A 112,020-nucleotide genomic window follows, 5' to 3' on the forward strand; every position below is an offset into this window, starting at 1 on the left:
GCACGACGTCTCGATCGAGGCGTTCCGCCTGCGGCCGGAGCACGTGACGGAGTGGCTCACCGATGCGGGGCTGGTGCTGGAAGCCCAGTTGGTGCGGCAACCCCAGCCACCGCACGAAAAGACGCCGCAGGCCTACCTATTGGCCAAGAAGCCGGGCTGACCGCCTACTTGACGAAGTCGTCGACCACCTTGGGCGGCCAGCTGCCGACGTTCAGCACGCCCAGCGAGTAGGCGCGCGACACCAGCGCCGCCCGGTTGGGCACCTTCAGCTTCCGGAGCAGGCCGCTGACCCGGTACTCCACCCCCTGCCTGCTCAGGAACAGCCGCGACGCCAGCGGGATGGTGGAGGTGCCCGCCGCGATGCCCTCCAGGATCCGGGCGTCCATTTCGGACAGTATTTTCCGCTTGCCGGTCACCACTTCCGCGTCGGCGTCCGACACCGGGCGCAGGACGACCAGCACCGTGGTCACCCCGCCCGCGTCACACACCGAGACCGCGGTCAGCGTCGCCGGTGACGGCACCCCGGCCGCGTCCAGCAGCACCACGTGCGCGCTGAAGCGGTGCCGCCCGCCCTCGGTCAGCCCGGTCAGGCCGCGGCACACCGCCTGCCGCAGGCTCGGGTGCACCAGGCCGGAGAACTCGTCGTCCGGCGCCAGCCCGAACCGGGTGAAGAACTCCTGGTTCACCTGCTGTATCCGCAGTGCCCGATCCAGGCAGACCATGGACTCGGAACCGGGGCTGCTGGTCATCCTTTTCCTTCTCCCTCATCATTTTTCCGCCGTGCCAACGGCACGATGAGAGAGGAGCGGGAAGCCCGGCTACAGATACCCCGGCCCGGTGGTCCCGGGATTTTCCTTCTGGTGAGCGCAAAACGCCCGGGTCAACGGTCGTTCTCCCACGAGAAGCCGTCCGGGTCGGTGAAGGAACCGCCGCCGATGGTGATCCGGTGCGCGCCGGAGCCGTCCGCGGGCACCCCGGCGGCCTTGGCCAGTGCGCGGCGCCGGTACAGGCCCAGCTTGACCGCCTTACCGCTCTCGAACTCGACGTACATCCGGCCGAAGCTCTTCGCCACGGGCAGGCCGTGCTCGGCGTAGAAGCGCTTGCTCGCGGACACGTCCTCGGCGCCCAGCAGGAGCACCAGGTCGTCGATCTGCCGCGTGGCCGGGCCGGTGTCCTTCTTCGCCGAGGTCGCCACCTTCCAGATCGCGCCGTCCGGGGCCCGCACCACGGCGCCGTAACCCCAGAGCGACTTCTCGGCGGGCTTCAGCGTGGTGGCACCGGCGGCCAGCGCCGACCGCACGAAGCTATCCACTGTGGACGGCTGGGAAACCGTGATGGACAGGGTGTAGCCGCGGAAACCGGTGCTGGGCGGCGCCCCTTCCCGCAGCCGCAGGCGGCTTTCGTCCAGGTCGAAGGCGGTGGCGTAGAACTGCCGGGCGGCCGCCACGTCCGGCACGTCCAGGGTGAGGTGATCGATGGTCGTCATGCCGATCACGCTAGATCCGGGCCGGCGGCGGGCGCTTCTCGATTCCTGACCGGCTCAGGCGACCTCCTGGATGCGGACCAGGTTCCCGGCGGGATCGCGGAACGCGCAGTCGCGCACGCCGTACGGCTGCATCGTCGGTTCCTGGACCACTTCGGCGTCGCCGCCGCTGACCTTCTCGAAGGTGCCGTCGAGGTCACGGCTGGCCAGCAGGATCCAGCCGTAGGTGCCCTTGGCCATCATCTGGGCGATGGTGGCGCGCTCGTCCTCGGTGATGCCGGGATCGGCGGCGGGTGGCGCCAGCAGGATGGAGGTGCCCGGCTGGTCGGCGGGGCCGACGGTGATCCAGCGCATCTTGCCCTGGCCGACGTCGCTGCGGACCTCGAAGCCGAGGGTGTCGCGGTAGAAGGCGAGCGATTCGTCCGGGTCCTCGTGCGGCAGCACGGTGGTGTGGATGGTGATGTCCATGGACAGATGCTAGGCGCGCTCACCGCGGATCGCGGCCGGTGAGCGCCACGATCCGGTCGAGCAGCGCGGCGTCGGCGGGCACCTCGACGGGCGGTCCCCACAGTTCCGGCAGCGGTGCGTTGGGCACGAACTCGGCGACGTGGTCGAAGCAGGCGCGCAGGGTGCCGGCGGGCAGGTCGAACGGCTGCCCGGTCGCAGTGGCGAGGTCCCAGCCGTGCACGACGAGTTCGGTCAGCACGATCCGGCCCCACGTCCGCTTCGGCAGGTCCAGGTGGCCCGTGCCCGTCCACGCCGCCGGGTCGATCCACGCCCGCCGGAGGGTGGCGAGCTGGCGGGCCACGCGGACTCGCCAGCCGTCGCCCAGCTCGGCGCCGCCGCCCGCCACCTCGTCGACGTGCCGGATGAGGTCGGCCACGGGGTAGTCGGTGCAGGGGGTCGGCAGGGCGAGCTGGTCGTCGGCGGTGCCCATGACCAGCTCGGCCATCGCCACGCAGGCGGGCGCCAAGTCGACCTCGGCCGCGCACTCGACCTCGCGCACGTCGGCCGTCCCCCCGAAGCGCGCGGCGATTTCCGTCGCCCGCTCCAGCCCGGCGCAGTCGACCAGCCAGTACCCGGCCAGCACCTCCTGCGTTTCGGCGAACGGTCCGTCGGTGACCACGGGCACGCCGCGCAGGTGCTCGACCCGCCGGGCGCGCGCGGGTTCGGCGAGCCCCTGGGCCTCGACGAACTCCCCGGACTCGCGCAACTCGCGGTTGACGTCGTCCAGGAGGTCGGTCGCGTCGGTGCGCGCGTCGGCCTGCGTGCCGTACAGCAAGATCAAGTACTTCATCGGGCTCCTTCCACCTCGCGACGCCAGGATGCGCCGCCTCGCCGGGAACGTCGGAGCCACCCCAGCCGACCGGACACCGCTTGCCATCCCGAGTAAGAGTCTTGTAGACTCAAACTATGCTCACCAGGGACGACGCCATCGCGAAGATCGAGAAGGCGACCACCGCCGCCGCGTTGTTCGACGGCGATCCCGTGGCCGCGCGCCGCCGGTACCGCGAGCTGGCGAGCGCGCTCCACCCCGACCGCAACCCCGGCGACGAGCGCGCCCACCGCGCCGCCGCCACGCTCAACCGCCTCTACGACGACTGGAAGCGAGCCCGCCACCAGACCGTCACCACGGCGACCTCCCGCTACACCCTCACCACCCCGCACGCGGTCGGCAGCGTCGCGACCACCTACCGCACCACCGGGCCCCACCTGGTCAAGCTCGTCCGCAACCCGGCCCTCAACCCCCTCCTCCACACCGAATGGACGGCCCTGCGCGCCCTCGACGACCTGACCGAGCGGCACCGCTGGCTCCGCCCCTACTACCCCCGCCTGATCGACACCTCGGGCCCGGTGGCCCGCGGCGATCGCGCCTTCACCGTGCTCGACCCGCTCGTCGACGGCTTCACCACGCTCGCCGACATCCGGAAGGCGTTCCCCGGCGGCCTCGACGGGCGCGACTACGCCTGGATGCACCGCCGCCTGCTGCGCGCGGTGGCCGGGGCGCACCGCGCCGGCGTTGTCCACGGGCACATCACCGCGGACAACGTGCTGGTCCACCCGGAACAACACGGGATCGTGCTGGTCGGCTGGTCGTTCGCGGTCGGCGAGGGCGAACTCCCGGTGGCGGTGGACAACTCCGCCGACTACCCGCCGGAAGTCCACAAAGGACAACCGATGACCGCGGCCACCGACGTCCACATGCTCCACACGATGATGGCGGATCTCCTGGCACCGGACGAAGAACGGCAACGCACGTTCGCCACCTGGTGCACGCAGGACTCCCCGGCCCAACGACCCGACGCCGCCGACCTGCTCGACGAGTACGACGACCTGCTCGACGAGCTGTACGGCCCGCGCACCTTCAGACCGTTCACCCTTCCCGAGACAGGAGCCTGACCATGGGATACGGACACTGGGACGACAACGCCTACGCCGCCGCGAAGACCTTCCGCGCGGCCAAGGGCGAGGACGATTTCGGCTACACCGCCGACCTCCGCAACAAGCCGGCGCGCGAATGGAAGGTCGCGCCCGCGCTCAACCCGAGGAACGCGACCCGGGAGTGCCGCGATTCGGCCGACCACGGCGATTCGACGCCGATCGCCGTGCTGTTCGACGTCACCGGCTCGATGCGCCGCGTGCCGCGGATCATGCAGGGCAAGCTCGGCAAGCTGCACGGCCTGATCCAGCGCCGCGGGTACCTGACCGATCCGCAGGTCCTCTTCGGCGCCATCGGGGACGCCGACAGTGACCGGGTCCCGTTGCAGGTCGGGCAGTTCGAGTCGGACAACCGGATGGACGAGCAGCTCCGCACGATCTTCCTCGAAGGCGGGGGCGGCGGGCAGAAGAGCGAGTCGTACGAGCTGGCCGCCTACTTCATGGCGCGGCACGTGGTGACCGACGCGTGGCAGAAGCGCGGTCGCAAGGGCTACCTGTTCATCATCGGTGACGAGCTGAACAAGCCCTCGCTGCAGGCGAAGCACGTGCGCCGGATCATCGGCGACGACCTGCGCCAGGACATCGACCCCGCCTCGGTGTACCGGGAGCTGGCACGCAAGTGGCACGTCTACTTCGTGCTGCCCAACCAGTCGTCGTACTTCAACCACCCGGACATCGCGGAGCACTGGAGCGGGCTGCTCGGCCAGAACTTCCTCAAGCTCGACGACCCGGGCGCGGTGTGCGAGCTGATCGCGGCCACGATCGGGCTGGAGGAGCAGGTGGTCGACGTCGACCAGGCGCTGGCCGATCTCGCCGACGTCGGCTCGGCCGCGGAAGGCGAGGCCGTCGGCAAGGCGCTGACCCGGCTGGGTGCCCGCTCGGTGGTCACCTCGGCGGTGCCCGAGGCAGGCGGTCCCGACGACGTGGTGCTGCGGTGAACCTCGACGGGCACGTGGTGGTGGTCGGGCTCGGGTTCGGCGACGAGGGCAAGGGGGCCGTGGTCGACGCCCTGTGCGCGGCCCGGCCCACCACCGCGGTCATCCGGTTCAACGGCGGTGCGCAGGCCGCGCACAACGTGGTGGCCGACGGGCGGCACCACACGTTCAGCCAGTTCGGGGCGGGCACCTTCGCCGGGGTGCCCACCCACCTCTCGCGGTACGTCCTGGTCGAGCCATTCGCGCTGGCCACCGAAGCCCGGCAGCTGGAAGCCGCCGGGGTGCGCAACCCGCTCGCGCTGCTGAGCGTGGACGGCCGGGCGCTGCTCACCACGCCGTTCCACATCCACGCCAACCGCGCCCGCGAGGACGCCCGTGGTGACCAGCGGCACGGTTCGTGCGGCAAGGGCATCGGCGAGACCGTCTGGTACTCGCTGCGGGCGGACGCGCCGACCGTCGCCGACTGCGCCCGGCCCGCCGTGCTGCGGCGCAAGCTCGACGCGCTGGCCCGGTTCTACGAGCCGCTCGCCAGCCCGCCGCACAGCGTGGACGAGCTGGTGTCGCTGTACCGCGATTTCGCCGACGCGGTCCGGTTCACCGACAGCGGCGAGGCCGGGCGGCTGGCCGACCGCGGCCGGGTGGTCTTCGAGGGAGCGCAGGGGGTTCTCCTCGACGAGCACCACGGGTTCCACCCGCACACGACGTGGTCGACCACCACCCCGCACAACGCGCGCGCCCTGCTGGCCGGACGCCCGCACACCGTGCTGGGCGTCACCCGGACCTACCACACCCGGCACGGTGCCGGACCGTTCCCGACCGAGGACGCGGCGCTGCTGGCCCAGTTCCCCGAACGCCACAACGGCACCGGGAAGTACCAGGGCGCGTGGCGCGTGGGGCACCTCGACGCGGCCCTGCTGGACTACGCGATCGCGGCCTGCGACGGCGTGGACGCCCTCGCCGTGACCCACCTCGACGCCGACCGTCCACGCGTGGTGCTCGACCACGGCACGCCCGCGGTCGAACTGGACGACCCACTGGCGTGGTTCGGCACCCGGCGGCCGGTCGCGCTCGCCGGGTACGGGCCGGACCGCGCGGATTATCGGGCGCCGGTCACAATCGGCGTGTGATCGAGTCGACGCCGGTGTCCGTGGATGTGCTGGTCGTGCGCTTCGACCCGGGTGAGCGGACTGTGCTACTGGGGGTCGCGCCGCGGGCCGCGGAGCCGTTCCAGGGGGAACTCGCGCTGCCCGGGGTGCTGCTCGGCCTCGGGGAGCGGTTGCGGGAGGCGGGGACGAGGGCGGTGGTCACCAAGCTCGGCCTGCCGTCGGACGCGCTGTCCGGCACGGGCCAGCTGACCACCTTCGACGAGCCGTCCCGCGACCCGCGCGGCCCGACCCTGTCCATCGCACTGTGGGCCACGGCGAGGGCGGCCGGTGAGGGGGTGCGGTGGTGCCGTCTGGATGACGTGCCGGACCTGGCGTTCGACCACAACCGGATCGTGGCGGACTGCCGCCCGCTGCTGGCGGACCGGTTGTGGCGGCACGTGGAGTTCACCGCGGGCCTGATGGGGAACGACTTCACCACCGCGCAGGCCCTGGACGCCACCGAAGCCCTGACCGGCGACCGCCCCTACCCCGCCAACCTGGGCCGCACCATGGAACGCGTCCCCGGCCTGCGACGGACCACCGAACACGCCGCCGCCCTCCCGAAAGGCGGCCGCCCCCCTTCCCTCTGGCGCTGGGACTGATAGTCGGGCACCAAACCGCCACCCGGCAACGCAACCCAACCACCCACCCAGCCCACACCTCCCCATCCCCGATCCACAGCCCAAAACACGGCACACTGAAAAATCGGGATGGCCCCACCTACAACGGCCGAAACGAAGCAAGAAGCACCCGTCTCAAAGTCTCGAATCCCCGATCCAAATCCACCACCTCCGGCGCCAGCCGCCACTGCTGGTGGATGCCCATCGTCGCGCCGAGCACCACCAGGCCGACGTCGTCCGGAGTCACCCCCTCCGGCAACCGGTACCCCTCGTACGGCTGCTCCGCCCAGGCCGCGATGTGCGCCCGCATCGCGCGGTGGAGCTCGACGTACCGGTCGTGCACCGGCGAATCCTGGTCCATCGCGTCCCCGAGCAGGCTGATCATCAGCTTGGTGATCGGCTGCCGGACGAACGCCGCGCTCTGGTCGGTCAGGTCGCGCAGCCCCTCCGGCCCGGGGCGCCGCGGTTCCGCGGTATTGCGCGAGACCAGCTCGAACGCGTGCTCCACCACCGCGAGCAGCAGCCCCTCCTTGTTGCCGAAGTGCCACGGGATGGACCCGCGGCTGATCCCGGCGAGATCGGCGATGTCGGCCACCGTGGTCTGCCGGTAACCCCGGTTCGCGAACGCGGTCGCGGCCGCCTCGATCAGCAGCCTGCGGCTCTCCTGGCTGGTCTCCGCGCGGCGGGTGGGCATCGTTCTCCTCGTGACCTGGCTGACGATCCGAGCCGACAGGCTAGCGCCTGTGCCCGCTATCTGATTCTATGTCGGCTGACATAGAATCCAGGTCCGAGGGGGACCGGTTCGTACTGGGGGTACGAACCACGGCCGAGTGAGCGCGGCGCGGACACCCGCGCCGCGCTCCTTGCCCAGTCCACAACGGACGTCAGCCGACCACCACGACCTCGGCCTCGCGGTCGGCCGGCTGGAAGCCACCGGCGTAGTTCTCCTCAGCCGCGGCGATCTCCTCGGCGTTGGGCACCGCGTTGTCGCAGTCCACCCCGCCGGTGCTGCCGGACATCAGGCTGGAGCACGGCCCCGGCTTCACGTCGGGCAGCCCCAGGCTGTGCCCGAACTCGTGGGAGGCGATCCGGGTCAGGTTGTACCCGTCGTCGACGGCCTCCTTGCCGAACCAGATGGTCAGGCTGTCCCCCGGCATGGCCGGGCCCAGCTCGGCCCGCGGCCAGCCCGGGTCGGAGACGAACGAGACGTCGGCCCGCCCGCCGGCCTCGACCTTGTCGATCTGCACGTTGTCCAGGTGTTCGTTCCACACCGCGATCCCGGCGGTGATGGCCTCGGTGTACTCGCTGGCCTGGCTGTCGTCGTAGGTGATGGTGACCGCGGCCGGCCGGACGTCCTCGGCCAGCGCGGCCGGGGCGGCGATCAGCGGTACCGAAAGTGCCACCGCGGCGGTGAAGACTTGCACTGAACGGCGGAGCAGCATGGTCTCTCCTTGCTGGGTCGAGAACCTGTCCCTCCGACAAGTACCACCGTGGGTGAATGGCTTACCACGGCCGATAGTCGGTAAATCGTGGACCACGGTCAGCGATCGTCCACAGTGGAACCCACCGCCACCGGCCGCCGCGCCAGCCGTCCGTGCAGCGCGGCGAGCACCGCGCCGGCCAGCAGCACCAGCGCGCCCACGGCCTGCACCACGCCCAGTGACTCGCCGAGGAAAACGAACCCGCACACGGCGTTGACCACCGGAACCGCGAACATCATCAGCGACGCGGAAGCGGGCCCGACGGCGCCGACACCCCGGTAGTACAGGAGATTCGCCACCGCCGATCCGCCGACCGCCAGGTACGCCACGTGCAGCCAGATGCTCGGCGGCAGCTCGGACCAGGCCACTCCGGACAAATCAGGCACCGCCAGCACGCCCAGCAGCACGGCCCCCGCGCAGGTGGCGAAGGTGGTGGCGCGCAACGGATCGACGGCGGCCAGCACGCGCGGCGCGATCAGCGTGTACGCCGCCCAGCAGGCCGCGCTGAGCAGGAACATCGCGTCCCCGGCGAGCCGCGACGGGTGCCCGCCCACGTCCCCGCCCGCGCCGAAGAAGAAGATCACCGCCCCGGTCAGCCCGAGCGCGAGCCCGGCCAGCCGCACCGCCGACGCCCGTTCGCGCCGCGTGAGGACCAGGAACAGGCTCGTCAGCACCGGGCTCATGACCGGGATGAGAATGCCCGCGTCCAACGAGGGCGCGAGCGAAAGGCCCCAGAAGAAAAACCCGTTGTAGGCGAAAACGCCCAAAATCCCGGCCGCCGCGGCGCGCCAGCCGGTCCGGGACGACGCCCGGCGGTCACCGAACACCGCCAGCGCCACCAGCAGGGCCAGCGCCGCCCCGCCGAACCGGAGCACGGCGGCCACGGTGGGCGGCACCTGGCCGACCACGGCCTTGGAACTGGAGAAGGCGGTGCCCCACAGCACCATGGTGATCGACAGCAGAAGGTAGGGACTCCGGAGCATGCCCCGACACTGGCAGGCCCGCCCCCGCCGGTCTTGAACGCTCGTGCGCGGGCCGATAATGCGATCATGGCCGGTGGATGGGTGCGGTACTGGCGGGACGGCGGCCGCCCGGTGGAGGCGATGCACGCGCACTTCTTCGACCACGTCTACCCGCCGCACAGCCACGACACCTACTCGTTCGGCATCACCGACGTCGGGGCGCAGCGGTTCAGCTGCCGCGGCGGCGCGCACACCAGCGGGGCGGGCATGGTGATGGCATTCAACCCGGACGAGGTGCACGACGGCCGGGCCGCGGCCGAATCGGGGTACCAGTACCGGATCGTGCACCTCGGCCCGTCCGTGGTCCGCGAGGTGCTGACCGATGCCACCGGGCGGCCCGGCGCCCTGCCGCTGTTCGCGCGCCCGGTGCTGGACGACGTGGCGCTGGCCGGCGCGCTCGCCCGGCTGCACGCCGCGCTGGCGGGTGGCGCGGGCCCGCTGGTGCGCGACGAACGGCTGACCGCCGCGGTCATGGCGATGGCCCGCCGCGGCGCGGCCACTCCCCCGGCCCGGCCACGAGCCCCGGCCGACCGCGCCCGCCACCAGGCGGCCCACCGCGCCAGGGCCCTGCTGGACGAGCGGTACCTGGACACGATCCCGGCCGCGGAACTGGCCGAAGCCGCCGGGTGCAGCCGGTTCGCGTTGTACCGCTCGTTCCACGCCGAATTCGGGTTCGCGCCCAGTGCCTACCAACGGCAGCTGCGCCTGCGGCACGCGCGCTCCCTGCTGCGCTCCGGCGCCACCCCCGCCGAGGCCGCGTCGGCGACCGGTTTCGCGGACCAGGCGCACCTGAACCGCTGGTTCCAGCGCGTGTACGGCGTGACGCCCGGCGCCTTCCGCCGTGCCGGTCAGTGATCCCGCAGAGCAGCGTCCAATGCTCGCGTAAGTTCGCCCGCCCGGCCACGCCCGTTCGGCGCGGCCGGGTACCGCGCGAGCACGCTGATCACCGTCGGGCCGGCCAGTTTCCTTGCCACCTCAAGGTATTCGTCGCCCACCCGCGAATCGCCGGCGACCAGTTCGAGTGCTCGGGCGGTGTGCGCCGCCGCGCCCAGGATGTGCAGCACCTGCGTGGCTTTCGCCAGCGGGTGCAGGAAAGCGGCGCTGGCCGCGGCGACGGCAGCACGGGCGGCGTCGCTGGCCGCTGCTTGCCCGGCGTCGCGCGTTTCCTGGTAGGCGCGGTGTGCCGCCCAGGCGCCGTCACGGATCGCCTTGGTCCGCTCGCCTCCCTCCGCGAACGCCCGCGCGGAGTCGAGCGCGTCCCGCGGACGCCGGTCCTCCGGGCGCACGCGTTCGAAGACGGTCAACGCGGGTTCCGCGCAGGCCACCGCGAAGCGCGTCACCTCACGCAACTCGGCCTTGCTGAGTTCGATCTCCATGCCCTTGCACGGTATCGCTGAAAGCCCGGTGGAGACTTGCCCGGCGAGTTCCGAGGAAAACGCCGGGAAACCCTCAAACCGTGAAGCTGGTGACCACGGCCAGGTGGTCCGACGGCCAGCCATCGCCACCGCCGAAGGTGCGGGAGCTGGTCGGCTTGATCGAGCCACCGCGGTAGAAGACGTAGTCGATCCGGTCCTGCGGTTCCGGCCTGCCCTCGTTGTCCTTGACCACCGGCGACCAGGTGTTGCCCGGTTCGGCCACCGGGTTCGGCCGCACCTGGCGGAACGAATCGGTGAAACCGGCGTTCGTGAACGCCCTGGTGGTCGGCCAGTCCACCGCGTACCCGCAGTGCGAGGCCGCCGCGGCCGCGGTCCAGTCCTGGTGGGACGGGCTGTTGAGGTCACCGGCGACGATGCCGGGGCTGCTGCCGGTCCACGCGGCGATCTGCTCGGCCTGGCGACGGCGGTTGGTCTCGTCGGCGAGGATCGTGCTCACGCTGTCCTTGTCGAAGCACGCGTTGTACGGGCCGTACTTCGTGTAGTCCAGGTGGATCGAGTACACCCACACCCCGGCGATCTTGGCGGCGATCGCCTGGGCGCCGGTGTCGTTCCACGACTTCCAGTCGGTGTCCTCGATCGGCAGCGCGCTGATCACGTCGATGTCCCAGCCCGGCTCGGTGTGCTGCCAGCCCAGCGCGTCCGCGATCGCTTCCGTGGCCCCGCCGCCGGTTTCCGACAACGCCACCACGTTCGCGCCCGACGCGCGGATCCGGTCCACCACCACGCCGATCCCGCCGTGCGAACCCTGGTGCCAGATGTTGAAGCTCATCACGGTGAGGTTGGCCGCGCCGGAGGCGGGGCTCATGGACCCCGCGGTACCGAGCACCACGAGCAACAGGAGGGTGAGCAGACTGCCGGACAGGCGCCGCGCGTAAGTGGTCACGACTTCTTGTCGTACCGGCGCACCCGGTGAATGTCCACCCTCGTTCGTCGGTCAGCCCAGCAGCTCCTCGACCAGGTCGGCGTTCGGCTGCATCGCCCGGGTGATCAGCGCCAGCGCCCTGAACGGCGTTGTCGAGGAACAGGCTCATCGCGGCATGGGGTCGTCGGGCCAGTTGTTGTCGGCCACGGGCGGGATCACTCCAGGTCGCTGACGCGGGGACACCCCGTGGTCATGGCAGGATCGACGACGTGCAGATCGCGATGCTGGGACCGTTCGAGGTGCGCACGGACAACGACAGCTTCGCCGACGTCCCCGGCGCCCGCTTGCGCGGGTTGCTGATCGCCCTCGCGCTGGAGCCGGGGCAGGTGGTCTCGAAGGCGCGGCTGATCGACTGGATCTGGGGCGAGCGCCCGCCCGCCGACGCGGCGAACGCCTTGCAGCGCCTGGTTTCCCGGCTGCGGAAGGTGCTGCCGGATGGCGCGGTCGACGGGCAGCCGAACGGCTACCGGCTGGTGGTGGCGCCCGACGACGTGGACGCCGTGCGGTTCGAGCGCCTGCTCGGCCAGGCCCGCGACAGCGGGGATCCGCGCCTGCTGCGCGAAGCGCTCGACCTGTGGCGCGGCGCGGCCATGCAGGACGTCGGCCTCCAGGACAGCGAAGCGTTCGAGGCCGCGGTCGTCCGGCTCGACGGGTTGCGCCTGAGCGCCCTGGAGGACCGGTTCGACGCGGAAATCGACCGCGGGCGCGGCGCGGAGCTGGTCACCGAGCTGACCGACCTGGTGGCCGCGAACCCGGTCCGCGAACGGCTCGTCGCCGCGCTGATGCGCGCGCTGGTCGCGACCGGGCGCGACACCGAAGCGCTGCTCGTCTACCAGCGCACGCGGGAAGCTCTGGCCGACACGCTCGGCGTCGACCCCTCACCGGAACTGGCCGCGGTGCACGTCGCGCTGCTCCGTGGTGAGCTGGGCCGCCGGGAGGAGACCCGGAGGACCAACCTGCGCGCCGAGCTGACCTCCTTCGTCGGCAAGGAGCCCGACGTCGCCAGGGTCCGCGAGCTCGTCACCGAGCACCGGCTCACCACCCTGATCGGCCCCGGCGGCTCGGGAAAGACCAGGCTGGCCACGGAAACCGCGCGCACCATGCTCGACGACCTGCCGGACGGCGCCTGGCTGGTGGAACTCGCGGCGATCGGCGCGGACGGTGACGTGGCACAGGCGACGCTCGCCGGGTTCGGCCTCCGCGACGCCCTGCACGGCGACGCCCCGGCCATGGAGCCGACCGACCGGCTCATCGCCGCCATCCGCGACCGCGAAGCCCTGCTGGTGCTGGACAACTGCGAGCACGTGATCGAGGCCGCGGCCACGCTCGCCCACCGGCTGCTCGGCGAGTGCCGGCGGCTGCGGATCCTGGCAACGAGCCGGGAACCGCTCAACATCACCGGTGAAGCGTTGTGGCAGGTCGTGCCGCTGGCCCTGCCGGACCGGCACGCGAGCCCCGAGGAGATCGAGTCCTCGCCCGCGGTCCGGCTCCTGCGGGACCGGGCGGGCGCGGTGCGCAAGGACCTCGGGACCGACGCCGGGACGCTGGCCACGATGGTCCGCGTCTGCCGGGCGCTGGACGGCATGCCGCTGGCGATCGAGCTGGCCGCGGCCCGGTTGCGCACGATGTCCATCGAGCAGCTCGCCACCCGCCTCGACGACCGGTTCCGCCTGCTCACCGGCGGCAGCCGGACCGCCCTGCCGCGCCACCGGACGCTGCGGGCGATGGTCGACTGGAGCTGGGAACTGCTGACCGACGCCGAGCGGTCGGTCCTGTGCCGCCTCTCGGTGTTCGCGGGCGGGGCGAGCCTGGAAGCAGCCGAACGGGTCTGCGACGACGAGGACGTGCTCGACCTGCTCACCGCGCTGACCGAGAAGTCGTTGCTGGTGGCCGAAGGCGACAGCGCCCCGCGCTACCGGATGCTCGGCACGATCAAGGAGTACGCCGCGGACCGCCTCGCGGAAGCGGGCCAAACCGAGCTGGCGCGGCAAGCGCACCTCGCGTACTTCACCGAACTCGCCGAGACGGCGGATCCGCTGCTTCGCCGCGCCGAGCAGATGACCTGGCTCGCCACGCTCGACGCCGAGCACGACAACCTCGGTTCCGCGATGCGCGGAGCGCTCGCGGCGGGCGACGCGCAGGCGGCGATGCGACTGGCCGGGGCCGCCGGCTGGTACTGGTGGCTCGGCGGGCACAAGGCCGAGGGCATCGAACTGATCCTCGCCGCCACCAGGCTGGACGGCGAGGTCGACGAGGAGATCCGGGCCTGGGTGTACGGGCTCGTGGTGATGTTCGCCAGTTCCGGCCGCAGCGACGAGCACAGCGCGGCGGAGTGGATCAACCGGGCGTACGAGTCGAGCGAGCGCACCGGATTCCGGAACCCGCTGCTGGCGCTGGTCGTGCCGCTGGAGGGCATGCTGCGCGGGCAGGACGTCCTGCCCGCCTGGGAAACGTTGCTGGACAACGAGGATCCGTGGGTGCGGGCGCTGGGCAGGCTGCAGCTCGGCAAGATGCGGATCATCTTCGGGCACGGCGGCGAGGAGGCCGAGGTGGCCGACGCCTACCTGGAGGGCGCGCTGGCCGAGTTCCGCGCGCTCGGCGAGCGGTACGGGCTCTCCTTCGCCCTGACCGAACTGGCCGACCGCATCGCCACCCGGGGCGAGTTCGCCGCCGCGTGCGAGTACTACGAGCAGGCCGTCGAGGTGCTGTCCGAGGTCGGCGCGGTCGAGGACGTGATCCGGATCCGGGCCGGGCAGGCCCGGCTGCACTGGCTGCTCGGGGACCGGCGGGCGGCCTCCGCGACCATCGCCGAGACCGAGCGCCTGGCGGCACGGGTCACCTGGCCGGACGCGCTGGCGGAGCTGGCACTGGCGAAGACGGACCTGGCCCGCTGGAGCGGTGATCCCGACGAAGCCCGCCGCCAGCTCGGGATCGCCACCGACCTGCTGGGCGACAAGGTGGCGAACCTCCGGGTGGTGACCCACGACGTGCTGGGCTACCTCGCCGAAGACCTCGACGAGGCCCGCCAGCACCACGGCACGGCCTACCGGGCGGCGGCCGAATCGACGTACGCGCCCGCGATCGCGATGTCGCTGGTCGGGGTCGCGGACGTGGCGTTGCGCCAGGAGCAGTACGAGCAGGCGGCCCGGCTGCTCGCGGCGAGCGCCGCCGTGCGCGGGCTGCCGGACCGGTCCCACCCGGACCTGAACCGGATCGAGGAGGCCGTGCGAAGCCGCCTCGGCGAACCGGCGTTCGCGGAGGCGGCTCGGGAAGGCGCGGAGACGGACGTGGCGGAGCTGGTTTCGGTCACGCTCGCTTCTTGAACGAGGCGCTCGCCCACAGGTAACCGACCACGGCGATGCCGACGCACCAGCCGATCGCGATCAGCGCGGTGCCGACCTCCGGCGTGCCGGTGAGCAGGCCGCGCAGGGTTTCGATGATCGGGGTGAACGGCTGGTACTCGGCGAACTCGCGGATGCCCGGCCCCATCTTCTCCGCCGGTGCGATCGCGCTGCTGAAGAACGGCAGCATGACCAGCGGGATGGTGGCCAGTCCCGCGGTTTCCGGTGACTTCGCCGCCAGTCCCATCGCGACGGTGAGCCAGCCCGCCGCGAAGCCGAGCAGCACCACCAGTCCGATGACGCCGAGCCAGCCGAGGACACCCGCCGACGCGTCGAAGCCGAGCAGGAAGGCCACGCCGACGATGGCCGCGATGGCGATCAGGTTGGTCAGCAGGCTGGCCACCACGTGCCCGCTGAGCACCGCGCCGCGGGAAACGTCCATCACCTTGAACCGGTTGATGATGCCCTTGGTCATGTCGGAGTTCACCGAGGTCGCGGTGGCGCCGAGGCCGTAGCAGACGGCCAGCAGCATCAGCCCTGGCGTCGCGTAGTCCACGTAGTCGACGCCGACGCTGAACGCGTCCCCGAGCATGTAGACGAACATCAGCATCACCACCACCGGCATCAGCACGGCGTTGAACACCGAGGTCGGGTTGCGGGTGGTGTGCTTGAAGTTGCGCCGGAGCATGACGAGCGCGGGCGATTTGGTGCTCATTTCGCGGAAACCTCCGTGGTGTGGCCGGTGAGGGCGAGGAAGACGTCGTCGAGATCGGGGGTGTGCACGGAGAACTCGGCGGCCGCGAGCGCGTACTCGTCGAGCCGGTCGAGCACGTTCCGCAGGGACTTCGTGCCGCCGTCGCTGGGCACCCGCAGGGCCAGCGCGTCGTCGTCGCGGGTGGCGTCGGGGAAGATCCGCGCGCCGGCGTCGAGCTGGGCGGCGGTGGTGAAGCGGAGCCGGACGTGCGTGCCGGGGAGCTGCCGCTTGAGTTCGTCCGGCGTGCCCTGGGCGACGAGCCGGCCCTGGTCGAGCACCGCGATCCGGTCGGCGAGCTGGTCGGCCTCTTCGAGGTACTGCGTGGTGAGGAAGATCGTCACCCCGTCGGCCACCAGCTCGCGGACGATCTCCCACATGGTGCGGCGGCTGCGCGGGTCCAGCCCGGTCGTCGGCTCGTCCAGGAAGATGATCCGCGGGCTGCCGACCAGCGTCATCGCCAGGTCCAGCTTCCGGCGCATCCCGCCGGAGTAGCTCGACGCCGGCTTCTTCGCCGCCTCCACCAGGTCGAACCGCTCCAGCAGCTCGGGCACCACCCGGTCCCGTTCGCCCTTGAGGTCCACCATCAGCTGGAGGTTCTCCTGGCCGGTCAGCAGCTCGTCGACGGCGGCGAACTGACCGGTCACCCCGATCGCCGCGCGCACCGCCCTGGCCCCGGTCACCAGGTCGTGCCCGGCCACCGTGGCCGTGCCGCCGTCGGCCTTCGCCAACGTGGTCAGCACGTTCACCGTGGTCGTCTTGCCTGCCCCGTTCGGGCCGAGCAGGGAGAAGACCGTGCCCGCCGGGACGTCCAGGTCGATGCCGCCGAGCACGACCTTGTCCCCGTATGCCTTGCGCAGTCCGGAAACCGCGATCGCCGAAGTTGTCATGGGACCACCATCGACGGCGGTGCTGACACCCGTCCGCCACCGGCGCTGACACCGCCGGAGGCCGTGTCAGCGCCGTGTCAGCCCGGTGTCCGCGGGCGCGGTGATCGTGGCTCCAGCACCCCACCACGAGAGGAACCCCGATGACCGACACGGCCGCCATCCCGCACGGTGTCCCGACGGAGCGCGACGCGGGCCCCTTCGCCCCGGCGAGCGAAATCACGCGGCGGCGCGAAGCCCGCCCGGTCAGCCCGATGGTCTTCCCCGACGGCCACGTGGGCTGGCTGGTCACCGGCTACGACGCGGCTCGCCGGCTGCTGGCCGACACCCGGTTCAGCTCGCGCCAGGACATCGGCGTGCTCCACGAGCCGTTCGAGATCCCCGGCATGCCCGTGGCCACCGAGCCGTCGCCGCAGGTGCCCGGCATCTTCATCGCGATGGACCCGCCGGACCACACGCGGCTGCGCCGCAAGCTCACCGGCGCGTTCACCGTCAAGCGGATGAAGGAACTCGAGGCGCGCATCGAGGAGATCACCGAGCGGCAGCTGGACGAACTGGCCCGGCTGACCCCGCCGGTCGACCTGGTCCGGGAGTTCGCCCTGCCGGTGCCGTCGCTGGTGATCTGCGAACTGCTCGGCGTGCCCTACGCCGACCGGGAGAACTTCCAGGTCAACTCCAGCCGGTTCCTGGACACCAGCCTGCCGTTCGACGAGAAGATGGCGGCCTTCGGCCAGCTGAATGGGTTCCTGGCCGAGCTGGTCACGCAGAAGCGAGCCACGCCGAGCGAGGACATCCTGTCCGACCTGGCCGTCCAGGAGGATCTCAGCGTCGAGGAGCTGACCGGCATCGCCTTCCTGTTGCTGCTCGCCGGGCACGAGACCACGGCGAACATGCTGGGGCTGGGCACCTTCGCCCTGCTGGAGCACCCCGACCAGCTCGCCGAGCTGCGGGCGAACCCGGACCTGGTGCCCGGCGCGGTCGAGGAGCTCATGCGCTATCTGTCCGTTGTGGACATCGGCGGGATCTACCGGTACGCCACCGAGGACATCGAACTGGGCGGCGAGACCATTCCCGCGGGATCGACCGTCATCGTGTCCACGCTGGCCGCCAACCGCGACCCGAACCGCTTCGAGAACCCCGACGAGCTCGACATCCACCGCTCGGCCCGCGGCCACCTGTCCTTCGGCCACGGCATCCACCAGTGCCTCGGCCAGCAGCTGGCCCGCATCGAGATGCGCGCGGGGTTCGCCGGGCTGCTGCGCCGCTTCCCCGATCTCGAACTCGCCGTGCCCGCGAAGGACGTGAAGCTGCGGACCAACATGCGGATCTACGGGGTGCACGAGTTGCCGGTCACCTGGACGCGCTCGGCTTGACCGTGCCCCAGGGGCACGGGTTGAGGTGAGGGCATGAATCGACAATTTCGCCCGCGCAGATACCTGGCCCTGGCCGCCGTGATCGGCGTCAGCGCGGCGCTGGCCACGCCCGCCATGGCCACCGAGCCCGCGAAACCGGTCGAATGGGGCCCGTGCCCGGAGGACGTCACGGCCGCGGCCGGGCCGTACCCGCTGGAATGCGCCACCATCCAGGTCCCGCTGGACTACGCGGATCCGGACGGCACCCAGATCGACCTGATGCTGTCCAAGCACGCCAGCACGAATCCGGCGAAACGGCGCGGGGTGCTCCTGCTCAACCCGGGCGGTCCCGGGGGATCCGGGCTGACGCTGTCCACGCTGCTGGTGTCCAAGGGGCTGCCGTCCGGGGTCACCGACGCCTACGACCTGATCGGCATGGACACCCGCGGCGTCGGGCACTCGTCGCGGGTGAGCTGCGGTTTCCTCGCCGACGGCCCCTACCAGGGCAACCTGCCGCCGTACCCGGTCGACGACGCGGCCGTGCTCCAGCAGGCGGAGGTCGCCAAGGGGGTGGCCGAGCAGTGCGCGGCGAACGACAAGGACGGCAGGCTGCGCCACCTGACCACCGCGAACACCGCGCGCGACCTGGACCGGATCCGGGCCGCGCTCGGTGAGGAGAAGGCCAGCTTCCTCGGTTACTCCTACGGTTCGGGGCTGGGGGCCGCCTACGCCTCGATGTTCCCGGACCGCGCGGACCGGGTGGTGCTCGACAGCAACATCGGCGACACCCACCTCGACCGCGACGGCCTGCGCCGGTACGCGCTGGGTACCGAGGAGACCTTCCCGGACTTCGCGAAGTGGGTGGCCGAGCGGCACGAGGCGTACGGTCTGGGCCGCACGCCGGAGGAAGTGCGCGAGACCTACTTCGAAACCGCTGGGAAGCTCGACCAGCAGCCGGTGAACGGCATCAACGGCTCCCTGTTCCGCGCCACCGTCTTCGGTGGTCTCTTCGGCGAGGCGGCATACGGGAAGACGGCGAGCATCTGGCAGTCGGTGCACGACGCCACCCCGGCACCCACGCCCCCGCCGCCGCCCGGCCAGCCGCACCCGGCCGACAACTTCCAGTCGGTGTTCCTCTCGGTGACCTGCAACGACTTCGACTGGCCCGAGGACGTCGACACCTACCGGCGCGGGGTGGCCGAGGACCGCGAGCGGTACCCGCTCTACGGGGCGGCCATGGCCACCATCACGCCCTGCGCCTTCTGGCCGCACGAACCGGCGGAGCCGCCGGTGGCGATCAACGACGACGGCCCGCGGAACGTGCTGATCGTGCAGAACGAGCGCGACGCGTCCACACCGCTCCTCGGCGGGCAGCTGATGCGCGAGAAGTTCGAGAACCGCTCGCGGTTGCTGAGCATCGACGGCAGCGGGCACGGCGGTTACGTGCTCGGTGACAACCCCTGCGCGTTGAACGCGACCACCAGCTTCCTCGTCGGCGGGAAGCTGCCGGAAGACCAGCGCTGCCCGGCCTGACCAGGGGAAACAACGAATCCGCCAGGAATACGCAACACCGGTGGGGCACAGTGCGGCAGGCACGGAAAAGCAAGTCGGGGAGGAATTCCATGTCGACGAGGACCAAGGCCGCACTCATCGCCGCTGTCGCGTTCGGACTGTCCGCGGTGGCCGCCGCACCGGCCACCGCGGCTCCGTCCGGCGAAGTGGGCGCACTCGGCGGATGCAGCATCTACAGCCCGAACACGCCGTCGATCGTGGGCAACCAGATCGCGGGCTCGGCGCTGTGGGACTGCTTGACGTTGGGTTCGCAGGAAGCGGCCAAGAGCTACGTGAAGCTGTTCCAGGACGGCAACCTCGTGTCGGAGCACGAGTTCTGGACGCAGGGCGCGTTCCGGACCACCTACACGATCGGGTTCGTCTGCACCGGCAGCGGTACGCACACCTACTACAGCCAGACCTACGGCTGGGACACGAACGGCATCAGCTACATCGGGGGTGAAAGCGCCGAAGTCACGCTGACCTGCTGAGCCCGAGGGGGACCCGGTACGTTCGGCCGATGCACCCAGGGGGAGAACGGCCGTACGTGCGACCGGCGAAGACCAGTACCGGCTTGATCATCACGCTCGTGGTGGCTTCGGTGCTGGTCTTCGCCGGTTTGGGCGTCGGCGCTTTTCTGTTGTTCGGCACGAAGGACGAGATCGCAACGGAGAAGTACGCGGCGGACAAGGTTCCCGCATGCGCCTCGGTCGTCCAGCGCGTGCCGGGGCTGCCGCCGGGCAAGCCGAGGGAACTGCCTGCCGGGGTCACCCCGAAGTACGGCTGGTCGTGCAGCATCACCGATCTCGAAGACCCGCGCGCGGTCTACCTGGACTTCACCGTGTTCGCCGGGACCAGCCGCGCGCCGGGCGCCGATGGCGCGCGCGAGGAGTTCAGCGGTGACGGCGAGCCGTCGTCGATCGGCCTCGGTGAAGAAGCGAGGTGGAGCGCCGAGCTGCCGATCGGGGGCGTCCGGCCGGGCGTGCAGTGCGAACTGCGCATCCGCGACGGGAACGCGGTGCTCGGCATCGGCGCGTTCGACGCCATGGGCGCGGGTTCGTCGATGGAGGACTGCCGGGCCACGGTGGAAGCGGCGGCGAAACCGTTCTTCGCCGCCGTCCAGCCTGCCTAGGCGCGCCCTCCGCTCAGGACGCCACGGTGTCGAGCAGCCAGTGGTAGCGGAGCCGCAGCGCGCGTTCGACCGCGGCGAGGATTCCGGCGCCGAGCAGGGTGATGTTCGCCCACACGGGCAGGTTGACTGGTGAGGTGAACGTGCCGAGGTTCTCGGCGATCGGCGGGATCCGGCTGAGGGACTCCGCGCCCTGCAGCAGCGCGCCGGCGAGCACGACCAGGAGGATGAGGACCGCGACCGCGCCGACAAGCCCGCTCGTGCGGGGGTACCGCTCGTCGAACCTCGCCCGCAGGCCTTCCTGCGAACTGCGGTGCGGACGCAGCGCTTGCTCACCGCCGTGGTCGGACACGAAGTGCATGCGCTTCAACCCGAAGGCACTGGTGGCGACTTCGACCACCCCACCGGGCACGGGAAAGGACGCGGGCAGGTTGGACCGGGCGACCTGAACCCCGTCGCGATACAGCGCGGCCGGGCTCTTCCCCATCGCGTTCTCGTGCTGCTTCTTGGTTTTCGCGTCCACCAGGTACCGGACGTCCACCGCGTACGAGTGCTTGTCCCCCTGGGGACCGGCGAGCTCGAAGAAGAACAGCGAACGGGAGAAGAGTTGCCAGAGGCGGTACTCGGGGAGCGCGCTCCCGTCACCGCTCCTCACCCTGCTGAGCTGCCAGCGCCGCTTGAGCTTCTTGACCATGTCCCCAGTACAAACCGTGCCGTCGGGGCACAGTCAACACGGGACACCCGAAACCCCTCCCGCCGCGGGGATTTCGGGTGGTCCGGTCGCCCGTCTAGGTGAAGTTCACACTGCTGCACCACATGTACGTCTGGTCGAGGTGCGAGGCCTGCCAGATGGTGAACACGATGTGCTGCCCGGTGTAACCCGAGGTCTGGACGTTGAAGGTGATGTCCTTGGCCGGCGCGTACTTCCCGGTCTGCGTGATGAAGTCGAGGTTGCCCCAGCCCAGGGTCTGGGTGGCCGGGTTGAACCCCTGCTTGCTGACGTAGACCCGGAAGAAGTCGGCCCCGTGGCTGGCCTGGTCGTACAGGTGCAGGGAGAAGTTGCTGCCGACGTTGGTGGACCGCCACGGCCCCGGGGTGTTGAGGGAGTTGTTGCGCGAGAGGCCGTTGCTGCAGAGCTGGCCGTCGGGGGTGGAGCCCTGGAAGTTGCCGCCGAGCCCGTCCCGCAGCGCGCTCATCCAGTTCCACATGGTGTCGGCGTTGGCCTGGAAGGCCTGCCAGCACATGGGGTCCTGCTGCTGCATGGCGGGGTTGGTGTGCTGGCTGCCCCAGTCCTGCCAGCACTGGTAGGCACGGGTGGCCGGGCCGACGATGGTGCCGTGTGCCGAGGCCGTCGGGACCCAGATGAAGAGTCCGGCCAGCGTGGCGACGAACAGGGTGACCAGGCTCCGCCGTCTGGTGGATCCGGAGGTGCTGCGCAGACGCATGGATGAGCCTCCATTCTCGGGAATGAGCGGGGTGGTGATCGAAATGGGAGCGCTCCCAGGGCAGCTTATACGCCAGCCCGTGAAACTTCAACGAAACATCCGGACACCGTGACGCGCTGTCACGATTGACCCCGTCCGCCCGGACGGCCTAAGCTCACCCCGTCGCTCCGTCACCGGAGCTCTCGCGGTGTCCACCTCTTCCCGCGTCGCCTTTCCCCTTCCCGGACGTACCGCGTCCGACCCTGCCCAAAAAAGGAGTGCGTGAACCATGAGCACCTTCGGCCTCACCGACGGCGCCGAACGAGCGGTCATCGAGGACCTGCTCGACCGCAACCGCGAAGCCCTGATCGAGACCGCCCGCGGCCTCTCCGAAGCCGACGCCCGTCGGCGGCTGGTCAGTTCGCTGACCACCCCGATCTCCTTGCTCAAGCACGCCGCGGCGGCCGAACGCATTTGGTTCCAACGGTTCTGGGCCGAGCTCGAAGAGTCCGAATGCGACGGTTACGCGAAACGCGACGAGGGCACCTTCACCGTCACCGACGACGAGTCACTGGCCGACGTGATCGCCGAATTCGAACGCGCGAGCCAGCGGTCGCGGGAGATCGCCGCGCGGTTCGAGCTGGACGACACCAAGGACAACCCGCGTGAAGGCCGGGTCAGCATGCGGTGGACCCTGCTGCTGATGATCCAGGAGTTCGCCCGGCACGCCGGTCACGGTGACATCCTGCGCGAACAGATCGAAAGGCCGCTCGTCAGCCCTTGACCGCTCCTGGTCGCGGGCCCGGCGGGCCCGCGACCAGGACACCGTTGTCAGTGCTGCGGTTGCCACCACCGGGCCTTATAGATCCAGGCACCGCGCAGGGTCAGCTCCCCACCGGGCAGCGCGAGGTCCACGGTGTCGGTGCACCACGTGCAGATGTGATCCGCCTGCGGCGTCGCGGTGAGGACCTGCCCGGTCCGCGCGTTCGTCGTGACGCTCTTGACGTTGTGCCCGTTGATCGCCCCGGCGCCCGGGTAGCGCGTCGAGAACGTGCCGCGGGACTTGCTGAACCGCAGCACTTCCGACTCCGTCGTCACCCACAGCTGGTCACGGGAACCGGGCACGGGCTGCAGGTCGTGCCCGCCCTCGCTGGGCAGGTGGACCACCTGCTCCGGCGTCAGCACCGGCGCGGCGGGCGTGCCGCCGACGCGCAGCGCCACCAGTTCGTGCGTGCCCAGCGCCCACAACACCCGGCGCTCGTTGTCCCAGACCGCGCCGTGCCCACCGACCAGCGGGTACTCGGCGTACGTGGTCGAGCGGGCGCCTTGCGACGCGGTGTAGACCCGCAGCCAGCCACCGGTGCTGGCGGCCACCGCCACGTTGCCGTCGGGCAGCAGTTCGATGCTGTGCGGGTTGCTGGGCCCGCCGACGTCGGCGGCCCAGTAGGCGCCGGTGCCCTGCGGATACGGGATCACCCCGGCGAACCCGCCGGAGGCGGTGGTCATCAGGTACTGCTGCCCGTCGCGTTCGGTCAGCTTCGCCTCGTCCGGGGAGACGAACTTGCTCGCGAGGTCCCCGAGCCCGTTGGCCGCGGTGGGCGCCCACGTCCAGGTGAACGCCCTGGTGCGCCAGGCTTCCTGCGCGGCGGGCAGCACGATGATCCGCCGGGACGCCTGCTCGGCGAGTGCGACCAGGCCACCGGGCCGGGCGGGCGCCGCCGAAACCGGCGAGACCAGGACCATGGCGGCCACGGCCGCCAGCAACACGAGTGCGGTTCTGCGCATGGGACGACCCCATCGCGGCGAAGTGGCCACGAGGTGTCCTCAACCCAACGCGCCGTTGATCTTTGCCCTTCCCAGCGGGTCAGGACTGGGCCAGCGCCCGTTCGATCGCGCGGCGTGCCCGCCCCGCGGCCGCCGCGTCGTGCTGGAGTTGCATGGCCGCGTTCAGCGCCAGCCCGGCGGCGACGATCTCGAACAACGCCTGGTCGACGTCGAACTCACCGGGCAGTTCCCCGTTCTCCACCGCCGCGACCAGATCCGCCCGCAGTTGTTCCCGCCAGCGCGACCACACCTCGGCCACGGCGTCACGCACCCGGCCGGGACGCCCGTCGTACTCGCTGAGCGCCGCGGTCATCAGGCACCCACCGGGCAACAGCGGCACCTCCAGGTATCCCACGGAGTTGGCGCACACCACGCGCAACCGCCGCAGCCCCATCGGCTCGGCCAGCGCGGGTTCGACCACCCGGTGCCAGAAATCCACGAACGCCTTGTCCAAAGTGGAGATCTGCAGCACCTCCTTGGTGCCGAAGTGCTTGTGCACCCCCGACTTGCTCATCTCCAGCTCCTCGGCGAGCCGGCCGATGGTGATGCCGTCCAGCCCCTCCTCGGAGGCGATCTCGGCGGCCCGGCTCAGGATCCGGCCGCGGGTGGCCTGCGCTTCGGCCGCTGAGCGTCGTGGTGACATGGGACCAGGATAGCGTACGCGCGTACGCTAAATTCGGGAGCACCGATGACGAAGGAGTTCAAGATGCGGGTACGACGACTGGGCTGGGCCGGACTGGAGCTCGAGGCGGGCGAGAACCGCCTGGTGATCGACTACGTGCGGGACCTCTCACCGCTGTTCACCGGCTGGCAGTCCGGCGACGGCCTGATCGCGCCGAGCGGGACGGTCACCGCCGCGCTGGTCACCCACCTGCACCGGGACCACACCGACGCGGCCGCGCTCGCCGACGTGCTGGCGCCGGGCGCCCCGGTGCTCCGACCGGCGCCCGGCCACGGCGACGACGTGGACAACGTGACGACCCTGCCCGCCGAGCGCGAACTGACGCAGCACGAGCTGGCCACCGAGGTGATCGACACCTGGGCCACCCGCGAGATCGGCCCGTTCCGCGTCACCGCGGTCCCGGCCGTCGACGGACTGGGCGACCCGCAGTTGAACTGGGTGGTGGAGGCCGACGGCCACCGGCTCTTCCACGGCGGCGACACCATGTTCCACGGTTACTGGTGGCTCATCGCCCGGCGGTTCAGCCCGTTCGACGCGGTGTTCCTCCCGGCGAACGGCGCGGTGGTCGACGCGCCGCACCTCCAGCCCCCGAGCCCGCTGCCCGCCGCACTGGACCCCCGGCAAGCCGCCGCGGCCGCGGAGATCCTCGATGCACGCTACGCCGTGCCGATGCACTACGAAGCCGAGCAGCCGGACAAGATCGCGGGCTACGTGGAGGTTTCCGACCCGGAAGCCGAATTCCGCGCGCACACCGGGAAGCGCGCCCGCGTCCTGCCGATCCGCGAATGGCTGGACCTGGCCTGATCAGCTCCGGTCGACGCGGTAGTCGAGGAGGACGAGCCGGTCGTCGATCACCGCGGTGCCGTCGAGGTCCAGGCGGAGGTCCGGCAACTCGGTGTAGAGCGGGCCTTCGCCGGCCGTGCCGTGGATCGTCGGGAAGATCATCGTGCGGATGCGGTCGACCAGACCGAGCTTGAACAGGCTGCGCACCAGTGACGGGCTGCCGACCGTGCGCAACGGCAGCCCGTCGGCCTCGGCCTTGATCTTCGGCATGGCCGTCTCGACGGGCTCGTCGACGATCGTCGTGTTGGCCCAGGTGGACTCGGTGAGGGTTTTCGAGAACACGATCTTCCGGAGTTCGGCCATCCGGGGAAAGGTCGGATCGTCCTGCTCGGCGACGATCTTCGACATCATCCGGTAGGAGGTCGCACCCATGACCATGATGTGCTCCTCGGCCAGTTTGGCGTGCATCCACTCGAACAACCCGGGTCCGCCGTAACCCCAGTAAGGAGCCGATTGCGGACCACCGTCGCCATAACCGTCGAGGGTGGAGAACAGTTCGACACTCAATTCACGCATTATTTCTCCTCGGGTTCAGTAGTTCGTCGATCTGCCCGATCGCCCCCGCGGTGCCCTTGTCGACCCCCATCGCCAACGCGGTTTCCAACGACTCGACGGTGGGATAGGTGCTGAGGTAAACGGCTTGGGTACCACCGTCGTTCGCGGTGAACGAGTAGCGGTTGACCGACGCGGGCATGGTCGGATCGGGGGTGAAGTCCGAACTCGCGATACCGGCTTCGAAAACGAGAAGGGACGGTTCGGCAGCCTCGATGACGTGCCAGTAGCCGGGGTGTTTCGCGCCTTCCGGTGAAGTCATGTAGTAGTGCACCTGACCGCCGGGAGCGAGTTCGTGGTAAACGACGGTGGCCGGATAGGTCGGGGGTCCCCACACCCTTTCCAGCTGGCGGGGGTCGGCGTAGATCTGCCAGATGCGCTTCGGCGGCGCGGCGAACTCGGCGGTGATGGTGAGAGTCCGGTTGTCCACATCGCGGTGCACGTCGGTCACGGGCACGGCGGGTCCTCCTTGATGAGTTCGTCGATGCGGGCGATGCGGCCGCGCCAGATGTCCTCCAGCTCCACGAGCATCGAGGCCACCGAGCGCACCGCCGCCACGTCACCGCTGGCGAGCTGTTCCCGGCCGTTGCGCCGCTTGGTCAGCAGGCCCGCGCGTTCGAGCACGGCGACGTGCTTCTGCACGGCGGCGAAGCTCATGTCGTACTCGGCCGCGAGCGCGGAGACCGAGTGCTCCCCGGCCAGCACGCGGCGCATGATCGCGCGCCGCGTGCGGTCGGCGAGCGCGTGGAACAGGGCGTCCGCCCGGCCCTCGTCCTCTTCGGTCACGCCTCTAACGTACAACCAAGTGGTTGTAAGTCAAGTCCCGGATTGTGGGGTGATCGACCGGCACACGGGCGGGCGCGGCCGGGCGAAGGTGGTCGGCATGGTCACCTTCCAGCAGCTCAAGGCAGCCAAGCCGGCCACCTTCGCCACCGCCGCCGACGACTGGCTCAAGCTCGCCAAGGAGGCCGAGACCGCGGCGGAGAACCTGTACGAGCGCGGCGGCAACGCGCTCGGCGAGCAGTGGTCGGACACGCTCGGGGAGAAGGCGGGCGGGCACTGCCGCAAGATCGCCCAGGACTTCCAGGCCGCGGGCATGGCGATCCGCGGGGTGGTGACCACCCTGGACGGCCTCGCCACCGCGCTGGCCGCCGCCAAGCGCAACCTCGAGTCTGCCGTCGCGTTCGCCACCGAGGGCGGTCTCGAAGTCGGCGGCGACGGCAAGGTGACCGTGCCGTCCGGTTCCAGTGATCCGAAGGCCGAGGAACGCGCCAAGCGCGCCGGCTGGCTGATCTGGGACGCGGTCAACGACGCCACCAAGATCGACGAGGACGCCGCGGCGAGCCTGAAGCGGCTGATCCAGCCCGCGAGCATCACGAAGCTGATGACGCAGGACGAACTGGCCAAGGACATCCTCAACGACGAGGTGAAGAAGGCCGGGCACACCGGACTGGCCATGCTCCGGCAGACGATGCCGCTCAACGCCGACGCGCAAACCCAGGCGGAGTGGTGGAAATCGCTCAGCCAGGACCAGCGCAAGCAGTACCTGAACGCCGCGCCGGTGCAGCTCTACGACATGCCGGGCATTCCGGATGACGTGAAGAAGAACCTGATGGGCAACGACGGGCTGAACCGCATCGAGATGATCCGCTGGGCCGAAAAGCACGGCGAAAGCGGGTACTCCGACGTGCCCGGCATGGAGAACTGCACCAACTTCGTCTCCTACGCGATGAACGAGGGCGGCATGGTGCCGCACGACAAAACCGGTGACAAGGGGTGGAACCAGGACCACCAGGGCCTGCCGAAGCTTCCGTTCGTCGGATCGCCCGACCAGTACCGGCAGGGCGACGCGTGGGCGGCCGCGCAGAACCACCACGACTACATGGTCAAGAACGGCGGGGAAAGCGTTACGGTGCCCGACGCGCGGCCCGGCGACCTGCTGTACATGCGCAACGAAAAGGGCGTGATCCACCACGCGTCGGTGATCACCGCGGTCACCCCGGACGGGGAAATCCTCTACACGCAGCACAATTCGAACCACACGAACATCGGGCTCAACCACCGCCTGTCGCACAACGAAACGCGCACCGGCGCCGGCGACGTCCCGCTGGTGGTCCGCCCCCACCCGAACTGGGACTGAAGGGAAAACCATGGCTCCGAACATCCGGATGAACCCGGACGGGGTCCGCCAGGTCGCCAGCGACCTGCGGGCCGGTGCCGACACGGCCAAGAACACCATCGGCACGCTGTTCCACAGCGGCAACGAAGCCGCCGGCGCGCACGCGGAGTGGAAATCGGGGGCGGCGCTCAAGGAGTGCGGGCACACCTGGTGGAAGGAGCTGACCACGCTGGTCGAGCAGACCGCCCACACCGCGTGGAAGCTCGACCAGAGCGCGGCGAAGGTGTCCGATATGGACAAACAAGCCCGGGAACGGCTCGGCGCCGTGCTCGGCGATCTCCGGACGGCTTGAGCGCCATGGGGAACACGGGGCACGAGGTGAACCCGGCGGCGTTGAAGCAGGGCTCCGGCGCCGCGGCGGGGGTGCGCGAACAGCTCGGCAAGGACGGCCGGATCCCGGACGAGACAACACAAACCGCGGCCCGCACGCTCAGCGCGGAGAACTTCCAGCTCGGTCCCGCGCTCAAGCAGACCGGCGAACTCTGGTACTCGCAGATCACCACGCTGCACCAGGCGTGCCACAAGATCGAGCAGAGCCTGGCCGCGGGTGCCGGCGGGTACCAGCTGAACGAGGACAAGACCGAGCTGTCCATGGCGGAGATCGCCAAGTTCTTCGAATAGGCGGGGGCATGCTGAACTACGAGAACCTGTACCACGCACCGGTGCACGCCCTGGAGCAGGCGGTGGACGACTGGGGCCGGGTGATCGGCAAGGTGGAGGCGCTGGGCGGTGAGCTGACGGACACGGTGACCCAGCCGCTCAAGGCCTCCGGGTGGAAAGGGCCGGCCGCGCGGACGGCGATGTCGTTCCTCGGCGAGACGAGCAAGGAGTTCGGGGACGCCGCCAAGCAGGCGCGGGGCATCCGTGACCTGCTGGAGGAGGCGCACGGCCGGATCAAGCGCAACCAGGACGCGCTCTACCGCATCGCCGACCACGAGGCCCCGGCGAAGGGGTTGAAGGTGGACCTGGAGGGGAAGGTCACCGCGAATCCGCCGGTGGATCCGCAGGACCGCGCCACCTGGCGCGGCAAGGACGACATCCGGGACGCCATCGAGGAGGGCAGGCACGCCATCGAGGCCATCCAGACGCGGATCAACCAGGTGCTGCGGGACGCCTCCGAAGCCGACGAGACCGCGGCGTGGGCGCTGCGCGCCAACCTCGGCGGCGAGAAGCACGACTTCAACCAGCCCACCCACACCAGCCTCGCCGGGGCGTGGAACGCCGGCGCGTGGAAGAACTCGGTCACCGGCTCCGGCAGCTTCCTCGATCCGCACGGCAAGGACATCCTCGCCGCCGCGAACAAGTACGGCATCAACCCGAAGGTGCTCGCCGCCCTGCTCATCCAGGAGGGCGAGGGCCGTTCCCTGGGCACCAAGATCCCCTTCGACCTGTTCCGGCGCGCGGAGTCGTCCGGCCTGGTGGGCAATTCGGTGGGGATCGGCCAGATGCAGGCGGGCACCGCGGCGGACCTGATGGCGAAGTACCACGGGGAAAAGGTCGGCCAGGACGACATCCGCGACCGCCTGGCCCACGACGACCGCCTGGCGATCGATCTCGCCGCCGCCAACCTGCACCACCTGAAGAGCACCTACGGCATCACGGACGAGCAGGCCTACACCGCGTACGCCGCGGACGACAAGCTCATCCGAGCCTGGCTCCGCGACGACACGGGCTTTCCCAACTACGGCAACATGACCGAGCGGTCGGACAGCTTCGCCAAGCGGTACCGGGAAGCCAACGACGTCGGCGGCCTGGTCCGCTGACCCGGTCCGGGCTCGCGGGGGCGGGCGGCGGGCGCCCCCGCGAGCTCAGGCACCGACCGGCTTGACCTGCCAGAGCCCGGGCGCCGACGCGGCCTGCGGCGACTCCGCCAGTGGCTGGAACCCCGAAGCCACACCGGCCACGAAAACGCCCTGCTCCTTCAGCCCGCTGATGACCGTGAGCAGGGTGCCGACCACTGTTCCGACGCTCTTGACGAAGTTCGTCAGCAGGTCGATCGCCTTGCCCGCCGCCTTCTCGGCGCCCATGAAGCTGTTGAGCCCCAACGCGATCACGTCCGCCGCCGTGTTGAAGATCAGCGTGATCCCGTCCTTGTACGCCTTGAAGATCTCGGAGTTGCACTTGGCGAGCGTGTTCCCGAGGCTGGTGATCAGCCCCTGGTTGGTGCCGTTCGCCTTGCTGAGGTTCACCATGTGCGTGTTGACCGCGTCGAACCCGCCGCCGCTCCAGTACGTCGCCAGGTCCTGCCTGGCGTCGTCGATGTCCCCCATGGTCTCGTTCATGGTGGTGTCGGCGGCCCACGTGTTCGCGATGCGGTCGACCTTCCCGAAGTCGCCGAGCATCTTCTTGACGTAGTCGAGCTTCTCGATGGCGTCCGACTTGCCGACCCGGTTGGCCAGGTCACGGATCACCTGGGCGGCTTCCTCCGGGTACCGGCACTCGTCGCCGGGCTTCTCCGGCAGCTGTAGTGGCGGCAGCTGCTGCTCGTCCTCCCACGGCCACTTGACGTCCGGCAGGCTGATGTCCGGCAGGCTGATGTCGGGCAGGCCGATCGACGGCTCACCGGGTCCGAACCCGTTTCCCATTCTCGATCACTTCCTTCGCTGGTGAGGTGGCGTGGGTTCGTCAGCGCGGCGGCGTCGGCTGGCCCAGTTGCCCGGCGATGTAGCCGAACGACTCGTAGTAGGCCTGGTCCTGGCGCTCGTACACGTCGGCGACGGTGCGGAGGGCGTTGCCGGTGTCGATGAGGCTCTGCTCGCCGGCTTTGGCCTTGCCGTCGATGGTTTCCAGCGCCCGGTTGTAGTCGCCGACGATGCCCTCCACGCTGCCGATGATCCCGAGGTCCAGTTCGGACAGCCGGAGGTCCAGCAGCGACTGCTGCAGGCTCTTCCACCGGTACGCGGCGTTCTCGAAGGCGAACTGGTTGTTGCGCAGTGCCTGCGGGACCACGCGCCAGCCGTCCGGGCTGGTGAGCGCGATGTCCGGCAACGGTTCCGGGTGCGGCAGGCCGCTCTTCGGCGGCGTGCCCCCGGGATCGTCGGTGGTCACCCCCGGCTGCGACGGCCCCGGCTTACCCGGATCCGTCACCCCCGGCTGCGACGGCCCCGGTTGCGACGGCGCCTGGTTACCCGGATCGGTGGACACGCCCGGCTGCGACGGCGGTCCCGGATCCGTGATCCCGGGTTGTGACGGACCGGGCTGTCCCTCGTCGGTGGACACGCCCGGCTGCGTCGGCTTTTCCTGCGGTGGTGCCATGGTGGTTCTCCCCTTAGACGTCGATGCTCGGGCGGGCGTCGTTCACCAGCTGCTGGTACTGCTCCGCTCGCCGCTGTTCCGCGGCCCGGACGGCACTGACCACCGACCGGGCGAGCGACCCGCCGGTGGCACCGACGAGCCGGTTCCGGTCGAGGTCCACCGAGAGCAGTTCCCCGGCGCCGCTGACGGTCACGGTGCCCACCTCCCCGGAGATCGGCTGCGTGACCGGGGTGGCCAACGCCGTCTCCTGTGCCTTCTTCATGGCGACGATGCCCGCATCCATCTCCGCCACCAGGGCGTACAGCTCGTCGTAGTGGTTCACCGGTCCCCCTGTCCGAAATCCACGATCTTCCGGCGGCCGGTCCGCCGGGCGGGAACAGCGGGCGGCGGCTCGGGCGTGGACACGTCCTCGGCGCGTTCCGGGTCCCTGGCCTGCGCGCGGAAGCGCTGGGCCGTTTCGTCCGCTTCCCGCCGAGCCGCCGACACGGCGAGCGTGATCGACGGCCCGACCCGCTCGGGGAACCGGTCACGCAGCGCGCCGTCGTCGATGGTGATGTCCAGCAGTTCGAGGTGGCCGTCCACCACGGCTGACACTCTCCGGTCGTCGGCGTAGCCGGTGAACCGGAGCTCCCCCAGCCTCGCGCCCAACGCGACTTCGTCCGTGGCTGCCACGTCGTCTCCTCACCTTCGGTAGGTCGGTGTGCGGTCGCCGACCATGCCTACCGAGACACCGGGCAGGAAGAACAGGACCCGCGGCGGCCATCCGTGGCCGGTGGGGTCTACCTGCGGAAACGGCCAAGGGCCTGCAGCGCCGTGGTGACTTCCCCGTCGTCCGCGTGGTCCGAAGCCCACCACACGTGTCCGTCCGGGCGCATGATCACAACCGCGGCAGCGCCGGTCCATGACTGCTCGCCCACGACCACGTCGACTCCCGCCGCCGCGGCGAGAGCGGTCACCTCTTCACCCAGTGAGCCGGTCTGGTCCAAGAGGACTGGACGACCGGTCCTCAACAGCGAGAAGAGGCCCGGAACCCTGGTGCCGACAAGGGGGTGTCCGACAGCCGGGTACGTAACGTCCAAAGCGGACAGTTTCCGCGCCAGCGCCAGTGAGAACTCGGGCACCGTCGCGACCAGGCTGCTCAGCAGCGAGCGCAGCCCGGTGACTTCCGGCGTGGTCGCGGTGATCAGCGCCGACTGGGCGAGCGTGTGTTCCGCGAGGTCTTCGCCGACCGCGTGCCGCTCCTCGTGGTAGCCGTCCAGCAGGGCGGGGTCCGCGTCACCGCGGGCCACGGCGGCCAGTCGCCAGCCGAGGTTCATCGCGTCCTGAATACCGACGTTGAGGCCGACACCGCCCGCGGGGAGGTGCCGGTGGGCCGCGTCGCCCGCCAGCAGGACGCGGCCGAGCCGATAGGTCTCGGCGACTCGTGTGGCGTTGCCGAACCGGGTGAGCCAGCTGGGGTCGTGCATGCCGAAGTCGGTGCCCGCCACCCGGATCGTCGTCTCCCGGAGGGCTTCCAGCGTGAACGGGTCGGCGGCGCCGTTGTTGTGGGCATCCACCCCGGCGATGCGGAAGCGGTCGCCGCCCAGCGGAACGCTGATGAGGGCGCCGTGCTCGTTGTGCGCGCTGACCACGGCGGGGCTGGTGACCCGGACCTCGCCGACGTAGCCGTAGGACGTCGTGTCGGTGCCCGGGAACGCGATGCCGGCGGCCTTGCGGACGGTGCTGCCCGTGCCGTCCGCGCCCACCACGTACCTCGCGGTGCGGGTGTACTCGCCGTCCGGGCCGGTCACACGCAGGGTCACGCCTTCGTCGTCCTGGTCGAGTCCGGCCACGGTGTGGCCGCGCAGGATCACCACGCCGAGCGCGAGCGCGTGTTCCTCCAGCAGTTCCTCGGTGCGGCGCTGGGGAATGGCGAGCATGAACGGGTACGGCGTGTCGAGCACGCTGAAGTCGAGGCTGCTTTCCAGCATCCCGAAGTGCCAGTCCGACAAGGGCGTGCCCTCGTCGAGGAACCGCTGCTCCAGGCCGCGCATCGCCAGCACCTCGATCGTGCGCGGGTGGATGCCCAGCGCCTTGGAGTGCGGACTGCGTTCGGTCGCCCTTTCCAGGACCACCACCGAGACGCCCGTCAGCGCCAGCTCCGCGGCGGCCCAGAGGCCGACCGGACCCGCTCCTACCACCACCACGGCAGGTTCGTCAACATGCTTCTCGATTGATTGGTTCATCTCTCTATTCATAGTAATGACCATACATCGAATTGAGGGTGGTTAGGATCTGGACATGGGTGAGCGCGGATACCGGTCCCCGGTGCGGGCCAGGCATGCCGAGGACACGCGGAGGTCGATCGTCGAAGCGGCCGCCGCGCTGTTCGCGGAGCGGGGCTACGCGAGAACGAGCGTCGCCGCCGTCGCGGCGGCCGCCGGGGTAGCCGTGAACACCGTCTACACCAGCATCGGCAACAAATCCGCGTTGATCATGGCGATGACGGAGGACGGTGCCGCCGACGCCGCGGCGGTGGAGACGGCGCGCCGGATCGACGAGTGCTCCGATCCGCGCGAGATCCTGCGCATCCTGGCGCACGGCACCGGGCAGGTGCGCAAGGAACGCCACGAGGCGCTGACGATCCTGCTGGACAACAGGAACGCCGACCCGGACGTGGCCGCGGCGGCCGATATGGCCACGCGTGCGGTGCGGACCAGGTTCAAGGCGGTGGCATCACGCCTGATCGCGGTCGGTGGCCTGCGCGAAGGCCTCACCGGTGAGCAGGTCGAACAGACGCTCTGGTTCTACTTCGGCTTCGAGGCATGGCGAACCGTGCGCGGCTTCGGCTGGAGCTGGGAGGAGTCGGCGGACTGGCTCGCCGAGCAGTCCGCTCACGCCCTGCTGCCAGCCACCGGCTGAGCCGGAAACCACGCTGGCCGGTGACCAGCCTTGATCGTCAGACACAGACCCAGCAAAGGCGGGCGTCCGCCGCGGCGGCCGGCGCAGCGAGCAGATCTCCGCTCACGGCGACGACCAGACATTCGCCACCATCGGCGCTCGGTCGGACCTGCCCCGCTGCTTGCCGGTTGCCGCGTGGCAATAGGCTGGCCTTGATCGTTGCCTCCTGATCGAGCGGATCGTGCCATGGCAGAAGTCGACCGGTTCACGATTGACACCACCAAGCCCAGCATCGCGCGGGTCTACGACGCCTTCGTCGGTGGTAAGGACAACTACGAGGTCGACCGCGAGGTCCTCCGGTACATCCAGGAGGTCGCCCCGGACGCCATCCTGGTCGGGCGGCAGTGCCGGGCGTGGCTGATCCGGGTGGTCCGCTTCCTGGCCGGTCAAGCCAAGGTCGACCAGTTCCTCGACCTGGGCTCCGGGTTGCCCACCGCCGAGAACACCCACCAGGAAGCCCAGCGGCTCAACCCCGAGGCGAGGGTGGTCTACGTCGACAACGACCCGACCGTCGCCGCGCACGGCCGCGCGCTGCTGGAGGACAACAGGCACACCCGCTTCCTGATGGCCGATCTGCGCAACCCCGCGGAGATCTTGGACAGCGACGTGGTCACCCGGCATTTCGACCTGAGCCGACCGGTGGGCTTGATCCAGTCCAATTCGCTGCACCACGTCGCCGACGACGAGGATCCGGTCGGCCTCATGCAGACCTACGTCGACGCCCTGGCGCCTGGCTCCTACGTCGCGATCTCGCATTTGCACAACCCGGACGACGGCAGCTCCCGCGCGAAGCTCGCGGTCGAGTCCCAGACGCGGTTCAACGAGATGATGGGCAGCTGCTTCTACCGCACGCGCGAGGAGATCGCCGAGCTGTTCAGGGGCCTGGAAATGGTCGAACCCGGCCTGACGCACCTCTTCGAGTGGTGGCCCAACGGCCCGCGCCTGACCGAACCCAGCGATGGCGAGTACAACCTGCTCGGCGGCGTCGCCCGCAAGCCGTAACCCGTCCCGGCCGCTATTTCGGCACCGCCACGACCATGTCGCGCAACTCGTAACCGCCGATGGCGTCGTTGAACGACACCCGCGGCGCGGTGTCCATCCGCACCCCCGGCAGGGCGAACAGCTTGCTGAGGAAGATGTCGGTCTCCACGATCGCGATGTTCGCGCCCGGGCACTTGTGCGCACCGTCCCCGAAGGACAGGCCGTAGGCGGACGCGTTGTCGAGTGGGCGCAGGGGGCATACCTCGAGCGGCCGATCGCCCACGGCCGCCGGATCGGCGTTGGCCGCGCTGAGCTGGATGTCGATGATCTCGCCGGCGGCGACGGTGACCGGCTCCTCGTTCTCACCCGGCAACTCGATGGGCGCGGTGGCGCGCCGCCTGAGGTGCCCGACGATCGGTTCCAACCGCAGCAGTTCGTGCAGGATCGCGATCCGCTCGGCTTCCTCCGCGGCGCGGTAGCGTTTGAGCAGCGCGCTGTCGGTGAACAGGTGCCACGCGGCGAGGTTGACGAACTCGCGCGTGGTGACCATCCCCGCGGCGGCGAAGGTGATGCACTCGCCAAGGATCTCCGCGGCTGAGCAGCCCTCGTCCAGCAGGTGCGAGATCAGGTCGTCACGCCGCCCGGCGCGGCGCGCGCGGACGGCGGGCCGGACATCGTTGAAGTAGATGCCGGCCCAGTTGGTTGCCTGCCGCCAGATCCAGTAGAGCCCGTTCAAGCTGGTGAAGCCCGGCGCGCCGAATTCCTCGGGGAAGAAGCGCTCCAGCCGGCGCTGGAGACCCGGACGGCTCTCGGTCAGGCCGATCACCGCGCAGGCCACCTCGATGGCCAGGTTGAAGCTCAGCTCGGACAGCTGCGCCTGCCCGGAGTCGCGAAGCTTGTCCAGTTGCTTGTCGGCGACGCTCTGCATGATCCCCCGGTAACTCTCGTCGACCCGCCGCGCGGTGAAGTACCTCGCGGTCTGCCGACGATGCTCGCGGTGCTCCGGCCCGTCCCGGTACAGAACGGGACGCCGGATCTTGGCAGGCATCTTCTCGACGGTCTCCACCCCAAGTCCGGCTTGGACGGTGTCGTTGCTGCGCAGCACGGCACGAGCGGTGGCGTGACCGCGCACCGTCCAGACCCCGTCGGAGCTCCGGCTGATCGGGCACCCGCCCTCGGCTTCGCCGCGATCGACCTTGCGCGCGTTCGTCCCGTCGGCCGGCATGTCGCGATCGATCCCCTTCTACTGCTGGGAGAAAAGCATGGTTCGTCTCTTCTAGCAGGTTTCCGCGGCCCCGCACAGGGCAGCAGTGGAACCCACGACGGCGGTCACAGCTTCTTGAGCCGCCGCCGGTTGGCTGTCAGCACCTCGTCCGACAAGTCCGGCGCTGCGTCGGCGATCGCGCGGGAGATGGTCAGCGCGCCGACCATCTGGCTGAACAGCGCCACGGCGCGCTCGCGGGCTTCGGCGGGCGTGAGTTCGGTGCCGGACTGGCGTGCGCGGTCGAGCAGCATGTCGGTGATGGCGGCGAAGTAGCCGTCCAGCCCGCGCCGGTATTCGGCCTGGGCGGCGGCGCCGTGGCGACCGGCGTCGGAGGCGAGCGCGGCCGAGGCGCAGCCGATCTCGGGGTGGTCGCGGTGCTCGGCGCTGACGTACCCGTCGACCATGTCGTGCAGGGCCGCGCGCGCCGAGCGGGGATGCGCCGCGCGGATGGCGTCGAGCGCCGCGAGCGAGTCGGTGAACCCTTGGTGGAGGACCTCGAGGGCGAGGTCCTCCTTCGAGGGGAAGTGGTTGTAGAACCCGCCGTGCGTCATACCGGCCGACTTCATCAGCTCCTCGATGCCGATGCCGTCGATGCCGCGCAGCCGGAACCCCTCACCGGCCGCGTTGACGATCTTCTCGCGGTTGAGCCGCTTCTGCTCTTGCGTGATGCGGGGCACGTCGACCACCTTCCTGGCGAACTCGCTCTCCCGATGATACCCATCATCAAAACGAGGGGGCAGGCCTTGACAGTCAATGATGACGATGGCAATCATAAAATAATGACGGACATCATCGAAGACTGAAGGGACGGTCATGGACTTCGGAACCATCGGCGCCGGGACGGTCGCGCGGGCCATCGCCGGTCACCTCGTGGCAGCAGGCCACAAGGTGACGCTCAGCAACAGCCGCGGCCCGGACACGCTGCTTGACGTGGTGAGCCGGCTGGGGCCGCTCGCGAGCGCGGGCACGGTCGACCAAGCGGCCTCGGCCGACATGGTCTTCCTCACCGTGAGGTGGCCGCAGGTCGGCGACGCGCTGGCCGGGCTGCCCGAGTGGGACGGCCGCATCCTGGTCGACACCACCAACAACATGGAGTCGATGTCGCCGACCGTCACCGATCTCGGAGTGGAGACGGCAAGCGAGTTCGTCGACGATCGTGCGCCGGGCGCGCGCGTGGTCAAGGCCTTCAACACCCTGTACGCCCAGTACATCGCCGCCGATCCCCGGCACGCGGAGGGGCGGCAGCTGCTGTTCTACGCCGGTGACGACGAGGCCGCCAAGGCGGATTTCCACACCGTCGCCGACGCCATCGGATTCGCGCCGGTCGACGCCGGGACGCTGCGCGACGGCGGCCGCCTGATGCAGGTCGGCTGGCCGCTCTCGGCGCTGCACGCCCTGAAGCAGGACTGAGGCGATGAAGGCACTCACGTACGAAAAGGCACACACGCTCGACGCGTTCGCCATCGAGCTGACCGAAGTCGCCGAACCTCGGTTACGGGATGGTGACCTGCTGGTCGAGGTCCGCGCGATCGGCATCAACCCGGGTGAAGCCACGATCCGGCAGACGCGCAGCGCCGAGCCCGGCGGGCAGGTCATCCTCGGCTGGGAGTTCGCCGGGGTCGTCGTCGCGGCCGGGGCCACCGGGTTCGCGGTCGGCGACCGGGTAATGGGCACCGGCGACTTCACCCGCGACGGCTGCTGGGCCGAGCGCGTCGCGGTCGACCACCGGGTGGTCGCCAAGATCCCGGACCGGCTCGCGTTCACCGAAGCCGCATCGCTGCCCATCGGTGTCCTCACGGCCTGGGAATCGCTGTTCCGCGACCGGGACGCGCTGCCCGCCGGTGTCGACCGCGTGCTCGTCATCGGCGGGGCCGGCGGCGTCGGGTCGATGGCCACGCAACTGCTCAAGGCCACCACGCCGGCCTTCGTGATCAGCACGGCCTCGCGCCCCGAGTCGCGGAAGTGGGCGACGGCGATGGGCGCCGACCTGGTCGTCGACCACCGCGGTGACCTGGCCGGACAGCTCCACGCGGCGGGGATCGACCACGTCGACCTGGTGTTCTCGACCTCGGGTACCAGCGGCCACCTGGGGGCGATCGCCGAGGTGCTGCGCCCTTTCGGTCACCTGGCCGCCAGCGACCTCGCCGAGCCCTTCGACCCGGGAGCCCTCACCGGAAAGTCGCTGTCGCTGCACAGCGAGATGGTGTTCAGGGCCGGCGGGGACGTCGGCAGCCAGGGCCGGATCCTCGCCAGGGCAGCGGACGACGTCGCGGCGGGCAGGCTGCGCCCGATCGTCACCACCACGCTCGATGGCCTGACCGCCGAGACCATGAAGACGGCGCACGCCCTCGCCGAGAGCGGCCGGACTATCGGGAAGACCGTGATCCAGGCGTGAAACCCCACCTCCGACGAAAGGAATTCCCTGACATGACAACGGATCTGCTCGACGGTGAATACGTCCCCAGTGCCGACGCGAGGACCCGCGATCAGGTCGAGCTGTACGAGCGCACCAACGGCCGCGAAGGCGCGACGACGGAGGCTGGCCCCGTGGTCGTGGTGACCATGCGTGGCGCCCGTTCGGGCAAACTGCGCAAGGTCGCCCTGATGCGCATCGAACGTGACGGCGTCTACGCCCTCGGCGCCGCAGCCGGCGGCCAGGCCCACAATCCGAGCTGGTTCCACAACCTCATGGCACACCCGACGGTGCAACTACAGGACGGTCCCATTCGCCGGTTGATGACCGCCCGGCTAGCCGACGGTGCGGAGCGGTCAACCTGGCTGCCCTACGCCGACAACCTCTACCCCTTCTTCGCCGACTTTCGCACCCGCGCCGCCGAGACCGGCAACCGCGAAATACCGCTGTTCCTGCTCGAACCCACCACGAGCTGACCCCCCTTCGGCTGACACGCCCAGGACCGGGACAGCCAAACCGAAACCACCACGAAAAAATCGCCTGACCTGCACATACAAGCAGGTCAGGCGATCTTGAAACTGTGGAGCTAAGGGGACTCGAACCCCTGACCCCCTCACTGCCAGTGAGGATCACACAAGCCCTCTACCAGCGCAAACAGAGAATGCCCTGGTCGTTCGCTACCGTTCCGCCCATCTAGGTCCCGTTGGACGCAACTGGACGCGCAGCCTCGCTCCAGGTTTGCTCCAGGGAAATTGGTGTGAAGCACGAGGACGTTCCGACGCGAGGGTGCCCCTGCTCCCATGAGGTCGCAAGTCACGAAGATCGCGCTCAGCTCGAGCAGGCCGCTGGGCCAGCGCGCGACATCCGGCTCGGCCCAGGTAGCGGCCTCGACGATGGGTTCTGACAGCGACCTCCCCAGAGTGCAGAGGCCGTCCCGGCCGCCTCCCCGCCCCTATGCGGGTCAGGTACTAGACAGAGCTGCTGAACGTCGGCCAATGACGGACGCTCTGTGACGTAGCCGACGCGCGACTTGAGATTCGCAAGGGTATCCCAGCCAGGAACAGAACCACAGGCCGCCTGTTTGGCACAGGGATGCGGCGTGCACCGCCTGGCGGTCGCGACACCACCAGCGATCAGCCGCGGATCGCGGATAACCAGCGTTGGACCTAACTGCGTCCTCGCGAGCGATTGCGTCAGCGCACGCCGCCTGTGTCCACGTGACATTGGAACCGCAGTTCGCTGTTGCTCTGCGTACCGGTGCCGAGCCGAGTTGGGCTCGCGACTCGGCTCGGCACTGACGGGTCACCGCACGCCGAGCCACCACAGCACCCCTGCCACGATGGCTGCGCCCAACGCGGATCCCATCCCCTTCGCCAGCCCCATCAGCGCGGCGTTCGCGGCCTGGCGAGCGGTGGCCCCGACGCGGCGCACCAGCGCCGGCTTCTCTTTGTCCATGTGTCGCTCCCTTCGTTGAAATGTTTCGTGGCAAGCATGCTGACGGGGCGCATGGTGCATCGAGTGCTACGCGTTGCATGTTGGTTTCAACGTGTTGCAATCCATGCGACGGGCAGGTAAACATGACCCGTGCCGCACGTCTTGGGGCAGTTCGGCCCACTCAGCTCTGACCTGACAGGGGAGCGGTTGACCTTCGTCGTCGCCCTCAGAGAGCTGTGGGAGATGTGGTCAAATGCCAGGATCTCCATGACCAGCTACGCAGACAGCCAAAACGTCCACCCAGCGACGATGTCGCGGTACTTCAACGGCAAGACATTGCCACCCGACGAGATCGTCATCGACCTCGTGGACTCGATCCGAAGGGTGACCGAACTGCCGATACCCGGCGAACCGGGTCGGCTGCTCAACCTTCTCAACGCTGCACAAGACGCGCAGCCCAGCAACTGGGGTGCGCTCAAACAGTGGAAGGCCAGAGAACATCGCCAACGCTTGCGTGCCGACATGGCCGACACGAGGGTCATCGAACTGACCGAAGAGATCAGCCAACTGCGACTCGGGTTCGCGGCAGGATCCGCACCAGACAACGACGCAGAACTGGCGATCGTGCGGGGACTGCTGGCCGAGGAACGTCTGCGGGTCGCTGAACTCGAACGGGAGATAGCGGCGTGGCGCACTCGCGCCACCGAACCAGCCTCCACCGGGATCGTCGAGGTCGGTGGAGCACACTATTGGCAGCGCTATGTGCAGTCGCGCGCGGAACGCGGGTGGACGACCGAGGCGATCTCGGCGGTCGACTCGGCGACGAGCCGCGTGCTCGATCAACTGGCGGAGCCCACGGCGTCTGAGCCGTCGCCGCGACGAGGCACCGTCCTCGATCACGTCGGTGGTGCCAGTCCCGACGTGATCGGGCTCCTCGCGAAGGCAATCGACCGCGGGTACCGCCTCGTGATCGTCCTCGCGGGCACCCTGAACGAGGTGCGCAGGCAGGTCCAGCGAGCCATTGACGAGGACCTGGTGTCTCTGCCGGACACGCCGGGAATCGTCCGCTTGACCAGCACGGACCTCGACTACCGCAGGCTGAGTCAGGACCTGCACGGCCTCGAATTCGAGAAACGACACCCGGAGCTCCCCCTGCACGCGCCGAGCAACCTGCACAGCTCGTCCACTCGCATCATGGTCGTGAAGAAGAACATGTCCATACTCCGCAGGCTGAGGATGGAGCTCCTCGCGATGCGCACCCCACTCACCGAGATTCCCGCGCTGATCCTCGACCTCGCTCCAGATGACGGCACAGGACCCAAGACAACCCAGATCACGCAGGCACTGACGCAGGCCCTGCCGAGGGGGCAGTTCGTTTCCTTCTCCAGCACAACACTGAATCTGCCGATGCAGGACGAACATGAGCACTTCGTCGTCGCATCCCCCCGCCCGAGAGAGTACGTCGGGGCGTCCGACGTGTTCGGAACTGGTGAAGAGACGTCCGGGACAGACGAGAACATCTCTGGGGAGCGGACGTACGTGCGCCGGTTTGCCCGAGACGATGACGACCTCAGCTTGCGCACGGCCATGGACATGTTCGTGCTCACCGGAGCTGTGAAGGTGTACAGGTCACTCGGTGCTCGCCACCACGGTCTACTCGTCGCCACCTCCGCGCGCGTCGCCGAGCAGGCGGCGATGCGGGATCGGCTCCAAATGCTCTGGCAGTCTGTTGACTACCACGAGATAGCAGGACTAGCGCGGCTCCAGGCATTGTTCGACAGCGATGTCGCTCCGGTAAGCATGTCCTGTCTCGTCGGCGCGATACCCGGGTCGTTTGACGAGTTGCGGCCCGCCCTGGAAATAGCCCTCGAACAACTCGGTGACGACCTCGTCACCCGCGACACCACGCCCGTGCCGGACAAGCCGTGGCACGTCACGGTGATAGGCCCCGGCCAAGTGCGGCTCGCTCCCCGCGACGGAACCACTGTCCTTTACATCGACGGGATGGCCCCTGCACAGTCCGCCCCCGCGGCTCTGCGACCGTGGTTCGGTCTACGGCCTGGCTACACAGATCTGCTCCGCCTGTACGTACCGGACGGCGATGATCCGAACGGCCTGTACGCGAATATCGCCCACTTCTGGCGAGCCGACTCGGAACTCCACTCCGAACTCGTGCGATACGGGACGGGGAACTAGCGCACCGAGTAAACACCTGCCTGTAGTCGCACGAGCGGGAACCCTGAGCTGAGCTGGCAAAGGATGAAGCTGTTAAGCCTCATGGCTCTGCTCCACGGCGGGGCCGTTGCCGGTTATGCAGCAGTTTCAGGGCGGACCCGTACGGCTAATCACCGCTCGTCTGCATGAGCACGCGGCGGGCACCGACCAGCGGCATGAGCGGGCGTTGGAAACGGCTGTTACCGATACGCAGCGCCCTCGTCTGGAACTGCCGACTGAGCTGTGAGTCGCATGGCGCGCTGATCGAAGAACAGGCGGGCGACGAGGTCGCCGCGGGTGCCCGCGCCAGTCTTGGAGAAGATCGACTTCAAGTGGTCCTGGACGGTGTAGGCCGACATTCGAAGCCGGTTGGCGATCTGCTTGGTCGACAGGCCTTGTGCCACGCATTCGGTGACCCGCCGCTCCTGCGGGGTGAGGCCGTACACGTCGGCCAGCAATGGTGCCATTTCCGCCGGGCGGGCTGCTTCGAGCAGGACCGCGACCGGTGCCGTCGTGCCCTCGCCCAGTAGCGACGCCCGGACTATCACCCAGCGCCCTGCCTTGGTGCGCACGCGCGCTCTGGCCAGCCCGGTGCTCACTCGCCCCTCCTCGCGGCCGCCGATGGCGCGGGCCTGCCTGGCGACCGCACGGATCACCAGCGGGAGCGTTGTGCCCGCTCGGGTGCCGATGCCGAGTTCGTCGATCCAGTTCCCGGCCACCTGGTTGGCGAGGTCGACGCCGTCATCGGGATTCAGGACGAGCATTCCGGTGTCGTGGCGATCGGCGCAGGCCTCGTCCAGTAGCAGCGACCGGCGCAGCCCATCGGAGATCAAACCGGTCAGCGACGTGACGAGCCGTACCTCGGAGGGCGAGAAGTACGGGCGGCCCGTCTCGCGGAACACGGTGAGCGCGCCCCACGTACCGGTGCTGCTGGACAGCACGACTCGGAGTTCGTCGGAGTAACCCCCGGGGCGGCGGACCTCCCCGGTGCCGCCGGCTGAGGTCGAGCTCGCCCGCGGTGACGTCGCTGAGGCTCGCCGCGGTTCTGCCCGCGCGCGACATGTCGACCCACTTCGTGTAGTCGGGTTCGCGCAACTCGATCTCGACGAGCCGGCTGATCGCGTCGGCAGGCATACCGTTCTCGACGAACTCCGCGGTGCGGTGAAGCGTTCGGCCGGCCGGCAGCGACCTTGTGGGTATGGCCGATCCCGAACAGCCCCTCACTGACTCGGAACCCGCGCGGCCCGGCGAGCGTTCGCGACTACGCGGCTCGTTGTCGGTGTGGGCGGTGCCCGTGGTCGCAGCCGTGGTGCTCGGAGTGGCCGGCGTGGTGCTGGTGTGGTTGTGGCGTTGGGTCGACACTTTGGCCCTGGTCGAGCAGAAGGACAAGGCCACCGCGCATCTGGACACGGTGAAGATTGCCGCGTCGGTCCTGGTCGCCGGCGGCGGCGTATTCGCCCTCTATCTCACCGCACGCCGGCAACGCACCCAGGAAGAAGAACTCCAAGTCCGCCGGGACGAACTGGCCCAGCGCGACCATGCCCAAGCCCACGCCGAGCGGGTCGCCGAGCAGACCCGCTTGCACGCCGAGCGCGTCGCCGCGAGCGCCGAGAAGGACGCCACCGACCGTCAGATCACCGAGTTGTTCACCAAAGCCGTCGAGCAACTCGGGCACGAGCAAGCCGCAGTCCGTCTCGGCGGCCTGTACACCTTGGAACGGCTGGCTCAGGACCACGTGGAGCAGCGCCGCCCTGTGGTCAGCGTCCTCTGCGCCTACCTCCGCATGCCCTACCTCGACCCCGACGAACCCTCACCGACCGACGTCGAACAAGTCACGGGCGCCGAGCTCATCACCACCGCACAACGCCGCGCACGCCGCCAAGAACGCGAAGTCCGCCTCACCATTCAACGCCTGCTGCGCGACCACGCCCACAACACCCCCAAACCCGGCAGGCCAGCCGATGCCACCTATTGGGGGAGCACAAATCCCGCCATCGACATCGACGTCGATCTCACCGGCGCTACCCTCATCAACCTCGACCTCACCCGTCGGCGACTACACCCCTCCACCACCTTCACCACCACCACCTTCGCCGGCAGCGTCAGGTTCGGCAGCGCGACCTTCACCGGCAGCGCTGAGTTCAACGGAGCGACCTTCGCCGGCTCCGCTGGATTCGACGAGGCGACCTTCACCAGCGGCGCTGCGTTCGACGGAGTCACCTTCACTGGCGGCGCCTGGTTCGGCGGTGCGACTTTCGCCGGCAGTGCTGAGTTCGACAGGGCGACTTTCACCGGCACCGCTAGATTCAACGGCGTCACCTTCACCGGTCACACCAGATTCAACCGGGCGATCTTTACCCGCAGCGCCAGGTTCGACGAGACGACCTTTACCCGCGGCGCCGGGTTCGACGAGGCGACCTTTATCTGTGGCGCCGGGTTCGACGGGGTTACCTTCACCGGCAATGCCATGTTCAATAAGGCGACCTTCACCGGCAACGCCATGTTTAACAGAGCGACCTTTATACGCGTCGCCGGGTTCGGACAAGTCACTTTCGCCGGGGAGGTGCAGCTGGCCGGGGCGACCATCATCGGCGAGCTGCAGTTTGCCGGGGCACGGACCCGGAGCCGGGAAGGCGTGTGGCCGCGAGGATGGCGGGTCGGGGCGCCCGGTGAGGATGGGGCATCAGGGGGCGACCCGGACCAGTGGTTCATGTTGGAGAAGGTGTAGCTATACCGAATCATTCGCCGCGTCCGCGATAGCGAAGACTCCGATCCCCTCGACGATGGCAGTGCGCTCTGGCCTAGCTCCCGCCACCTCGCTGGCTCAGCACTGCACGGCGAAATCGACCACCCTTTCGACGCGGATCCGCAGGCCACGTTCACGACGTGGGTGAGGTTCCTCGGCGTGCGCACAAACCAGCGCGGCGACCGGGCCGTCGGGCACTGGACCGGTACGCCCGCCGCCACCATCGGCGCCTGGGATTCGGGACGATGACTAGCCCCCGCAAGATCTGCAGCACGCCCGGATGCCATCGACCCACCCGCGGCCGTGGGCTGTGCTACGCCGAGCACCAGGCCGTCTCCGCGCCGAACGCGAACCCGGCACCACGGTCACCTCCGCGTCCGGTGAGTGCGGTACACCCGGCTGCAAGCGGCCGGTCCACGCCCGCGGCCTGTGCGTCACCGAGTACCGCGCTGCCCAGCGCGACCCCGACTCCGGACGCATCGACACCGCCGGCGCCACCCAGCACCTGCGGAAGCCTGCCACGGCCGGCTGGACGGCTGAGCAGGTCGCCGACGCCACCACAAAATACATCAGCCTCGACCAGGCGGAAGCGCCCAGACCGGCGACCGGCGCGCGGGCAGCATCGCCGCGGCGGCGTTCATCGCCAGCTCGGCCGCGGCGATCCGGGCCGAGGCCGTCCCGGCTAGTTCTTGATCGGCTCGAACCTCATCCGCTCGAGCAGGGTCAGCGCCTTCCGTCGCGCCGGTGACGTCGGGGCCTGCTCGTCGGCGCACCCGATGATCAGCTCGGCCAGCGACAGGCCGCCCGATCGGCCGAGGCGTTCGAAGAACTCGGCGATGCGCTCGCGGTAGTCGCCGGTGATGACCACCTCGGTGCGGCCGTCGGTCATGGTGACCTTGCCGTCGGTGAGGGTCGTCTCCCAGTACGGGATGATCGCGGCGAGCTGGCGGATGTCCTCGGCGCGCTCGCGCATCTGCCGGGACACCGCGCTGTGGTGGAGCTTCTTCTCGTACTGGGTGACCATGGCGACTCCTCTCCCCGGGTGACACAGGACTCAGAAAATAGAACACCTGTTCGTCTCCGGCAAGCGGTGTGCCTACCATGCCCCCCATGACCGAAGCCAGCCCCAGGATGTGCACGAAGTGCGGCGAGAAGCCCACCGTCGACCAGAAGATCGGCATCCTGTGCAGCGGATGCATCGCCGCACTCACGGCCGCCGGCCCGCTCGGCGGGCACGACCAGCACGACGAGGCGGCGGCCACCAGCGGGTGATGCGGCGTGGGCCACTACCGCGGTTACGGTACGCGGTTACGGAACGCTCACCGCCATGGACCACCAGGACCTCTGCGCTTTCGTCGACACCAACCTCGGCATCGACGAAGCCCGCGCTCGCTACGCCAGCCGCGGCCCGTGGCAGATCGCCCGCAAGCGCACCCCCGAAGAGTCCTGGATGACCCTGCTCGACGTGGGCGGCACTGCGATCGCCGCGCCGATGGAGGTGACTGCCGACCGCGAGGCATTGCTCGTACGGGGTACGCCCGCAGGTCATCTACTCTTGCTCGCGAAGTGGCAGCTGTGGCTCGCGTAAGTGTGAAATCCAGCCAGTTTCCCGAATCGCCGTGTTATGGTCCACCCCATGGGGACGGTCAATGTACGGCCGGAAAGCGTCCACGAGGCAGCTCAGAGGGTTGACGCTGCCGGGCAGGACTGGGGCGAGTCGACTGCGACATTGGCTGCGGACATGGGCGCGGTAGAGAATCCCTACGGCGGCGACGAGTTGGGTAACGCCCTAAAGGACATGTACGAGATTATCGGGCCCACTGCGCTGGAATACTTCAACCAGACCGGTTTCTGTCTTGTCGAGACGGCCTCGGCGATGAACCAGGCGGCCACCGCGTACACCACGATCGAGCAGGACAACGCCAAGCAGATGCGCAGGGTGCAGGCCATCATAGACAGCTTGGGCGACGTCTGAGTGGGCCTGCAACTGCCACCCGAACTGATCGAGGCACTGGCCTGGATCGGCTGCACTTGGCCGGAGGCCGACGAGACGAAGCTATTCCAGTGCGGCGAGTACTGGGGCACTTTTGCCGAACAGGCGACCGCGCATGCGGAAGCGGCTGCGAAAGCGGTTTCCGAGATGCTGGCAGAGAACCAGAGCCCTGGCCTCGATGCCTTCAAGGCGTACTGGGAGAAGCTGTCCGGCGAGGCCGGTTACCTCGTGGACTGCGGCATCGTGGCGGGCGCGGTGTCCATCGCGTTCTACTCTGCGGGTGCACTCGTACTGACGTTGAAGATGCTGGTGATCGCGCAACTCGTCGCGTTCGCGGTGATCCTCGCGGCTGCCATCGCCGCAGCCTTCTTCACCCTCGGCGCGTCCCTCGCGGCGGCAGCACAGACCGCAACCGCGATCAACAGGACGATCGTGATGCTGGTCAACACCACCATCACCGCGATCAGTGAGCTGGGAGCGCCGCTGTCCGACTTGGTACGCGAGCACCTGAGCAAGGAGATCGACCGGCTGGAGGGGCGGCCCATCCACACCTCCGAGCATGGCGTCGACGAGTTCGACACGCCGGAGGAACGGGAGCAGGAGCGCCAGGAGTACGAACGCCGCAAAGAAGAACTCGCCAAGGATCCCGATCACGGCGGCACCGCCACCGCGGCGACCAGACGGGAGGCGGAGGTCGCGCTCGGCCTGGAAAAAATGGGCGCGGTCACCCCGCCGGTGGAACGCGGCAGTCCCGGTGCGGACTTCAAGGACGGCAGCGGTCAGGACTGGGACGTGAAAGGATTCCAGACGAGGGACGGCCGAGGCGGCTACACCAGGGCCGCCGCTGAGAGATCGATCCAGCGGGAGATCGCCGCGGGCGAGCACGTCGCGCTGGACATCAGCAAGTTGTCCCCAGCCGACCGGGATGACTTGAAGGAGCTCGTCGGGTCCCATCCGGAGTGGGCGAACAAGGTGGCGATCTACTGATGGCAGAGACGCTGAGCCAGGCCGAGTTCGACGCGCTGCTCGACGACCACCGGCGATGGAACAACAACGACGGCGGTCGGCAGCTGGACCTGACCGGCCGCTCACTCACGCGGCTCCGGCTCGCAGGGCGGCGGGTGGACGGCGCGGTGCTCAACGAAGCCGACTTGTCCGGCTGCGACCTGACCGGCACGGATCTCAGTCACACCGAGCTGATCGGCGCAGACTTGCGAGAAGCGAAGCTGCCCGGCGCCGACCTCTACAAGGTGAACTTCACCGGCGCCGATCTCACGGGCGCGGACCTGACCGGTGCCCGGCTGCTCCGCGCCGACCTGACCGAAGCGGTGTTGACCGGAGCGGTGCTCGACCGCACCGACCTGACCAAGACGTACTTCTTCCGCACCGATCTCCGGGGCGTGAAACTGCGCGATGCCTGGCTGGACCGAGTCGGGTTCGAAGCCGACCAGGTCAGTGGGTGGGACGCCGCGGGCGCGACCGGGACCGTCCTGGCGGGCAGCCTCGTCACCGGAACCGGCGGCCTGATCGACGCAATCGACGCACTACGCCAGGCCGGGGCGCTGGTCCGGCCGTTCGCCGGGAAGGTGACACCGTGACCGATCCATGGCAGGCGTCCAAAGACGTCGTGCGCCACGCGCAGGACCAGCTCGACCAGCTCCGGGCCCGTGGTGGCCCCTCGGCCAGCGCCACGCCGCCCGAGCCGCCGGTCGGCGTGGGCGAGGCGATGGACGGCAAAGTACGCGTCGAGATCACCGGGGCACGGGTGAGCGCGCTGCACATCGACCCGGCGGCGCTGCGTATTCCGGCCGGTGAACTCGCCACCGTGGTGATGGAAGCGACCAACATGGCACTGGACGCCATGCGAGCCGCGATGACAACGTCGCTGCCAAGCCCGCCGTCGCTGGACCAGATGACTCGCACGCTGAACGAGATTTCCTCGGACTCGTTCCGCGCCATGGACAATGCCACCGAAGGCATTCGCCGGTCCATGGACGCGATCCAGCGCATCTCGGAGCAGCACCGCGAACGTTAGTGCTCCACGAACGCGATCGAATCACTGCACGCCCGCTACCGGCGGGCGATCCACGCACGCGGGCATTTCCCGACCTAGCAGGCCGCGATGAAGTGCCTGTACCTTGTGACTCGCAGCTTGGACCCGACCGGGCCAGGCCGCGCCCGATGGACGATGCGCTGGAAGGCAGTGATCAACGCGTTCGCCATCACGTTCGGCGACCGCTGGCCGGGAGCCGAAACCTACTGATCAACAACGCCGGAAACACCGACCACGGGATAGACCCCACCCAGGTTGGCTAGCGTTGTGTGGAGTTCGACTTCGATGTTGGGTTGTGGCTGGTTGTTCTCGTGGGTGATGACGAACAACCGGTGCAGGTCGGCTGACCAGGCCAGGCCGCGGGGTGCGACGGTTTCAGCGGTGTCGAGGGTGATGGTGTTGACCGGGGTGACGCCGTCGGTTTCGTAGATCAGCACGTCTTTGCTGTCGGTGGTCAGGGCGCCGGCGGCCACGTACTGGTCACCGGGAGCGACCGCGACGGCGTTCGGGCGGGGCCGGGCGGAGTAGGCGCCTTTGCGGGCGAGGTCGGCTGGGGCGAAGGCTTCGACCCGGTCGCGGGAGCCGGCGGCGCTGTGCAGGGTGGTGCCGTCGGTGTTCAGGTCGAGGTCGGTCAGGCTCGCGCCGACGACGTCACCGCTCGCGCCGGCGGTCAGGGTGCCGCTGTTGACGTTGTAGACCTGGACGGTGGACAGGCTCAGGGCGAGCTGTCCCGCGACGAGGGGGCCGGTGGCGGCGACGGCCGCACATGACCCCTGAGACCGCGTCATAACGCCCGAGGTGGCCGGGGAGCTTCACCCCGTTGCTGTTCAGCCAACGGACCCCTGGGCGGAGTTCGGCTGGCAACCGGTCACGCACGTCCGCCACCGCATCGGACCATAGCGGCCGCAGCCGCGCACCATCATCCGCCGAGTGCGCTGGCGGCGACCATTCGGTGTGGGCACCGCGATTGGGGTCAGGTCCACAGGCGTTGTTCCCCGCGCCACACGGTCTCGCGGGCGAAGTGTGTTCGAAGCTGCGCGGTGCGGGCCCGACCACGCCAGTGAGGTCGCCGGTGAGCTGGGCGTTCTTGCCCAGGCGGGCCAGGATGTAGAACGCTTCGCGCAACAGCGTTTCGGCCGACGGCTGCTCCCTTGTCCGGCAGATGCCACGCGGTATCGCAGGCGTAAGCGCGGGACCAGGTCACCCCCACCACGATCTGGGCCACCGCGCACGCGGAACCACGCGCCCCTGCACCAGAGCACCCGACTGGGACGCCTCCGGCTCAACGGCGTTGCTCGTGCATGTCGCTGCAAGCGATGAACCCCGCGGCACCATGCGGCGAGTCGGGATCGAAGACCACGCACCAGTCACTCCGCCCGCTGCCTGGCGGGTACTCGTCGCCTTCCCAGGTGAAGTAGCGGCGCAGATTCTCCGGTCGGCCGGTTCCGGTGGTGGCGTCGCCGACCTGCTGGCTGAACACCTCAGGCTTGCTGTGTTGCCAGACCAAGCTGTGCTTCAGCTGGACCGCGACACCTGCCTGCCGGCAGTCCGGCACGCTCTCCATGCGCGGGAGGTCGCTGGCTGGGACGAAGCCAACCAGCCGCAGGTGCTCGACGAACACCAGCAACCAGCTGTCCCCGTCCCGGTGCTCCTCCCCTGGCTGCCGACACAGCACCGTGTAGCGGTGTTGTGCCTGCAGCCGGCCAACGACCTGCATCGGCGCAACCGCGGGCACCGCGTGCATCGACGTGCCGTAGGACGGCACCTCATAGCCCGCCAGCCGGGGGTCGGCAGGCCGCCAGATCACCGCGGCGGACAATATCACCGCGGCCATCAGCACCGCACCGCCCCAAAGCTGCGGCTGGACGCGCCACCACGGAACCGGGGTGGTCGGCGGAGCCGTCCGGCGGACCGTGGCACGTTCACCACCAGGTACGGAGCCCGCGACGGCGATCCGCCTCCGGTCGGCCACCCAGCCCTCGACGTCGGCGGCGTCTCCGCCGCACGCCCGCACGAAGCTTTCCAGCAGTTCCTGGCGTGGCATTGTGGTGCGCCCCAATGCCGCGATCAGCGTGCTCTTGGGCAGCGAATCCCCTGCCGCGGCGGCCCGCCTGGCCAACTCGCGGTGCGTCAACCCGGTCCACTCCTTCAACCGCCGCATCGAACCGACGAACTCCGCCGCGTCGCGTGCGGCGCTCGCATCCGGTCTGTGCGCAGCCTGCATCGCCCGGACATCCCCCTTGTGCCGATCCCATGAGCGTCCCGGAAAAGCCTACGAAGGGGCCGCCGGGCAGTCATCCCCCAGGCGAGCGGATCCGGCCCGGTCTGACCGGACCGGCTCAGCCGCTGGTCAGGCCGGATGCCCGGTGTTGGACTCGGTGGCGTGACTGCGGTTATCACCTGCCCATCCCGCGAAGGAGAACCAATGCGAAGAACCCTGAACGCGCTCTTCAGCTCGGTGTCGGTGACGGCCCTGCTGCTCACGGCGGGTGGCCTGGCCGCCGCGGCGGACCCTCAGGCGCAACCGGCCGCCGAGCTGATCCCGGTACGGGCGCCGGTACTCACCTGGATGCACAGCGACGCCCGGGTGAACCCCGCCACCCACATTGGTGACTTCGACCCCGCGAACACCGGCTGGGTCAGCTGCTACGTCTTCGGAGACGTGTACCAGGGCGAGAACCGGTGGTTCATGACGGTCACCAACTCACCGCGGATGGTCGGCTTCGTCAACGCTGCGGACCTGCAGGACGAAAGTGGGCCGCACTGCGGCGCGGCCGGGGTGAAGACCAGCACCACGACCCCGCTCGTGTGGCAGCACAGTAAGCCGCAGCCCACAGCGGAGACACACGTCGGAAACGTCGGCGGCACCCCCGACCTCCGCGCCTACATCGGCTCGACCGGGTCCGAATATCCGCCCGGCAGCGGGAACGTCGTCTGGTACGCCGTCTTCGATCCCGGGGTGCTCGACGGCCGAGTCGGCTTCGTCAGCTGCACCGACATCACCGGGCTGAGGTGCGAAGCACCGTGACAACGAGGAGAACACACGTGAAATACCCGAGAAAACTCATGACTGCGGTCGCCACCGCGACGGTGATAGCCGCGGCACCCCTCACGGCCATGGCCTCCGACACGCCAGTCCGTGACACCGGCGAATCGAGTCTGCTCCGAACGTGCTGGGTGCATGGCTCCGGCGTCAATTTCCGAGGAGGCCCAGGTCTGTACTACGAGCCGTACGGGCAAGTCTCCGCACCACAGGGTTTCGACCACATCCGTACCGACGCCAGCGACAATCCAGCTGACGGCAGCACCTGGTACGGAGGCTACCTGTGGGGAGATCCCCGCGGACCGTTCTGGATCCGCTCCGATCTCCTTCGGTGCTGACCAAGTCGAAGCTCATGGAGTTGTTCTTCACCGCGCGGTCGCGTGTGCCGGTCAATGACAGGGTTGTTGGTCTCGGCTGGGGCGAGCTGGCGGCGTTGTCCGGGCGACGGTTGGTATCGGAGGGGATGCCAGTGTTGCTGGATGAGGCGATGCCGCCGGTCGAAACGTTGTCGTCGTGGTTTCGACATCTGGCGGTGGCGGGGCGAAGTCCGAAGACGAGGTCGGTGTTCGGCAGGAGGTCGGGGATGTTCAGCTCCGCCAGCTCCTGCCCGGACGCGACCTGGTGGAGCCGTAGCCGTTCGGTGAACCGGGCGCTCGAGTTGACGACGGTGATCCGCACGTCCTCCCACCGCCGAGAACCACGATCCTGTGCATGGTGTTCGTCCTTTCCGCTCGGTTGACGACCACGAGACGGGACGCGCACCGGCAGACATGACGTGGCGCGAGCGCCCCGAGCGGCGTGCGAACCCCTTTGCCGTGGGGCCCGACTCCGGCAGGTCGCTCCCGTCAACGACGAGGTGTACGCCGAAGTCGCACTCAGCGACCACCAACATGCCCGCCGTGTTCCGCACCCACGCAGGATCCCGCGCTCGTCGGCCTGGCCACGGCCGACGGTGGCAGGCGACCACGCCGGAGTTCCTGCCGATCGGTGGAGGCCCCTGGCGCATCCACCAGGAGGCGCTCCTGCGCCTGGTCGAACACGCTCTCCGGAGCACGAAACGCTGAGCACCACCCGCACCGAAAGGAACCTGTGATGAGCACCGTCATGGGACACTACGGCGCCGCCCGGATCGGCCTGCCCCGATCTCGCGCCGTGATACAGACGCTGAACCAGCTCACCGGTCTGGGCCAGGATGGCCTGGCACGACTGCGGGGCCTGCTCCTGATTCGCCTTCTGCAGGCCGGACGGGAGAACCGGGACGACGGGCTGTTGCGCCTGTTACTGCTGCCGCCCGAACCGGACGACACCCGGTTCGCACTGTACGAGATTGCCCAGGCGCTGGACGGGAACGCGCCGGTGCCCGAGGCGATCGAGGGTGCCGTGGCCGCGCTCGACGCCGCCAGTGGCGATCCCTGCCACCTCCCCGAGGGTGACCGCCGGTGGGCCGGCGGCGACCCGCAGGCGCGGGGGCTGTATCGCGGTACCGGCCTTCGCGCCGACAGCCCCCACCCCGCCGTGCACGGCACCACCATCGCCCGCCTGGTCGACGGCACCGCGCCGTTCCTCACCATCGGCGTCGCCGACCAGCCACTCATCGCCCAGGCCAGCGAGCCCTACCGGCTCAGCAATGACACCCGCCCCGCCGACGACGTTGAGGCGGTCGCCGATCCCCCATTCCAGATTGTCGACGCCCTCACGCAATACCTGCGCTGACCTCCACCACCTGGCCCACTTCGGAGAGCGCCATCAGCGCCCCGCGGAGGAGCGCCTCGAGCCACGGCGCCGGTCAGGAACGGCCGGAGGTCGGCGCCATCGGCATCGACCAGGTACTCGCGCTCACCGCGAAAGTAGGCGAGCAGCCGGGGCCGCGTGAACGTGGCGACCCAGATCTGGCCAACCTCCCCGGGTGGCTGCCGGTGTGCGGCGAAGTGGCGAGCGATGCTCGGGTTGGTGGTCCAGGACAGCCCGAACCGTCGTTCGCTGGTTGCTCCCCGGTACAACCGGCGGCCCCACAGCGGCTTGCGGGTGCGCCGGCCGCCGGGCATGCCCGAGGCCCAGGTGAAGTAGCCGGCGTGCAGGAACATCGAGCGCCACGCCTCGGTGCTGTTGAGCGGATCCCGGTCCGGGCGGAACCACCAGGCCGCGGGGAGCGCCGCGAGCGGCGTGCCGACGCGCTGGTCGAACTTCTCGGCCGCGCTCTTGGCCGGCCAGCGCACGCTGGTCCACGCGCTGACGACGATGCCAAGTTCCAGGTACCGCCGTGCAGGTGATCATCTTCCTGTCAATGAAATATTCGCTACTCTGTTCGATGAGCAATCCTGGCGTGTGGTGAATTTTTGCAATGATCTTTTGCGCCCGGTTGGTCGTATACTGTCGCGATAACGGCACGGTAGGTTAGGGTTCGAGCTTGATTCCTTACCGGCAAGTCCACTTAAAATGTGGATAAGCCGGTTCTCGGGGGAGGTCGGCTCATGTTTTCTGCATGTACCGACAAAAAGGGTTTGATGAAACGCGTATTGAGCAGAATCGCCGCCATGTCCGCGATCGTGCTGGCGCTCCCGCTCGCGGGCGTCGCGACCGCCTCCGAGTCCCAGGCAAGCGGCGACGGCCAGTACTGTTCCTGGCTGGTCGGCCCCGCTCCGGCCGACGGTGGCGTCTCGCCGGTGCTGGCCAACGAGTGTTCCGATGTATCTCCCGAGGACGCGCAGGAGCGGATGAGAACCGCGGCGTCCCAGGGATCGACGGCAGCCAGAACCGCTCTGGTAGACGTTCCCATCATGTACTGGTACGAGCACACCGACTTCAACAACATGGGAGGCGCGAAAGGGGAATTCACCACCATTTTCGGCAGTGCTGGGCCCTGCGATGGAGCGGGGTACCGGGTTGAGCCGACCTACTGGTGGAAGCACAACCTGTCCTCCATCATCGGCGGCAGCAACTGCGATTTTGCCAGGCTGACGAACATCGCGCTGAACAGCTCGCAAGAATTCGGGATCGCGGGCTACTACGCCCGCTATCTGGGCGGCTTCCACGACAACGTCGGCCTCACCCAGCCCCACGCATGACCTGGGCAGGGCAAGTGTGAGCCCGTGCGTGAGGTGGCCAGAGTCTCAGGCCGCCTCACGCACGGTCACCGCCGCGGCTGGCTGGTGAGGTCGGGCACCCGTGCGGCGTACTCCCACAGCAGGTAGTCGGTCGTGGCCGGGGTGGCCACGCTGTAGCCCCGCTCCTGGGTGTCCGCGGTCAGCGCGACACTCTCGGTGCCCAGCAGCAGGCCGGTGTCCGGATCGAGGAGCAGGTACAACTCGAGGTCGGGAAACCTGTCTCCAGGCAGGTGCCGGGTCACCGAGAAGACCGTCGCCGGGCGACCGGCGCGATCGGTGGTGCGGCCCGCGGTCCGGATGCCGGGCTGCTCGGCCAGCACCTGCAAGAACGCGGACGCGGTCGCCGGTGAGTGCAGCTGCGGGCCCCACCGCAGGGTGGCCTCCAGCCACCAGTGCGCCGGCTGGCCCTGTCCCTCGGCGCGGAACTGGGCCACCAGCGCCGCGGGGTCGGTGCCCGGCGCGTACGGCTGCCCGGTCAGCGGCCGCTCCAGCGGCGGCAGCGCGCCGTGACCGGTCATCGCTCGGATCTCTCGTCCGGCGCCGTCGGGCCCCAGCCAGCTCTGGATCCGGGTCTGGGCCAGCTCCGAGCCCAGGAACTCGCCCTTGGTGTTCCTGTTCGTGACGAATGACCACTGTGCACGCTCGGAGTACAGCACCGGGCCCTCGCCGGCAAGGCTGGGTTGCCGGCGGGCACGGTCGGCCAGCTCGCGCAGCGCCGCGACAGGATCAGCGCCAGCGGCCGCGGGCTGGAGGGCCAGCAACGGCGGGGTCGGCACGGTCGCGGTCGAGGAGCCGAGGACCTGGTTCACGGTGACTACCGCGCCGGCGGCCACGGCCACGGCCAGCCCGGCCGCAGCCAGCACCCGGCGGCGCCCGAGCCCTGCCCGCGGTGCCAACACCACCGCGGGGTCCACCTCTCCGGCAGGCGGGCGCCACTGAGGTACGTGGTCGTCGGCCGCGGCTGACGGAGACAGCTTCTGCGCAGCCAGCCGCGCCCGCGCCCGCTTGATCTGTGAGGTCATCGCGCTTCCTTTCCCGCAGCCATCACCGTGGCACCGTCCTGCACCGCAGCGGCCACCGTGTCCCACCGGGCCAAGCCGTCGGCGAACCGGCGGCGCGCCCGATGCAGCCGCACCGCGAACGCCGTGACCGAACAGCCCGCCACCCGCGCCGCGTCCCGCCCGCTGAGCCCATCCCATTCGGTGAGCATCAGCGCCTCCCGCTCCCGCTCACTCAGCTCGGCCAGCGCCGCGAGCACCGTGACCCGCTCCAGCACCACCTGCTCGGCTCCCCCGGCGACCTCGCCCGCGGCCAGCCGGGCCAGCTCCACACCCAGCGCGTCCTGGTGCGCACGACGCCGACGGTGATTGGCCAGCACATTGCCCGTGGTCACCAGCAACCACGGCAGCTCCCGCCCGGCCGGTAACCGATCCCGCTTGCGCCACGCGATCAGGAACGCCTCGTCCACCGCCTCGGCCGCCAGATCCGGCGGCGCACGATGCAGCGCATACGCCGAGACCCGCGCATACAACTCGCTGTAGAGCTGCGCGAACCGCTCCTGCTCCATCAAACCCGCGCCTTCCCACCCCGCTGCTACCTGGCCACCTGCCTAGTACTGTCGCCAGCCCCCGCGATTCTTACGCGAGCTCGGGAAGTTTGGAGAGAGGACCGTCAGGTCCTGCTCGATCACCCGCGCCGGAGTCACCCGGGTGTTCTCGGATCGGCCAGACGCCGGGCGTGGGCAAACAGGGCGCGCACGACTGGTGCAAATCCGCGATCGAGGCCCAGGAACATGTCCTACCCGAGTACCACGACACGCCCGCGCGCGAGCCGTGCTCAACGACGAACCCGAGCAGGAAGAACCTCCGCCAGCCGCACCTGCCCCGGGCCGGCACCTCCTGGCATGCCGTGGCCGACGAGGGCGACCAGGTACGTGACATCGCAGCCGTCATCGGCCGGCGGCTTGGCCCGCCCGTCGAGTCCGTGCCGGTGCAGACCTACGGCCCCTCGGTGTCACCTTCGCGGCCGACCAACCCGCGTCCAGCATCCACACCCGACAGGCGCTCGGCTGGGATCCGAAGCACCCGAGCCTGCTGGCAGACCTGGAGAACATCCAGCCTTGACCGGCAGCGCTCCGCCACAGCCCAGACGTGCAGCCGCCACGACCACCACGCCTCCGACACCGGTCAGGTACAACTTCGCCCTTGCCCAGCTTCGCGACAATCCACGAAGAGGTGAACGGGCTACCGCCCGTCGAGCGGATGGACGACTTGGCCGCCGGCAGTCCGCCCGATGCCGCCGCACCGCCGCCCGCTCAGCGGCATGAGCGGATGTTTACGGACGGTGATTGGGCGTGTAACGCGACTGGGGTGTCGAGCGACGGTTCACTAAGCCGAGGTCGCAGAGGAGCGGTCCGAGGTCGATGTGGGGGCAAGCGGTGACCGAACTCGTCGAGGTGAGTGCGGACGAGGCCCCGGTGTTGGACGTCGTGTTCGTGCACGGCCTCGACGGCGATGCCCGCACAAGCTGGTCAACGAAGCGGGAAGGTTCGTTCTGGCCGGAGTGGCTCGGGCGGGACGTTGAGGGATTGGCTGTCTGGTCGCTGGGGTATGAGGCGGCGTCGAGTCGGTGGTTGGGTCATGCGATGCCGATTCAGGATCGGGCGATCAACCTGCTGGCCTTGCTGGAGAGTCACGGGATCGGGCAGCGCCCGCTGTGTTTTGTCACCCACAGCATGGGTGGGCTGGTGGTGAAGGAGATGCTGCTGCACGCGGCTGATGGCCGGGCCGACTACACGGAGTTCGCCACCGCCACTCGAGGCGTGGTGTTCCTGGCTACCCCGCACACCGGCTCCGACATCGTCACCAAAGCTGTCGTTAAGGCGCTGAGCGTCGTGTATCGCAAGACCGCGGCGGTCGACGGCCTGGAGCGTAATAGCGCGCATCTCCGTCAGCTCAATACTAAATACCGTAATTGGGCCGTGGAGCCGGCAACGGATATCAGGCACAAGATCTTCTACGAGACCCAGGTGACCAAGGGTGTGCAGGTGGTCGACGCGGGCTCGGCCGATCCCGGCATCCCGGGTCAGACACCGGTTCCGGTCGATGCGGACCACATCGGCATCTGCAAACCCGCTGCTCCCAGCGACCTGGTCTACGGCCAGATCAAGCATTTCATCACCAGGATCGTCACCGCGCTGCAGACCAACCCGGGAGGCGCTAACCAGCAGGAGACCCCTCAGGACGTTGGCGCTGGGGGCGTTCGTGCTGTGTCGGGGGTGCCGGTGATGGAGTCGCTCAAGGCTGTGCACGGGGTGGGTCGTATCCCGGAGCAGCCGGATGTGTTCGTGGGCAGGGTGCAGGAGTTGGCTCGGTTGGAGGCCGCGGTGGCCGGGTCGGGTGGTCGTGCGGTGGTGGTGGCGGTGCAGGGTTTGGGCGGGGTCGGCAAGAGCACCCTGGCCGCCCGGTTCGCCGCGCTGCACGCCGGCTGGTTTTCCCCGGTGTGGTGGGTGACAGCTGATTCAGCGGCGGCGTTAGAGGCGGGTTTGGGTGAGTTGGCCGGCGCGCTGGCGCCGGAGGCGGTGGTGCTGCCGTCGGAGCAGCGTGTGGAGCTGGCTGTGCGGTGGCTGGCGACCCACCAGGGCTGGTTGCTGGTGCTGGACAACGTGACCAGTCCGCGGGATGTGGCGGGCCTGCTGGGGCGGGTGCGGACCGGCACGATAGTGATCACCAGCCGTCAGCGCTCGGGATGGCGGGCGGTGGAGACGGTGCCGCTGGACGTGCTCACCGACGACGAGGCCGTGCGGTTGCTGGCCCGGATCGTGTGGTCAGAATGGCCCGAGGCGGACATGGCCGGCGCGGACCGGTTGTGCGAAGAGCTGGGCTGGCTGCCGCTCGCGGTCGAGCAGGCCGGGGCCTACCTCGCGCAGACCCGGACCAGCCCCGCCGGCTATCTCGAGTTGCTGGCACGGTTTCCGGCGCGGATGTTCACCGCGACGGCGGAGGGTGGTGACGCGCAGCGGACGATGGCGCGGGTCTGGCACGTCACCCTCGACCACCTTGCCGCAACCCCGGCCGCGGGACAGGTTCTGCGGCAACTGGCCTGGTATGCCCCGGACGGAATCCCCCGGGCTCTGCTGGCCGGCGCGGTGGTGGAACCGGAATTGTCCGAGGCGCTGGGCCGCCTGGCCGCCTACAGCATGATCACCCTCACCGGCGACACCGTCGCCGTGCATCGCCTGGTACAGGCGGTCACCCGCACACCCGACCTCACCGACCCTCACCGCCAACCCGCCGATATCGCCACCGCCCGCGACACCACCACGACCACGCTGGCGACCACCCTCGCCAACCTGGATCCACACACCCCCGCGGACTGGCCCACCTACCGGATGGCCCTGCCCCACGCGCGGGTTCTGCTGGAAAACACCACACCCGACACCGACACCGACCAGGCCAGCCGCGTGCTCAACGAACTGGGCGCCTACCTCAAAGGACAGGGCGACGTCAGCACCGCCATCGACTACTACAGCCGAGCCTGCGACAGCCACCAACGCCTCCATGGCCCCGACCACCCCGCCACACTGCTCTCGCGCAACAACCTGGCGAGCGCCTACGAGTCGGCGGGCGACCTGGACCGGGCGATCCCGCTATACCAGGCCACCCTCGCAGAGCGGGAGCGGGTGCTGGGCCCCGACCACCTCCACACACTGCTCTCGCGCAACAACCTGGCGAGCGCCTACGAGTCGGCGGGCGACCTGGACCGGGCGATCCCGCTATACCAGGCCACCCTCGCAGAGCGGGAGCGGGTGCTGGGCCCCGACCACCCCGACACACTGCTCTCGCGCAACAACCTGGCGAGCGCCTACCAGTCGGCGGGCGACCTGGACCGGGCGATCCCGCTACACCAGGCCACCCTCGCAGAGCGGGAGCGGGTGCTGGGCCCCGACCACCCCCACACACTGAGCTCGCGCAACAACCTGGCGGGCGCCTACCAGTCGGCGGGCGACCTGGACCGGGCGATCCCGCTACACGAAGCCACCCTCGCCGACAGCCAGCGGGTGCTCGGCCCCGACCACCCCCACACTCTGAGCTCGCGCAACAACCTGGCCTACGGCTACCAGTCGGCGGGCGACCTGGACCGGGCAATCCCGCTATACGAAGCCACCCTCGCCGACAGCCAGCGGGTGCTCGGCCCCGACCACCCCGACACACTGCTCTCGCGCAACAACCTGGCCTACGGCTACCAGTCGGCGGGCGACCTGGACCGGGCAATCCCGCTGTACGAAGCCACCCTCGCCGACAGCGAGCGGGTGCTCGGCCCCGACCATCCCACAACCCAGATCATCCGCTCGAACCTCGACGGAGCGCGAACGACCTGAAGCTGCGCCACCGTGCGGTCGCTACGGTGGCGCCGAACATCCGCTCATCGGCATGAGCGGAGGTTCGCGATCTTGATCACCGGCTGTGGGCGGCCGAAATACGGAGAAGGGGGCGCTGGGCATCGTTACTGTGGATGGCGTGGAGCGCCGTATCGACCTCAGCAACCTTGATCTGGACCGGGCAGCCGAGATGGTGGCCGCCCGGTGCGCCGGCTGGCGTGAGCGCGGTCTTATGGTTGCCGAGCTCACCTAGATGGACAATGACGTCTCGTGGCCGGCGCCGCTTCTGTGGGATCGCGGCCTGGTGAGTCGGCCGAAGTCGTTGGGTGTGCGGGTGCACGGGGAGGCGGGGGAGGCGGAGTTCGTGCTGTACGCCGGCGGCTGGGCGGACGTAATCGTCATTCAACCACACATCGACGAGCCGGCCAGCGAGTATGTCGAACTGGACGACGTTGAGGAGTTCGGGTCCGTGCTCGACCGCGTCGTCGGGTTCCTTGCTTCAACCGGTCGAGCGCGAGGTCGGTCGTCGTGAACGGTCACGAGATCACCGCAGCGTTCGACGACATCTTCGACCAGGCGCTGATCTACCACGGTTTCACCGACTACATGCGCGACTACGAGATCGTCGCCTACTGCACCGCCGATCCGCGGACCGGAATTCCGCCGGCGCACCTGCGCTACCGCTTCATCCACTGCGTCCGCGCATCGGTGACCTCGTCGGTGCCTCCGGAAATCTGGAGCCGATCGCTGGACGACCGGCTACTCGACTTCGACCAAGGCCCTGAACCCGACGGCTACGGCTGGGGCGCCCGATGGCAGGTGCTCTACCCCGGCGCGAAACTGCTGCCCGGCACCGCGGAAACCGCCATGTGGGCCGACCGGCTGGGACGCCCGTTCCACGAAGCCGTGATCGAAGCCAACGGCCACACCATCACCCTCGTCTTCTCCGACCTCTCGGTCGACCACATCGAGCCCGGCTACGCGCCCTTCACCGTCACCGATCTCTGACCCACCCGACTCCCAGCACGAGTAGACGTTGGCCGCCACCGTGTCCTAGCCCGTACCGGTACGCAGGAGGGCGTACTCCTCTCTCCACTCCGATGCGGATTGTGGCGGCGCGAGTTCCACTCCAGCTATCCCGCCGGTTGCGCCGAACTCCGTCATGAGCGCGGCCATCAGAGTGGAGGCCTCGTCCGTCGTTTCGGGCGCGTTCAATGGATCGTCGAGACTGAGGCCGAGTACGAGGGCTCCTTCTTCGGTAATGGTGATGATGGCGCCATAATGCGCGATTGCTCGTAGGTACAGGGAGAAGACACGTTCGGTTTCGCCATCCCGGCTCAGCTCCGCCAGCGCGTCAGCATCACCACGAGCGGGTTCGCGCAAGACAAAAGTCCGAACGAACGCAGGGAATCGTGGATCGCCCGGCTGCTCGACGTCAACGTAGCGATCAATGAAGCGCGACAGCGAGCCGTCCACGTCGCCGGGCTCGACCCACACGTAGACATCGATTGCTGGGGGCACACCGGATGGTACCGCGCTGCCCGGCCGGGTCACGCTCATCGGCATGAGCGTGCGTTCGATTGACGTGGTTCTCTAGCCTAAGCAGCAGCGCTAGCTTGAGGAGCCGCGTCGGCGGGCATCGTGTCTACGTCCACCGAACTGCAACTATCAGGTGAGGGCTGGCCCGTTGCCCGGCAACTGCTCCTGCCAGCGAGCGAGGCTGTCGCGGGTCCTCAGAGTGTCCGGATGATCAGGCCCCAGCACCCGCAGCTCGTCATGAAGCAGCTGCTCCAACACGGCGACCGCACCCTCTGGATCACCAGCTTCCCCACGCCAGCGAGCGACCTGCCCCACCGCGAACGCAGTGACGGCGACCGCCCCTGTCGCCCCGGCCACCACCACAACGGGTTCTCCTTGACGACGGCCAGCCAGGGGAGAACGACAGCAGTGGCCAGATTCACTGCGATCGCCACCACGGTGGCCGCGACCGCCGCGGCGATGATCACGATAAACAGGAGCGCGAGAGGCCACGGCCGGCGCAATCGCCTTCGCAAGGTGCCCACCAGTCCCCCATCGCGTCCAGGTCGCGGCTGTGGCCGTCACTCATGTCGCGTAAGCTCACCGACCTCCAGAGAGACGTTGCCACACACCCTGCATGTTCAGGACGGAAAACCGTACCGCCTCGATCGACGTTCTGGAGAAGCTGATCGCCGCTCAGGGGGGCCATCACCCCGGGCGACGCGGGTGGCGTGAGGCCCTGCCCTGCCGATTGCTTTGCGGAAGGGTTGACACCGAACGCGATCGTATGGCGGACAGTGTCGAAGGCGGCCAAGGTCCTGGCGAAAAAGGTCCTCGTGGTCGACACGATCGCGAAGCTGCTGCAGGTGGCAGGCAACCTGCTCAATGATTTCAACACTCAGACGCCGATCCGCGGCGCCGAGATCCGCCCGCCAACACTGGGCTACTCGTGAACGAGGACACCGACCCAAGTCGCGAACCGCACGGCCTCACACCTGAGCGTGAGCCTGGCGAGGTAGCACCGGACGACGCCGACCAGGACGCCGTCGCCGAAGTGCTGGCCGACGGGCCGCTCGCCATGGCGGGCCTGTACCGGCTGGCATCCGCAGCGGACCGAGCGCACATCGACGAAGAGCTCGACGAGCTACTGCACACCCTGGACCGGATGCCCAGCAGCGTGGCCGAACCCTGGCTCGCCGAGGCACGGTTTGACCGTGGGCGGGACGGCCAGCTTGGTCATACTGACAACCAGAGAGCCGAAAGGCAAGCGATGAGTGGTCGCGCCGAAGAACGCGAGCAAATCTGAAGATTGCTCGCACCCAAGAGCGTCGCAACCGCGTTTCGCAACACCGAACAGTTTCTAGGAACGCTAGACTCCACAATACCCGACAATCAGTTTGGCGGTTCGCTGTCCGAACAGAGTTCGAATCCTTTCGCGTAGTCTTCTCGGCCTACGACGATGCTTTCGACAGGGCCAGCCTCGTCCATCGAGTGGAACCCGATCGCACCACCGGGACCTATCACTAGAAGGTGGTATCCACCTGCATCTGCATCTCGTTCGATCGGACTTCCCCGGTACGCTGCCTCGGCCTCAGCGTACGTGCTTCCTACTCGGATTCCTTTGTCCGTCCTGGCCTTCGCGGGAACTCTGATCCCGATGACCCGGCCGTCGCGGTTGAGAAGGATCGAGAGTCCGCCCGTACGGTCGCCACCCGAGTCCGTGAGGTAGGTGCAAGGCCCGATCTGATGTTCGCTCAGAGGTGTACTGCTCTTCTCCACAGCCTGCTGTTTCGTCATTCCTACAGTGACGCCACCGTAACCGGTAAAAGTCGCAACACGCTGAGCGGACACGCTGCCGCCCAGGTTCAGGATGAACGCTCGGTCCAGCGTCGGCGACGTGTTGTCCACAACTACTTGGGCAAGAGCCGCGACCAGTTTTGCCGCAGTGTAGATCTTGACGAACTTGCCAAACAGGCGGAGCCCGTTCGCCAACTTATCGACCTTGCCGGAGAACTCACGGTCAGCAACGACCGTGGCTTGGTCGCGGCCATTCGCGGCGGCGACAGCCGAAACGGCGGCGGCGGCCGCTCCTCCCGGAGAGGTAACAGCCTGCGCCGTGCAGGTCACGAGCGTCTGGATGAGGACACCCAGGGCATCGGAACTGTCGGGAGCATCGAGCACCAGCGTCTTGGCATCGCCACAGTCAGCGAGGAAGTACGCCAGCGCGGCCAACGAGGTTGAGTCGTTCAAGCCGAGCAGTTCCATGGCCAGGCCCGGCAGGATCGTGCCGGCTGTGAACTCCGTCTGGACCGTGATCTGGGTGTCTTCACTCGGGCGCGCCCAGCCCATCGTCACGTCTTGGCCGGGCATCAGCACGACTTTGTCCCCGCCTACGTAGTCCCGGACGATCTTGCGGACAGTTTCGCTCTGACCCTGCACGTCGGCGTAGGCGACACCGCGTGGAACACTCACTTCCACTGGGAGTCCCCGGTTGTTCCGGACCCTCAGTTCCACTCTGCCCGAGTTGTCGGTGACGCATCCGGTTGTCATGTCCGACCTCGCCATTGTCGGCTGAGCCCACTTAGGAGGCGGAGACCCGCAGGTCGGAGGCGCAGTCTTGCCGACAGCACGGTCACGCAACCATTCAGCTGCGCTGGTGATCCACCCGGTCGCGAAGGGCGAGAGCGCCATCCGATCGGCGACGATCGCTCCGGGTGCCTCTCCCACCTCCACCGGATACCAACCGACGGCACCGTCGTAGTGGAGTAACACCGGGACCGTGCCTACAGGGCCACCAACACCGTCGAAAGTGAGCCGAACGGGCTTCGCCAAGGGAACACTCACGGCGATCTCCACTGGCGGAGCAGCAGCAATGAACCCCGGCAACCGGGGCGCTTCGACCTCCGTCGGCGTCGCGGAGAGTATCGCCTCCCGGTCGACGGCACCGACACCCAAGGTGACCTTAAGATGCGGACCGGCATCGATTTCTGCGGCCTGAGTGGGCGAGAGTACTTGGCGACTCCCCGCGTCCGACGCGTTCTCGCCGGCACCCGAGGTACATGAGCTGAGCATCAGTGCGAATACACCAGCAAAAACCAGTTGCTTCCGTTGCCTCACATCAAGGAAGGTCGCGACGGCTTCCGACTCGTTACGGGAGGTACGTCCTCCCAGGCTTCCCTGGCTCGCCCAGCTTGAGCATAACTGGCTGGTGCGCAGCTTCGGCCGGATGCATGAAACGACGATGCGTGGAAAGTGCGCAAAGTGCGCAGGTGCTGCGTGGCTTACTCGCGGAAGCAGGCGAGCCCAGAATACTGGGCTCGCTGGGCGTAACACCCCGATGCAAGCCGTCGACTCCTCCGACAGATAACCGGAGGGCGAATGAGCAACGACAACGCGGCCACGGCGTGGCTGACCGACATCCGGGTTCGGCTGTTGATCGACAACGCACTTACCAGGGCCGATCTGCGCGGACTCGACATCGACGAAGCCGAGGTGCGCAAACGGGTACTGGCGCAGACGCCCAGGCTTACCGATGGTCTACGGGTTGAACTAGCCGCGCATCAGAAAGCCAACACGGTGGCCGACGGCGTCTCGGCGGAGCTGGACAAGCGCCTCGTTCGCCTGAAATGGGGACAGGTCGCAGGCAACGCCCTGGCGGGCGCCTGGCTGTTGCTGCTGCTGCAGTCGATGTACAGGATCGACTGGCCATGGCCACACGTCCACTTCGGCGTCTTTCCATCGTGGGACAATTCGTTCACCGCAATGTTGTTCGCAGGTTTCACCTGCGCCGCCGTGATCATCGGAAACTTCGCGCTCCGCGCGATCAAGAACGCGATCAGGCGCCGCCACCGCAACTCGGCTGTCCAGCGTGAGGTCGCCAACACCGGTGTGAACCTGACAGACCGGGCGCAGACGGAGGTCGAAGCCCTGGTCCGCGAGGCGGTGAACGTGCTTGACGCCCCGGACGCGGCCACCGGTTCGCTGCTCACCACTGCAGAAGCTCCCGCGCTGGTCGATCTCAACACGGTGGACACCGTCTCCTCGGTGGGGTTGCGCCAAGTCGAGGAGTTCATCGACCGTCACCCGACCTCCGCGATCGGCGTCGCCGGCCCACGCGGGGTAGGCAAGAGCACCGTACTGCGGCGAGTCTCAGCCAACAGCGTCGGCAACGAGCAACGCAAGCAGCGAGTGGGCGTTTACGTCCAGTCACCCGTGTACTACCAGGCCGCCGACTTCGTCCGCACTCTGCACGAGGAGATCGCTAGGTCCATCCTAGAAGACGCTCATGAACGGTTCGAGACGCCGGAATTGCGAATCGAACGCCGAATTAGGGCCCTGCGGAGAGCCATCACCGCACTGTTCTTCTTCTGCGGTCTCGCGCTGTCTTTAATCGCCATCAGCGGATCTTCACTCCCGACCATCCCCCCGTCCGGGGTGCTGGGAGGGGTCCTGATCGGGGTCGCCTATATCTACTTGTTCTTCGATCTGGCCGCTTCACGAGCCGGGCGTCGCGCCGGCCGCTACGCCTCCGACGAGGTGTTGCTGGCCCAGCGCGAGATCCGCAAGCTCACGTGGAACGCCAACGTGAGCAACAAGGAAAAAACCGTGCTCAAACTGCTGCCAGGGCTCAACTCCGACAGCGAACAGCAAGTCGCCTACGCCGAACGCGACCGCAGCCATCCCGATCGCGTCGCCGATCTGCGCAACTTCCTGCAGGAGTTCCGCCGGATCTCCAGGGTGCCCGTGGTGGTCGCGATCGACGAGCTGGACAAGATGGCCTCCGCCGAGCAGGCGATCGAAGCAGTGAACGGACTGAAGGACCTGTTCCACATGCAGAGCACCCATTTCGTCGTGTCGGTGTCGGAAGACGCCCTGGCCGGCTTCGCACTGCGCGGCGTGCCGGTACGGGACGTCTTCGATTCCTCGTTCGACGACGTGGTCCGCATGCGGCCGTTCTCGGCGGAGGACTCGGTGAACCTCCTGCTGGGCCGGACGGTCAAGTTCCCGCGCGCGGCCTCTCTGTTCTGCCACGCGCTCTCCGGTGGGCTGCCGCGTGACCTGATCAGGGCCGCCAGGAGAACCGTGGACGTGCGACGGCTAGCCGGCGAGGACATGCACGTTGAAGCGGCGTTCCGAGTGGTGGTGCGCGAGGACCTTATAGAGGCAGTGGAGGCAGCCGGGGTGAGGGCTCGAGAGCACGGCACGACCGACGACGAGGTCTCCCTGTTCAAGCTGAAGCTGGCCGTCGCCGACTCCTCAGAGCTAAGCCTGTCCGACCTCACGGCGCGGCCGGAACTGCTCACCTCAGTAGCGAGGGAACTGGCATCCTTTGTGCTAACGCTGGTTACCATCCGCGAGTTCTTCGAGCAACTGCTGCAACAGAAGTACTGGCGGCAGTCGCTCAAAGCGCCGGAGACCATCGCGCTGATCGACGAACTCGCGATGGCCAGGGCGCAGGTAGGGACGTCGCAACTTGACTGCGTGCGGCGCATCGTCGAAATACGGAAACGGGCCCAGTTGGCGCCGATTCCGGACTCGATCACGCACCGCACCGCGCCCAGTCTGGCCGCTTACAACGGTCGTGCGAACTGGCGCAAGTTAGTGAACGTCTCACCGAGATGGCTGCCAAGAGGTCGCGAACGACCGCGCGCAGATGACCTTGGCCAGCGAACGTCGCGCGGCAACGCGCTCAGCTCCGAGGCCGACCCGAACTCCGCCTCACCAAGAGCTGCGGCAGGGTAACGAATTCGTTCGCCGACAGCGATCGGCCCTCGGCGCGGGTGATTGCGCACTAGCACCGTGGCCGCGGCGAGAGCGCGCGGTTCTTGGCTGACCGAGGTCAGTTCAACGTTGTCTAGCGAGGCGAGGCGGGTGTCGTCGTAGCCGACGACGGAGAGCTGGCCCGGTACGTCGACACCGCGCATCCGCAGGGTCAGCAGCTCGGCCACCTCAGCGGACGTCAGCGCCCTCGCCCACACCGCCAGAGCCTCGATCTCCGCGGCCTGCGGTCCCAGGTTCACCGGCCGTAGGCCTCTTCCTAGCGCCAGGCGTTGCCCTCGATCGTCCGGTTGGCCACCCACTCGCGAGCCTTCTGCCCCAGCGCGATGCGGGCGTCGGCGTCTTGCAGCAGCTCCGTCAGCCCTGCGGGCCACCCCGACGGGTCGAGCACGAGCACGCTGGGCGCACCGGACATGTGTGCGTCCCCGTACGGCCCGCTGTCCGAGATGATGGACGGGATGCCGAGCGCGCTCATCTCCAGCAGCGCCACTCAAGGCGAGGTGGCCGGCAGCGGCGAAAGGATGCCGCCCAGGGGAGGGAGTTCCGGTGGTGGTGTCCCGGAAGTCACGCAACTTGTCCAGCAGGCCCGCCTTCAGAAACGCCTTGATCAGCGCCAAGACACGCCGGTCTACGAACACGGATTCGCAGCCGGTCCATCAGGGCGGGGTGCGAGATTTCGTCGAAGCAGGCGGCGATATCGCCCTCGAAGAGCTGCTCGGCCAGGTGGTGGTCCAGGCCGCAGCACGATGTCCGGGGATGCCGGGCACCGGTCGGTGTCCGGCACCCCCGCTCTAGCGTCGGTGAAGTGTCACCGGACGGGCTTGGCGCACATGAGCATGTGCCACCAGAAGGGGCCGTAGGTGGTGCATCTGTAGCCGTTACGTTCGTACCACCACTTGACGGCCTGGCTGACGATGGCTTGCAGGATTATGCGGGCGCCGATGACGACGAACCACGCCGGGTCGGCCACGACGGGGTAGGCGGTGGTGTCGTGGTGCTCGACGACCTGGCGCAGGGTGGTGCCGTCGAGTTCGAATCGGGTGGGCACTGCGGCGCCGTGGGCGTCGCGGGCCCAGGGCGCGGCGATGGTGGCCGCGGGGGTGCCGGTGGCGTCGAGGACGGTGGCGCCGCCGTCAGTGAGCAGTGCGATCTGGCCGCCCTCGGGGACGGTCACGCCGAAGTCGAACGTGGTGGGGGCCGAGGGGCCGTCGATGGTGATCAGGGCCTGCACGCCGGTGGAGGTGGGCTTGACCGCGATGTCGGTCTGGGGGGCGGTCTGGGCGTAGACGGTGGTGCCGTCGACGACCACAGCGTCGTGGGCCTCGGTCGCGCTGGGCAGGCTCATCGCGATGCTCGTGCCGCCCGGTGTGTCGAGTTCGATGTCCTCCGAGGGGTCGGCCGGCACGGTGACCGTGGCGCCGGAGGTGGTGCGGACGAGGGTATCGCCTTCGTCGGAAACCTCGAGCGCGGCGGGGCCGGTGGTGCCGGAGGCGGCCTCGGCCAACCGCGCGGTGTCGGTGGCCTGCTCGACGACCGCCTCGTCGGCCACGGTGGTCACGACCGCCGGGTCCTGTTCCGGGTCGGTCTGCGCGGTCGCGGTGCTGGTTGTGGCCAGCACCATCGCCACGGTGGCGGCGCATGCCGTGAGCACCATGGCGTAGCGGGAGGATCTGCGTCTGGAACGTCTGTGTAACACGTGGGGCTCCTCACCTGCAGTGCCGCCGATTCTGTGGGCGGCAGGTGAGTGGGAAGTCGCTGGCCGACACTCCATCGCTACGTTTCGTGCTCGATGAATACGAACCGTTACTCACCAAGGTCTGCCCCGACCCAGCCCGCAGTCCCGCTCGGGCCCGCGGCACGTGTAACAGGGGATCTCGTCTGGGCGACTCACGAGTGCCGCAGAGAACGGAGCCCGAAAGTCATGACGCCGAGGCTGCTCGCTCGGACGCCGATCTAAGCGTAGATGGCGATCGGGAGCACGGTGAACGACAGACCTGGAATGGTCGCCGGAAATTCAAGATCGAAAGGCGGCGGCGTCTCGCGATCGTCGTCGTTCGTGAGTCTCAGGAATTTTCTCATGTTTTCGTCACTCTCAGCGGTTCGCTCCATCAAAACAGTAAGCTGCGAGAACAGGGAATCGACCCATTCGTTGTTCATCCGATGCAGGAACTTGTTCTTCCGGAAGATGGGGACGTGCCGTTCGGGTCTGGTGATCACCTTGCCGAACACGGTGAAGGCACCGTCCAGCGGCCGATCGGGGTCAGCGGTGACGAAGTGCTCAGCCTCGCAGGCCACGAGCGCGGTGAGCTCGGTTTCGATCTCGCAGTGAAACTCCGTGGTGGTCCCGCGGCGGAAATCAGTGTGCAACGCGCTGGTGACCGTCCGCGCCAAATCGGCTTTCGTGGTCGCTTCCTGCTCGGCGACCACCCACTGGGCTTTCACCCGTTCGATATCCCAGTCGCCGTCGATCTTGGGCAGTTTCGCTTTCCGGACGGTGTACCTGGTGACCTCGGCAACCGCGTCGGGGCTGCACAGATCCAGCAACGCGCTGATTGGGTCCTGTCGGAACGTGCCCTGGAACTTCACCAGGTCACCCGGAGCCAGATCGCCGGCGGTGGCGCTGTCCACGGTGCGCGTCGACTTGTCCAGGAGGGCATGCAGGTTGTGCAGGTACAGGGCGATGTCGCGGGACATGGCGACCCGCTGACGCTGTGTCCAGGTGCGCGCGTCCTTGGTCGCAGAGTCGCCTCCACCGCCCAGTTCCCCACCGAGCTTTACCAACGGGGTGGTCACGCTGGCGTTCACGCCGGCCTTGCCGGTCTTCGTGCCGGTCCTGGACGCATCGACGGTGTCGGTGGTCTCCACCTCGCTGGAGTTCGGCAGACCATCGTTCGTCGCGCTCTGGTAAAGACTCCCCATGAAGTCGGCATTTTGATAGACGATCACGCGTGGTTCCTGCTCACCGGGCATCTCAAGATTGTCCTACGAACGCGACCGCCGTGCTCCACCGAGGCCGGGTGACCGCAGCCGAACGGTGACCGGCTCGGCAAGGTCTACGCGGCGGAGAGCGCAGCCGCTGCGGCGGCGATCTTGGCTGCGACGTTGTCCAGGGTCGACTCCTTGGTACTCAGTCCAGCGTGCGAAGCCAGCAGCGGGCTGATGTTGTTGAGGTCTTCGAAGCTCACCCCGTGCAGGACAGGGATGACGCGACGCGTCGAAAGCAGTGCTGCGAGCTCCTGCTCGGCCACGCCCTCGGACTCGATGCTCTTGAGCAGCGCGGGCGTGACCAACACGATCCCGACGCGGGAGTTTCGTAGCCCCTTGTCGATCTCGCGGATCATCAGTGAGCCGAGTGGGAGGTCTTCTTCGCTGAACCACACCGAGGCGCCGTTCGACTTCAGGTGGCCGTATAGCTCTTTCGCGCTGCTTTCCCGGTCGGCCCAGGCGTGGCAGAGGAAGAGGTCGCGGCGGTCCGGGTGCGCCTGAGCCTGCTCGCTGGCCTTCTGGGTGAAGGGCTCGACGGTGCGCCATTCGGCAGGTGTGTACGACACCGTCCTGCCGGTCCTGGTGCGGCGCAAGCCTCCGACGCCTGACGAGCCGCCATAGCCCCCGCCGCTGTAAGACGACCGGCCGCTGTAGGAAGAAGTCCGTGGCGGGTCGTAGGAGGAGTAGGAACGAGACGACCTCGACCTTCCCCCACGGCATGCCGGGCAGTTCGCAGCAGCCGCAGACGAGCGGTGGCCCTGGACTGGTGCAGTGCATTGCGCCATAAGTACATCGTAGAGGCACCCACCGGCACTACTGAGTCGTTTGCCGCACGGCGAGTCACCACCGAGTCGCACGACATCTGCCCTCAGTCCGAAGCGCGCCCGGACGACGCTGAGCCGTGCTGGTGGCTCGCGCGATGCCGGCGCATTCCGTAACTTCCAGGCACCCCCGAGACGTTGCAGTCATCGATACCGCACCGCTCGCGGACGCCCAGTTCGATAGCCCGCTCATGCAGGTTCACCCCACCCGGCCCGTAGCCGCGGTCGACAATGCGCTGCGCGACGGTGTCGCCGTGGTGAATGGCGTTGAGGTCGGCGTCAGCTTTCTTGTCGTGCCCCTGCCGGAAAAAGGCCCCCGGCGCGATCTCGCTGCCACAACCGCAGTAGCACCAGCCCGAAGGATTCAGAGTCGTCATCAACCAAGCATGTCAAGGCATTCAAGAAAGTCAAGTATTACTTGACCTTTCCTGTGCCCGGCAGCGACGATGGCAGCGGCTCACGGCCACCGTGGCAGCTGCGCAGCTCGCCGCCGTCACTGTGCTGTGGCTAAACCGCGGGACCGACACCTCCCCGGCGCCCACTCCCGCACCCGAGCAGCACTCCGCCGGGCCCTCCGGCGCCGATGCTGCTGGCGGCGATGCCGTTCGCGGGCTCGCCGAGCATGGAGCTCAAGGCTCCTGAGCACAACCACTGGATCGGGCAGGCCCGCCCGTCCGACACGCTGGTCACCCACGCTATATGCGAATGCGAGCGGCGCTTTCCCTGGACCGTGCCGTGAAGGTCCGGGGAAGACCCCTATACCGTGGTGGGATGAGCGCGCCTTCGCCGGAGTTGGTCTGGTATGCCAGCTACGGGTCCAATATGTACGCCGAGCGGTTTCGGTGCTACATCGAAGGCGGCACGCCGCCTGGTGCTGAGCGCGAATATGTCGGCTGCCGTGACCGCAGCCCTGCGCGCCGGATCGCGGAGAGCGAGTTTCCCGGGGGCGTCTACTTCGCGACGGAATCCCCGGTTTGGCACGGCGGCCGGGCGTTCTTCGATCCGGCGATGCCGGGGACCGCGGCGATGACGGCGTACCTGGTCACCCAAGGCCAGTTCGCTGATATCGCGGCTCAGGAGATGTATCGCGAGCCGGCCGCGGACCTCGACCTGAGCGCCGTGCTGGCCACGGGGCGGCACCAGGTCGGGCCGGGCCGCTACGAGACGTTGCTTCACGTTGGTGATCTCGACGGTTACCCGGTCTTGACTTTCACGGCCCCCTGGTCGGTGTCGGAGGTTGAGTTGAATCCGCCGTCGGCCGCCTACCTGAGCACGCTCGTGAAAGGATTGCACGAGACCCACGGCTGGCCCTCGGCGAAGATCGCAAGGTATCTTTCCCGGCTACCCGGTGTGCGGGGCCATTGGTCCGCTCAGGAGATCGCCGATCTGGATCCGGACACCCGGTCACCCCGTTAGCGGCGCGGACGGCGCCGTTCCCGCCGGTTGGCGATGCGCTGGCCAAGCGAGACCCGGAGGTCGTGCTTCAGGCGGCCACGTATCCGCGTGAGCACGCCGGCCGCGACGAGCAGGATCAAGCCGCCGAGGCTGATCAACTGCGCCTGCACACTGTGGAGGATCGACACGAGGCCTATAAAGGCCAGCCCCAGGAGCAGCAACATCTCGCGCATTTCCTTGCGTAGCTGATAGCGGCGGCTCGGGCGGAGCCTGACTGTGGCGAGCTTCTGACCGGCCAGGTGCAGGGCGGAGCGGGTGGCGCTGTCCAGGAACACCCACGGGAGGTCCGGGTAGACCGCCAAGGCGTCGCGCGAACTGGGGAATCTGCACGACAGGTCACCGCCGTGCAGCGATTCGCGGCGCTGCTGGACCACTTCGCTGGTCTTGAACGCCTTCGCACGAACCTGTTTGACCACGCCGCCAGGCTCGGCCACGCCTTCGATAATCACCTCATCACCGGGCTGGACACCCAGGATGCCCAGCGTCAACTCGTCGAGCAGGCAGACTTCCTGCTCCACCGTGGGAAGATCGGCCGTCTGGACCCGGCAGACGACATAACTCGGTCTGCCGGCGATGAAATCGAAGGCCCGGTTACGGCGAACCTTCACCGGGGTCAGCACGACGTCCTCGCCGATCTCCGCGCCGATGGCATTTCTGATCAGCTGGTCGACTTCGACCGCTCGTTCGCCCCGGAGACCGGAATGGGGGATCGGGCGAGCGAGCGCCTGGACCTTGGACTCCTTGGTAGCTGTGCCGCTGGCGGCAAAGGAAACGAGGACCTGGCGGCGGCCCAGCCGTGCCGCGAACTCTGGTGGAACACGAACGGTCGGCTGACCGCAACGGTCGAAATCGTCCGACGAGCGAAGCGTGCGCAAAGCACCGTCGGCAATCGGATGAACCGGCGGTTCATCCTCGTAGCAGACAGGAATGGACACACCATCGGCGGTCGTCGTCGACTGTTCGCCGTAGCGGTAACAATGCGACAAATTCTCGCCCGATGGCATGACGATCCGGAACTGGGCGCAAGATAACAAAACGCGGTGCAACTCCTGTTCATCGTCCAACGCAGCGAGCTGCGTCCGGTCCGGCCACAGCACGAACAGGCCGCCCGTAGGATCGGGGAAGCCGGGCGGCCCCGGGGGGACATAGGTCACGCGGACGATGGGCAGTGCAAGGGGCGCTTCGTGTGTGGCGAGTGTGCGCAGGAGCCCCTCGGGTACGGTGTCGGGTCCCGTCGCGAGCACCGGGACTCGCTGCGCCATCGGTGTCTGGTTGTGCCGCAGAAGAATATAGTTGAGCGGCAAGGAGTCGGCGGCACCGCCGTCGTCGTGGACTTTCGGGAAGGCCCCGGTGACACGCCATTGTGGCATCCTCCGGCCGGGCACCGGCCGCAGCGGATGAATCGCTTCACCCAGCATCAGAATTGAGGCGGTAGCCGGTGCGTCCGGCCGGTCAAGCGAGCCGGCGTGCGCCTTGGCGAGCTCTGTTTTGCTCATGAAGATCCGTTCCTCGATCTCTCGACGGATGTCGCGCGCTGCCGGTGAAGGTGTCGTCAGCGAGGACGACCCGTTACGGGCATTCGTCCGGCGTAGCGCAAATGAGCCCGAGCCGTGACCTATGAAAACCCCGGGCGACGGGCTACCACTAGCCCGCCGGCTAGGAACTCCGTAGGGTCAATGCTCCTCCGACTGCTGTCACTGTCCATCGCCACACCCACCGCACAACTCCACACCAGCACACCACCGCCTCTGCACGAGCCCCGCCCTGAACCGCCGTTCTAGTCTGCTGCAGCGCAATGGCAATAGATCCGGATCCGCGGGGTGGCTTCCCAAGGATTCAGTGATCGTATGCAGCCAACGATCTCTCGACGGGGTCTCCCGGTCTCATCGTTGTGCCAGACCGCGCTGCGGCCAGCGTGAAGACGCGTTGCAGGAATCGATGCAGTTCCTCCTCGTATTCGATCCGGTGCGCCAGCGCAGGCGCTGTGTCGGGCTTTACGGGCTCGCCGACGACTTCGGGCGTTCGATGCGTGCTACAATCGAGACACAGAGCTAATACTGGCAGGTCGGGGAAGCCACCGTCACGAACGAGCCCAGGACACACTAGAGAACTGTCACGGATCCTTAACGCCGGTGACCTTACATCTCAGCAACACGCCAACGCCGCCGCACAACTCGCGGCCCGCATCGGCCCGGAACAGCCAGCGCCACTACCACACCTGCACCCAGCCGTCCAGGGAACAGCCACTGTTGCCACCGTAACGCGGCACTCGCGGATAGCGACCTTAGGGTGTGTCCCGACCCACACCCACGCATGGCAGCACCGTAGTGGCGACGCTGGGCATCTTTATGGTGCTCATCGCCCTGGCATTCAGCGACGAGTTCTTGTCCATATTTCTGCAGGTGGGAAGCCTGTCGTCGATTGGGTCGGATTGGGTCCTGATCGGCGTCGATGCAGGACTTCTGGCGATCATACTACTCGTAAAGGCACTATTTCGTCGCAGAATCAAGGGAAATCGTAGCCGCCGAGACATCTGGACCTGGTGGTTTGTCGGCGCTGCCCTCACCCTGGCCCTCGACTTGGCCACCGCCCTCTTTCCCGGCCACCTCTATCAAGTCGAACGCGCTCGAGTACCGGGTGAGCCACCGAACAAGGACGGCATACCAGTCTGGTTCGACCTTATGGCGAACCTCGCGTTTACCATCGGCCTCGCATTAGTCCTTATGGCGACACTCCATGCAAGCCCGAGCCTGGTTTTCAGCCGAAAGCGACGCGAAGGCAACAAGGAAGAAGTCAGACGACTCTGCGCTACCATTCCGCTGCTTGTCGGGACCCTGGTCGCCTACTTCGCCACAACTTGGTGGCAACAGGATCTCGATGACCCGCCGACGACATCTGGATGCCCTTGCGATCAGCCCACTCTGATCGACCAGGAGTTCTTCGCTCAAATGAGCCAAGTTCTTGCTTTACTCATCGTCGCCCTCGGCATCGAGGTGGGATTTTTCCGTCGGTTCATCTCAGACACCGGCCGAGCACCTATCGCCGTGTTCGCCATCTCAACGCTGTGCATCGGGGATATTCTGGCCCTCTCCGCGCTAGTGAAACCCATTGAATACCTCCAGAGCTGGCATGTATACGCAGCGTTCATCCTTTCGATTGAGGCATGCGCCGTTGCCTTCTGCACGGTGATCTGGGTTCTGACGTCCCGGCACGCCAAAGAGAACGAAGAATTCCACCCATTGATTAGAAACGTCGCGATCAATCAAGTACCCACTGCACCGACTCCGGAGCCACCAGGGAAAACGGACACCGCCCTACGCATAGGAGCCTGGTTCGCGGCTACCATCGCAGCCACAGCGTGGGTCGTGCACTCTGTGATCCGGCGGCACCGGCCGTAAGCGATCACGGAACAGCTGGGATATTACAATATCCCCAATACGTCAACCCGCGCACAGGCTCGCCCCGATACCGCTAATCATGAGCTCGCCCACTCGCTGCGCCGCTGGGCTGAAGCCGAAACCTACTGATCAACAACGCCGGAAACCGTCGCCGAAGTGCTGGCCGACGGCCCGCTCACCATGGCCAGCCTGTAGCGGCTGACATCAGGCGCAGATCGAGCGCAAATCGACGAAGCGCTCGGCGAACTACTGCACACCCTGGACCGGATGCCCAGCAGCGTGGCCGAACCCTGGCTCACCGAGGCACGCTACGACGCAGAAGATTGTCCATCGACCGGGCTTCGTGGCCGCGCGTCCGCATCGTCGCTGCTGTTATGAAGGATTCGCGTTGGCCTGTCGAACAGCGGCACAATCAACGCTTGGGTGCTCCAACAGCATGGTCAACTCAGCGACGGCACCACGACCGCTGGACTCCGGCGCCGATCCAGGCACTGACCGACGTGGTCGGCATCGCCGCGGGCCCGTTTGACCACGAGCCAGGTTCGAAGTCGTAACCATAGGTGGCCCTGAAGGGCGTCGACGTCGTGCGTGCGCTGCCTCCGAAGCGCATTCCTTGCACGGTGCTGGCGAGGTCAAGCACGCCGGGGGCGGATTCAACCCAATCGCCGAGGATCGGTTCGGTTGAGGCGTGAAGCAGGTTTCCGGGGTAGGCGTCGCCGTCGACAGGCCGGCACCAAGCACGGACTCCAAGGCAGCGTAACGAACTCGGAGTTCTCTCTGCTCCCGGGATAAGCCACCTGATCATGGACGCAACCCGCCCAGGCGGGAAAAAACCAACCTAGGGACAGAAAAAGAACTAGGCAAAATCACCCGAGTGGCCGATCAGTCGATCACAACAGACAGCCGAAGATTATCCTTCAATGCATGACAAACATGGGAGGGTGGTTTGGCCGACAACGTTTCGAAAGTCACCAGGCCTGAGTACCGACTTAGCCGCGGAGCCCGCTTGTTCGCGCTCATCGTTGCGGTAATCCTGCTCGTGGTGTTCGCTCTAGTTTTTTGGTGGCAGTCCAAGCCATCCAAGGATGACCTGCGCGAGGAAGCTGGACTCATCGGCAAGGCCGAGTTGATCATTGGCACCGTCGAGGATATTCCTGGAGTCGGCTACCAAAACCCGATGACAGGAACGTACAGCGGTTTCGATATAGCTATCGGCTACCTGGTCGCCGCCGATCTCGGCTTCCGGCCGGACGAGGTGCGCTTCCTGGTCGTGGAGAACGAAGACCGGAGCCGTATGATGGCCGCTGACGAACGCGGCCTGCCGCAGACTGCCGACCTCGTGATCGCGCATTACAGCATCACCGACGAGCGCGAGCGCAAGACTGGCGTCAGTTTCTCCCAGCCCTATCTGGAAACCGAGCAATCGGTGATGACCTTGCGCGGCCACGAACCGATCGATGACCTGACCGCACTGAGCGGGAAGTCGGTATGCACGATCAGCACCTCAACCTCCCGTCACCCAGCTGAGGATGCCGGTGCGACGGTGATGAACAAGAGTAAAACCAGTGAGTGCATCCAACCCCTGCGCGATCGGCAAGTCGATGCGGTAACCACCGACGCGGCGATCCTCGCGGGCTTCATCGGTGCCGAGCCGCAGACCTTCCAACACCACGACATCGGGCTGGAAGCCCCGGAGTCATGGGGCATCAACACCGGAGGCAACGAACCATTGAAGACCTTGGTCGACCTCTCCCTCTACGGTTCCAAGCACGATCCGACCGACAAGCGTTGGGAGGACGCTTACGACCAGAACCTCCGCCCACTCGAAGCCGCCAGTTTGCCCCAATTCATCGCCAACAACCAGCAGCCCAATGTGGAACAGGTGGAGGTCCGCCAGTGGCCGTGGGAGAGGTCCGTGGACGTAGTACGCCCGGCGGTGGTCCGGAGACACGCGGGTTTCAATGGACACTCACGCTACTGCCCTCGTTTCCGATTGCGCTGCTGGTGCTGCGCCTGTGGCACCTGAGCCGCCAGGACCTGCACACCATGCTGCTACTGGTGCAGAACGTCGGCCCGCTCGACCTGGTCAGCTCACTAGTGATCACGCTGATGTGGGTGCCTCCGGTGTTCCTGCTCGGCGGACACGCGCTCGGCCTGCTCTACGTAGTGAGCGCGCCGCCGGGGGCGCCCGATTCATGGCTCAGCCGGACCGTCGACCGCACGCCGGACTGGGTGCTCGTAGTGACCGCAATGTGGGCGGCAATCGCTTGGGAACTGCGCTTTCTTCCCGCGCTGGCTATGGTCGTGCTGATCATCCTCGGGCTGACCATGCGGCAGCGATATCCGGAGCGAACGCTGATAATCCGCAGTGTTTGCCTGGCACTGCCATTGGTGGTCGCGCTCGCAACCTATCTCTGGTTCGGCCAGGCGATCGCTGATGCCTTCGTGCGTGGCGAGGTGACACTCGCCCTACTCTTACTGGTGCCACCCCCGCTCACCCCCATGCTGACCGGGCCGATCCCGGCACGGTTCGCGCGGGCAGCCACGCACGTGCCCGCCGCAACGGCCGCGCTACTCGGGCCGTTCCTACTGCTGGCAATCTTCCTGCAGGCACCGGTACTGCCATGGGTGGCGCTGGAACTGAACGAACCGAGGCAGGTGGTTCTCGGCAGCGTGGTCACCGTGGACGACACGATGACCACCCTGCTCGACGACGAGGCCAAGGTGCGGTTTGTGCCAAACAGCAGCGTCGTGGCCAAGGTGCTGTGCGAGGGCAGCGAATCGGTGCCCTACAGCACGGCCACCGCACACGGCTGGCCGGTGGAGGAATCCGCGCTTTCGTGGGCCCTGCCCGCGAAACATCCGACAGGACCGGACGACCCCCGCTGCGAAGGCCGCCCGCTGCTCACTCCCGCGGCTCGCTGAAGTCCCAAGCGACCCACCACACGCTCGCACCCGCGCCGCGCTCGACAACCAGCTCGCCAGCGCCCGATCAAGTGCGAGTGCCCGGTGCAGGTGCTCGGTGACCTGCTCATGCTGTTCCAGCTGGGAGTGAGCTACCCGAGGGCCCGGTGGCCGTAGGCGCGGGCGCGGGCGGTAGGCCGCGGGCAGATGATCGGCTGCGTCGAAGGCATCGCGTACACGCTGATCGCGAGGTTCGGCCAGCTGGCCTCGGCGGTGCCGAGTTAATGTGTTCCTAGTCTCGCTGCGCTTGGCACTACACCGAAGACCCGGCGATCACCTCACGTGAAAGAACCTGAAGCCGCACAACCAACGGCTCCACGTGGGACAGCAGGTCGCTGTTCAGCCCAGGCTCACCCGGCCGGTCACCCAAGCCGAGGTCGAGCCGCTGATGCGGTTCGCTTACCGGAATCAGCTCACGGCGCTGGATACCAGTGATCTGCTCGACAGCTACTTCCACGGCGTCGAGCGTCTGGAGTCGCGCACCGTGGCCTGGTAGTCGAGGGCGCGGTGCGGCTGCCCGTCGCGACCTGTCTTTGCGGGCGATCGGCGGCGGCCCCACGGCACCACGACCCTACTCGGCGGGGCCGGCGTCTCGGCCTGCTGCTCGGCGCTTCCGAGCCGGCCGACGGCGGTGAGCGCGTCGATGAACTCCTTGCACAGGATGCTGATCTTCGGGTCCTTGGTGGGTTTCTCGCCGCACTTGTTGCACTTCCGGGGGTTGGCGTCGGTCATGGGGGCGTGGTAAGCGCAGCGCTTCCCCAGGTCGCACAGGTGTTCTATTTTCTGAGGCCTGTCACTCGGGCGAGGAGTCACCATGGCCACCCAGTACGAGCGGAAGCTGAGCCACTTCGCGATCTCCAAGCAGATGCGCGAGCAAACCGGGCAAGTGCGACGACTCGCCGGGGTCATCCCGTACTGGGACACAACCACCACCGACGACCAAGTCACCATGACCGACGGCCACACCACCTTCACCATCAGCGGCGACTACCGCGGGCGCATCGCCGAGTATCTAGACCGACTCGGCCGCTCCGGCGGGCTCTCGCTGGCTGAGCTGATCTACGGGTGCGCCGGCGAGCAGGACCCGAAGTCACCAGCGCGACGGAAGGCTCTGGCCCTGCTCAAGCAGATGGGGTTCGAGTCGATCCGCCCAGCGCGCCGCCATGCAGCGGTTGTTCGAGGGCAAGCCCCAGCGGACCGACGGCCGGTTGACCAAGCAGAACCTCTGGCGCGAAGCCCAGGTCAGCCGCGACGATGAACCGGGCCACCGGCATCCTGGCCGACTGGGAGGCCCACCTCGCCCAGCAGGGCACGCTCACGCCGGGCGAGGCTCGCCGCGACGACGAGATCGGTCGGCTCCGAGCACGGCTGGCGGACAAGACGCGCGAAAACACCCTCGCGGCACATCGCCTGGAAGACCGCCGAGGGACTGGGTAGGCAGGTCCGTTGCGCCACCACCACGTCCGCTTCTCCAGCGAACACCTCGGCGGGCATCGCACTGTCAAACCAGGTGGCGCGTCCCCGGTTCGCCAGTTCGGTCATCGGGAGGATGCCTCGGTAGTAGCCGCAGCCCTGGCGATCGCGCCCCAGAAACACCTTCACTAGATCGTCACCCTCTCGCTGACGCCCGCCAACTAGGATCACGAGCCGTGAACACGACAGTTGCCGCTTTTCTCGGAGCCCTAGCGGGAGGCACGGGAACGTTCCTCGCCGCCTTCGTGACCGCGCGTTCAACCGCCAAGCGCGAACATCGCGCGAGGCTCTACACGAAGCGGAGTGAGATTTATATCGACCTTCTGAAGCACCTCGACGAACTTTTTGCTACCGCCTTCTCCGATTCGGTGGCGTTCGACGCTTTCACACCGGAAGGAAAGAAATATCTCTTAGCAAAGAGGCACGGCTGGTATCTGGATATGGAGCTGAACGCTCCTTCATCTGTCAGGAATCAGTCCGAAGCAGTTGTTGGTTCCCTGAACAGTCTCGGCGACGCTAGGGAGAGCGCCACCGTGGACTACATGAACCTGAACAATGGGGCAAATCCGAGCCAGTTCGACATTGCCCATCATGAAAAAGTGCAGGCCGCCGAAGCGGCCTACGAGGCGGAGCGCAGCAAACTGATCGAGTTGATCAAGAAAGACCTCGACATCAAGCAGTAGGTGCGCCTCAGCTGGGCAAGATCCGCGAGCGCCATCGAAGCACCCAGCGGGAGCAGTAGTTGCAGTTGCGGTGACGGCAGCCGGGGAGACGGATCTGCTGCTTTCGCAGCCTCGAAGGACCAGCTCATCGAGTCGGCCGAGGCGAGCAACGGTTCGTACCGGCCGAGGCCACTCGTCTTGATCCCGAACCCGTGGAGCCTCAGCCCCATGCCGGACAGTTCGATGATCAGCTCGGGGATCTGCCTCGTGGCCCGCCCTCCTGCAGACCGAGCCGAGGCCAACCCGCGGTTGCCGGCTCAGGTCGATCCCTGCCCGCTCGTACCGTTCAGCGCACCGGGCGTAGTCGGTGGTCGCCCACCCCTGGATCACCGGGATGATGGGCAGGCCCGGGTCAGTGGCGCGCAGGTCGAGGTAGTTGCCCACCGTGCAAGCCTGGTGCTCGGCGACCGAGAGCTCGGTCTTCGCGAGCATCACCGGTTCGCACATCCACCCCTGCGGAGCGGCCCAGTCGAGATGCCCGATCTCGTCCCGGTAGCGGCAGACGCGGGCCGCGTACTCCTCGGGCGTCACCGTCCAGCCGCCGTACTGGCTCAGCTGAGTGAAGCCGCCCGAGTCCAGAGCCCAGGAGGTCCGAGCCCGGGGAAGCGCGACGCGGCGTCTCAGGCGTGTGTCGGAGACGAACAGGGGTACGTCGACCCGGACAAGCCAGGCGGGCTCGGGGCAGCCGAGGTAGAGCAGCACCGCCCCACCCCGTCGGCAGAGGTAACGGGGGCCTGGGCGGTCACGACATCCGGGGCGTGCGCACCGGAGCAGAGATAGCCATCCTCGCGACCGAGGCACCGAAGTGGACCGACATCGGCAGCCTCTTCGTGGCGATGCTCGCCCTCATCACAGCATCCGCTGCCGCGCGGGCGACCATCCGGACGAATCGGAGCCAATCCAAGCAGCTTCAGCGGCTGGAGAAGAGCCAGGCGAGCGAACTCGCTTCGAAGTTCGGCGTATGGATGTCGAAGGAACTAGCGAAGGAGCACGGAGACAGCGAGGCACTCACGGTGGGCTACATTCGTTACTTTTTCCACTACCAGAATAGTGGCTTCCTGCCAATATATGGCCTCATTGTCGAGTGCAGGAAATCACAATTACTTCACCCCACCGAAGATACACATCCCTACAGGTGGACTTTCGAAGGAGTCGGACCGACAAATGGCGTAACCACATACCTTGGCGGGCAAGATAACCGATTTCACGAAGCGGTAAGACAGGAGGCGATACAGTTCAAGAATGATCGCGCATTTCAGGACGACGAGGAATCTGAGCCAAGCGCAACTTTCTACCTCCGAAAGGCGATCCTGGCAAGGCTTGACTTCGATCAAATAATGGACTTCGCGGCTCGAACAATGCAGCTGTCGTACTTCTTCACCGACGGGAACGGTCTACACTGGCACCGGAGCCACGATGGCACGCTGTCCCAACTGCAGAAAGCCGGAGATCTCTCCTCCGCACTAGATCAGAAGACCAAGGCCGATAAGCGCCGAGATCGCAAACGACGCCGCCGTGAGGCTGCGCAGGACGACGCTGGCCGTCCCGTTGGTCACGAGCGTGGCCAGGCCCCAGACGAGCAGTCCTAGGGCGAGCAGGAAGGCGTTCAGATCCATTGCGGACTCCTCTCACGCGGCGAGCGAATCGACGACCGCACTCACCAGGAACTCAGCGGCCGGAGGGGTTACTCCATTTCCCAGCCGCCTCACGCGCCCCCGCTTCGACCCCGTCACCAAGTACTCGGTGGTGAGGGCCATGGCTCGCTGGATCTCGCCGACACTGAGCATCCGGAAGCGGGCGTAGCCGGCGCGGGTTCAAGCCGGGCAGGCCACGAGGCAACCGATCGTTCGCACTGACACGGTCACGCTAGTGCCTGGCGGCAGGACTGGACAGCGCCACGACTTGCGCGGCCGCCGGGGCGTGTGACCTAGCCGGCTTTGACCCTCAGGTAGAACAGTGTTGCCGGGTTAACCGCCGCGACAAGGCGCCGCCGCGAGTGCGCCGGAGCGCAATTGGGCGCAACGAGCGCGCCGTAGCACGCAACTGCACCTCTCTCACGCATCGCACTTGCCTATTCACCGGTCACCGCCCGTGCGCGCCGTGGCCGGTGGCTGCGGCGCACTCACACCGGTTTGATGCCCTCCTGCACGCGCGAGGATCGCGCTGCTCGCGCCTACTTAGAAATCTCCTTCCAGGGTGATCAGTTCGCGCAGCTTCTGCAGCGCGCGGTGCTGGGTGGTGCGCACGTTGCCCGCCTTGAGGCCGACCGCCTCCGCGGTCTCGGCGGCGGACAGCCCGACGGCCACGCGCAGGATCACGATCTCCTGCTGCACCCGGGGCAGGGTCCGGATCAGGCAGTTCAGCCGTTCGCCGAGGCCCACGTCGAGCGCGTACTTCTCCGGCTCGTTCTCCGCCCCGGAGCGCTCGGGCAGGTCGGAGACCAGTTCACCTTCTCCGTGGGCGGCCGCGCGGAAGGCGTCGGCGACCTTGTTCGCCGCGATCGCGTGCACCAGGTAGAGGAACGAGCCGCCCCGGTCCTGGTACTGCGGCAGCGCCTTGAGCACCGCGACGCACACCTCCTGGGAGATGTCGTCGGCGGAGAAGTACGACAGGTCCCGGCCGCCGAGCCGGGCGCGGCAGTACCGCTGAACCACCGGTTTCAGCGCGGCGAGCAACTCGGACATGGCGTTCTGGTCGCCCTCCGCGGCCCGGCGGACCAGCGGATCGAGGTCCTCCTTGGTCAGCCGCGGATAGTGGCTGGTGCTGCGCTGCACCGGTGGCGCAGGCCGGTCGAGGACGGGTTCAGCTCGAGCCACGCGGTCGAGCACGGCGTTCACCGCCTCCGCCGTCGGCCTGGCGTGCAGCTGCTCGGCGCCCTCGGTGCCAAAAGACGACTCGCGGATCAGCTCGTCGATCTCGGGAGTCTCGGTGAGCAGCAGCAGGCCGGCCATTTCGGCGAGGTCCTGGTGGGCCGCTTCAGTCATGATCTTCCTCCTTCCACGTTGTCCAGCCCTGTCCCCGGCGGCGCTGCCGGGCTAGCAGTTCCCGTACCGCGCCAGGCGTGGCGATATGGCCCATCTGAGTCAGCAACTCCGCGATCTCGGAACAGCTATAACCCGCCGCCTGGAAGCGGATCGCGTACTCCAGCCGAACGTTGTCGATGCGGTCGAAGGCTTCCTCGATCGTCACCTTGGTGATCACGGTCGGCTCGGGCAAGCGGTACACCGGCGAGGACCTCAGTGCTGCTTCGATCTGGGCTTCCGAGGGTGGTCCGAGTTCGTGGCTCTGCTGGTGGAGGTGTTTGCGTCGCCAGCGCACGAAGTGGTCGTGGAAGGCGAACACGCAGGCGCCGATGAAGTAGGTGCTCAAGCTCGCACCGCCAGCGGCGATCCAGCCACCTCCGATCAGGGCTTTGTCGCGGAATCGGACGATGGCTGTCGCCACGGTGTCGTTGAGTAGTTCTTCGCGGTCGGCCGCGCCCAGAGCGGGGATGTGGCCGAGGGGAAGCTGGCGCTGGCGGCATTCGGCGAAGATCCGCCCAGTGTGGATCCAGGCGGCGATCACGCTCAGGCCGTGCCTGGCCAGCTTGATGGCGAACCGGTCCCAGCCATGGCCTTGGAAGTTCTCGGCCGCGAGTGTGTCACGTAACCGCTGGTCGTTCAGGAGTCGCTGCGCGGACTCCTGCGGTGTCGGTTCGGTCTCGTCGTTGGCTGCCATCGAGAGGGAAGTCGCCGCGCGGCCTGGTTCGTTGCACGCCGCGCGATCACGATTGCGATGGCTGCCATGAGGTGCAGGGTCACGGAACATCGGCCTGCCTTCATGTGGGGAGAGTCGCGGCCCGCGGGTCGAGCCGTCGAGGACTTATACGCAGCCTGAGGGTGCACTCAACACGGTGCTCCGCCGACTTTCTCCCTCGAATTTTCTCAATGCTCGCCGTGTCCGCCCGGGCTAGCACGGCCGTAGGACGTCGGCGAGTGGCCACCACAGATCGTCCTCGATCACAGACACGCCTGCGCACCGCAGAGCCGTGGTCACTAGGCCTGACGGCGACCACCCGCAGGGGACTCATCACACCGCGCCTGCCGACCAAGGAAGAACCAACCAACATGACCAAGGAAAGGTAGGGCAATGAGGGACAGGACACCTTCGACGGCCGGACTAGGGCGTGTCCTGCGGATCTTTCTCATGATCGTGTGCAGATGATGGTGTGTGGTCGGACGTGGTGAGCTGACGGACAAGGCCTGGGCGGGGATCGCGCCGTTGCTGCCCGCGCAGAGTGGGCAGCGCGGTGGCCGGTGGCGCAGCCACCGGCAGGTGATCAACGCGATCCTGTGGAAGCAACGCACCGGCGCGCCCTGGCGTGACCTGCCCGAACGGTACGGGCCGTGGAAGACCGCGCATGAGCGGCTGCGCAAGTGGACCGCGGACGGGACAGGGGACCGGATCCTGGAGCACGTGATCGTCAAAGACGACTCGCTCGGGACGCTGGAGGACAACGTCGCGTTCGTGGTCAGCGTTGACTCCACGAGTGTGCGGGCGCACCAGCACGCGGCCGGTGCCCGGAAAAAGGGGGCTGCGCGGACTGGATCGAAGCGCTCGCCGTCGACGGTGAATGCCTCGGACGCTCCCGCGGAGGGCTGACCACCAAGCTCCACCTGGCCGTCAACACAGCGGGCCTGCCGCTGGCGGTGATCCTCACACCCGGCCAGGCTGGCGACAACCCGCAACTGCTGCCGCTGCTCGACGACATCCACGACATCGACGTCGACGGGCAGCGAGTGCGGGTCGGGCGGGTCATCGCAGACAAAGCCTACGCCCACCCAAGCACCCGCACCGCGTTACGGCAGCGGCGAATCAAGGCCACCATTCCCGAACGCATCGACCAGATCGACCGACGCAAAGCCCTGGGCTCGGCCGGTGGCAGGCCACCAGCCTTCGACCCTGGCCTTTACAAGCTGCGCAACGTGGTCGAGCGCTGCTTCAACCGTCTCAAGCAGTTCCGCGGCCTGGCCACCAGATTCGCCAAACGAGCCGCCTACCACCGCGCCGAGATCATCCTGGCCTGCATCGTCCTCCACCTGAGGTGAAGATCCCCAGGACACGTCCTAGTCAAACTTTGGTCCGTTCCCTCGGGCACGTACCCACTCGTCCTGGCGACAGGATGTCTGGCGGTACAACTCAGCACCTGGAGCATCCCGTGGGTACACGAGATCGCCGACGACACCCGCCACCACCTCGCACTGATCGCTCTGCTGACCCTCGCAGGCGAGCTCTGCAGGCGTCTGTGGCGGCGCGCGAGGACTGCCCTCCGGTCCCAGCTCCGGACATTCCTGCTCGACGAGAACCCCGGCCACCCCGGCACGCCACCCGGTGAGGACGGCAGATGACCTCGACCGTGGTGCCGCGGCGTGCCTGCGGACGACCTGCTCCAGCCCTGAATACGCCCCGCCGGCACCGCTCGCCGCCGGACGACGGAACGATCCGCCACGTGCGGGTGGCACCTCAGCGGCGGGAGCCAGCCCGCGCGGAGCACCGGGCTCCGGGCGGGCTGGGTGATCATCCCAATTATCGGCCGGCGCGGCTGTGCCCACCGGGCACAATGACCCCACGATCGCTACCGTCACCCCGCGAAGCGACAATCAGCGACGGCGAAACACCCACGACCAGGGAAGGTGTGTGTCCGTGACCAGCACCGCCCGAGCCAGCCGCCCGCTGATCGCGGTCGATGTCGATGGCGTCCTCGCGCCCGACCTGGACGAGCGCGCTGTCCCGGCCGGCTACCGCCCGCACCGCTACCGGGGTCCGAACTCCATCGGGGACCCGATGGAGGCGCAGGTCTACCTCAACCCCGAGCACGGACGGTGGCTTCGAGCCCTGGCCGACCGTGGCGCCGAGCTGGTGTGGGCCACCACGTGGCGTGAGCGGGCGGCGGAGTTCATCGCCCCGCGGGTCGGGCTTCCCGCTGACATGCCGGTGATCGAGGTCGGCGCCCACACCGGCATCGGTTTCGGGCATTCGCTGAAGCATCCCGCGGTGACCGCGTTCGCGGCGAACCGTCCGCTGGCATGGATCGATGACCATTTCGGCGGGAAAGATGCCGGGTGGGCAGCGGACCGCACCGCCGCGGGCACTCCGACCCTGCTCCTGCAGATTCCGGGCGCCCGAGGCCTGGGCACAGCACACATCGAGATACTGCACCTGTGGATCTCGGCACAGCAGCCCGGTAACCCGCTCCACACAGCGGGCCCGTGGCAACCGGTGCGGCTGCCCACCAGGGCGGGAGTTGAGGCGAACCTAGGTGTCGCGAACGACGCGGCAGACGAAGTCCTGCACGAGCTGCTCAGTCAGCGACTGCACGCACACGCCGGCGCCTTCGAGCTGATCGTCCAGTACCTCCTCGCTGCCGACGACGCCGCCTACCTTGGACACCGGCCGGACGCGGCAGCGAATCACCGGAGTACCGCGATCGCGCGGATGCCCGACCAGCTCGCGGCAGTGCTCGCGCCCGAACCGCCGCGGCCCGGTCGCCGCGATGTTGGCGCGCTCCTCCTGAGCGAGGCGAGCGAGCACTCCGCCGACGCGCTCGAGGGCCCGGCCGCGCAAGCCCATGTCGTCGCGCTCGCCACCGCCGCCCAGCACGAACTCGCTCAGCACCGCGACAGCGCGACGCCAGCGACAGGCAACCGCGACACGTCCTCGGGGCATTGAGACGATAGCCGCCCACGCCCGCGCCCGGCCGCGACATCCGTCCGCGCGCTGGTATTCGCCGTTCCGCTGACCTGGCCGACTCCGGCTACGGCGGCTCGGCTCACCGGGCTGCTCGCACCTGCAGTCGCCTTCCGTCAGGCCAGGTCTAGACGCTGGGTTCAGGGCGGCGAGTGCTCGATGATGTCGCTGCGGACTCGCTGAATTTTCTCCATCGCGCGCAGGGCTTCCGAGGCTGGGGTGGTGATGTCACGTAGGCCATGTGCCGCGGCTTCAGCGCCGCTATCGAACAGCGGCACAGGCGATTGATAGTTCACGACAGCCTGAGCCGTTTCCGGGGCGATGCGACCGTCAATAACTGCCAGCCGCAGGGCCAGCAGTTCGCCGCCGTCGTGGCATCCCGCCCAGCCCGCGCAAATGCGCCGGTGCAGGTCGTCACCGTCGTTCTGGTGACATTGGAACAGTCCACTCGGCTGCGAACCCGTGTCGGCATCGTACGGAGGAAGCTTCGCGTACTCCCTCGCGTGCCAGATGCCCGACGGGACGTCACGCCGGTAAGGGCACGAAATGCAGGGTCTCGGTGCAGGAGCTGCCATCTGCTGCCGGTCCAACTCAGACTCCCTACCTCGACCGCACCGAAGAACTCGTGCGCTTCTGCCTGCTCAACACCTAGTGTTGCATCGACAGCGCCGGTCAAAGCCGTCAGGGCCGGGCTCCGGCTCACCGCACGCGCGTACCGGCAGCACCGTCGCGGTGAGCGGGATTCGGCACGCTCGATGTGCCTGCCCATCCACGCAAGGGGTGCGGCTCTCCCCGGCCGCAGGTCTCCACGACACCGACGGCCCACACCCGCAAGGGCGGCGTCGATCTCAACCGTGTGCAGGACGACGCCCCTCAACTCAGGTCCGGGCCGAACAGGCACTCGCAACCAAAACAGCAAGACGAACTCCCCATACTGGGTAGCAGCCACCTCACCCTGTTCGCCGCGTGGCCAGCACGCCGCCGTCGCGGAAGTACTTCGCCAGCGGGCCGATTCCGAGATTGGCCAGTGCGTGCGCGATCGCCTTCTCGTCGACCGATCTCCGCGGACACGCTACGGCGCAAGCTCCGGATTGGCGCCGCCCGCTCCAGACTGCTTGTGGCAATGATCCGATCCGACGCGCAAGGACGAGCAGCGCGAACTGCGTAAGCGGCTCAAGTGCCCGCACACTGGCCACCACCGCCACCCCAGCCCACCTCGAATTCGACCTCTACCTCGCAACCGCCGCCACCAACCCAGACGACACGATGCCCCCCGCACTCAGCCGCCACCATCGACCGAACGACTAAGCCCCATCGCCAACGTCGCAGGAGACACCCCGTTCCCCAGGGAATGGGGATCCTCCGGCATGAAGGCGGGACGCGACTTCTGCGTGCCGCTCTAGCGGAGGAGGGACGCCGATACCGGGCACAGCCCCCTGACCCGCGCCGGTCATCTCGATGTGCTCGCTCCAGAAGCGGGGACGACCCCGGTGCCGAGCCAGGACACGATGTTCTCGAGATGTGTGTGTGCTCCAGCCCGCGGCCCGGATGCGACTCAATGAGCAGGGCCGGGATGCCGGCATCGTCGCGCCGGTCCTCGGCCCAGCCCGGCCCCTTGCCACCGACGAATTAATCATCGATCCACACGAGCGGGCGGTCGCCGATCCACCGCTGGATCGCGCCGGTCTTGGCCGACCAGCCGAACCCGGGCCCACCACAAAGGACCTCGATCACCGGCAGCTCCGGCATACCCAGCCACGGCGTCAAGCTGGCCACCTATAACATCGTTTCGGCTTGTATCGTCGCAGGTCATGAAGTGTGGTCCCCGCGCGAGCGGGGGTGGTCCCGCGCCGAACACGAACGCCACCGCGCCCACGACGTGGTCCCCGCGCGAGCGGGGGTGGTCCGTGGGGCGGCACCACGTGGGCCCAGGTCGGCGCGTGGTCCCCGCGCGAGCGGGGGTGGTCCCGTCGCGATCACCACGCTCACCATCCGTCGTGAGTCGTCTCCGCACGAGCGGGGGGTGGTCCCCCGGGTGGCCGCGGAACCACCGAACCTGCGCTTGTCGTCCCCGCGCGAGCGGGGGCCCCTGGCGCAGGTTGATCTGTCGCTCACTCCTCAAGTCGTCCCCGCGCGAACGGGGTGGTCCCAGCACGCCCAGCTCGTCGGCCACCAGCAGGATGTCGTCCCCGCGCGAGCGGGGGGTCCCGCGGGCGTCACTGCGCATCCACGTCAGGACCGGCCCCTCAATCGGCACCAGTGTGGCCATCGGCCTCCAGTTTCCGTTCGTTCCCGGTTCCCGGGTTGTGCGGTGGCCGGGTTGGCTGTCAGCGCTGCGCCGGCGGTCAGCATCCTGGTGGGTGGCGCCGGGCTCGGTCTCCGCATTGCTGCGCCTGTTGTCGGACGCTATCGCAGGTGGCGGTGGGCTCGGCGACGCCGTCGTGCTGGTGTCGTCACGCAGCAGGCGGCGATACATCGACAGGTCCCTGCCCATGCCCATGTGCTTCCTTATCCGGTTTGGCTGTCTCGGCCCGGCCCCCCTCGGATCCGGGCCGAGACGTCGAGTCCTGCTCCGGCTCGCCGGCCGTCGGCGGCGGAGCAGGCCCGGGGAAACGGTGGGTCGTGGCACGGACGTCGTGGTCGCCCGGCGGTCGCTCCGCGGTCTCTGGACACGATTGGTGTCGCTGTGCGACGTTCGAACGCGGCCGGGCTCCGGGTGTGTCCGCTGAGGGGAGACGGTGTGCAGGAGTGGGAATTCGGTGTGCTGGGGCCATTGCGAGTTCGGCATGCCGGCACCTCGGTGCCGATTCCGGCGGCCAAGCAGCGGGTGCTGCTCACGGCTTTGGTCATGGCCGGGCGCGACACCGTGTCCGCGGGCCGGCTGATGAACTACCTGTGGGGTGAGACGCCCCCACCGAGTGCGCGGAACACGGTCAAGAACTACGCCCTGCGGTTGCGACGCGCCTTGACCGACGATTCCGGTACGAGCCCGATACTCACCACGCCGAACGGCTACCGCCTGGCGACGCCGGTGCAGGCCGTCGACCTGCACCGGTTCCAAGCGCTGGAAGGCCGTGCGCGCGCCGAAGCCACCGCGGGAGCACTGGCGACCGCCGACGATCTGCTACGGCAGGCGTTGCGGTTGTGGCGGGGAACGCCCTTGGCCGACGTGCCCAGCGACCTGATCCAGCAGGAGATCGTGCCGGGGCTGACCGAACGCCACCTGGCGACGGTCGAGTTCAGCTTCGATCTGGAGCTGCGACGCGGTCGCCACGATGCCGTGGTCACCGACCTGCACGCGCTGAGCCGGCAACACCCGCTGCGCGAGCGGCTACTGGGCCTCTCGATGCTCGCCCTCTACCGGTGCGGTCGCGCCGCGGAAGCGCTCACCGCCTACCACGACGCAGTCACGACACTTCGGGACGAACTCGGCACCGATCCCAGCCCCGAGCTGCGGGCCCTGCACGAACAAATCTTGCGGCAGGACCCCGCACTGCACCTGCGCGGCACCCCACCCGCGGCCTCAAGGCCCCCGACGGTTGCTCGCCAGCTGCCTGGCTCCCCGCCCGGGTTCGTCGGCCGCCACCACGCCCTGCGCCAGCTGGACGAACTGCTCGAGCGCGCCCGCCGCGAGCGCACCGTGGCGCTGGCAGTGCTCAGCGGACCGGGCGGCATCGGGAAAACCTCGGTGGCACTGCACTGGGCACATCAGCACCTCACCGACTTCCCCGACGGGCAGCTGTATGTGAACCTGCGAGGCTTCGACCCCAGCGGCTCCCCCATCTCGTCCGACGACGCTGTTCGTAGCTGTTGCGTCGCACTCGGCGCCGACCCCGCCACGCTGCCCGCCGAGTTCGACGCCCTCCACGCGCTGTGTCGCACCCTGCTGACAGACCGCCGGATTCTGCTCCTGCTGGACAATGCCCGCGACGCCGCGCAGGTACTGCCGCTACTTCCCGGCAGCGCCTCGTGCCTGGTGCTGGTCACCAGCCGCAACCACCTTCCAGCACTCGCCGTCCAGGCCGGTGCCCGCCTGCTGATGCTCGAGGCCTTCGACGAGCACGACGCCACCGTGCTGCTGTCCCGGCAACTCGGCGACGACCGCACCTCGGCCGACCCCGCAGCGGTCGCCGCGATCACACGATGGTGCGCGGGTCTGCCGTTAGCGCTACGCGTGGTCGCCGCTCGAGCCGCGCAGCGGCCCGGGTTCACACTCGCCGACCTGGCCTGCGAACTGCGCGACGCGGCCACGCGACTGGATCGCCTGAACGCCGGAGACGACCACACGAGCGTGGCCGCAGCCCTATCGTGGTCCTACCACGCCCTGCCAGCAACCGTGGCGCAGACGCTGGGGCTGCTCGCGCACGCACCAGGACCCGACCTCAACCGGGACGCCGCGGCGTCCCTGACAGACTCCGCACTCCCCCAGCTCAATCCGGTCCTGCTGCACCTGGAAGCCGCGTCCCTGCTCGTGCAGCACCGGCCCGGCCGCTACCTCATGCACGACCTGACCCGCCTCTACGCAGCCCAGCGCGCCACTGCGGATCTGCCCGCCGACAGCCTTAACGCGGCACTGCGGCGGCTCGCCGACTACTACGTCCGCACCGCGGACCACGCCGACCGCGTGATGACCGCCCACGCCCCCCGCGACCGCGGCACGCTGGCCCCTCCCCCGACCACCACACCGACTCCCTTCGACACTCCCACCCAAGCGCTGACCTGGTTCGACACCGAACGCCTCACGCTGCTCGCCACACAGCAACTCGCCGCCACCCGCGGCTGGCACCACCTCGTGGTGCACCTGGCGTGGCTGCCGAGCACCTACCAATGCCACCGCGGCCTCAACCAGGACCGCATCCACTGCTGGCAACTCGCCATCACCGCCGCCCAGCACATCGGCGACCCCGGCCTGGTCATGGCCGCGCACCGGTTCCTCGGCGACGCCTACGGCCGCGTCGGCGACCACGCCCGCGCACTGCACCACCTCGAATTGGCTTTGAACCACGCCGAGCACGACAACGACCTGCTCGCCCAAGCACACACCCACCGCGGACTCACCGAAATCTTCAGCCGCCACGGCGACCACCACGCCGCACACCACGCCTGGCACCACGCACTCACCCTGTACGAAGCAGACGACCGCAACCGCGACGCCACCCGACTCCGACACCAGATCCGCACCAACCCCGCCCCCGCCCCCTCGCTGCACCACGCGGAACAGCAAAGAGAGGCCTGACCTCCTCGCACGATCGCGTGATCATCTCCGCGATTTTGACTACCACGAAAGTTGCGAGCGCGGACCCGGTCGCAGTCGGGCAACTCAAACCGTCACTCGGCGTGTTCACGCTCAACCGCGAGCGGCAGGCTGTCCATCGTCCACGCGCGAGGCAAGCTGCACCTCACGACGCAGTATCAACCATCAACCTGCTGCGTCCCTGGCCGCGATACGTCGCTCGTAGTGCTCGATGTGCTCTCCCAGCCGGACCGCATACGGTCGGATTGGCCGGTAGTCATTGAGCCGAATATCGGCCACGGCATTGCCGACCACGTCCCCAGGCTCGGCGAGCAAGACCGCCTCCGACCAGCGTCACAGGAAGTCCCGTGCCCCGTCGAAGACATCGAGCAACTCCACCGCGAGCGGATCATCCCGGCCTTCAAACACGCCGGCGGCGGCGCGCAAGCGAGCCGAGACCTCGACGCAAGACCGTGTTACGTCGACCGCAGCGGCGCCGGGGGCGCCGATCGCTCGGTTCATCGCCTGAGCCCACGACTCGTCCACCTGCGTGCCACACGGCGCTCCGCCGGAGACGTACCCCTTTTTCACAGGCCACACGGTACGCGCCCTCCCCCGCACCGTCGGGCAACCGGCTGGCTACCCGTGGCGCGGCGCTGCACTCGGTCGCCTCGACCATCAGCGATGCTCACCGTCAATGGGCGAAGCGGTGGAGGCGGCATGGTGGCCGTGAGCGAACTGGGTCGGCGGCGCGGCGCGCGAGGGCAACAGTGGCTGGCCGCAGCTTTGGTGCTGGCGATCGCGGCGGGTACGTGGTGGTGGTGTCTGCACGAGTCGCCGGACACAGTCAACGCCGACGATGTCGCCAACCAACTACTAGCACTGACCGTGGCTGTAGAAACACCGGCAACTCCTATGACCGCGACCGCTGGCCGTTCTGGGCCAGCCACGGCAACAACTGCGACACTCCCGAGACTTACCGACGTCACCGAGGTACGCACACGAGCGGAACACATCCTGGCAAGTTAGGATGCTGCCGCTGAAGGGGGAGCAAATGCGCACGAAATACCGGCTCATCGCAATGCCCACTACGGTGCTCGTCATTGTTGTTGCGGCCGCGGGGTGCTCGACCGTGGTGAAGGGCCAGACAAGCCCACCATCAGCACCCGCAGAGACCTCGCAGGCAGACACGGATCCCTGGGCGGTGTTCGCCGGTGTTGTCGAGTGCGACGTGCTGAACTCCGGCTTGGGCCCACACGGGTTCCCACCTGCGCGGAAGGAGACCGCAGGCGGGCCACGAGGCTGTATCTCGGATAAACCGAAGTTCGGCACCGCCCTGCTCAACCTCGACGCCGTACAGGGGATCGACGCGGTCCGCGGCGACCAGTCGCAGCACTTCGCGGGCACCGTCAACGACCGCCGCGCACTGCTGAACCGCGAAGCCACACCCGGAACAACCGGAGATTGCGCGATACACCTGGAAGTCTCGGCAACTGCACGAGCCAACATCGGCGTAGCCCTATCCGTCGGCACTACCGACCAGGCATGCGACTTCGTTCAGCAGGTGGCAAGCGCGATCGAGCCAATGTTACCCCGGATTCCCGATTAACGCGCCCAGCTCAGTTGCGTCGCTGGTCCAGAGGAGCCGGTGCGCTCGCAACGAGACACCGGAGAATCAAACGGGCTATAAGGGCGACGGCCCTCACCTAAATTGTTTCATGGGCTAGTGCGGCGTGGCGTCTGTGTCTCCATCGGGACATGCAGAGCGCGCAACTTCCGGCGTCAGTTGAGCTGGCGGTCGAAGCCCCGCCCATAACGGACGTGATCTGCTCGGAGTTCAAGCCCGCGTATAACGGCACAGCGCGCTGCCCAGACCGGTGTCGCATAGGGCAGGTCGCTGGCGAAGAGTACGTTGCCCGGTGGCACGCCGGCGATCAGGAGCAGCAGGTCGGTGGTGCTCCACCACGACGTGTCGAAGAACAAGTTGGGCAGGTCGGTGGCGCGCTCGGAAAGCCAGGACAGATCACTGAGACCGGCGTGCGCGAGGATGAGCCGTAGGTCCGGCCGCCGCTCGAACAGGCCGGTGACGCTGTCGCCCAGCGGAGTGATTTCCGGGCCTGCGTGCAGCAGCACGGGCAGGCGTTGCTCTTCCGCCAGCTCGAACACGGCGTTCAATCGCTCGTCGTCGATGGAGAACTCGTCGCTGGCCGGGTGGAGCTTGATCCCCGCGGCACCGCGGTCCACGCAGCGCTCGACCTCTCGTAGCGGGTCGTCGTGCGGGAAGACCCGGCAGAATGGCGCCAAGTTGGTGTGGCGCTGCGCTGCTTCGATCACCGAGTCGTTGGCCGCGCGATAGCCACGGGGTTCCGCCAGCGAGAACACGGCCGCTCGTCCGCGTACCCGCGCTAGCGACTCCTGCAGGTCGGTGACATCCGCGTGGAACCCGCTCGGGTCGTGAAGACCGAGGTGGGTGTGGATGTCGAACAGTTCCAGCCCGGAGAATTCCCAGAGCAGGACGTCGAGCCAAGGCTGGAGGAGGTCGTCGGAGTACATCGCATCGTGGTACCCGCTGCTGAGGGCGCTACGCGCGCGGGCAGGCTGACGAGGTGAAGCGGGAGCGCCCCGCTCCTGGGTTCCACCGTCGGGCGATGGCACTTATCAGGTTGCTCCCGTGCGCGCCGGCGTGGGCGTCGCCGCCGTTGCAGGCGACCGCGCTGGCGTCGAGTCGCACTGGCCGGAGCTCTGCGAATGTTCCTGCGTGCGGTATTCACCCTCACCGCAGTCGTCCTCGGCCGGACAACCGACTCCCGCCGCCACCGATCAGCACGCACTACGTGGTGGCCCTGGTGGCAGCCTCGCCGAGTGGGGCTTCAAGGTTCCGGCGCCCGGCGTGTGCCAGACCGCCTTCACGGAAGGCGGCTCCACCACGCGAGGCCGGTTTCGCCTGCGGCGATCCGCGGGAGAAACCGGCGGGCGTCAGCGTGGATCGAGGAAAGAACCCCAGGTCACAGGTCGGATCGGACCGTCAGCCATGCCGGCCGGAGCCTTGAAGTGAGCGGTCGGCGCCCCCGGTCGCTTCGGGTCGAGCGAGGTGAGGATCAGGTAGTCGCCATCGCGGGGCTCGATACACAGCCCCCAGTAGTAGGTGTCCGCGTCGAGATCGATCTCTTTGGCGCCCCACTGACTTCCCGCGAACCAAACGCCCCAGTCATAACGATTTTTGGCGAGGCTGATCTCCTTGGCCGGTACGCAGATTCCGGGATACTCCTCCCACGGCTGAGGAGTGAGGTCGTGGGTCACGTAGTGGGTCGCACGGTCGGCCGCCTGCGCCGACCCGGCGGGCACGGCAGTTCCGACCATCCCTGCCAGCACAAGGGCGAGCACTCTGATCACCTGTCGACGCATCCTGAAGTTCCTCCCAGTGAGCATGCGGGCCAGCACTTCGGGCGGCCACGATGACCACCGTAGCGGTGCAGTCTCAGTCCTGAGGGCCTGTCCGGCGAACTCGTGAGCGAAGCAGGCGAAGCCGCACCGTGCGTGGGTTCGCAGTAGCCCCGGTCTCGTCGTTGTGCCAGATGGTTGTGGTCAGCCAGCACGGCGACAGCATCTCAGTGCGCAGCGGTGAAATTCCGGAAGAACAGCGCCCCGCCGTTGTCCTGAACCCCGTAACATCAGCAACACGAACTCACAGGGGGGCATCAATGACAGTTCGAGTGCTCGCGCGCCGCGTTGCGGGCGTACTGCTGGTCACTTCTCTCGCGCTGACGAGCGCGCTGACGGCAACCGCGACGGCACAAGAGACCGAGGCGGATGTGGCCGTAGAGGTCTCCGCACCGCGGAACATCCTGCCGCCGGGCGGCTGGACCTCGGTGTACACCCATGTCCGTAACGTGGGCACGGCTCCTGCGAACGACGTCCAGTTCACGATCACTTTGCCGCCCCAGCTGCAGGTCAGCTCGACCGAGACGTCGTCGGAATGGGATTGTGAAAGCCAAGGGGGTACCGCGACGTGCGAACACGTCGGCCCCCTGGAGCCAGGAGCGACTCCGTTCCATTTCCGCTTCTCCGCCGGTGTCCCCTACGACGCGCCGATCGGGACCACGGTCACCGCGACCGCCTCTGTGAGCACCACCTCGCCGGAGTCGAACACCACCGACAACCACTCCGAGAAGTCGATCAGGTTCGTCGGTAAGGGCGTGGTCGAGGGCCGGATCTGGCATGACCTGAACGCCAACGGCGTCCGCGAGCCCGGCGAGCCCCCGGTCGACAGCATCGGCATCTCTTTCCGCGCGCTGGATGACGAGGACTTCGACGGCTTCTCGAACACCTTCCAGGGCGAGTACTGGGAAGAGCTTGCTGCCAAGAGGTTCCAGGCCCACGTAAGCCTGTACAAGGACTCATGGCGGTTCACCACGCCCAACGTGGGCGACGAGACCACTGACTCCGACTTCGTCCCCACCACCGAAAACACGTGGTACCGCGACGGCACGAGTCAGATTTTCACCGTCGAGGCCGGGGCACGACACGTGCTCGACCTCGGCGTGGTCGCCGTCCCCAACCCCTAGCTCGTGAGGTACCGCTGTGTTGGCTCGACGTATTCGAGCTTGGCGCAGCAGGCGGCCGGGACGCGGCGATCAGAGCTGGAAGGCTGAGCGGGCCTGGGGCGGGCTCAATGCCCGCCAGCAGCTGTACCGGTCGACGATCTTCGCGCTTTCGACCTCCGCGACCGGTTGCAGCTCCGAGAGCGTTCAGCACCACCTTCTGCCGCGTGGTCGGTTCGTCGCCCAAGACGTTCCAGGGCAAGGCGTGGGCATCAGCACCCAGCCCGCCGGGCTGAAACCGTCACGCGCAGCGCCACTGGACCGGTCGCTCGGACATCGGCGGCCGGTCGTAGGCGGTGCCGCCGAAGGTGGTGCCGTCACTGCTGATCGACACCGCGTGGAGCGCGCGCAGGTGCGGATGCGGTGGCAGTTCGACGGCCTGACCGTTGATGATCGCCAGCGCCCCGGCGGTGTCGCCCTCGCCGAGCATCCAGCCGTGCTGTGCCTGTGTGCGCCGGTTCTCTGCCGTTCCTCACGAGTCGGGGAGGAAGTTTCTTCCGTACTCGTCGGGGCCGCGGAGCAAGGTTGGTGCGGCCGGTGCGGGGGTGGGCCAGAGCTGCAGGTGGTGCCGTTCGAGTCCACCAGGGTTGTGGCCCTCGGCGAGCCTGCTCGCGCGTCCTCGCGCGGCGATCTGGGTCTGGTGCCAACCGGATGTGGGCAGTGTGAAGGTGTGCAGCACATCGAGCGAGGTGGTTAGTAGCACCAGTGTGGAGTTCACGATGTGGATGGTTCGCTGACTGACGACTTCCCACTCGTCTGTGGGGGCTGTTGCTGGGTCGGCGAGGTATTCCACCGTGAGGTTCAAGGGCCCCCATTCCAGGCCGGTCAGCACGACAAACCAGTCGTCTTCGCCTGTGGTCAATCCGTCAGTCGTTTGTGGCCACGGATCCTGGAGGTCTATCGGCGCGGTTTCGAGGCGGTACTGGCCGTCGGCGGCCCGAACCACGATCTGTTCGGGCCGCCCCGGCTGCAGAGTTATCGTGGATCCCACGAAGTCCTTCCATCGGGCAGAAACGCGATCAGCCAGAATTCTTCTTCGAGCAGGATGCGAGAATACCCGATATAGGCGGACGTTTGCCCGCCCTGTGACGAGTTGGCTTCCGGGGAGACGTACCGCACCGAGTAGGGATAGCCCGACGCCGCGCCTTCTTCGGACCGGGCGATGGGGAACTCATCGCAGCTCAGTCCGGGCGGCGTACCGCCGGTGGGGCAGGCCACCGCGCGGTTCGCGGCTTCGGTCGCGGCGTCGCCGAGCTTCATGGGGTATCCCTTGCCGTACCAGCCCCAGTGGTAGGGGCTCAGCGAGGCCTGGGCGTCGTAGACGTGCTGGGCGACCTCGGTGACCTTCGGCAGAGCGATGGCGTCGTAGGTGATGACCGCCGGGTTCTCCGCGGCGACGCAGCCAGGGTAGATGCGGACCTTGTTGTCGCAGCGGCCGTGGATGCCATCGACCTCGGCGACGTTCAGCGACACGGTCGAGCCCGGTGCGCCGCGGGGCTGGACCACCATCCACGGGCCCACGTATCCGAGCAGGCTCTGCACGGTCGGCGTGGTGCCGGCGACAGCGCCGACGGTGCGCGGTTCCCAGCTCTGTTCGTGGGTGACACCGGTGAGCAGGTCGACAGTGTAGGAGCCGCCTCCGCTGTCACAGACGGTGCCTCCGCCTTTGGCACATCCGTTGCTGATCACGCCGCGGGCGCCGGCGGGCAGTTCGGTGCCACTGGCATTGGTCGTCTTGACCGCGCTGCGTAGCGACCAGGACAGGCTGTTCCACGACCACGCGACCCCGACCGCGAACCGCAGGTCCTGATGGCCGAGCTGCCTGCCGGGCACGCCGTTGATGACCTCGTAGACGATGTAGCCCCAGGTGACGTCGACGCAGGAGTTCGCGCGCCAGAACCCTTCGCAGTCCGGCTCGGCCGCCGCGTTGATCTCGCCCGGCTGGGGCATCGACAGCCGGGACCGTGGTACAGCGGTGGAGGCAGTCGTGGCGCTGGCGACTTCGGGCTGTTTCAGCGTGATGCAGCGAGTCGCTTCCGGTGACGGGTTCGAGCACAGATCCGCGGATGACTCGGTGGCGACTTGCAGGAATTCTTCATCCGACACGCTGGCGCGGGTTAGCGTGTCCTGTCCAGCAGAGGCAATCGGCGTTCCCGACAGCAATGAAATCGCCATTGCCGACACGGAAATGGCAGCAAACGATCTCAGCTTGAATTTTGACAGCACTAATTTATTCCCCTCTGACCTACGAAATGCAACCATTCCGATACGTGAATCTCGGCGCCTGACACGAAATGTCCGACAGCCTCCCCGACTGACAACAGTTCACACGAGAGCCGACCTCTTCGACAGCCCCAAACGGGTGATCCACTCTTCCGGCGAAGGTGGCCATTCGGCCAGCGCGGTGGTGCCATATGGCACCACCGTCGCCCTGAACTCGATTGTCGCAATAACTATAGTTAAGATTTCTTCCACAGGGCGGCAAGGTGGCCCTCTGACACCATAAAGGCATGCCCTTTCCGACTGGCCCTGCTGGCCGCATTTCAGGCCAGCGCCTGACGAGACCCGCATGAGCGCCACCACGCGGCGCAGCACCCTCGAGAGGCAGAGTCGGCGCTGGCGAAGCGGGCGTCGCGGAACGGTCATCTGTCAACGAGGGGTCCGGTGTCGCGCTCGCGCCATCTCAGCCCGTCCGCATCGCCGAGGTTCCAGCGTTCACCGCATCCCGCCGCGAGGTGCCGATGTGGCAGGCATCACATGGGCCGTGCTGAAACGTCCCGCTTTTGATCATCGATACAGGGTCACAATCCCCGCGAACGGAGTTCAAGTGCTGTCGCCGCGCAAATTCCTGCAGACGAATCGGCTGATGAAAGAGGCTAGACGGCTCGGCGTGCAAGTCGACGAGCTCAGCACGGAGCAGGCTGCCGCCGCGTTGTACCGGCGGGTCGATCCCGAAGTCTTCGGCTTGGTGCCGGATCGGCTGGTTACCGAGCAGCCGTGGATGCGCCCCGAACTGGCCACGGCGGTGGGCGCGGTCCATACTGGGCAGTGGGAACCGGTGGCACAACTGCTGGCGAGCCACGGCACCGATTGGAACCGGCGCGCCGAGGACGTCGAAACTGTGGCCGGCGCGGCCGCCCAGACAGGCCCGGCATGGATTCGCCGCTGGGCCAGTGCCCATCCCGAGCATCCCGACCTGCTGGTCATTCGGGCCAGCCTGCTGATCCGCCAGGCGTGGATGGCGCGCGGGGCAGGATGGGCCAAGGACACCTCGCCCGAGCAGTTCGCCGGGTTCCACGCTCTGCTGACCGAAGCACGCATGGCCGCGCATGAGGCGTGCGAGGCCGCGCCCGCCGATCCGACCCCGTGGTGGTGCCTGGTCACGATGGCACGGGGCGTCTCGCTCGACCACGACGAATTCCGTGCGCTCTGGGCCGAGTTGCGGCGCCGCGCTCCGCTGCACCGTTACGGCCACGACCAGGCACTGCAGTACTGGTGCGCGAAATGGTCCGGCTCGACCGAGCACATGTTCAACTTCGCCGAGCAGGCTGCGGCCACCCACCCGTCCCTGGCGCCGCTGCGCCTGATCGCGGCCTACGAACACGCCGCCCAAGACGCGTCGGTCTGGCAGCACAGCGCCACCGCCGAGGCGGTCGCCGCTACCAGTGCCTGGCTCGAGGGGGACGGTGGCCGCGGCGACGGCCTGCAGAAGCGCCACGATCGCGGCTTGCTCGCCTACGCGCTCTACCGGATGCAACGCTGGCACGACGCCATCGACCAGTTCCACCACCTCGGCGCTCACGCCGACGCCTGGGTCTGGGACGCGGAGAAGCTGCAGTTCCTGCTCGCACGCTGGGAAACCTGCACCCATGCACGCAAGCCCCGCTGAACCGTCAGGAACAGGCGAGCGACTCTATCCGCGTCGTGGCGTGCTCCGGCACTGATACTGACGCTCGGTTCATGCGGCCTGGTGGCGGCGTGCCGGGCGAAGGCCTCAGCGAGCCTGTCGAGGCGGAGGCGGTGCAGGAAGGATCGCCCGTTGTCAGGACTTGGCATCGCGGTGTGGAGGTAACCATGCCCTGAAAATGGCACGAATATTCTGGGCTTGGCACGCGCCTGGTGCCACCGAGGTGTCGGTGACGGCGCGCCGAAGCCGACGACCTCGTGCTCGAGGTGCGCAACGACGGAGTCGCGGTATCGCCGATGTCCTCGCCGGGCGGGTTCGGCATCATCGGGATGACCGAGCGGATCACGATGCTCGGCGGCAGCCTGCGCGCCGGTCCGGCGCCGGACCGGCGCTGGCGGGTCACCGCGCGCCTGCCGCTGGGCAGCGAGGACCGGCCCTTTTCAACGCACTGCCCTAGGGGATCTGATGACCATCCGGGTACTCGTCGCCGACGACCAGACGCTGGTGCGCACCGGTTTCCGGCTGGTGCTCGACGCCGCGCCGGACATCGAGTCCTCACCGCACCAACATCCTGCGGGTCATCGGCTGGCTGCGAGCGTTGCCTACCGAACCGGTCTGGTGTTCGCCGCCTCCGCCCGGGCCCATCGGGACGCAGCGCGACCGAGAGCCAGGCGCTCAGTTCGGTGAAGCCGACGTCCTGGCCGGGATAGGTGGTTCCCTTGATCACCGCCACGAAGGCGAGATAGCGGTCATACTCCGGATCGTCGAGTGCCAACTGCTCGAGTAGGGTCGCGCAGTGATCTGGGGGAGGAAATAGATGCCCGAGCGTGTGCTAGCCCTGGCTGCCGCAGCACTGACCATGCTGACCGGTTGTTCCTCCGCGGAACCGGCGCCAGTACCCGTCGGGTCCCCCGCGGCCAGCGCAGCCTCGAACCAGCCTTCTGTCATGGCAAGTCTGGCGCAAGGAATGTTGACCAGCGACACCCTGTACCCGCTGGGCTTCCGCGTGGCGCGGGAGCCTGCCGAACTGATTCCCAATCACGAGTACTGGCACGCTTTGATCGACACCTGCGACATCCGGCCACCGTCGGATCGAGCCATCACCCACGAGTTGAGAGCGATGTGGTCGGCACAGACCACCGATACCGCCACCACAAAAGTCGAGCAGCGAATCCTGCGGTATGAGGGACTTCCCGCCGCCGAGGCCATCGGCGAGCTCAGAGCCGGGCTCGATTGCGGAAGCTACGACGACCCCCGGCCGCGCAGGAACGGCGCTCGCTACACCGTGCTTGCAGACCTCGGCCTCCCTCCGGTCACCGACGTCGATGCACAACACGCTTTCTGCGAGCGTAACGACGAGCAGGACCAGTGGCTACGTTCGTTCGACTGTACGGTGCTACTTGCCCGCGGATCCTTCGCGACCTCACTTCGTCTGGAAGCCAGCAACGGTGTTACAGATGAGCACACGCGAGCAGCCACCCAGGAACTCACGACGTTACTTCGGGATGCGTTGCTCCGAACATGAGTTCCACCTGCCGGTATCAACCCGGTCCGGAGCATCAGTCGTTCTCTACTACCTGCTGCCGTCACTGACGACCGGGGGCTGATGGCGCCCGGGCGGTCGGCCGACATAGGCCAGCAGGTCCAGGAACGGCATGGTTCGGGCGACCTTCCCGAATCCTGCTCGAATCGTTTTCCGCCTGGTTATCTTCTCCCCCTGTTCGCTCGACACGTTTACCAGTTCGCCGGTCCGGTCACCACTGTTCACGCTCCAGCATCCGGAGCCGCGATTCCCCCGACAGCGCGGCGACCAGTTCATCACCGCGGTCCGTCTCGTCGAGTACCACCAGCGTGCGGTAGCTCGCGTGGTCTGGCCTGAGCACTTCGCCGTCCTCGTCGGGGACGCGGTTGTCCATGACCGTGACTACTTCGCCCCCTGCGAGATCGGCGCCGAAGTAGTCACCGCCCTTGTAACTGCTTTCCCTCGGTTCGAGGCGGACTCCGAGTCGCGCTTCGACGATCTCGCGGACCTCGTCCAGATCGCCATCACCGGAGCCGTACAGAATTGTTTCCATCATTTCCCTGGAATTCGAATACTCGGAGCTCGCGACATCGCGTCTTCGACCGAACGGTACAGTGGAGCCCTGTGAACACCCGGCCTGACGCGCCCACAGCGGTTGGGCATACTTGTCGTATGACAACAGAACGCGACGGTCTGGTGAACGTCGACGCACGTGAAGTCCTGGCCGCCCTGGCCAAAGCCGAGCACAACGCCCTCGGCAACGACACCGTCGAACCTGAACGGTCCACCGACTATCGCGCCGGCGCCGCCGACGCCTACGCCGACGCGCAGACCCTTGTACGCAAGATGGCTGGTCTGCCCGTGGCAGCAGACTCCGAACGCGTCTAGTCGTCCAGCTCCACACAATCGGTCACCCGAGCACTCGTCACAGGGCCGCCCCACCTCGCCCGCCGGTCCGGCACACCGCGGCTTTCATCGTGGTGGAGGCGGCCGCTCGTGGTCGAGGGCAAAAAACGTTGTCCCGGCCGGAAAATGACGGAGTCGGTCCTGGCCAGAATCAGGGTGGCCTTCCTTTCAGGGCCGACTCGATTTCGACGGGGACTCATTTTTTCGTGAGCCGCGGACGAGGACTGCGCGCGTGGTGACCGAGATGGACCGCATTCGGCCACCTTGACCTGCTGTTCCGCTCCTGCCGCGCGCTACGGCGCGGCAGCTCGCGAAGGTCAGCTCCGACCGGCCGGTCCACGTGGGTGTCGGCATGCAGGTCGGCAAAGACACGCAGGGCTGAAAGCCCACGTTCTGGGGCTCGAGCTCGGCCAGCAACCGCGGGAAGTTGCGGCACCACCAGGCGGGTGAACGCACCGATCATCTCCGGCTGCCTGGAATATGCTCGTCTGCGGCGTTGGCGTGTTCGGGGAGGACGGCGCGATGCTGCGTGTGCTCGGCGAAGTGGACGCGTGCGTGGGCGGCACGGTTCTGGATCTGGGGTATCCCAAGCAGCGCTGCGTGCTCGCCGCGCTGGTCGTGGACCGGGGCCGGGCGGTGCCCATCGACCTGCTGGTCGACCGGGTGTGGGGCAGCTCCGCTCCGCCACGGGGACGGGAAACGGTGCACAGCTACATCTCCCGGCTGCGGCGAGTCCTCGGCGTTCTCGGCGGTGCGGGCATCGCCCGCAGGGCCGGTGGATACGCCCTGGAAACCGACTCCACCGCGGTTGACCTCTACCTCTTCGACGACCTGCGCGCCAAGGCCCGTACGAGCACCACCGACAAGCACGCGGTCGCGCGGTTGACCGAAGCACTCGCCCTGTGGCGCGGGCCCGCGCTGGCCGGACTGCCAGGCGAGTGGGCGGACGCCGAACGCGAACGACTCGGCCGCGAACACCTGGCGACCCGGCTCGACCTGCTGGAAACACGGCTCCGGCTGGGCGAGGGCAGGCAGTTGGTCACCGAACTCGCCACCCTGGCCGACGAACACCCCTACGACGAGCAGATCGCCCGCCAGTACATGACAGCCCTGCACCGGGCAGGGCGGACCGCCGACGCGCTCGACCACTTCCGGCGGATCCGCGGCCAGCTGGCGAGCGAACTCGGCGTCGACCCCGCGGCGCCACTGCGAGAACTGCACCAGCGGCTCCTCGGCACGAACCAGCCGGTGGCCGGTCCTCCCGTTGTGCCACGACAGCTTCCGGCGGCGATCCGCGACTTCACCGGTCGCGACGAACACCTCGCCGAGCTCGACGCCTTGCTGCCGTCGCACGACCAGGCCGCCGGGCACGCCGTGGTCATCTCCGCGCTCGACGGCTCGGCGGGTATCGGCAAGACCACGCTCGCGGTCCACTGGGCGCACCGCGTCCAGCACCGGTTTCCCGACGGCACCCTGCACACCAACCTGCGCGGGTACGGCCCCGGCAGGCCCGCGTCACCGGATGAGGCCCTGGACGACTTCCTGGTCGCGCTCGGCGTGCCCGCCGCGGCCGTGCCGGCCGGCACCACTGCCCGGACCGGGTTGCTGCGCACCCTGCTCTCCGGCAGGCGGGTGCTCATCGTGCTCGACAACGCCAACAGCGCCGAGCAAGTCCGGCCGCTGTTGCCGGGCACGCCGGGCAGCATGGTGCTGGTGACCAGCCGTGACAGCCTCACCGGCCTGGTGGTCACCGACGCCGCTCACCGGCTCACACTCGACGTGCTCACCTCTGCTGAGGCGCTGCGCCTGGTCACCGGCATCGTCGGCCGCGAACGCGCCACCGCGGAGGCCGGTGCCCTGCGGGAACTGGTCAGGCTGTGCGCTCGCCTGCCGCTGGCGCTGCGGATCGCGGCAGCGCGGGTGGCCGCGCAACAGCACGTCTCGATCACCGACGTGGTGGCCGAACTCGCCGGCGACAACCGCTCCAGGCTCGACGTGCTGGCGTGGGGAGACGATCCCTACGCCGCTGTCCGCACCGTGCTGGACTGGTCCTACGAACGCCTGCCCGCCCGCCAAGCACTGCTGTTCCGCCGGCTCGGCCTGCACCCCGGCCCCGACGTCTCCCTGCCCGCCGCCGCAGCGCTCCTCGGCCTGCCCGTACGGGAGACCCGCGACCTGCTCACCGCGCTGGTACACGCGAACCTCATCGCGTCCGTCGCCCGCGACCGCTTCCACGACCTCCTGCGCGCATATGCCGCCGAGCACGCACACGACCTAGACCACGAGGACGACCGGCGCCAAGCCCTCGATGCACTGCTGACCTGGTACGCCCACACCGCCCACAACGCCGACCGGCTGCTCTACCCCGCCAGCACCCGGCTCGTCAGCCGGCCACCCGAACCCCGCTGCCCGCACCCGCTGGCCGACCGGAACCACGCCTGGGCGTGGTTCACCGCGGAGCGGGCGAACCTGATCGCCGCCCTGCACCACGCCGCCGACGCGGAACTGGACGAGCACGCCCTCGGCCTGGTCGACGCCTTCGGCTTCCTCGTTCTCATGGGCGGCTGGGACGAGCGCATCACAACGGCCGACGCGGCACTGGTCTCCGCCCGCCGAGCCGGCGACCACGCCCACGAGGCGAACGTGCTGCTCGCCCGCGGCGAAGCTCTCGTCCACCTCAACCGCCCGGACGCCGAAGCCGACCTCACGCGCGCAGCCGAACTCGCGCGCGAAACCGGCCACACCCCCGTCCGCATCGCGGCCCTGAACGACCTCGGCCGCCTGATGCTCGGCCAAGGACGGCACGCGGACGCACGGCGCTTCCTCGACACCGCACTCACGCTCAGCCGGGGCGTCGACACCGGCCGTTGGGAAGCGATCGTCAACGGCATGCTCGCCAAGGTCCACACCGATGCGGGCGACCACGGCAAGGCCATCGAACACGGCCAACGCAGCGCGCGCCTGCGCCACCGGATCGGCGATTCCGACGGTGAGGCGTGCGCACTGACCTCACTGGCCAAGGCATGGCAGGGCTTGGGCGAGCACGACCGGGCGATCGCCCACTGTCGGCAGGCGATCGCCCTCGGCCGTGCGTCACTCGGCAGCCAGGACGAAACCCTGGCACCTCCCCTTGCCGTCCTGGCCGGCTCGCTGCACCACCTCGGCCGCGTCGGCGAAGCCCTGGAGTGCTGGCGAGAAGCCGCCGCGATCTACGCCGAGCGAGGCCTGGACGCCGACGCCGCGGCCATCCGCGAGCACCTGCTGACCACCGTGCCCGCGCTCCCGCCGGATCAGCGAGCGATGACGGTGTACCCCTGAGCCAGCAACGCGCCGGTGTGACTGCTGTACTTGTCCGACCAGGCACGGAAGGTGTAGCGGCCGCTGACCCCGCCGACCTTCGGAGTCCAGCACCGCGTATGGCCCGGCCCCACGTGGTCGTTGCCACCCGTGCTGTCGCAGGTGACCTCCGAGGTCCACGAGCCGTCCCGGTAGATCTGCAAGAACACCTGCGCGTACTGGCTGGCCGTCATCTCGTCGTTGTAGATCACGAAACCCCAGTAGTTGTAGGCACTGTCGCGGCACAACTCGACAGTGCCAACCCTGGCACCACCAGAGATCGCCGACACGGGCGCGGTTTTCACGATGGTGCCGTAACTGCTCCCGTGCTGACAGTGCGGGGCCGCGTCCGGTTGCGCCGAAGCGGGCACCACCGCGCCGAGCAACGCCGCACCCGTTACACCCAGCGTCGCGAAGAGCTTCCTGAGCATGAATTCCTCCCTCGTTGATGCGGCCATCGCCGCGCCGAACAAGGATGAGCAGCCCGCCTTGCGGTTTCCTTGCGGTAATCCGCAGGCGCCAGACTCACCACCGCAGCTGCGCTGCCCGGGGGGCGTTCGTGGCGCATCCCCGCCAGATTGGCCAGGCGCTTCACCTGGTCAGGGTGGTCGGCGGGTGTGGTTTCGACCGCCCGCCGGGGTGACCGCGACCGCCGCATCCAGATCGGCCGGTGAAAGCGATGTGGATGCCGCACGAGAGGTACTTGATCCCGAGATTGGCCAGGAAGGTGAACCGCGACTGCTGGGCGGAGCCGAGGTTGAGCAGGCAGGTCGGCCAACGCGGGTGGTCCGCCGAGATGACCGCCACGGCCTGCCTGCCCGCCTCGACAGCCCGGTCGGCGCCGGCGAGTACGCCGGTGCGCTGGAACCGCAGGTCATAGGCAAGGGCCAGGTTGGTCCGCCGGATGCCCAGGTCGGGCGGTCGGCCCAACGGGATTCCTCGGTTTACCACGACGGTGAGACGGTTTTCGCCGGTCTCACCGCGCGGTGCGGCAGGTGCGTTCTGGCCGAACGCGAGGCCGTCAGCACTGGCTCCGCCAACGTCGCTGCACGCGATCAGCCGCAGGTCGGCTCTCGTGGCTGCACCGGGGCGCAGTTTCAGCTACTCGCGCTCGGCTCCGTCTGGCCAGACGACGGTGACCGGCAGACCACGTCCGCGAGCAGCATCGACCACGTCAGCGGTACCGCCGTGGCCACCGGATGGCCCGCCGTCCCACACCGCGACCATCGGCGTCCACGTGGTCGAGAACGTGTTCGGAGGCGGCCATGTAGGCCTCGCGGTTCGGCTCGGCGAACGGCATGGTATGCACCGCTGCCGCCTTGCCGATCAGGTCGTCGAATTCGGCGGCGTTGCCCGGCTTGACCTTGCGCTCGCGGTAGTCGGCCGCGGGCAGCACCACTTCGACCGTGCCGGCGAGGTCGAGCACGACGCGGGCGAAGACCTGGTCGGCGCCGCGGGCCAGGCAGCTCACCCCGACCAGGTCGCTGCCCGGGTGCCCGGCCAGGGCGGTGCGGAGGGCGTCGGCGACCAGCGGCACGGTGGCGGCGGTCAGGTTCGAGTGGCCGGTGATTCCGATGCGGGGCAACAGGGTTCCTCTCCTACGCGGCGACCAGGTCAGCGATGGTCTCACGGGCCTCGCGCACGGCGGGGACGCTGGTGAACGGGGCGGCTTCGCGGTGGAAGTCGCGCAGCTTCACCCCCGACCCGGCCAGTCCTCCAGGCACCGGCCAGCGGCACCGCCGCTTGGATCAGCTCGGCGGCCCGGTCCGGTTCCCGGGTGACCAGGTGCGCGCGGGCGAGCCCGATCAGATCGAACGCGCGGTTGCGCACACGGCTCAGGACGCGCAACTTGCAGAAGTGAGCGTTGCGGCACGCGGGCACCTTGACAAAACGTTCGCGACGTCTTAATTGAGACGTCCTTCTACCGGTGTTTCGCACACCTCCCGCCTGGGCCCAGTTCGTTCTACCAACCCACCAGCTGGCGCCTCGGCCATTCGGCCGATCATTGATGCCACCGATTGCGCTTCAAGTCTGATAATTCAGGTTCATTCACTCGTACGCCGCCTTGCAAACCGTTCTTTTTTATGTCGCGCTCGGAAACTCATCCTCACCCTCACCGCCTTCACGCACACCGCAGGACCATTAGAGTCATAGATGATCTAGCACGTTGACCCCCACTCGCCGCCCGCCTTAGCCTTTTCCATAGTGCGTCAGCAATCGAGGGGGAGCTTCGTGGCGAATACACCTGCGCTTGATTCCCGGCCCAGACCCAGTAGTACTAGACTGGTTTGTTACTTTCTCACCATACTTTTGCTGGTGACCGGCGCGGCTTTCTCCAACGCAAGCGCAGCGGCAGCAGCGGAGCCTGCGTCCCCCGGTCAGACCCGCGACCCTGGGTCGGGGGTCTTCGAGTGGCCTTACAAGGGTGACCCTTCCGGCCCCAAGTGCAAGGTCAGTGGCAGCGTCGGCGGCGCGGTGACGGCTGACGGTTTCGTGTTGGTGACGGGCCGGTTCTGGGGTTGCATCGGTGGAACCGGGCTTCCCGAGAACATCGGCGATGGGGATTTCACTGTCTCTGGCTGGAAGTCCGGGGACAAGGAGCATCGGCAGACCAGGAGCTTTGGCTGGTGCCCGACAGACAAGACGCCTCTCGGCGAACCTTGTATGACCACGCTCAAGATTCCCTTCACGGGCGCCGCTACTTACTGTGGCTTCGCGGCTTACATGGATCTCGGCTGGATGAGGGCCACAGGATCCATGCACGATCCCGGAGTGTTCCCGTGCCGGTACGTGTCTGGAGTGCCTGGCACCTTCCCGCCGGGCAACCCGCCGCAGCCACCGGTCAATCCGCCGCCTCCGACCAACTTCCCACCTCCGGTCGGCCCACCGCCTGTGACCTGTCCGCAGGTCAGCTCAGTTGGAGGTCTGGCGGACGGAACTCTGCTCCAAACCTGCGACACCGGCCGTATTTACAAGATGGTCGGCGGTGCCCCGCTGTGGATGACCACGTGTGGCAGCGGGATGTGTCCCACCGCGCCGCTCAAAGTCACACAGGCGATCGTTGACGCGGGGCCGGCCTGGCCCGCGGACTCGTCCACCGCCCACGACGAAGCGGGCCACACGTTCAAATTCGTCGGTGGCGCACCCATCCACCTCGCCAACTGCAACGTCGGCTGCGGGAACCCCGTCCCTATCCCGGCAGGCACCCTGCAGCTGGTGGACCCCGGCAACCACATGCGCCAGCGCCCCGTTGACGGAGCAACGGCGAAGGACGAAGCAGGCAACACCTTCAAGTACGTCGGCGGCGCCCCCATCCACCTGTCCAGTTGCGCTGTCGGCTGCGGCAACCCCGTGCCCATCAACGGCTGGAGCATCGCCGCACTGGACCACATGAATCCCCAGCCAAGCGACGGCGCCACCGCGAAGGACGAAGCGGGGAACGTCTTCAAATTCGTCGGCGGCGCCCCCATCCGACTGTCCAACTGCTCGGTCGGCTGTGGCAACCCGGTGCCCATCACGGCATGGAGCATCGGTGCGCTGGACCACATGAACGCGCGACCAGCCGACTGGTCGACCGCAAAAGATGAGGCCGGCAACATCTTCAAGTATGTCGGCGGCGCCCCCATCCACCTGTTCAGCTGTTCCGTCGGCTGCGGCAACCCCGTGCCCATCAACGGCTGGAGCATCGCCGCACTGGACCACATGAACGCTCGGCCCGCCGATTCAGCCACCGCTCGTGACGAAGCGGGACACATCTTCAAGTTCGTCGGCGGCGCCCCCATCCACCTCGCGAGCTGCAACGTCGGTTGCGGGAACCCGGTCCAGATCACCGGCGCCAGTGTCTCCAGCCTCGATCA

Annotated in this window: 116 protein-coding genes, 1 tRNA gene and 4 pseudogenes (2 of these 121 cut by a window edge); 61 read left to right on the forward strand and 60 right to left on the reverse strand. The window is 68.0% G+C overall.

Features of this window, described 5'->3' with window-relative positions; translation table 11 throughout:
- On the forward strand, window positions 1-160 hold the end of the coding sequence (locus JYK18_RS03650) for a class I SAM-dependent methyltransferase (RefSeq protein ID WP_206800748.1). 470 nt of this gene lie to the left of the window's left edge; 160 of the gene's 630 nt are visible here — the last part of the coding sequence; its start codon lies off the left edge, out of view; its stop codon occupies window positions 158-160.
- A gap of 4 nt (window positions 161-164) precedes the next feature.
- On the opposite strand, the gene JYK18_RS03655 is transcribed toward JYK18_RS03650, so the two are convergent.
- The 4 genes from JYK18_RS03655 to JYK18_RS46420 all read right to left on the reverse strand — a co-directional run bounded on the left by JYK18_RS03655 (window position 165) and on the right by JYK18_RS46420 (window position 2,780).
- Window positions 165-749: a LuxR C-terminal-related transcriptional regulator gene (locus tag JYK18_RS03655; protein ID WP_206800749.1), complete on the reverse strand. Its 585-nt coding sequence runs from the start codon at window positions 747-749 to the stop codon at window positions 165-167.
- Between the two features lie 131 nt (window positions 750-880).
- Window positions 881-1,486, reverse strand: a complete 606-nt coding sequence (locus tag JYK18_RS03660; RefSeq protein WP_206800750.1) for a glyoxalase — start codon at window positions 1,484-1,486, stop codon at window positions 881-883.
- Window positions 1,487-1,540: 54 nt separating this feature from the next.
- Window positions 1,541-1,951: a VOC family protein gene (locus JYK18_RS03665; protein ID WP_206800751.1), complete on the reverse strand. Its 411-nt coding sequence runs from the start codon at window positions 1,949-1,951 to the stop codon at window positions 1,541-1,543.
- Window positions 1,952-1,970: 19 nt separating this feature from the next.
- Entirely contained in the window at window positions 1,971-2,780 is an 810-nt protein-coding gene (locus tag JYK18_RS46420; protein ID WP_242578932.1) for a TIGR03086 family metal-binding protein, read from the reverse strand.
- Window positions 2,781-2,896: 116 nt separating this feature from the next.
- On the opposite strand from JYK18_RS46420, the gene JYK18_RS03680 reads away from it, so the two are divergent.
- The 4 genes from JYK18_RS03680 to JYK18_RS03695 are packed head-to-tail and all read left to right on the forward strand — an operon-like array spanning window position 2,897 to window position 6,604.
- On the forward strand, window positions 2,897-3,883 hold the full coding sequence (locus JYK18_RS03680; RefSeq protein WP_206800752.1) for an adenylate cyclase: 987 nt from the start codon (window positions 2,897-2,899) through the stop codon (window positions 3,881-3,883).
- Window positions 3,884-3,885: 2 nt separating this feature from the next.
- Entirely contained in the window at window positions 3,886-4,860 is a 975-nt protein-coding gene (locus JYK18_RS03685; protein WP_206800753.1) for a hypothetical protein, read from the forward strand.
- A complete protein-coding gene (locus JYK18_RS03690) occupies window positions 4,857-5,984 on the forward strand; it encodes an adenylosuccinate synthetase (protein WP_307795770.1) in 1,128 nt (375 codons plus the stop codon). The genes JYK18_RS03685 and JYK18_RS03690 overlap by 4 nt, the downstream gene beginning before the upstream one ends.
- On the forward strand, window positions 5,981-6,604 hold the full coding sequence (locus JYK18_RS03695; RefSeq protein WP_206800754.1) for an NUDIX hydrolase: 624 nt from the start codon (window positions 5,981-5,983) through the stop codon (window positions 6,602-6,604). The genes JYK18_RS03690 and JYK18_RS03695 overlap by 4 nt, the downstream gene beginning before the upstream one ends.
- Before the next feature lie 118 nt (window positions 6,605-6,722).
- Here the strand turns inward: JYK18_RS03695 and JYK18_RS03700 are convergent, their stop codons facing one another.
- From JYK18_RS03700 to JYK18_RS03710, 3 genes are all read right to left on the reverse strand, one after another.
- On the reverse strand, window positions 6,723-7,316 hold the full coding sequence (locus tag JYK18_RS03700) for a TetR/AcrR family transcriptional regulator (RefSeq protein ID WP_206800755.1): 594 nt from the start codon (window positions 7,314-7,316) through the stop codon (window positions 6,723-6,725).
- Window positions 7,317-7,506: 190 nt separating this feature from the next.
- Entirely contained in the window at window positions 7,507-8,064 is a 558-nt protein-coding gene (locus JYK18_RS03705) for a snapalysin family zinc-dependent metalloprotease (RefSeq protein ID WP_206800756.1), read from the reverse strand.
- 98 nt (window positions 8,065-8,162) lie between these two features.
- Window positions 8,163-9,086: a DMT family transporter gene (locus JYK18_RS03710; RefSeq protein WP_206800757.1), complete on the reverse strand. Its 924-nt coding sequence runs from the start codon at window positions 9,084-9,086 to the stop codon at window positions 8,163-8,165.
- 66 nt (window positions 9,087-9,152) lie between these two features.
- Here JYK18_RS03710 and JYK18_RS03715 point away from each other — a divergent pair, with 66 nt between their 5' ends.
- Window positions 9,153-9,980: an AraC family transcriptional regulator gene (locus JYK18_RS03715; protein WP_206800758.1), complete on the forward strand. Its 828-nt coding sequence runs from the start codon at window positions 9,153-9,155 to the stop codon at window positions 9,978-9,980.
- On the opposite strand, the gene JYK18_RS03720 is transcribed toward JYK18_RS03715, so the two are convergent.
- The gene (locus JYK18_RS03720; RefSeq protein WP_206800760.1) at window positions 9,974-10,501 is read right to left on the reverse strand and encodes a putative immunity protein; all 528 of its coding nucleotides are present in this window, start codon (window positions 10,499-10,501) and stop codon (window positions 9,974-9,976) included. The genes JYK18_RS03715 and JYK18_RS03720 overlap by 7 nt on opposite strands.
- Before the next feature lie 73 nt (window positions 10,502-10,574).
- Window positions 10,575-11,444, reverse strand: coding sequence for an endonuclease/exonuclease/phosphatase family protein (locus JYK18_RS03725; RefSeq protein ID WP_206800762.1), 870 nt, complete (start codon window positions 11,442-11,444; stop codon window positions 10,575-10,577).
- Between the two features lie 248 nt (window positions 11,445-11,692).
- Between JYK18_RS03725 and JYK18_RS03730 the strand changes: the two genes are divergently transcribed.
- On the forward strand, window positions 11,693-14,806 hold the full coding sequence (locus JYK18_RS03730; RefSeq protein WP_206800764.1) for a BTAD domain-containing putative transcriptional regulator: 3,114 nt from the start codon (window positions 11,693-11,695) through the stop codon (window positions 14,804-14,806).
- Here the strand turns inward: JYK18_RS03730 and JYK18_RS03735 are convergent.
- Together JYK18_RS03735 and JYK18_RS03740 are read right to left on the reverse strand one after the other, a co-directional pair.
- Window positions 14,790-15,539, reverse strand: coding sequence for an ABC transporter permease (locus tag JYK18_RS03735; protein WP_242578933.1), 750 nt, complete (start codon window positions 15,537-15,539; stop codon window positions 14,790-14,792). The two genes, JYK18_RS03730 and JYK18_RS03735, sit on opposite strands and share 17 nt — an antisense overlap.
- Window positions 15,536-16,465, reverse strand: coding sequence for an ATP-binding cassette domain-containing protein (locus JYK18_RS03740; protein ID WP_206800765.1), 930 nt, complete (start codon window positions 16,463-16,465; stop codon window positions 15,536-15,538). Before JYK18_RS03740 ends, JYK18_RS03735 begins: the two co-directional genes overlap by 4 nt.
- A gap of 140 nt (window positions 16,466-16,605) precedes the next feature.
- Between JYK18_RS03740 and JYK18_RS03745 the strand changes: the two genes are divergently transcribed.
- The 4 genes from JYK18_RS03745 (at window position 16,606) to JYK18_RS03760 (ending at window position 20,497) form a co-directional block, all read left to right on the forward strand.
- Window positions 16,606-17,835, forward strand: a complete 1,230-nt coding sequence (locus JYK18_RS03745) for a cytochrome P450 (protein ID WP_206800766.1) — start codon at window positions 16,606-16,608, stop codon at window positions 17,833-17,835.
- Between the two features lie 33 nt (window positions 17,836-17,868).
- Complete coding sequence (locus tag JYK18_RS03750) at window positions 17,869-19,347, forward strand: alpha/beta hydrolase (RefSeq protein ID WP_206800767.1); 1,479 nt, start codon at window positions 17,869-17,871, stop codon at window positions 19,345-19,347.
- Window positions 19,348-19,436: 89 nt separating this feature from the next.
- A complete protein-coding gene (locus JYK18_RS03755) occupies window positions 19,437-19,856 on the forward strand; it encodes a hypothetical protein (protein ID WP_206800768.1) in 420 nt (139 codons plus the stop codon).
- Between the two features lie 29 nt (window positions 19,857-19,885).
- Window positions 19,886-20,497, forward strand: a complete 612-nt coding sequence (locus JYK18_RS03760) for a hypothetical protein (protein WP_206800769.1) — start codon at window positions 19,886-19,888, stop codon at window positions 20,495-20,497.
- A gap of 13 nt (window positions 20,498-20,510) precedes the next feature.
- On the opposite strand, the gene JYK18_RS03765 is transcribed toward JYK18_RS03760, so the two are convergent.
- Both JYK18_RS03765 and JYK18_RS03770 read right to left on the reverse strand, forming a co-directional pair.
- Window positions 20,511-21,188, reverse strand: a complete 678-nt coding sequence (locus JYK18_RS03765; protein WP_206800770.1) for a hypothetical protein — start codon at window positions 21,186-21,188, stop codon at window positions 20,511-20,513.
- A gap of 94 nt (window positions 21,189-21,282) precedes the next feature.
- The gene (locus JYK18_RS03770; protein ID WP_206800771.1) at window positions 21,283-21,939 is read right to left on the reverse strand and encodes a lytic polysaccharide monooxygenase; all 657 of its coding nucleotides are present in this window, start codon (window positions 21,937-21,939) and stop codon (window positions 21,283-21,285) included.
- Window positions 21,940-22,207: 268 nt separating this feature from the next.
- On the opposite strand from JYK18_RS03770, the gene JYK18_RS03775 reads away from it, so the two are divergent.
- Window positions 22,208-22,702 carry a DinB family protein gene (locus JYK18_RS03775; protein ID WP_206800772.1) on the forward strand — a complete coding sequence of 165 codons (495 nt, stop codon included), beginning with the start codon at window positions 22,208-22,210 and terminating at the stop codon, window positions 22,700-22,702.
- Between the two features lie 47 nt (window positions 22,703-22,749).
- Here the strand turns inward: JYK18_RS03775 and JYK18_RS03780 are convergent, their stop codons facing one another.
- The gene (locus tag JYK18_RS03780) at window positions 22,750-23,703 is read right to left on the reverse strand and encodes a DUF6528 family protein (RefSeq protein WP_206800773.1); all 954 of its coding nucleotides are present in this window, start codon (window positions 23,701-23,703) and stop codon (window positions 22,750-22,752) included.
- Between the two features lie 79 nt (window positions 23,704-23,782).
- Window positions 23,783-24,385, reverse strand: a complete 603-nt coding sequence (locus JYK18_RS03785) for a TetR/AcrR family transcriptional regulator (protein WP_206800774.1) — start codon at window positions 24,383-24,385, stop codon at window positions 23,783-23,785.
- Window positions 24,386-24,430: 45 nt separating this feature from the next.
- Between JYK18_RS03785 and JYK18_RS03790 the strand changes: the two genes are divergently transcribed.
- Window positions 24,431-25,228 (forward strand): MBL fold metallo-hydrolase, encoded by a 798-nt coding sequence (locus JYK18_RS03790; RefSeq protein WP_242578934.1) that lies wholly within the window; start codon window positions 24,431-24,433, stop codon window positions 25,226-25,228.
- Here JYK18_RS03790 and JYK18_RS03795 read toward each other — a convergent pair whose 3' ends face one another.
- The 3 genes from JYK18_RS03795 to JYK18_RS03805 are packed head-to-tail and all read right to left on the reverse strand — an operon-like array spanning window position 25,229 to window position 26,605.
- A complete protein-coding gene (locus tag JYK18_RS03795) occupies window positions 25,229-25,783 on the reverse strand; it encodes a dihydrofolate reductase family protein (RefSeq protein WP_206800775.1) in 555 nt (184 codons plus the stop codon). It lies immediately after the preceding gene.
- Window positions 25,776-26,276 carry an SRPBCC domain-containing protein gene (locus JYK18_RS03800; protein WP_206800776.1) on the reverse strand — a complete coding sequence of 167 codons (501 nt, stop codon included), beginning with the start codon at window positions 26,274-26,276 and terminating at the stop codon, window positions 25,776-25,778. Before JYK18_RS03800 ends, JYK18_RS03795 begins: the two co-directional genes overlap by 8 nt.
- Entirely contained in the window at window positions 26,267-26,605 is a 339-nt protein-coding gene (locus JYK18_RS03805; protein WP_206800777.1) for a helix-turn-helix transcriptional regulator, read from the reverse strand. Before JYK18_RS03805 ends, JYK18_RS03800 begins: the two co-directional genes overlap by 10 nt.
- A 49-nt stretch (window positions 26,606-26,654) precedes the next feature.
- Between JYK18_RS03805 and JYK18_RS47940 the strand changes: the two genes are divergently transcribed.
- From JYK18_RS47940 to JYK18_RS03825, 4 genes are read left to right on the forward strand one after another with little or no spacing between them, the layout of a single operon-like run.
- Window positions 26,655-27,959: an amidase domain-containing protein gene (locus JYK18_RS47940; protein ID WP_206800778.1), complete on the forward strand. Its 1,305-nt coding sequence runs from the start codon at window positions 26,655-26,657 to the stop codon at window positions 27,957-27,959.
- Window positions 27,960-27,969: 10 nt separating this feature from the next.
- A complete protein-coding gene (locus tag JYK18_RS03815; protein ID WP_206800779.1) occupies window positions 27,970-28,290 on the forward strand; it encodes a type VII secretion target in 321 nt (106 codons plus the stop codon).
- A 5-nt stretch (window positions 28,291-28,295) separates the two neighbouring features.
- Window positions 28,296-28,619, forward strand: coding sequence for a hypothetical protein (locus tag JYK18_RS03820; protein WP_206800780.1), 324 nt, complete (start codon window positions 28,296-28,298; stop codon window positions 28,617-28,619).
- A gap of 8 nt (window positions 28,620-28,627) precedes the next feature.
- Entirely contained in the window at window positions 28,628-29,761 is a 1,134-nt protein-coding gene (locus tag JYK18_RS03825) for a transglycosylase SLT domain-containing protein (protein ID WP_206800781.1), read from the forward strand.
- A gap of 45 nt (window positions 29,762-29,806) precedes the next feature.
- On the opposite strand, the gene JYK18_RS03830 is transcribed toward JYK18_RS03825, so the two are convergent.
- The 5 genes from JYK18_RS03830 to JYK18_RS03850 all read right to left on the reverse strand — a co-directional run bounded on the left by JYK18_RS03830 (window position 29,807) and on the right by JYK18_RS03850 (window position 33,436).
- Entirely contained in the window at window positions 29,807-30,583 is a 777-nt protein-coding gene (locus JYK18_RS03830; protein WP_206800782.1) for a hypothetical protein, read from the reverse strand.
- Between the two features lie 40 nt (window positions 30,584-30,623).
- Window positions 30,624-31,253 (reverse strand): hypothetical protein, encoded by a 630-nt coding sequence (locus tag JYK18_RS03835; protein ID WP_206800783.1) that lies wholly within the window; start codon window positions 31,251-31,253, stop codon window positions 30,624-30,626.
- Between the two features lie 13 nt (window positions 31,254-31,266).
- Window positions 31,267-31,575 carry a YbaB/EbfC family nucleoid-associated protein gene (locus tag JYK18_RS03840; protein ID WP_206800784.1) on the reverse strand — a complete coding sequence of 103 codons (309 nt, stop codon included), beginning with the start codon at window positions 31,573-31,575 and terminating at the stop codon, window positions 31,267-31,269.
- The gene (locus JYK18_RS03845) at window positions 31,572-31,925 is read right to left on the reverse strand and encodes a YbaB/EbfC family nucleoid-associated protein (protein ID WP_206800785.1); all 354 of its coding nucleotides are present in this window, start codon (window positions 31,923-31,925) and stop codon (window positions 31,572-31,574) included. The genes JYK18_RS03840 and JYK18_RS03845 overlap by 4 nt, the downstream gene beginning before the upstream one ends.
- 107 nt (window positions 31,926-32,032) lie before the next feature.
- Window positions 32,033-33,436: an FAD-dependent monooxygenase gene (locus JYK18_RS03850; RefSeq protein WP_307795771.1), complete on the reverse strand. Its 1,404-nt coding sequence runs from the start codon at window positions 33,434-33,436 to the stop codon at window positions 32,033-32,035.
- 97 nt (window positions 33,437-33,533) lie between these two features.
- Between JYK18_RS03850 and JYK18_RS03855 the strand changes: the two genes are divergently transcribed.
- A complete protein-coding gene (locus JYK18_RS03855; RefSeq protein ID WP_206800787.1) occupies window positions 33,534-34,154 on the forward strand; it encodes a TetR/AcrR family transcriptional regulator in 621 nt (206 codons plus the stop codon).
- 225 nt (window positions 34,155-34,379) lie between these two features.
- On the forward strand, window positions 34,380-35,195 hold the full coding sequence (locus JYK18_RS03860) for an SAM-dependent methyltransferase (protein WP_206800788.1): 816 nt from the start codon (window positions 34,380-34,382) through the stop codon (window positions 35,193-35,195).
- A gap of 13 nt (window positions 35,196-35,208) precedes the next feature.
- On the opposite strand, the gene JYK18_RS03865 is transcribed toward JYK18_RS03860, so the two are convergent.
- Window positions 35,209-36,399, reverse strand: a complete 1,191-nt coding sequence (locus JYK18_RS03865; protein ID WP_206800789.1) for a cytochrome P450 — start codon at window positions 36,397-36,399, stop codon at window positions 35,209-35,211.
- A gap of 104 nt (window positions 36,400-36,503) precedes the next feature.
- Complete coding sequence (locus JYK18_RS03870) at window positions 36,504-37,115, reverse strand: TetR/AcrR family transcriptional regulator (protein ID WP_307795772.1); 612 nt, start codon at window positions 37,113-37,115, stop codon at window positions 36,504-36,506.
- Between the two features lie 136 nt (window positions 37,116-37,251).
- Here JYK18_RS03870 and JYK18_RS03875 point away from each other — a divergent pair, with 136 nt between their 5' ends.
- The 3 genes from JYK18_RS03875 to JYK18_RS03885 are packed head-to-tail and all read left to right on the forward strand — an operon-like array spanning window position 37,252 to window position 39,327.
- A complete protein-coding gene (locus tag JYK18_RS03875) occupies window positions 37,252-37,848 on the forward strand; it encodes an NADPH-dependent F420 reductase (protein ID WP_206800790.1) in 597 nt (198 codons plus the stop codon).
- Window positions 37,849-37,852: 4 nt separating this feature from the next.
- The gene (locus JYK18_RS03880; RefSeq protein WP_206800791.1) at window positions 37,853-38,833 is read left to right on the forward strand and encodes a zinc-binding dehydrogenase; all 981 of its coding nucleotides are present in this window, start codon (window positions 37,853-37,855) and stop codon (window positions 38,831-38,833) included.
- A 32-nt stretch (window positions 38,834-38,865) separates the two neighbouring features.
- Window positions 38,866-39,327: a nitroreductase/quinone reductase family protein gene (locus JYK18_RS03885; protein ID WP_206800792.1), complete on the forward strand. Its 462-nt coding sequence runs from the start codon at window positions 38,866-38,868 to the stop codon at window positions 39,325-39,327.
- A gap of 105 nt (window positions 39,328-39,432) precedes the next feature.
- Here the strand turns inward: JYK18_RS03885 and JYK18_RS03890 are convergent.
- A tRNA-OTHER gene (locus JYK18_RS03890) sits at window positions 39,433-39,497 on the reverse strand.
- A 656-nt stretch (window positions 39,498-40,153) separates the two neighbouring features.
- Window positions 40,154-40,306, reverse strand: coding sequence for a hypothetical protein (locus JYK18_RS03895; RefSeq protein ID WP_206800793.1), 153 nt, complete (start codon window positions 40,304-40,306; stop codon window positions 40,154-40,156).
- Window positions 40,307-40,492: 186 nt separating this feature from the next.
- Here JYK18_RS03895 and JYK18_RS03900 point away from each other — a divergent pair, with 186 nt between their 5' ends.
- A complete protein-coding gene (locus JYK18_RS03900; protein ID WP_206800794.1) occupies window positions 40,493-42,481 on the forward strand; it encodes a Z1 domain-containing protein in 1,989 nt (662 codons plus the stop codon).
- A 218-nt stretch (window positions 42,482-42,699) separates the two neighbouring features.
- Here the strand turns inward: JYK18_RS03900 and JYK18_RS03905 are convergent, their stop codons facing one another.
- Complete coding sequence (locus tag JYK18_RS03905; RefSeq protein ID WP_206800795.1) at window positions 42,700-43,440, reverse strand: helix-turn-helix transcriptional regulator; 741 nt, start codon at window positions 43,438-43,440, stop codon at window positions 42,700-42,702.
- 257 nt (window positions 43,441-43,697) lie between these two features.
- Between JYK18_RS03905 and JYK18_RS03910 the strand changes: the two genes are divergently transcribed.
- Window positions 43,698-45,227 carry a pentapeptide repeat-containing protein gene (locus JYK18_RS03910; RefSeq protein WP_206800796.1) on the forward strand — a complete coding sequence of 510 codons (1,530 nt, stop codon included), beginning with the start codon at window positions 43,698-43,700 and terminating at the stop codon, window positions 45,225-45,227.
- Window positions 45,228-45,927: 700 nt separating this feature from the next.
- Here the strand turns inward: JYK18_RS03910 and JYK18_RS03915 are convergent.
- A complete protein-coding gene (locus JYK18_RS03915) occupies window positions 45,928-46,269 on the reverse strand; it encodes a hypothetical protein (RefSeq protein ID WP_206800797.1) in 342 nt (113 codons plus the stop codon).
- Window positions 46,270-46,355: 86 nt separating this feature from the next.
- Between JYK18_RS03915 and JYK18_RS03920 the strand changes: the two genes are divergently transcribed.
- From JYK18_RS03920 to JYK18_RS03950, 7 genes and pseudogenes are all read left to right on the forward strand, one after another.
- On the forward strand, window positions 46,356-46,517 hold the full coding sequence (locus JYK18_RS03920) for a hypothetical protein (protein ID WP_206800798.1): 162 nt from the start codon (window positions 46,356-46,358) through the stop codon (window positions 46,515-46,517).
- Window positions 46,518-46,572: 55 nt separating this feature from the next.
- A complete protein-coding gene (locus JYK18_RS03925; RefSeq protein WP_206800799.1) occupies window positions 46,573-46,833 on the forward strand; it encodes a hypothetical protein in 261 nt (86 codons plus the stop codon).
- Between the two features lie 48 nt (window positions 46,834-46,881).
- Window positions 46,882-47,220, forward strand: a complete 339-nt coding sequence (locus JYK18_RS03930) for a PE domain-containing protein (protein ID WP_206800800.1) — start codon at window positions 46,882-46,884, stop codon at window positions 47,218-47,220.
- Window positions 47,221-48,225 carry a hypothetical protein gene (locus tag JYK18_RS03935; protein WP_206800801.1) on the forward strand — a complete coding sequence of 335 codons (1,005 nt, stop codon included), beginning with the start codon at window positions 47,221-47,223 and terminating at the stop codon, window positions 48,223-48,225.
- The gene (locus tag JYK18_RS03940) at window positions 48,225-48,836 is read left to right on the forward strand and encodes a pentapeptide repeat-containing protein (protein WP_206800802.1); all 612 of its coding nucleotides are present in this window, start codon (window positions 48,225-48,227) and stop codon (window positions 48,834-48,836) included. The genes JYK18_RS03935 and JYK18_RS03940 overlap by 1 nt, the downstream gene beginning before the upstream one ends.
- Entirely contained in the window at window positions 48,833-49,273 is a 441-nt protein-coding gene (locus JYK18_RS03945; RefSeq protein ID WP_206800803.1) for a YbaB/EbfC family nucleoid-associated protein, read from the forward strand. The genes JYK18_RS03940 and JYK18_RS03945 overlap by 4 nt, the downstream gene beginning before the upstream one ends.
- Window positions 49,274-49,501 (forward strand): annotated as a pseudogene (locus JYK18_RS03950) (transposase); the annotation flags it as partial.
- Here JYK18_RS03950 and JYK18_RS03955 read toward each other — a convergent pair.
- Entirely contained in the window at window positions 49,495-50,079 is a 585-nt protein-coding gene (locus JYK18_RS03955) for a hypothetical protein (RefSeq protein WP_206800804.1), read from the reverse strand. The pseudogene JYK18_RS03950 and the gene JYK18_RS03955 overlap by 7 nt on opposite strands.
- Window positions 50,080-50,573: 494 nt before the next feature.
- Window positions 50,574-51,515 carry a hypothetical protein gene (locus JYK18_RS03960; protein WP_206800805.1) on the reverse strand — a complete coding sequence of 314 codons (942 nt, stop codon included), beginning with the start codon at window positions 51,513-51,515 and terminating at the stop codon, window positions 50,574-50,576.
- Window positions 51,516-51,716: 201 nt separating this feature from the next.
- Here JYK18_RS03960 and JYK18_RS03965 point away from each other — a divergent pair, with 201 nt between their 5' ends.
- From JYK18_RS03965 to JYK18_RS03980, 4 genes are all read left to right on the forward strand, one after another.
- Complete coding sequence (locus tag JYK18_RS03965; RefSeq protein WP_206800806.1) at window positions 51,717-52,319, forward strand: hypothetical protein; 603 nt, start codon at window positions 51,717-51,719, stop codon at window positions 52,317-52,319.
- Between the two features lie 346 nt (window positions 52,320-52,665).
- Window positions 52,666-53,073 carry a hypothetical protein gene (locus tag JYK18_RS03970; protein ID WP_206800807.1) on the forward strand — a complete coding sequence of 136 codons (408 nt, stop codon included), beginning with the start codon at window positions 52,666-52,668 and terminating at the stop codon, window positions 53,071-53,073.
- Window positions 53,074-53,426: 353 nt separating this feature from the next.
- Window positions 53,427-54,047: a hypothetical protein gene (locus JYK18_RS03975; protein ID WP_206800808.1), complete on the forward strand. Its 621-nt coding sequence runs from the start codon at window positions 53,427-53,429 to the stop codon at window positions 54,045-54,047.
- An 821-nt stretch (window positions 54,048-54,868) separates the two neighbouring features.
- A complete protein-coding gene (locus JYK18_RS03980; protein ID WP_206800809.1) occupies window positions 54,869-55,399 on the forward strand; it encodes a hypothetical protein in 531 nt (176 codons plus the stop codon).
- Between the two features lie 65 nt (window positions 55,400-55,464).
- Here JYK18_RS03980 and JYK18_RS03985 read toward each other — a convergent pair whose 3' ends face one another.
- Both JYK18_RS03985 and JYK18_RS03990 read right to left on the reverse strand, forming a co-directional pair.
- The gene (locus JYK18_RS03985) at window positions 55,465-56,460 is read right to left on the reverse strand and encodes a hypothetical protein (RefSeq protein ID WP_206800810.1); all 996 of its coding nucleotides are present in this window, start codon (window positions 56,458-56,460) and stop codon (window positions 55,465-55,467) included.
- Window positions 56,457-57,005, reverse strand: coding sequence for an RNA polymerase sigma factor (locus tag JYK18_RS03990; RefSeq protein ID WP_206800811.1), 549 nt, complete (start codon window positions 57,003-57,005; stop codon window positions 56,457-56,459). Before JYK18_RS03990 ends, JYK18_RS03985 begins: the two co-directional genes overlap by 4 nt.
- Before the next feature lie 320 nt (window positions 57,006-57,325).
- Between JYK18_RS03990 and JYK18_RS46430 the strand changes: the two are divergent.
- The 4 genes and pseudogenes from JYK18_RS46430 to JYK18_RS04005 form a co-directional block, all read left to right on the forward strand.
- Window positions 57,326-57,561: pseudogene (locus JYK18_RS46430) on the forward strand (3-beta hydroxysteroid dehydrogenase); the annotation flags it as partial.
- 314 nt (window positions 57,562-57,875) lie between these two features.
- Entirely contained in the window at window positions 57,876-60,818 is a 2,943-nt protein-coding gene (gene fxsT, locus JYK18_RS03995) for an FxSxx-COOH system tetratricopeptide repeat protein (RefSeq protein WP_206800812.1), read from the forward strand.
- A 253-nt stretch (window positions 60,819-61,071) separates the two neighbouring features.
- Window positions 61,072-61,350, forward strand: coding sequence for a hypothetical protein (locus JYK18_RS04000; protein ID WP_206800813.1), 279 nt, complete (start codon window positions 61,072-61,074; stop codon window positions 61,348-61,350).
- The gene (locus tag JYK18_RS04005) at window positions 61,347-61,826 is read left to right on the forward strand and encodes a hypothetical protein (RefSeq protein ID WP_206800814.1); all 480 of its coding nucleotides are present in this window, start codon (window positions 61,347-61,349) and stop codon (window positions 61,824-61,826) included. The genes JYK18_RS04000 and JYK18_RS04005 overlap by 4 nt, the downstream gene beginning before the upstream one ends.
- A 45-nt stretch (window positions 61,827-61,871) precedes the next feature.
- Here JYK18_RS04005 and JYK18_RS04010 read toward each other — a convergent pair whose 3' ends face one another.
- The gene (locus JYK18_RS04010) at window positions 61,872-62,378 is read right to left on the reverse strand and encodes a hypothetical protein (protein WP_206800815.1); all 507 of its coding nucleotides are present in this window, start codon (window positions 62,376-62,378) and stop codon (window positions 61,872-61,874) included.
- A gap of 755 nt (window positions 62,379-63,133) precedes the next feature.
- On the opposite strand from JYK18_RS04010, the gene JYK18_RS04015 reads away from it, so the two are divergent.
- Window positions 63,134-63,289, forward strand: a complete 156-nt coding sequence (locus JYK18_RS04015; protein ID WP_206800816.1) for a hypothetical protein — start codon at window positions 63,134-63,136, stop codon at window positions 63,287-63,289.
- Window positions 63,286-63,642, forward strand: coding sequence for a hypothetical protein (locus JYK18_RS04020; RefSeq protein ID WP_206800817.1), 357 nt, complete (start codon window positions 63,286-63,288; stop codon window positions 63,640-63,642). The genes JYK18_RS04015 and JYK18_RS04020 overlap by 4 nt, the downstream gene beginning before the upstream one ends.
- 86 nt (window positions 63,643-63,728) lie before the next feature.
- Here JYK18_RS04020 and JYK18_RS04025 read toward each other — a convergent pair whose 3' ends face one another.
- A complete protein-coding gene (locus JYK18_RS04025) occupies window positions 63,729-65,453 on the reverse strand; it encodes a hypothetical protein (protein ID WP_206800818.1) in 1,725 nt (574 codons plus the stop codon).
- Between the two features lie 261 nt (window positions 65,454-65,714).
- Between JYK18_RS04025 and JYK18_RS46435 the strand changes: the two genes are divergently transcribed.
- Complete coding sequence (locus JYK18_RS46435) at window positions 65,715-68,078, forward strand: P-loop NTPase fold protein (RefSeq protein WP_242578938.1); 2,364 nt, start codon at window positions 65,715-65,717, stop codon at window positions 68,076-68,078.
- 65 nt (window positions 68,079-68,143) lie between these two features.
- Here JYK18_RS46435 and JYK18_RS48260 read toward each other — a convergent pair.
- From JYK18_RS48260 to JYK18_RS04055, 6 genes and pseudogenes are all read right to left on the reverse strand, one after another.
- Window positions 68,144-68,416: pseudogene (locus JYK18_RS48260) on the reverse strand (substrate-binding domain-containing protein); the annotation flags it as partial.
- Window positions 68,374-68,604 carry a hypothetical protein gene (locus tag JYK18_RS48265; RefSeq protein WP_206800820.1) on the reverse strand — a complete coding sequence of 77 codons (231 nt, stop codon included), beginning with the start codon at window positions 68,602-68,604 and terminating at the stop codon, window positions 68,374-68,376. The pseudogene JYK18_RS48260 and the gene JYK18_RS48265, both read right to left, overlap by 43 nt.
- A 318-nt stretch (window positions 68,605-68,922) precedes the next feature.
- Window positions 68,923-69,741, reverse strand: a complete 819-nt coding sequence (locus tag JYK18_RS04040) for a hypothetical protein (RefSeq protein ID WP_206800821.1) — start codon at window positions 69,739-69,741, stop codon at window positions 68,923-68,925.
- A gap of 326 nt (window positions 69,742-70,067) precedes the next feature.
- Window positions 70,068-71,084: a hypothetical protein gene (locus JYK18_RS04045; protein WP_206800822.1), complete on the reverse strand. Its 1,017-nt coding sequence runs from the start codon at window positions 71,082-71,084 to the stop codon at window positions 70,068-70,070.
- Window positions 71,085-71,167: 83 nt separating this feature from the next.
- Window positions 71,168-71,665, reverse strand: a complete 498-nt coding sequence (locus tag JYK18_RS04050) for a toll/interleukin-1 receptor domain-containing protein (RefSeq protein ID WP_206800823.1) — start codon at window positions 71,663-71,665, stop codon at window positions 71,168-71,170.
- Window positions 71,666-71,967: 302 nt separating this feature from the next.
- Window positions 71,968-72,297, reverse strand: a complete 330-nt coding sequence (locus tag JYK18_RS04055) for a hypothetical protein (protein ID WP_206800824.1) — start codon at window positions 72,295-72,297, stop codon at window positions 71,968-71,970.
- Between the two features lie 206 nt (window positions 72,298-72,503).
- Here JYK18_RS04055 and JYK18_RS04060 point away from each other — a divergent pair, with 206 nt between their 5' ends.
- Both JYK18_RS04060 and JYK18_RS04065 read left to right on the forward strand, forming a co-directional pair.
- On the forward strand, window positions 72,504-72,659 hold the full coding sequence (locus JYK18_RS04060; RefSeq protein ID WP_206800825.1) for a hypothetical protein: 156 nt from the start codon (window positions 72,504-72,506) through the stop codon (window positions 72,657-72,659).
- 32 nt (window positions 72,660-72,691) lie between these two features.
- The gene (locus JYK18_RS04065) at window positions 72,692-73,336 is read left to right on the forward strand and encodes a histone deacetylase (RefSeq protein ID WP_206800826.1); all 645 of its coding nucleotides are present in this window, start codon (window positions 72,692-72,694) and stop codon (window positions 73,334-73,336) included.
- Here JYK18_RS04065 and JYK18_RS04070 read toward each other — a convergent pair.
- Window positions 73,333-74,871 carry a hypothetical protein gene (locus JYK18_RS04070; RefSeq protein ID WP_206800827.1) on the reverse strand — a complete coding sequence of 513 codons (1,539 nt, stop codon included), beginning with the start codon at window positions 74,869-74,871 and terminating at the stop codon, window positions 73,333-73,335. The genes JYK18_RS04065 and JYK18_RS04070 overlap by 4 nt on opposite strands.
- Before the next feature lie 831 nt (window positions 74,872-75,702).
- On the opposite strand from JYK18_RS04070, the gene JYK18_RS04075 reads away from it, so the two are divergent.
- From JYK18_RS04075 to JYK18_RS04085, 3 genes are all read left to right on the forward strand, one after another.
- On the forward strand, window positions 75,703-76,773 hold the full coding sequence (locus JYK18_RS04075; RefSeq protein WP_206800828.1) for a hypothetical protein: 1,071 nt from the start codon (window positions 75,703-75,705) through the stop codon (window positions 76,771-76,773).
- Between the two features lie 1,006 nt (window positions 76,774-77,779).
- A complete protein-coding gene (locus JYK18_RS04080; RefSeq protein WP_206800829.1) occupies window positions 77,780-78,799 on the forward strand; it encodes a transporter substrate-binding domain-containing protein in 1,020 nt (339 codons plus the stop codon).
- Window positions 78,778-79,698, forward strand: a complete 921-nt coding sequence (locus JYK18_RS04085; RefSeq protein WP_206800830.1) for a hypothetical protein — start codon at window positions 78,778-78,780, stop codon at window positions 79,696-79,698. The genes JYK18_RS04080 and JYK18_RS04085 overlap by 22 nt, the downstream gene beginning before the upstream one ends.
- Window positions 79,699-79,990: 292 nt before the next feature.
- On the opposite strand, the gene JYK18_RS04090 is transcribed toward JYK18_RS04085, so the two are convergent.
- Both JYK18_RS04090 and JYK18_RS04095 read right to left on the reverse strand, forming a co-directional pair.
- Entirely contained in the window at window positions 79,991-80,194 is a 204-nt protein-coding gene (locus JYK18_RS04090; protein WP_206800831.1) for a hypothetical protein, read from the reverse strand.
- On the reverse strand, window positions 80,185-80,469 hold the full coding sequence (locus tag JYK18_RS04095) for a hypothetical protein (protein ID WP_206800832.1): 285 nt from the start codon (window positions 80,467-80,469) through the stop codon (window positions 80,185-80,187). Before JYK18_RS04095 ends, JYK18_RS04090 begins: the two co-directional genes overlap by 10 nt.
- A gap of 82 nt (window positions 80,470-80,551) precedes the next feature.
- Between JYK18_RS04095 and JYK18_RS04100 the strand changes: the two genes are divergently transcribed.
- Window positions 80,552-80,995 carry a hypothetical protein gene (locus JYK18_RS04100; RefSeq protein WP_206800833.1) on the forward strand — a complete coding sequence of 148 codons (444 nt, stop codon included), beginning with the start codon at window positions 80,552-80,554 and terminating at the stop codon, window positions 80,993-80,995.
- On the opposite strand, the gene JYK18_RS04105 is transcribed toward JYK18_RS04100, so the two are convergent.
- Entirely contained in the window at window positions 80,980-81,339 is a 360-nt protein-coding gene (locus tag JYK18_RS04105) for a hypothetical protein (RefSeq protein ID WP_206800834.1), read from the reverse strand. The two genes, JYK18_RS04100 and JYK18_RS04105, sit on opposite strands and share 16 nt — an antisense overlap.
- Before the next feature lie 47 nt (window positions 81,340-81,386).
- Here JYK18_RS04105 and JYK18_RS04110 point away from each other — a divergent pair, with 47 nt between their 5' ends.
- Together JYK18_RS04110 and JYK18_RS04115 are read left to right on the forward strand one after the other, a co-directional pair.
- Entirely contained in the window at window positions 81,387-81,893 is a 507-nt protein-coding gene (locus JYK18_RS04110; protein WP_206800835.1) for a hypothetical protein, read from the forward strand.
- A gap of 797 nt (window positions 81,894-82,690) precedes the next feature.
- A complete protein-coding gene (locus JYK18_RS04115; RefSeq protein WP_206800836.1) occupies window positions 82,691-83,521 on the forward strand; it encodes a hypothetical protein in 831 nt (276 codons plus the stop codon).
- A gap of 588 nt (window positions 83,522-84,109) precedes the next feature.
- On the opposite strand, the gene shbA is transcribed toward JYK18_RS04115, so the two are convergent.
- Window positions 84,110-84,706: an RNA polymerase sigma factor ShbA gene (shbA, locus tag JYK18_RS04120; protein ID WP_374195043.1), complete on the reverse strand. Its 597-nt coding sequence runs from the start codon at window positions 84,704-84,706 to the stop codon at window positions 84,110-84,112.
- 202 nt (window positions 84,707-84,908) lie between these two features.
- Window positions 84,909-85,649: a hypothetical protein gene (locus tag JYK18_RS04125; RefSeq protein ID WP_206800837.1), complete on the reverse strand. Its 741-nt coding sequence runs from the start codon at window positions 85,647-85,649 to the stop codon at window positions 84,909-84,911.
- Window positions 85,650-86,141: 492 nt separating this feature from the next.
- On the opposite strand from JYK18_RS04125, the gene JYK18_RS04130 reads away from it, so the two are divergent.
- Window positions 86,142-87,019 (forward strand): IS5 family transposase gene (locus JYK18_RS04130; RefSeq protein ID WP_374194985.1). Its coding sequence is split into 2 segments (ribosomal slippage): window positions 86,142-86,534 and window positions 86,537-87,019, totalling 876 coding nucleotides; the frame shifts between segments, so codons are not numbered across the junction.
- A 595-nt stretch (window positions 87,020-87,614) separates the two neighbouring features.
- Window positions 87,615-88,640: an HAD domain-containing protein gene (locus JYK18_RS04135; protein WP_206800838.1), complete on the forward strand. Its 1,026-nt coding sequence runs from the start codon at window positions 87,615-87,617 to the stop codon at window positions 88,638-88,640.
- Window positions 88,641-88,798: 158 nt separating this feature from the next.
- Here JYK18_RS04135 and JYK18_RS04140 read toward each other — a convergent pair whose 3' ends face one another.
- Both JYK18_RS04140 and JYK18_RS04145 read right to left on the reverse strand, forming a co-directional pair.
- Window positions 88,799-89,248: a DUF6283 family protein gene (locus JYK18_RS04140; RefSeq protein ID WP_206800839.1), complete on the reverse strand. Its 450-nt coding sequence runs from the start codon at window positions 89,246-89,248 to the stop codon at window positions 88,799-88,801.
- A gap of 1,039 nt (window positions 89,249-90,287) precedes the next feature.
- Window positions 90,288-90,434 (reverse strand): hypothetical protein, encoded by a 147-nt coding sequence (locus tag JYK18_RS04145; protein ID WP_206800840.1) that lies wholly within the window; start codon window positions 90,432-90,434, stop codon window positions 90,288-90,290.
- A 964-nt stretch (window positions 90,435-91,398) separates the two neighbouring features.
- On the opposite strand from JYK18_RS04145, the gene JYK18_RS04150 reads away from it, so the two are divergent.
- On the forward strand, window positions 91,399-93,894 hold the full coding sequence (locus tag JYK18_RS04150; protein ID WP_206800841.1) for a BTAD domain-containing putative transcriptional regulator: 2,496 nt from the start codon (window positions 91,399-91,401) through the stop codon (window positions 93,892-93,894).
- 351 nt (window positions 93,895-94,245) lie between these two features.
- Here the strand turns inward: JYK18_RS04150 and JYK18_RS04155 are convergent, their stop codons facing one another.
- Window positions 94,246-94,482 carry a hypothetical protein gene (locus JYK18_RS04155; protein ID WP_206800842.1) on the reverse strand — a complete coding sequence of 79 codons (237 nt, stop codon included), beginning with the start codon at window positions 94,480-94,482 and terminating at the stop codon, window positions 94,246-94,248.
- A gap of 463 nt (window positions 94,483-94,945) precedes the next feature.
- Between JYK18_RS04155 and JYK18_RS04160 the strand changes: the two genes are divergently transcribed.
- Window positions 94,946-95,500: a hypothetical protein gene (locus JYK18_RS04160; protein WP_206800843.1), complete on the forward strand. Its 555-nt coding sequence runs from the start codon at window positions 94,946-94,948 to the stop codon at window positions 95,498-95,500.
- 173 nt (window positions 95,501-95,673) lie between these two features.
- Here JYK18_RS04160 and JYK18_RS04165 read toward each other — a convergent pair whose 3' ends face one another.
- Both JYK18_RS04165 and JYK18_RS04170 read right to left on the reverse strand, forming a co-directional pair.
- Window positions 95,674-96,444: an amidohydrolase family protein gene (locus tag JYK18_RS04165; protein WP_206800844.1), complete on the reverse strand. Its 771-nt coding sequence runs from the start codon at window positions 96,442-96,444 to the stop codon at window positions 95,674-95,676.
- 423 nt (window positions 96,445-96,867) lie between these two features.
- Window positions 96,868-97,284 (reverse strand): hypothetical protein, encoded by a 417-nt coding sequence (locus JYK18_RS04170; protein WP_206800845.1) that lies wholly within the window; start codon window positions 97,282-97,284, stop codon window positions 96,868-96,870.
- A 308-nt stretch (window positions 97,285-97,592) separates the two neighbouring features.
- Between JYK18_RS04170 and JYK18_RS04175 the strand changes: the two genes are divergently transcribed.
- Complete coding sequence (locus JYK18_RS04175) at window positions 97,593-98,456, forward strand: SdrD B-like domain-containing protein (RefSeq protein ID WP_206800846.1); 864 nt, start codon at window positions 97,593-97,595, stop codon at window positions 98,454-98,456.
- Window positions 98,457-98,733: 277 nt separating this feature from the next.
- Here JYK18_RS04175 and JYK18_RS04180 read toward each other — a convergent pair whose 3' ends face one another.
- Genes JYK18_RS04180 through JYK18_RS04190 form a run of 3 tightly spaced genes read right to left on the reverse strand, consistent with a single transcriptional unit; the run spans window position 98,734 to window position 100,667 of the window.
- Complete coding sequence (locus tag JYK18_RS04180; protein WP_206800847.1) at window positions 98,734-98,922, reverse strand: hypothetical protein; 189 nt, start codon at window positions 98,920-98,922, stop codon at window positions 98,734-98,736.
- Window positions 98,923-98,964: 42 nt separating this feature from the next.
- Window positions 98,965-99,483, reverse strand: a complete 519-nt coding sequence (locus JYK18_RS04185; protein WP_206800848.1) for a hypothetical protein — start codon at window positions 99,481-99,483, stop codon at window positions 98,965-98,967.
- Window positions 99,468-100,667: a NucA/NucB deoxyribonuclease domain-containing protein gene (locus JYK18_RS04190; RefSeq protein ID WP_206800849.1), complete on the reverse strand. Its 1,200-nt coding sequence runs from the start codon at window positions 100,665-100,667 to the stop codon at window positions 99,468-99,470. The genes JYK18_RS04185 and JYK18_RS04190 overlap by 16 nt, the downstream gene beginning before the upstream one ends.
- 652 nt (window positions 100,668-101,319) lie before the next feature.
- Between JYK18_RS04190 and JYK18_RS04195 the strand changes: the two genes are divergently transcribed.
- The 3 genes and pseudogenes from JYK18_RS04195 to JYK18_RS04205 all read left to right on the forward strand — a co-directional run bounded on the left by JYK18_RS04195 (window position 101,320) and on the right by JYK18_RS04205 (window position 103,924).
- Entirely contained in the window at window positions 101,320-102,381 is a 1,062-nt protein-coding gene (locus tag JYK18_RS04195) for a hypothetical protein (protein WP_307795773.1), read from the forward strand.
- Between the two features lie 483 nt (window positions 102,382-102,864).
- Window positions 102,865-102,951: pseudogene (locus JYK18_RS04200) on the forward strand (DNA-binding response regulator); the annotation flags it as partial.
- 394 nt (window positions 102,952-103,345) lie between these two features.
- Complete coding sequence (locus JYK18_RS04205; protein ID WP_206800850.1) at window positions 103,346-103,924, forward strand: hypothetical protein; 579 nt, start codon at window positions 103,346-103,348, stop codon at window positions 103,922-103,924.
- Window positions 103,925-104,153: 229 nt separating this feature from the next.
- Here the strand turns inward: JYK18_RS04205 and JYK18_RS04210 are convergent, their stop codons facing one another.
- Complete coding sequence (locus tag JYK18_RS04210) at window positions 104,154-104,600, reverse strand: hypothetical protein (RefSeq protein ID WP_206800851.1); 447 nt, start codon at window positions 104,598-104,600, stop codon at window positions 104,154-104,156.
- On the opposite strand from JYK18_RS04210, the gene JYK18_RS04215 reads away from it, so the two are divergent.
- Window positions 104,594-104,809 carry a hypothetical protein gene (locus JYK18_RS04215; RefSeq protein ID WP_206800852.1) on the forward strand — a complete coding sequence of 72 codons (216 nt, stop codon included), beginning with the start codon at window positions 104,594-104,596 and terminating at the stop codon, window positions 104,807-104,809. The two genes, JYK18_RS04210 and JYK18_RS04215, sit on opposite strands and share 7 nt — an antisense overlap.
- Before the next feature lie 540 nt (window positions 104,810-105,349).
- Window positions 105,350-108,145, forward strand: coding sequence for a BTAD domain-containing putative transcriptional regulator (locus JYK18_RS04220; protein WP_206800853.1), 2,796 nt, complete (start codon window positions 105,350-105,352; stop codon window positions 108,143-108,145).
- Here JYK18_RS04220 and JYK18_RS04225 read toward each other — a convergent pair.
- From JYK18_RS04225 to JYK18_RS47445, 4 genes are all read right to left on the reverse strand, one after another.
- The gene (locus JYK18_RS04225; RefSeq protein ID WP_206800854.1) at window positions 108,118-108,594 is read right to left on the reverse strand and encodes a hypothetical protein; all 477 of its coding nucleotides are present in this window, start codon (window positions 108,592-108,594) and stop codon (window positions 108,118-108,120) included. The two genes, JYK18_RS04220 and JYK18_RS04225, sit on opposite strands and share 28 nt — an antisense overlap.
- A 160-nt stretch (window positions 108,595-108,754) precedes the next feature.
- Window positions 108,755-109,093: a hypothetical protein gene (locus JYK18_RS04230; protein ID WP_206800855.1), complete on the reverse strand. Its 339-nt coding sequence runs from the start codon at window positions 109,091-109,093 to the stop codon at window positions 108,755-108,757.
- A 244-nt stretch (window positions 109,094-109,337) separates the two neighbouring features.
- Entirely contained in the window at window positions 109,338-109,748 is a 411-nt protein-coding gene (locus JYK18_RS04235) for a hypothetical protein (RefSeq protein ID WP_374194986.1), read from the reverse strand.
- A 13-nt stretch (window positions 109,749-109,761) separates the two neighbouring features.
- Complete coding sequence (locus JYK18_RS47445) at window positions 109,762-109,887, reverse strand: hypothetical protein (protein WP_277992148.1); 126 nt, start codon at window positions 109,885-109,887, stop codon at window positions 109,762-109,764.
- 592 nt (window positions 109,888-110,479) lie between these two features.
- Between JYK18_RS47445 and JYK18_RS04240 the strand changes: the two genes are divergently transcribed.
- Window positions 110,480-112,020, forward strand: the 5' end (the start) of a protein-coding gene (locus JYK18_RS04240; protein ID WP_206800856.1) for a hypothetical protein. 2,416 nt of this gene lie beyond the right edge of the window; only the first 1,541 of its 3,957 coding nucleotides appear in the window; the start codon lies at window positions 110,480-110,482; its stop codon lies beyond the right edge, outside the window.

The sequence above is a fragment of the Amycolatopsis sp. 195334CR genome (assembly GCF_017309385.1).
Taxonomy (GTDB): domain Bacteria; phylum Actinomycetota; class Actinomycetes; order Mycobacteriales; family Pseudonocardiaceae; genus Amycolatopsis.

Excerpts from the sequence above, each read along its gene's own strand:
- JYK18_RS03655 (WP_206800749.1), bottom strand. The coding sequence starts at position 749 with ATGACCAGCAGCCCCGGTTCCGAGTCCATGGTCTGCCTGGATCGGGCA.
- JYK18_RS03660 (WP_206800750.1), bottom strand. The coding sequence starts at position 1,486 with ATGACGACCATCGATCACCTCACCCTGGACGTGCCGGACGTGGCGGCC.
- JYK18_RS03665 (WP_206800751.1), bottom strand. The coding sequence starts at position 1,951 with ATGGACATCACCATCCACACCACCGTGCTGCCGCACGAGGACCCGGAC.
- JYK18_RS46420 (WP_242578932.1), bottom strand. The coding sequence starts at position 2,780 with ATGAAGTACTTGATCTTGCTGTACGGCACGCAGGCCGACGCGCGCACC.
- JYK18_RS03680 (WP_206800752.1), top strand. The coding sequence starts at position 2,897 with ATGCTCACCAGGGACGACGCCATCGCGAAGATCGAGAAGGCGACCACC.
- JYK18_RS03685 (WP_206800753.1), top strand. The coding sequence starts at position 3,886 with ATGGGATACGGACACTGGGACGACAACGCCTACGCCGCCGCGAAGACC.
- JYK18_RS03700 (WP_206800755.1), bottom strand. The coding sequence starts at position 7,316 with ATGCCCACCCGCCGCGCGGAGACCAGCCAGGAGAGCCGCAGGCTGCTG.
- JYK18_RS03705 (WP_206800756.1), bottom strand. The coding sequence starts at position 8,064 with ATGCTGCTCCGCCGTTCAGTGCAAGTCTTCACCGCCGCGGTGGCACTT.
- JYK18_RS03710 (WP_206800757.1), bottom strand. The coding sequence starts at position 9,086 with ATGCTCCGGAGTCCCTACCTTCTGCTGTCGATCACCATGGTGCTGTGG.
- JYK18_RS03715 (WP_206800758.1), top strand. The coding sequence starts at position 9,153 with ATGGCCGGTGGATGGGTGCGGTACTGGCGGGACGGCGGCCGCCCGGTG.
- JYK18_RS03720 (WP_206800760.1), bottom strand. The coding sequence starts at position 10,501 with ATGGAGATCGAACTCAGCAAGGCCGAGTTGCGTGAGGTGACGCGCTTC.
- JYK18_RS03735 (WP_242578933.1), bottom strand. The coding sequence starts at position 15,539 with ATGAGCACCAAATCGCCCGCGCTCGTCATGCTCCGGCGCAACTTCAAG.
- JYK18_RS03740 (WP_206800765.1), bottom strand. The coding sequence starts at position 16,465 with ATGACAACTTCGGCGATCGCGGTTTCCGGACTGCGCAAGGCATACGGG.
- JYK18_RS03745 (WP_206800766.1), top strand. The coding sequence starts at position 16,606 with ATGACCGACACGGCCGCCATCCCGCACGGTGTCCCGACGGAGCGCGAC.
- JYK18_RS03750 (WP_206800767.1), top strand. The coding sequence starts at position 17,869 with ATGAATCGACAATTTCGCCCGCGCAGATACCTGGCCCTGGCCGCCGTG.
- JYK18_RS03755 (WP_206800768.1), top strand. The coding sequence starts at position 19,437 with ATGTCGACGAGGACCAAGGCCGCACTCATCGCCGCTGTCGCGTTCGGA.
- JYK18_RS03760 (WP_206800769.1), top strand. The coding sequence starts at position 19,886 with ATGCACCCAGGGGGAGAACGGCCGTACGTGCGACCGGCGAAGACCAGT.
- JYK18_RS03765 (WP_206800770.1), bottom strand. The coding sequence starts at position 21,188 with ATGGTCAAGAAGCTCAAGCGGCGCTGGCAGCTCAGCAGGGTGAGGAGC.
- JYK18_RS03770 (WP_206800771.1), bottom strand. The coding sequence starts at position 21,939 with ATGCGTCTGCGCAGCACCTCCGGATCCACCAGACGGCGGAGCCTGGTC.
- JYK18_RS03775 (WP_206800772.1), top strand. The coding sequence starts at position 22,208 with ATGAGCACCTTCGGCCTCACCGACGGCGCCGAACGAGCGGTCATCGAG.
- JYK18_RS03780 (WP_206800773.1), bottom strand. The coding sequence starts at position 23,703 with ATGCGCAGAACCGCACTCGTGTTGCTGGCGGCCGTGGCCGCCATGGTC.
- JYK18_RS03785 (WP_206800774.1), bottom strand. The coding sequence starts at position 24,385 with ATGTCACCACGACGCTCAGCGGCCGAAGCGCAGGCCACCCGCGGCCGG.
- JYK18_RS03790 (WP_242578934.1), top strand. The coding sequence starts at position 24,431 with ATGACGAAGGAGTTCAAGATGCGGGTACGACGACTGGGCTGGGCCGGA.
- JYK18_RS03795 (WP_206800775.1), bottom strand. The coding sequence starts at position 25,783 with ATGCGTGAATTGAGTGTCGAACTGTTCTCCACCCTCGACGGTTATGGC.
- JYK18_RS03815 (WP_206800779.1), top strand. The coding sequence starts at position 27,970 with ATGGCTCCGAACATCCGGATGAACCCGGACGGGGTCCGCCAGGTCGCC.
- JYK18_RS03820 (WP_206800780.1), top strand. The coding sequence starts at position 28,296 with ATGGGGAACACGGGGCACGAGGTGAACCCGGCGGCGTTGAAGCAGGGC.
- JYK18_RS03825 (WP_206800781.1), top strand. The coding sequence starts at position 28,628 with ATGCTGAACTACGAGAACCTGTACCACGCACCGGTGCACGCCCTGGAG.
- JYK18_RS03830 (WP_206800782.1), bottom strand. The coding sequence starts at position 30,583 with ATGGGAAACGGGTTCGGACCCGGTGAGCCGTCGATCGGCCTGCCCGAC.
- JYK18_RS03835 (WP_206800783.1), bottom strand. The coding sequence starts at position 31,253 with ATGGCACCACCGCAGGAAAAGCCGACGCAGCCGGGCGTGTCCACCGAC.
- JYK18_RS03855 (WP_206800787.1), top strand. The coding sequence starts at position 33,534 with ATGGGTGAGCGCGGATACCGGTCCCCGGTGCGGGCCAGGCATGCCGAG.
- JYK18_RS03860 (WP_206800788.1), top strand. The coding sequence starts at position 34,380 with ATGGCAGAAGTCGACCGGTTCACGATTGACACCACCAAGCCCAGCATC.
- JYK18_RS03865 (WP_206800789.1), bottom strand. The coding sequence starts at position 36,399 with ATGCCGGCCGACGGGACGAACGCGCGCAAGGTCGATCGCGGCGAAGCC.
- JYK18_RS03875 (WP_206800790.1), top strand. The coding sequence starts at position 37,252 with ATGGACTTCGGAACCATCGGCGCCGGGACGGTCGCGCGGGCCATCGCC.
- JYK18_RS03880 (WP_206800791.1), top strand. The coding sequence starts at position 37,853 with ATGAAGGCACTCACGTACGAAAAGGCACACACGCTCGACGCGTTCGCC.
- JYK18_RS03885 (WP_206800792.1), top strand. The coding sequence starts at position 38,866 with ATGACAACGGATCTGCTCGACGGTGAATACGTCCCCAGTGCCGACGCG.
- JYK18_RS03895 (WP_206800793.1), bottom strand. The coding sequence starts at position 40,306 with ATGGACAAAGAGAAGCCGGCGCTGGTGCGCCGCGTCGGGGCCACCGCT.
- JYK18_RS03910 (WP_206800796.1), top strand. The coding sequence starts at position 43,698 with ATGGCCGATCCCGAACAGCCCCTCACTGACTCGGAACCCGCGCGGCCC.
- JYK18_RS03915 (WP_206800797.1), bottom strand. The coding sequence starts at position 46,269 with ATGGTCACCCAGTACGAGAAGAAGCTCCACCACAGCGCGGTGTCCCGG.
- JYK18_RS03920 (WP_206800798.1), top strand. The coding sequence starts at position 46,356 with ATGACCGAAGCCAGCCCCAGGATGTGCACGAAGTGCGGCGAGAAGCCC.
- JYK18_RS03925 (WP_206800799.1), top strand. The coding sequence starts at position 46,573 with ATGGACCACCAGGACCTCTGCGCTTTCGTCGACACCAACCTCGGCATC.
- JYK18_RS03930 (WP_206800800.1), top strand. The coding sequence starts at position 46,882 with ATGGGGACGGTCAATGTACGGCCGGAAAGCGTCCACGAGGCAGCTCAG.
- JYK18_RS03940 (WP_206800802.1), top strand. The coding sequence starts at position 48,225 with ATGGCAGAGACGCTGAGCCAGGCCGAGTTCGACGCGCTGCTCGACGAC.
- JYK18_RS03955 (WP_206800804.1), bottom strand. The coding sequence starts at position 50,079 with ATGACGCGGTCTCAGGGGTCATGTGCGGCCGTCGCCGCCACCGGCCCC.
- JYK18_RS03960 (WP_206800805.1), bottom strand. The coding sequence starts at position 51,515 with ATGCAGGCTGCGCACAGACCGGATGCGAGCGCCGCACGCGACGCGGCG.
- JYK18_RS03965 (WP_206800806.1), top strand. The coding sequence starts at position 51,717 with ATGCGAAGAACCCTGAACGCGCTCTTCAGCTCGGTGTCGGTGACGGCC.
- JYK18_RS03975 (WP_206800808.1), top strand. The coding sequence starts at position 53,427 with ATGAGCACCGTCATGGGACACTACGGCGCCGCCCGGATCGGCCTGCCC.
- JYK18_RS03980 (WP_206800809.1), top strand. The coding sequence starts at position 54,869 with ATGTCCGCGATCGTGCTGGCGCTCCCGCTCGCGGGCGTCGCGACCGCC.
- JYK18_RS03985 (WP_206800810.1), bottom strand. The coding sequence starts at position 56,460 with ATGACCTCACAGATCAAGCGGGCGCGGGCGCGGCTGGCTGCGCAGAAG.
- JYK18_RS03990 (WP_206800811.1), bottom strand. The coding sequence starts at position 57,005 with ATGGAGCAGGAGCGGTTCGCGCAGCTCTACAGCGAGTTGTATGCGCGG.
- JYK18_RS04000 (WP_206800813.1), top strand. The coding sequence starts at position 61,072 with ATGGACAATGACGTCTCGTGGCCGGCGCCGCTTCTGTGGGATCGCGGC.
- JYK18_RS04010 (WP_206800815.1), bottom strand. The coding sequence starts at position 62,378 with ATGAGCGTGACCCGGCCGGGCAGCGCGGTACCATCCGGTGTGCCCCCA.
- JYK18_RS46435 (WP_242578938.1), top strand. The coding sequence starts at position 65,715 with ATGAGCAACGACAACGCGGCCACGGCGTGGCTGACCGACATCCGGGTT.
- JYK18_RS04045 (WP_206800822.1), bottom strand. The coding sequence starts at position 71,084 with ATGCCCGGTGAGCAGGAACCACGCGTGATCGTCTATCAAAATGCCGAC.
- JYK18_RS04055 (WP_206800824.1), bottom strand. The coding sequence starts at position 72,297 with ATGACGACTCTGAATCCTTCGGGCTGGTGCTACTGCGGTTGTGGCAGC.
- JYK18_RS04060 (WP_206800825.1), top strand. The coding sequence starts at position 72,504 with ATGCTGCTGGCGGCGATGCCGTTCGCGGGCTCGCCGAGCATGGAGCTC.
- JYK18_RS04065 (WP_206800826.1), top strand. The coding sequence starts at position 72,692 with ATGAGCGCGCCTTCGCCGGAGTTGGTCTGGTATGCCAGCTACGGGTCC.
- JYK18_RS04070 (WP_206800827.1), bottom strand. The coding sequence starts at position 74,871 with ATGAGCAAAACAGAGCTCGCCAAGGCGCACGCCGGCTCGCTTGACCGG.
- JYK18_RS04095 (WP_206800832.1), bottom strand. The coding sequence starts at position 80,469 with ATGACCGACGCCAACCCCCGGAAGTGCAACAAGTGCGGCGAGAAACCC.
- JYK18_RS04100 (WP_206800833.1), top strand. The coding sequence starts at position 80,552 with ATGGCCACCCAGTACGAGCGGAAGCTGAGCCACTTCGCGATCTCCAAG.
- JYK18_RS04125 (WP_206800837.1), bottom strand. The coding sequence starts at position 85,649 with ATGGCAGCCAACGACGAGACCGAACCGACACCGCAGGAGTCCGCGCAG.
- JYK18_RS04160 (WP_206800843.1), top strand. The coding sequence starts at position 94,946 with ATGCGCACGAAATACCGGCTCATCGCAATGCCCACTACGGTGCTCGTC.
- JYK18_RS04165 (WP_206800844.1), bottom strand. The coding sequence starts at position 96,444 with ATGTACTCCGACGACCTCCTCCAGCCTTGGCTCGACGTCCTGCTCTGG.
- JYK18_RS04175 (WP_206800846.1), top strand. The coding sequence starts at position 97,593 with ATGACAGTTCGAGTGCTCGCGCGCCGCGTTGCGGGCGTACTGCTGGTC.
- JYK18_RS04180 (WP_206800847.1), bottom strand. The coding sequence starts at position 98,922 with ATGCTCGGCGAGGGCGACACCGCCGGGGCGCTGGCGATCATCAACGGT.
- JYK18_RS04190 (WP_206800849.1), bottom strand. The coding sequence starts at position 100,667 with ATGGCGATTTCATTGCTGTCGGGAACGCCGATTGCCTCTGCTGGACAG.
- JYK18_RS04205 (WP_206800850.1), top strand. The coding sequence starts at position 103,346 with ATGGCAAGTCTGGCGCAAGGAATGTTGACCAGCGACACCCTGTACCCG.
- JYK18_RS04215 (WP_206800852.1), top strand. The coding sequence starts at position 104,594 with ATGACAACAGAACGCGACGGTCTGGTGAACGTCGACGCACGTGAAGTC.
- JYK18_RS04220 (WP_206800853.1), top strand. The coding sequence starts at position 105,350 with ATGCTGCGTGTGCTCGGCGAAGTGGACGCGTGCGTGGGCGGCACGGTT.
- JYK18_RS04225 (WP_206800854.1), bottom strand. The coding sequence starts at position 108,594 with ATGCTCAGGAAGCTCTTCGCGACGCTGGGTGTAACGGGTGCGGCGTTG.